The following is a 113,836-nucleotide window of genomic DNA, read 5'->3' as shown; positions in this document are numbered from 1 at the left end:
AGAAATTCGGGCGTCACCACAAACGTTACCGGACGACCGGGTGTCATGCGGCGACGGCCCAGTCTGATCCACTCCATCTCCAGCAACTGATCGATTGTTCCGCGCGAAACGGACACACCCCGGATTTCCTCGATCTCGGCCCGCGTGCAGGGCTGATGATAGGCAACGATGGCCAATGTCTCGATAGCCGCCCGGCTGAGCTTGCGGGTTTCAACCGTTTCTTTTTGCATCAGAAAGCCCAGATCGGGGGCCGTTCGAATGGCCCAACCGTCGCCCACGCGCCCAACACGTACGCCACGGCCTTCATAACGTTTCTGAAGCAACTCAACGGCCTGCGCTGCGTCACTGCCATGCGGCATCCGCGCTTCCAGGTCAGCGATTGTAACTGGTTCGGCGCTGGCGAACAGTACAGCTTCGACCATCCGCTCCTGTTCCGCCAGAGGTGGAGCCTCGAACAGCATACCGGTCTCTTCGGGGGCGTCAGTCACGTGTTTCGGTCCTCTTACGCAAATGGATCGGGGCGAATGTCTCGCTCTGTTTCATCTCCATATGTCCTTCTTTCACCAGCTCCAACGAGGCCGCAAAGGTCGCCGCTGTTGCCGACCTGCGCCGAACCGGGTCGGCATCCCAGCCGTCAGGCAGATAGGTCTCCATATCGGTCCACGTCCCGGCAAACCCGATCAGTGGTCGCATCCGTTCCAGTGCTTGCTCCATGGTGAACACCGCATCGCGATCCATCACGAACGGACGGAACTCATCCCGGGTGCGAATGCGGGCATAGCCCTGCATCAGATCCAGCAGCGTGGCTGAATAGGTGACCGTGCGGATACGCGTGATATCCTCGCCCTGCCCGCGTTTGAAGAAATCACGCCCCAACTGATCACGCGCCATCAGTCGAGCGGCCGCGTCACGCATGGCCTGCAAGCGTTCCAACTGAAACGCCAGATGCGCAGCCAGCTCTTCACCCGATGGGCCCTCGTCATCCGGATCGGGCGGCAACAGCAAGCGGGATTTGAGAAAGGCCAGCCAAGCGGCCATGACGAGATAGTCGGCGGCCAGTTCTATCCGCAGCGCACGGGCCTTTTCCACAAAGGCCAGGTATTGCTGCGACAGCGCCAGAACCGAGATTTTCCGCAGATCAACCTTCTGTGTGCGCGACAGCATCAGAAGAACGTCCAACGGGCCTTCGAACCCATCGACGTCAACGATCAGTGCTTCGGCCGCAAGACGATCCGCGACCGAGACAGGGTCTTCGCTAAAGAGGTTATCGTTCATATACCTGCCCGCCCATTAGGGCAGATAGTTCCGCCTCGGCGGCAGGGATGTCAAGTTCCTGCGGAGGTTTGCGCATCGCCAGCGCCCGTTCTGCGCGGGCTTGTGCCACATCCGACATTTCTCCGGCAGTTTCCATCACCTCGGCGCGTTCTGCAAAACTACCATTGCAGTGCAGAACAACGTCGCAGCCAGCCTGCAATGACTGCCGAGACAGATCCATCAGCGAACCACTGAGGGCCTTCATCGAGATGTCGTCGGTCATGATCAGACCGTCAAAGCCAATCTTGTCGCGGATCAAATCCATCATAATGGCTGAGATCGTAGCAGGCTGCGGGTCAATCTGGTCATAGACCAGATGCGCGGTCATCCCCATTGGCAGGTCGTTCAGAGCGCGAAACGGTGCGAAGTCGCTGCTTTCCAGTACATCCAAGGACAAGTCGACAAGTGGCAGATCGTAATGACTGTCCATCGTCGCGCGCCCATGGCCCGGGATGTGTTTGAGAACTGGCAGAACGCCGCCATCCAGATGACCTTTCGCCACCGCCCTTCCGATCCCGGAAATTCGTTCAGGGTCAGTGGCGTAGCAGCGGTTCTTCAGGAAAGCGTGCGTCCCTTGCTGCGCCACGTCAACCATCGGAGCACAGTTGCTGTCGATGCCCAGAGAAAACAGTTCATCGGCAATCAGGCGGTACCTCAAGTACATGGCGCGCTCTGCCTGCTCACCGGCATTGGTCACATGATCCATCGGTGGTTGCCATTCACGGGCCAACGGCGCGCGCAGGCGTTGCACGCGTCCCCCCTCCTGATCGATGGTAATCGGGCAATTGCGCCCGACGGCCTCGCGGAAATCATCACACAACGCGCGGACCTGATCGGTACTTTCGACGTTGCGAGCGAACAGGATGAACCCGAACGGGTTCATCTGGCGAAACAGGTCCCTTTCCTGCCGCGTCAGGCGCAGCCCTTCAGCGTCGGTGATCGCGGCACCAAATTTCACCTGACGGCCACCGGGATGCAATCAGCACCTTGTGCAACCAATGCGGCACAGAACTGGCGAGAGTCGCTCAAGTCTTCGAAGCCCAGAACACGCAAGCGATAGAACGTTCGGCCACCGCTTGAAGTTTTCTGTATAACACGTTGTTTGTCATACATATATTCACTGAACCTTCCGTTCAAGCGATCCCATTCCGCTTGTGCAACCTGGGTACTATCAAAGGCCCCAAGCTGAGCCAGACGCGTGCCCTTGGCCAATGAACCCGGATCAACATCTAGCCCGGCCGCCGCTTTCACGGCTGCATTAATTGCATCTTCTGATGTCTCACTGGGCGAGACCTGACTGCGTGTCGCACGCGCCGGGCGCGTCAACGGCCGCAAGGATCGACGTACCCCCGGCAAGGCGGCAATGGTCTGATCCGGCAAGGCCGCCGCAAAATCGGCGGGGTCGATTGCAGGTTCGTCCTCGGGCGTGGCCAAAGACGCCACCTGTACACCGTCTTCAAACTCCTGCTGCGTTTTGGCCGCCTCACCCGCCAGTTCCGCTACCAGCGCGTCCACCGCATTCTGGCGCAGTCGCGCAGCTTCCTGGGTCGAGATCGGCTCTTCCACCACATGCAAAGCCGGGGTTGGCTTCAGATCAGCGGCGGGCACATCTTCATCTGTCAGAGAGACAGGCCGTGGCGCAAGGATCAGGCGATCAGCCGGGGCGGCTGCACTGCCTTCGGCGGCGACGGCATTGACGGCAAGACCCTGATGATCGGCAGGTGTTCCGCCCGGGTTTTCCGGCTGCACCCGCATCGGCCCTTCGGCTGCGCGCACAACCGGCACGCCGCTGACATCCCGCATAACAAGCTTGTAACCCCAGACTCCAACACCAGCGACCAACGCCAGCGATGCGACTGCACCTAGAAAATTGACAGCCCGGCCCAGTCCAAAAGCACCGCGCGGCGCGTCATAGTCCTGCATATCCTCGGGATAGTCATACGCATCCTCAGAATGCGCTTGATTCGGGTAATGAATCTGCTCGGGGCTTTGCTGCCCCGAGTAATCGTAACTCGCCATGTCCGCCTCACTGCCCGTTTTGCGCCTGAAAAAAGGCGCGCGGGTCATTTCTTGCCTACCTCGTACCGGCGGTTCGGGCGATATTTGTTATCGCATCTCCTGCGCCGGGGTAACGCCAAGAATACCCAAGCCCGCTGAAATCACAACAGAAACGGCACGGGCCAATGCGATTTTTGACTGGCTTGTGGCAACATCGCCATCCTGAATGAAACGCAACTGGGTTTCTTCATTTCCCTTGTTCCACAGAGCGTGAAAATCCCCAGCAATTTCATATAGATAGAAGGCAACGCGGTGCGGTTCGTTGGTCCGGGCTGCAATCTCGATCAGACGTGGCCATTCCGCCAGTTTCTTGGCGACGGTCAGTTCCGAAGCATGGTCGATCTTACCCAAATCCACCCCGGAGAGAGTCGTATCATCTGCAACAATTCCAGCCTCGGCAGCACGGCGCAGAACGCTCATAACGCGGGCATGGGCATATTGCACATAGAACACGGGGTTCTCGCGGCTCTGCTCGAGCACCTTGTCGAAATCGAAATCCAATGACGCGTCGTTCTTGCGGGTCAGCATGACAAACCGGGTCACGTCCGGCCCAACCCGATCGACCACATCGCGCAGGGTGACAAAGTTCCCTGCCCGCTTGGACATCTTGAACGGCTCACCATTCTTCCACAGCTTCACCAGCTGCGTCAGCTTGATATCCAGCGATACTTTGCCATCAGACAGGGCCGACACAGCCGCCTTCATCCGCTTGACGTAACCGCCATGATCCGCCCCAAACACGTCGATCAGCGCGTCAAAGCCACGGCTCACCTTGTCATAGTGATACGCGATATCGGGGGCGAAATATGTCCAGCTGCCGTCCGATTTCTTGACCGGACGGTCCACGTCATCACCATGCTCGGTCGATTTGAACAAGGTTTGCTCGCGCGGCTCCCAATCCTCGGGCTTTTTGCCCTTTGGTGGCTCAAGCACGCCCTCGTAGATCAGGCCCTTGTCAGTCAGAGACTTCAACGCAGCCTCGATCCGGCCCGTGCCATAGAGCGATTTTTCCGAGAAGAAAACGTCCATCTCCACGCCCAGCGCCTTCAGGTCAGCGCGGATCAGGTCCATCATTGCATCGGTGGAGAAACTGCGCAGATCTTCCAGCCAGTCGCTTTCGGGTTTGTCGATCAGGCTGTCGCCGTATTTTTCTTTCAGCGCCTCACCAATCGGGATCAGGTAGTCCCCGGGATAGAGCCCCTCGGCGATCTCGGGACTCAGCCCGTTGGCCTCGCGGTACCTCTCATAGGCCGAGCGCGCCAGCACATCCACCTGCGCGCCGCCATCGTTGATGTAGTATTCTCGGGTCACCTCATGGCCCGAGTAAGCCAGCAGGCTCGCCAGGGCATCGCCAAACACTGCGCCCCGCGTATGGCCCACGTGCAGCGGACCGGTCGGGTTGGCCGAGACGTATTCGACATTGACCTTCTGGCCATGACCTATGGACGACCGGCCATAATCGGTGCCCTTTTCCAGCACCGCTGCCAGAACACTCTGCCAGACCGACGCCGCGAGTCTCAGGTTCAAAAAACCCGGTCCAGCCACTTCGGCACTGGTGATCCGCGCATCCGCCGACAGTTTCCCGGCCAGCACATCCGCAATATCGCGCGGCTTCATCTTGGCCGGTTTTGCCAACACCATTGCCGCATTGGTCGCCATGTCCCCATGCGCCGCATCGCGTGGGGGTTCAACCGCCACGTTGTCAAAGCTCAGCCCCTCGGGCAGCGCACCTTCGGACTGCATCTGTGCCAGCGCGTTCAGTACCAGGCTGCGGATCTCGGAAAACAGGTTCATTTCGGATGTCCTTTTGCTTGCCCGGCGGTTTACCACGCAAAGCGGCAAGGTCAATGGACGCCTAATGTTTAAGCTTGGTTTAGCGGTAAAGGTCGCTAATCTCGGCCCGAACTCAGCCACCGGAGACCCTTATGCACCGCGCCTTGTCTTTTGCCCTACTTCTGGCCACCGCCGTTCCCGCCCTGGCCGAGCTGCCCCAACCGCAAGGCCATGTGCTGCTGACCCTTGGGGGTGATGTCAGCGAAACCAATCTGCCCACACGGGACGAGAACGACGGCGGTTTGCTGGGCTATCTGGAAGTCACACATGACGGCGCAGCCGGATTTGATGCGGCCATGCTGGATGCGCTGGAGCAGTTTGAGATCAAAATTCCCTACGGCCTACCGGACAATCAACGAGACTATGCGTTCTCAGGTCCTCTCCTTTCCGAGGTCATGATCATGGCCGGAGCTGAAGGGAAAAAGGCCCTGCCCATGGCACTGGATGGATATCAGGCCGAAATCGAGTGGGACAGCATCGCAACAAACAAACCCATTGTAGCCACGCACGCAGATGGCGCCCCGTTGGGGATCGGCGGGTACGGCCCCACGATGATCGTGTTCCCGCCTACCGATGATGCCGACCAATCCGCAAAACAGGCAGGTCAGCAAGTCTGGGCCATTGCCTATATCGCTGTTGAGTGATCAACCGGTCAGCCGCTCATGATCCTGCAGGGCAAAGCGGTCGGTCATACCTGCGATATAGTCCGATACAATACGTGCCAATGCCGTCTCGTCTCTGGCTGCTTCAATGTCATCGTGCCAGCGTGCCGGCATTTGCCTGGGGTCGTTGAGATAGATCGGAAATAGGTCTTCCACTATCTTTGCGACCTCCGCCCGAACTTTCATCACGCTGGGCGCACGATACATCCGGGTAAACAGAAACGCCCGGATTTCGCGAAGCTGCACCCAAACCCCATCAGAGAACTGAATAACAGGATGTCCCAGATGGCGGATGTCCTCGACCGACTGCGCCCCCGAGCTCTCGATCAAGTCACGGGACGTGTTGATGACGTCTGACACCATCACACCGAACACCCGCCGTAACGCCTCGTGACGCCTGCGATAGTCATCCAGCGCTGGGTAATTCGAATCTACCTCAGCATAACAAGCCCCAACGATTGGCAGGACTCGCAAATCATCATCTGCGAACAACCCTGCGCGCAGACCGTCCAGAAGATCGTGGTTGTTGTAGGCAATATCGTCAGACAGCGCTGCAACTTGCGCTTCCGCGCTGGCATGGGTGTGCAATTCCAGATCGAAACCCTGATTGCACTCGGCCAGCGCCCAGGGCAGATCACCTTTGACCGGACCATTGTGCTTTGCGATACCCTCCAGACATTCCCAGGTCAGGTTGCAGCCATCGAATTCAGCATAGTGGCGTTCTAACTTTGTGACGATCCGAATGGCCTGTGCGTTGTGGTCAAAACCACCATAAGGCGCCATCAACGCGTGCAAGGCGTCCTCACCGGTATGACCGAAAGGCGTATGCCCCAGATCATGGGCCAGAGCCACTGCCTCGGTCAGTTCAGGGTTCAGCCCCAGTGCACCGGCGATGGTCCGCGCCACTTGCGCTACCTCAATGGAATGAGTCAGGCGGGTGCGGTAGCTATCACCCTCATGTTCCACGAACACTTGCGTCTTGTGCTTGAGCCGCCGAAAGGCGCTGGCATGAATGATCCTGTCCCGGTCACGCTGAAAACATGATCGGAAACTACTCTCTTCCTCCGATACCAACCGCCCTCTTGCGCGGTCTGGATCCGAGGCAAAACCCGCTCTATCCAAAGGTCTTGTCCTTGTCGCCTGTGCTTGCGCTTTCTATATTGTATGGCGTAAGGGAAGGAAACCTTTGGAGACTGGCATGAATCTGCCCCCAACAGTCACGGAACGTGCCTTTGAACGTCTTGCCGAAATCGGCGCGGCGGATCAGGGTCAGGCCTTGCGCGTCGCAGTAGAAGGTGGCGGGTGTTCCGGGTTTCAGTACGAAATCGCGCTGGATTCCCCGAAAGAAGACGATCTGGTGCTGGAAGGCAAAGGCCAAAAAGTGATCGTGGACGCGATCTCATTGCCTTTCCTGGAAAATGCAGTGATTGACTTTACGCAGGAACTGATCGGCGCTCGATTTGTAATCGAAAACCCGAACGCCACCTCATCTTGTGGCTGCGGCACTTCGTTTTCGATGTAAACGCCATTGGGGGCTTTGCCCCCAAACCCCCAAGGTATTTTTTGCCCGATGAAACAGGGATCCACTCTCCGACGCATGAGCCGTAGAGCTTCACCTGGCGCGGTCATCGGCGCCTCCGCCTGTACCGCTCTTGGACTTTCGGAAAACTTAGTTAAAAATCCGTTTCTTCATCTGGCCCAAAATACCTCGGAGCGCGAGGCAGAGCCTCGCAAACCCGTTCTCCGACTTGCCGCTGGGCGCGATCTGCGCGATAGGTGACCTGAGGGTTTCGGAGGATCGCGCATGAAAATCGCCACGTTCAACATCAATGGTATCAAGGCGCGGGCCGAAGCCCTGCCCCGTTGGTTGGATGAAGCGCAACCGGACGTGGTTTTGTTGCAAGAGATCAAGTCGATCGACGAGAATTTCCCCCGCGAGTTGTTCGAAGAGCGCGGATATAACGTGGAAACTCACGGGCAAAAAAGCTTCAACGGCGTTGCAATCCTATCAAAGCTGCCCCTCGAGGACGTGTCACGCGGCCTTCCCGGCGATGACGAGGATGAACAGGCCCGCTGGATCGAAGCCACCGTCGTTGGCGAAAAGGCCGTACGGATTTGTGGATTGTATTTACCGAACGGCAACCCGGTGCCTGGTCCTAAATACGACTACAAGCTGGCTTGGATGGAACGGCTTTACGACCGTGCCCGGGACCTGTTGGCTTCCGAGGAGCCCGCTTTGATGGCGGGTGACTACAACATAATCCCTCAGGCCGAGGACGCGAAACGCCCCGATGCATGGCGCGAAGACGCATTGTTCCGCCCTGAGAGCCGCGCTGCATATCGCAAGATTTTGAACCTTGGCTTTACCGAAGCGTTCCGAGCCACCACCCAGGGCGCTGAACACTATTCATTCTGGGACTATCAGGCCGGGGCCTGGAACCGGAACGACGGTATTCGGATCGATCATTTCTTGCTGACGCCACAGGCGGCGGATCTTATGCGAGATTGCCGGATCGATGCCGTCGTGCGCGGGCACGAAAAACCTTCGGATCACGTGCCTGTTTGGGTGGATCTGGATCTTTGATTTATCAGGCTGTCACATCGTGGCTGTAGATCCACTCGAATCGGCGTGACAATTGCCCTCCTGCGACCATCAGGGCGCATTGGGCTGCTAACCGAGCAGGTCCTCGTAAATGAAAGTTGTGCGCATTGGCGCCAGCGGCAGCGACCACCTGTTGCGCCCTTGGTCGACGGGTCGTTTCATATGCTGCAAGCGCGCTGGTGACACCGGATTGATCGTCAAACGAACGCACAAGCGCCCAAGCGTCCTCGAGTGCCAGGCAGGCACCTTGCGCCATGAACGGCAGGGTCGGATGCGCCGCATCGCCCAGCAAAACAAGGCGGCCGTTTTGCCAACTTTGCGCGACGGGACGTAAAAACAGGGCCCACAGTTTCACCTCGGCGACCTTTGACAAGATGTCACGCACCGGACCGCCAAAGCCTGCAAAACGTGCGCGCAGGTCGTCCGGATCACCTTTCAGTTTCCAGCCCTCTTCCCGCCAGTCCGAACGTTCCTCGACCGCTACGATGTTCATCATGCTCTGGTCGCGGAGTGGATAGGTCACCACATGCCGCCCGGGCCCCATGCTCAGGGATGCCGTGATTGCGTCGGGCCCCAGTTGCCATGGAATAGTGGCGCGCCAGGCGACCTGATGCGTGAACTCTGGTCTTTCAGGCCCGTTCAGCGTCGGACGAATAATGCTACGGCCACCATCAGCCGCAACAGCGCATTCTGTCCGTATCCGTTCGCCTGTTTCCAAAACGATTTCCGCCTCGTTCGGATGTTTCCGCAAAGCAGTAACCCTGGCACCCAAACGGATTGCCACACCGGCCTTCCGGGCTGCTTCGTGGAGAAGATTCAGCAGATCTGCACGGTGGAAGTAAAAGGTCGGCCCGGCAAGTGGTCCGGGCAACCGGCTGATCACGCGCCCTTTACGATAATCGCGTATCACCGTACCGTCGGATTTTTGACCGACAGATTGGCCCTCCACACCAAGAGCACGCAGTACACACATGCCGTTTTCGCTGATCTGCAATCCAGCGCCGACCTCGGTCAAAGCGGGGGCCTGTTCCAGCAACGTCACATCCGCGCCTCGCTGCCGCAACGCCAATGCAGAAGCCAGGCCTCCGATCCCGCCGCCAATTACGCAAAATTTCAACCCGTCGATTTTCATGACACCCGCTTAACGCAAAAACGCCGGAGCCACAGGCCCCGGCGTTCAGAATTTTCAGACGTCCCCGGCGCTCAATCGTCGCGGTGGACTTTTTCGCGACGCTCGTGACGCTCCTGCGCCTCCAACGTCATTGTCGCAATCGGACGGGCGTCCAGACGTTTCAGCGAGATCGGATCGCCTGTCTTTTCGCAATACCCGTATTCGCTTTCTTCAATCCGGCGCAGAGCCGAGTCGATTTTGGCAACCAGCTTGCGTTGGCGATCGCGGGTGCGCAGTTCCAGCGCTCGATCTGTTTCTTCGCTTGCGCGGTCTGCAACGTCCGGAATGTTGCGGGTGTTGTCCTGCAGCCCTTCGATCGTGTCGCGGCTGCCCGCCAAAAGTTCATTCTTCCAATCCAACAGCTTGCGGCGAAAGTATTCAAGCTGACGGTCGTTCATGAAAGGTTCATCTTCGGCCGGGCGATAATCCTCCGGCAGAAAAACTTCCTGCTTCATATTTGCTCCCTCGGTATGGCCAGAAACGTCGGACGTGGTAGTTTCACCTGACATTTGGCTCCCCCTTCTGCGCAGCGTTTAGCCGACGGGCGTAGGATTGTCACTACACAAACGTTCCATTCGCACGCCCTCGCGCCGTTTTGTCTAAATATGAGACAAACAACAGCAAAACCTTGTTTTTCTGTGAAATTTGACAGGCATTTTTGAGGCGATCAATAAATCACAAGTCCCCCTTCTGCGCTCGAATCAATCAAAAGGTCTTGGAGTTGTTACAAAATTCAACTTAACCGACGCAGGGACGCGGGTTGTCAAAATCGTTGCCCGTCTGTAACCCGGAAAACACAACTTGCCCACAGACCACAAAATATCACACGAGAGGCTCATGACCGCACGTTTTCAAGGCACTGCCGAATATGTCGCCACGGACGACCTGACCATTGCCGTGAACGCCGCTGTCACACTGGAACGCCCTTTATTGGTGAAGGGCGAACCTGGCACCGGTAAGACCGAGCTGGCCAAACAGGTGGCCGGTGCGCTGGGTCTGAGGATGATCGAATGGAACGTGAAATCCACGACCCGCGCCCAACAGGGTCTTTATGAATACGACGCGGTCAGCCGCCTGCGGGACAGCCAGTTGGGCGAAGAACGCGTCCATGAGGTGTCGAACTATATCCGCGAGGGTAAGTTGTGGCAGGCGTTTGATGCGGACGAAAAGGTCGTTCTGCTGATTGACGAAATCGACAAAGCAGATATCGAGTTTCCTAACGATCTCTTGCAGGAGCTCGACAAGATGGAGTTCCACGTTTACGAGACAGGTGACACGATCCGGGCCAAGAACCGCCCTATCGTCATCATCACCTCGAACAACGAGAAAGAACTGCCTGACGCCTTCCTGCGCCGGTGCTTTTTCCACTACATCCGATTCCCCGACGAGACCACGATGCGCCGGATCGTCGAAGTACATCACCCCGGCATCAAAGACGCGCTTCTGACCACGGCACTGACGCAGTTTTACGAAATCCGCGAGACCCAGGGGCTGAAGAAAAAGCCATCGACTTCCGAAGTTCTGGACTGGCTGAAACTGCTGCTGGCCGAAGATCTGACAGCCGAGGATCTCAAGCGTGACGGCGCCAGCGCGCTGCCGAAACTGCATGGCGCGTTGTTGAAGAACGAGCAGGATGTGCATTTGTTTGAGCGCCTGGCGTTCATGGCACGTGGCAAACGCTAGCCGGTGCGTGAGCTGTCGGGGATCATGGCTTGCCTTGGGTCTACCCGAATGTCAGCATCGGGCTATCTGACGAGACAAAGTTTCTACCCCACAGAACTGGATGCATCGCTTGGCAAACGCACTGACAGTCCGCACCCTGCGTGCCGAGGACAAAGACCAATGGGCCGACATGTGGCGGGACTATCTGGCGTTTTACGAAACCGCCCTGCCCGATGACATATACGAAACGACGTTTTCCAGATTGCTGGGCGACGACCCGCAGGATTTTTCCTGTTTTGTGGCGGTGCAGGATGGTGCACTGGTCGGTCTGACGCACTACCTGTTTCATCGCAATGCCTGGAAAGTGGAAAAGGTCTGTTATCTACAGGACCTGTTCGCGCGACCTGAAACACGTGGAACAGGCGTAGGCCGCGCGTTGATCCAGGCCGTTTATGATGAGGCAGATCGTCAGGGTGCTCCATCGGTCTATTGGCTGACGCAAGAGTTCAACCACACTGCGCGGCACTTGTATGATCGCATCGGCACGTTGACACCGTTCATCAAGTACGCCCGCTCATGATGCGATGGAGTGCCCTTTTTCTGGCGCTGGCCGTTGCTGGCTGCACTACGATTGAAACAATTGAGATCCCGGATCAGGTCAAGCCCATTGAAGTGGCCTTGCCACCCGCAAAATCATTTGCGACGGCGCGTCCATCACCGCCTGCGCGGTCCAACAAGAACATTGCTTCGGATTTCGTGTCCTTGCACTTCGAGCTGGAAAGCGGGGCTGGCCTGCCCGTCTTTACGCGATTTGAAACGCCGGTCACAGTCCGACTGACCGGATCACCAACCTCAAGCATGCAACAGGATCTGACCCGCCTGCTCACTCGCCTGAAGCGCGAGGCCGGCATCAACATCCGGCAGGTCAACGAAGGTCAGGCCAATATCACCATCGAAGCGGTCAGCCAGAAAGACATCCTGCGCATTCTGCCCAACGCGGCTTGTTTCGTTGTGCCTAACGCGTCCAGCCTGGAAGAGTATCGCCGTGACCGCCGTAAAATCAAAAGCAGCTGGACTGAGCTGCGCCAGCGCGAGCGGCTGGGAATATTCATCCCATACGATGTCAGCCCGCAGGAAATGCGCGATTGCCTGCATGAAGAACTGGCGCAAGCCCTGGGCCCGCTGAACGACCTCTACCATCTGCCGGATTCGGTGTTCAACGACGACAATATTCATACTGTTCTGACAGGGTTTGACATGCTGATCCTGCGCGCTGCCTATGCGCCCGAATTGCGCACCGGCATGACCCGCGAACAGGTCGCAGCCATCATCCCCGGCGTTCTCAGCCGCCTGAACCCGCGCGGAGACCGTCTGGCTGCACAACCTTCCACGCAGACACCCCGCGACTGGATCGACGCGATCCAGAAATCGTTGGGGCCCGGACCGGGTTCCCCCAGACAGATGCGCGCCGCCAAAAAAGCCGCACGCATCGGTCAGCAAATGGGATGGACGGATCATCGACGCGCCTATCCACATTACCTGTTGGGGCGCATGGAACAGTTCAGCGACCCGGCAGAAGCCGAGCGGCAATTCCAGATTGCCCAGCAGTTTCTCAAGGCCACGCCGGGTACCGAAGTTCATCAGGCCTATGTCACCACACAGACAGCCGCCTTTGCGCTTGCGCAGGATCAGGGACCACGCGTTCTGCCCGAGCTGGACCAAGCCATCGATGTGATGACCCGAGCTGAAAACGCTTCGTTGCTGGCCACGTTGCTGCTGCTGAAATCTGAAGCGCTGAAACAGGCGGGTCAAATGCAGCAGGCACGCGCCGTCAGGCTGGACAGCCTTGGATGGGCGCGATACGGGTTTGGTTCGGATCTGGTGGCCCAGTCCCTGACACAGGGCAGCACCCGCCGAACCCCGGAAAACACGAAAGACGGATGACAAATTTATGGTGGTAGTTCTGGGAATGGCGATACTGGGGGCAATCCTGGGCGCTCTGACTGCGAAAAAACGCAATGGCAACGGGGCCGACATGGCGCAATATGCCACCGGTTACGGGATCGCTTTTGCCTTGGTTGGGCTGGTCATCTCGTTGGTTCTGGTGCGACTGGTGGCCTGACACGATGTTCCTGCCCTTTTTCGAAAACCTCCGCAAAACAGGTATCCCGGTATCGCTCCGGGAATATCTGACTTTTCTGGAGGGTATGAAAAAGGGTTTGGCAACATATGATGTCGAGGCGTTCTACTACCTTGCCCGTGTTTCGATGGTGAAGGACGAACGCAATATCGACAAGTTCGACCGCGCCTTCGCCGCCAGTTTCGAAGGGCTGAACGAGATCAGTTTCGATCAGGTGTTGGAAGCTGTTGATATCCCCGGCGATTGGCTGGCCAAAATGGCCGAAAAACACCTCAGCGACGAAGAGAAAGCAGAAATCGAAGCCTTGGGAGGTTTCGACAAGCTGATGGAAACCCTGCGTGAACGTCTCAAGGACCAGCAAGGTCGCCATCAGGGGGGGAACAAGTGGATCGGCACGGCCGGCACCTCTCCGTTCGGGGCCTATGGATACAACCCCGAAGGGGTCCGCATCGGTCAGAAGGAAAGCCGCCACCAGCGCGCGGTCAAAGTCTGGGATAAACGGGAATTCAGGAATTTGGACGACACGGTTGAACTGGGCACGCGCAACATCAAGGTTGCTTTGAAACGCCTGCGCCGCTGGGCGCGCGAAGGCGCTGCCGAGGAACTGGATCTGGATGGCACCATACGCGCCACCGCCGAACATGGCTATCTGGATGTCAAAACCCGCCCCGAACGCCACAACGCAGTCAAGGTACTGCTGTTTCTGGATGTCGGCGGATCAATGGACCCGCATATCAAGGTGGTCGAGGAATTGTTCTCAGCCGCGCGAACCGAGTTCAAACATCTCGAATACTACTACTTTCACAATTGCCTCTATGAAGGTGTCTGGCGCGACAACCGCCGCCGGTGGGATCAGCAGACCCCGACCCACGAGGTTCTTCGCACCTATGGCAGTGACTATAAGTGCATCTTCGTCGGCGATGCCTCGATGAGCCCCTATGAGATCGCCTATCCCGGCGGCGCAAACGAGCATTGGAACGCAGAGGCCGGTCAGGTCTGGCTGCAACGCGCGAGGGATCAATGGGCATCGAACCTGTGGATCAACCCTGTGCCCGAGAAGTACTGGGAATACACCCATTCCATCGGCATGATCCGTGAAATCTTTGAAGAGCGCATGGTGCCAATGACTCTGGCCGGTCTGGAACAGGGCATGAGGGAACTGACTCGGTAGCCAAGTTAAGGCTTCAAGCTTCGCCCGGTTGTGTCCAAAACAAAAACAAACACCTCAAATAGCCCCCCCACCCACACAATGTTTACAAATAGTACACAAAAGGCTTCATAAGACTCGTCGAATTCCCATCTCGTGATAAGGTGCAAGCGCGTTAAAGCTGGGGGGAGAGATGGTCGGCCACAATTTACGAAACCTTCTAGCGTCTGTGGCAACCGCCACATCACTGTGTGTTGCTGTCGTAGCAGCAGCGACTTTTGCGCTCGCGCCGGATGCAGCGTTCGCAAAGAACGGCAATGGAAATGGCAAAGGGAATTCCGGTAAAGCCGACAATGGAAATGGCAAAGGGAATTCCGGTAAAGCCGACAATGGCAAGGGCAATGGATCCAATGGAAAAGGGAATTCCTCAAGAGGATCCCAGGCCAACGGTGGTGGAAAAAACAACTCCAAGGGCAAAGCGTCAGCTTCGCAGAAAAGCGCCGGATCCAAAAAACAACACGCTGCAAAAGCAAAAAAGTCTAATACTGGCACCGGCGGAAACCAAAAAGTCCGGCGTGTCTCGGTTGGTGAATTTGGACGAGAGTTCAAGAAGGATGTCCAACAGCTTTTCGGGAAACAGCCAGCGAAGAAGTCCGGCAATAAACCTGCAAAGAAAACTCGTACATACAAGACTGTTTCGGTCAAACCGATCGAACGCTCGTTGCGCCCGGTAGCCCGGCATGACGGCACTCCTGGTTTGGATGGCCGCAAGAAACACCGCTACCGTGACCCGCTGGCAGCAGCGATCACCGATCCTAATGGCTCGGATAAACTGCGCAATCTGAACGCGTCGAAAGCAGCCTCCCCGGCATTCCGGAACGCTGCGGCCAACAGCAATGTTGGAAAGATCGCCACTTATCAGGCCGCTGCAGCGGAGTATTACGACCTGCGTGGTCAGCTCTATGATACACGACGCGACTTGCGGGATCTGAACGAAAGGTACGACGGGCGAAGCAGTGAACAGATTGCCGATGACATTGCAGCACTTGATCCGTCGGATCCGGAATACGACAGCAAACGTGAAGCATTGGAATCCGAACTACGGGACGCTGAAACATATGAAGAAACCCGCGACGGTTTGCGCGCCGATCTGAAAGATCTTGGACACCAGACAAAGGATGCCCTGGAAGAAGCAGAAGACGCTTTCTTTGACGCTTCTAAGGGGCGCTCTCTGACAAAGGACGCGTTGGGCGTTTATCATGACAATCTTGGGCTTCCGCAACCAAAGAGCCACCCGAAAGACGAAGTGACTGTACAACCAGTGCCTTACGATCCGACCTATCACCAGTATTCAGAGACTCGTCAATACCGCTCCAAGGACACCAATTTCCGCCTTCGCTACGACGCGTTGCACCATGACGGCAAGAAGCACCGATACAAGGACCCGCTGGCGGCCGCGATCACCGATCCCAGTGGTTCGAGCAAGCTGCGCAATCTGAACGCGTCGAAAGCGGCCACCCCGGCCTTCCTGAACGCTGCCGCAAATAGCAATGTCGGAAAGATCGCCACTTATCAGGCTGCCGCAGCGGAGTATTACGACCTGCGTGATCAGTTACACGATGCACGGAGGGACTTACGGGATCTGAACGAAAGCTATGACGGCCGGAGCAGTGACCAGGTCGCTGATGATATTGCTGCACTTGATCCCGGAGACCCAGACTACAATGACAAACTCGATGCCTTGGAAAGCGAACTGCAAGACGCACAGACCTTTGAGGAGGCACAAGGCGAACTCCGTGCCGATGTCAGAGATTTGAGAACGGACAGCCTGGTGGCGCAAAAAGAAGCTGAGCACGCGTTTTTTGATGCGTCCAAAGGGTCCACACTTACGGCTGAAACCTTGGCTGACCTACATGAAAATCTGGAGCTAGCTACGCCCGGAAAACAATAGCAGCATCAGCGGTTTCTGGTGCTTTTTGAATTGGCCAACAAAACCCGACACATGAAGCCTTGCGAACCTGAGGCCCGGATTACATGTGCATCTTCGTCGGCGACGTCTCGATAAGCTGCTATGAGACCGCCTACCCCGGCGGCGCAAATGAGCATTGGAATGCAGAGGCCGGGCCGGGCTGGAACAGGGTATGCGGACGCTGACCCGTTAAGGTCAGCGCCTGAATTTATCCGGCAATCATCTGAATACCAAGAAACAGAACGGCTGCCAGCATCGCTGCGGCGGGAACCGTGATAAGCCACGCGGCAATGATGGTCAGGAAATGCGATCGGCGCACAAGCTTACGGCGGCGGCGTTCTTCCGGTGCGACACGGGGGCGTTCGGGTACCGCCAGGCTGGCCCGTCTCAACCGACGCTCTGCATCCCATTCGCGGAAAAAGCCTACACCGAAAACAGCACCGACCGCGATGTGGGTGGAACTGACGGGCAAGCCAAGCCAGCTTGCGACAATCACCGTGATCGCGGCTGACAGCGCGACGCAATAGGCCCGCATCGGGTTGAGCTTGGTGATCTGGCTGCCGACCATTCGGATCAGTTTTGGCCCAAACAGGAACAGGCCGAATGAAATGCCAAATGCGCCGATGATCATGACCCAATAAGGGATGCTGACAGCCTGTGTGAAATCACCTGAGGCAGAGGCCTGCACGATCGCGGCCAGAGGTCCCACCGCATTGGCGACGTCATTTGCGCCATGCGCAAAGCTCAGCAATGCCGCCGATACGATCAGCGGAATTCCAAACAGGATTTTCAGTGATTTGTTGCGGTTCTCCAGCCCCTCGGACTGACGACGGATCACCGGGATCATCGCGGCCCAGATCAGCCCTCCACAGGCCGCGCCGATCAGCAATGCGGTACCGAGGTCGATCTTGATGATCTTCTTGAGGCCCTTCAGCGCCAGGTAAGACGCAAAGGCACCCGCCATGATCCCAACCAGCATCGGCAGCCATTTGCGGGCCGCGGCAATCTTGTCTTCCTGATAGATGATCCTAGCCTTGATGAACCACAAAAATCCGGCAGCGACCAAACCGCCTAATACAGGCGAAATTACCCAGCTGGCCGCGATTTTGCTCATGGTACCCCAGCTTACAGCTCCGAAACCGGCTGCGGCGATCCCTGCCCCCATGACACCGCCCACGACGGAATGCGTGGTGGAAACCGGTGCGCCGATCCATGTCGCCAGATTGACCCAAAGTGCAGACGACAGCAGCGCCGCCATCATCGCCCAGATGAATACATCCGCCGTTCCCATGCTTTCCGGCGCGATGATCCCCTTGGCAATGGTCGATACAACGTCTCCACCCGCAATCAGCGCTCCGGCGCTTTCAAAAACAACGGCAATCGCGATGGCACCACCCATGGTCAGCGCATTTGCGCCAACAGCGGGGCCCATATTGTTGGCCACGTCATTGGCTCCGATGTTCAGCGCCATGTAGGCCCCGAACATCGCCGCGATCACAACGATAAGCGTGTTACTGTCCTGTCCGAACAGGAACGCGGCCACGAGACCTGCGACGACAATGAATGCAAAGGCGATGCCCGATCCCACGACCGGGCGCCCGACTTGAGCGGTCGCCACTTCGAGGCGTGAAAAGCGACGCAAGTCCCTGTCGAGCGTTTCCAGGTGACGAGCTTCATAGTTCTTGTCGGTCATGAGTCCCTCATCGATAACGTCCCGTGGGTTAATTTGGATCGATGCTTTAATCAATTGTACAAATCTGGAAATCACAACTTTTCGTAGGACAGGAGGGTTTTACGGTTGGAGCGCATAAATCTGAACGAACAACACCTCAGCGTGACTTGCGCAACGCCATTGTTCCGACCATATCTTTAACATGCTTCGATTAACCCCGATCCTGCTGGCCATTGGGTATGCCATCGTGATGTACCGGATTTCCGTCTGGCGCACGCATCGGGAATTGGATGCCAAGTCGACGGAACTGGCCGATCCTGTCCTGAAACGCATGACTGACAGGCTGGCCGCAGCGCTCGGGATCGAGCGCGTTCCCGTCTATATCTACGAGATCGACCCGGTGAACGGTCTGGCCGCACCGGACGGGCGCATTTTCATCACGCGCGGGTTTTACCGCAAATTCCGCAGCGGAGAGGTTTCGGCCGAAGAAATGGCCAGCGTGATCGCGCATGAACTGGGTCATGTGGCGCTAGGCCATGCGCGGCGGCGGATGATCGATTTCTCGGGCCAGAACGCGTTGCGTACAGCTCTGATAGTGGTTTTGAACCGGTTCATCCCCTTCATCGGTGCGATGATTGCGAATGCTTTGACTGCCCTTCTGGCCTCGCGCCTGTCACGGGGGGATGAATATGAGGCGGATGAATATGCTGCTGCGTTGTTAACCAAAGCAGGCATTGGAATTGGGCCGCAGAAATCGTTGTTTCATAAGCTGGAGGACTTGACGCAGCAGCGCGCCGGCGTTGTTCCGGCGTGGTTGATGAGCCATCCGAAGACGGATGAACGGATCGCAGCGCTTGAGAAGCTTGAACAGCGTTGGGCACGTGGTTGAGGGGGCGCAGCGAGAGGCCAGCCTCTCGCGCTCTCCGAAGTATTTATAGCCAGATGTAGTGGGATCCCGCTTAGGAGGTCACGGCTTTGCCAAGGCGTGGGAGGCGCGCCTTTTTCATAAGCGCGCGAAGGGTCCATTGATCGCCTGAAAGGCGGTTGGCTTCTTCAAGGACCTGAGCGGCAAGTGTGTTCATACCCATTGGGTCTGCCTGCCAGATGCCGTGAAGCAGGTTGTCAGGGTCTCGGCGATCGAGGCCTTCTTCGGCTAGGATATTTTTCGGAAAATCTTTGGCATTCACCGTGACAATCACATCAGCAGATGCCGTAATTGCGGTCACCAGCACGTGGATATCACCGACGTCTGGCAGCCAAAGGCGGTTTTGCAATCCTTCATTCGGAGCCCGCTCCGCCTCTGGCCAGTTGGCTCGTGTCAGGGCGATTTCTGCGCGCGCTTGCGCCTCACCCGCCGGGCCCAGTTTGCGGGACGCGCGAGCCCATTCTTCCAGGATACGCGCTGACCAGACCGGGGTGAAGTGGCCTAGATGAGCCGCGCCCAACAGCATCTCACGCATCACCGTGGGATAGATGACGCAGGTATCGAGCACAGCTTTCATAGGCGGTAGAAAATCGCTTTGAGATAGCCGCTTTCCGCCAGTTGCGGTAGCTGCGGGTGATCCGGGCCGGCAAATCCGGTATGGATCAATTGCGCGTGACGTCCGGCGCGACCGATCCCACGGGAGGACGCATCGCGAAAACGTCCCAGATCGGCGGCGTGCGAGCAGGAGCAGAGCCCCAGGTAGCCACCGGGTTTGACCAGAGGAGCCGCCAATCGTGCGATACGCTCATAAGCGCGCAAACCCGCATCGAGCGCTTGTTTCGAAGGCGCAAAAGCAGGTGGGTCGCAGATCACCGCGTCGAACTGAGCACCTTCTTCCCCCAATTGGGTCAGCACGTCGAACGCGTCACCCTGTCGGGTTTGGAACTTGTCTGCAAGACCCGAAGCCCCAGCCCCTTTGGTCGCCAGCTCCAGCGCCGCTGCAGATCCGTCAACGCTTAGTGCCCGCTGTGCTCCGCCTGCAAGCATTGCAAGACCAAAGCCGCCGACATGGCTGAACACGTCCAATACCTGCGCGCCGGGGTGAACCAGCTGTGCTGCAAAGGCATGGTTTGGGCGCTGATCGTAGAAAAGCCCAGTTTTTTGGCCGCCGGTCACATCGGCCATATAGGTCGCACCATTCATCGGTACCGGCAGCGGCGCATCGGGCGCGGTGCCGCGCAGAGTTTTGCTAACGTCATCCAGCCCTTCTAACCCACGCGTGCGCCCCGAGGCGTTTTTCAGCACCGTGGTCACGCCAGTGACCTTGATCAGTGCTTCAGTCAGCAGGTCCAGATGCGCCTCTGCCCAGGCCGCATTGGGCTGGATGACACATGCGTCGCCAAAGCGGTCGATGATAACACCGGGAAAGCCATCCGCCTCGGCATGAATCAGGCGATAATATGGGGCGTCAAACAGGAGCTCGCGCATCGCAAAAGCGCGACTGAGACGGGTCTCGAACCACTCTGCGTTGAGCTGCGCGTCGATGTCTCGATCCAGTACGCGGCACATGATCTTGGACTCGGGGTTGACCGCCACCAGCGCGATGGGCGCGCGTTTCTCGTCTTCGAGCACAGCCAAGTCGCCCGCAAGGATCTTTCGGGTGCGGCGATCGGTGACGATGTCGTTGGCATAAACCCACGGGAAGCCATGGCGCAAACCGCGCGCGTTGGCTTTGGGTTTCAGGCGGATACGGGGGCGGTCGGCAGATTGGGTCATGGCGCCCTCATAGTCGTGAACGCGCCGGCGGAAAAGCCCTAGCGGTTACGGGATCGCCAGCCGCCGCGGCGTTTCGGGGTTTGAGCTGCCTGAAGGCCCTCGGTCAGAACCTGTGTCATCGGATGATCGGGGTTCTGTTCCACATATCCCGCGTGCAGTTCTGTCAGCGCTGTGTTCTGATCACGGTCCGCCGGAAGGCTAAGCGCCCAATCCAGAAAGATGCTGCGGCATTCCGGCAATGTGATTCCTTCGATGCGATAGGCTTCGCGGATCAGACCTTTGTGGTCATTGGGATCAGTGCTGCGTGCCATCTTCGTCCCCTTTGATCACGCCCCCGATCAGATCGGCTGCGGTCGTGTAACAATCCTGCAAAGCCGTTTGTAGCGCCTCGACCTGTTCGAACCCGGTAGCTCGGCACAAAAAGGCCGCACCGCCCTCACCGATCTTGTCAGCCTCGATAGCCTTGCCTGAAAGCAGCCGCGCCGCGCATTGCACGGACCAGCATAGGTCATAGCAATCTTTCAGGGATTGCGCCTGCGCGACATCCAGCAACCCGGTAGCGACGGCACCATCCAGACCGGACGACACATCGCGCTGTTGAGACCCTGCCAACAAGGCGCCGGTTTCGGCCATCAACTCGATATCCATCAATCGACCGGGGCCATTCTTGGCGTCCCAGATACCGGCGGGCGCTTTGGCTGCGGCCAGACGCGACCGCATCTCGGCCACTTCGTGCAAGACTTTACTGTGGTCTCTCTTACGTGACAGAAACCCGGCTCGGAACGTTTCGATTTCCTCGACCAGTTCCGCATCCCCAGCAACAACATGCGCGCGGGTCAGGGCCAGATGCTCCCATACCCAGGCTTCGTTCTGCTGATAATTGGTGAAACTAGCCCAACTGGTCGCCACCGGCCCCTGATTGCCCGACGGGCGCAACCGCATGTCCACCTCATACAGCCGCCCTTGCGACATCGGCGCGGACAAAGCTGTGATCAGGGCCTGCGTGAATCGTGCATAGTAGGTGCGCGTGGCCAGGGGGCGCGGGCCATCCGACATGTCCTGATCCAACGGGTCGTAGATCACAATCATATCCAGATCGGATTGCGAGTTGATCCGCCCTGCCCCCAATGATCCCATTCCCAAAACGACGGCCCCACGTCCCGGCGCAGGCCCGTGTTTGCGGGCGAAATTCTCGGTGACCTGCGGCAGGATGGATGCAATGACCGACTGAGCAAGCTCGGCATATTGCTGGCCAGCCTGGCCCCCATCGATCAGGCCACGCAGGTGATGCACACCAACCCGGAAATGCCACTCCTTGCACCAGCGTCGTGCAAGATCGAGCTGGGTTTCATAGTCTGCTTCTTCTGACAGAGCCTGCGTCAACTCAGACTGCAACGCCTCTTGCCCCGGCCAATCCGCAAAGAAACTGCCGCCGATCACAGCGTCAAATACAGACGCGTTGCGCGATAAATGCGAGGCCAAAGCGTGCGACGTGCCAACGATATCGATCAGAAGATCGATCAGTTGCGGATTGGCCTCGAACAGCGAAAACAGCTGCACCCCGGCAGGCAATCCCGCCAGAAACCCGTCCAGTGCCATCAGCGCTTCATCGGGCTTGGCGGTCTTGGCGAGGCGCGTCAGCAACTCGGGCCGCAGACGTTCGAAAATCCGCGCGCCGCGCTGGGATCTCAGGGCTGGATATGTCGTCCAACGGGCCAAAACGCTTTTGTCGAACTCGACATCCTGTATTGGCGCAGGTACGGCTCCGGGCCCGGGGGCGAAAAAACCCTCGGTCAGCTCATGCACTTCGGTCAGACGGTTTGTCAGGTCTTGCGTCAACTCTTCGCTGCTGATCCCCATCAGACATGCAACCCGTTCGACCCCTTCGGGTGAGTTCGGCACTTTGTGAGTCTGCGCGTCATGGATCATCTGGATGCGATGTTCAACTTCGCGGTGGGCACGGTAATGATCGGTTAGCTTGTCGGCCACATCCTGCGGCACCCACCCCTTGGAGGCCAGCGCCGCAAGCCCCGGAACCGTGCCACGCACCCTCAGATCAGCATCTCGACCGCCTGCGATCAATTGACGAGTCTGGGTAAAGAACTCGATTTCACGGATACCGCCCTGGCCCAGCTTCATGTCGTGTCCGGGGATCGACAACGACCCGCCAGTGCCTTTGTTTTCCCGGATACGGAGGCGCATATCGTGAGCGTCCTGAATAGCGGCAAAGTCCAGATGGCGGCGCCAGACGAAGGGACGCAGGCTGTCCAAAAACCGCTGACCCGCAGCCAAATCTCCGGCGCAAGGGCGCGCCTTGATGTAAGCTGCACGCTCCCATGTACGGCCCAGGCTTTCATAGTACCGCTCAGCGGCCTCCATCGCCATGCAGACAGGTGTCACGGCAGGATCTGGGCGCAGCCTCAGATCGGTCCGGAAAACGTAGCCGTCCGCCGTCTTTTCGCTCAGCGTCGCACAGAAGTTTCGCGTGGCCCTCACCATGCCCTGTCGGGCCTCGTAAAAGTCATCAGGATCAAAACGCGTCTCATCAAACAGTACAATCAGATCGATGTCCGAACTGTAGTTGAGCTCATACGCACCCATCTTGCCCATTGCCAAGATGACCAGCCCGGCCGCAGTTTCGACGGCATCCTCGGTCATTCCCGGCAGTTTTTTGCGCCGGATCAGGGCTGCAATCTCAGCTTTGGCGGCAACGTCCGCTGCCAGAGCTCCAAAATCAGTCAATGCAGCGGTGACTTTTTCAAGCGGCCATGCGCCTGCAATATCTGCCAATGCGGTCAGCAGTGCCATACGCCGCTTGGCCTTGCGCAAACCGGGTTTCAACTGATCCGGCGACAGACCCCGCGCAGCAATCATGACGTCAGCCAGTGCCTGATCCGGATGCATCAGGGCCTGCGGCAGCCATTCCCTTTCACGCTCGATCAGACCTTTCAGAAAAGGGCTGGACCCGGCGGTGCCCGCCACCAGCTCTCCTAACTCCCGGGACAATTCTGGCATCAAAGCGCGCGCTTCTTCGCCCAGAGACGGATCAAAAGCATGTGGAAGTCGGGTAATGGCAAGCATATCAGTCATGTGCGCAAACTGTGCATTGCTGCGCTTGATCGTCAATGGGGCATTCTGATCAGGTTTTCTGAACCGGCGTGTCCTGACTGAAAGTGTTGATCCAGACGTCGTTTGTTCGTTCCCACAAAGAAGAAATCAGCATCGTCTCACGTGCTGCCGCACCCGGACGCAAATAATCGGCACGATAGCTCAACAGAACGATATCGGGCGTCAGAACACGCAACCGTTCGTCGCTCAGATCGAACTCCGCCATCGTCGGTGCATCCGCAAATTGCCCGACATGATCGTCGCGATTAGCAAAACCCGAGGGATAAACCCCTAGAAAATCCGCGCTCAACAAAGCCCGATCCGCGTTTGCATTACCGTCGACCAGAGCCATCCAGACCTGCTTTTCCAGATCGAGAATTTCATTCAGCGCAGGTGCTGCTTTGTGTTTTGTCGTTTCCATTCCCGCAACCTGCGACCGAAGATGTTCAGCGTCAACCGAATTGCTGAATGTAAATCTTTTTCACATTAGCCCCTTGCAACACCTGACAGGGACCCCATCTAGACAATGTGAAAAGAATTTACATCAACCCTGGAGAGCTCAAATGACCGCACTGTCCGACCCCGCCGTCCCCGCAAATCCGGGATGGCTTTATAGAATTGAGGCTTGGCTGGATGACAAAGGCAAAGGGGCCTGGATCGCCGCAATGGTCCTTGGTTTCATCTTCTTCTGGCCTGTTGGCCTCGCCCTTCTGGCCTATATGATCTGGAGCAAACGCATGTTCAGCAAATCCTGCAGCCGCCGAAAATCGTGGCACAGCCACATGAGCGCGATGAAACCTTCGGGCAACAGTGCATTTGACGCTTACAAGTCAGACACCCTGGCCCGCCTGGAACGCGAACAGCAGGATTTCGAAGCCTTCATGCGCCGTCTTCGTGACGCCAAGGACAAGGCCGAATTCGACCAATTCATGGATGAACGCGCACGTGAGAACCATGAGGATGACGGCAAAGGGGAGCGTGCCTGATTGACCTTGCCCTGCCCCGATGTTTCGGGACAGGGTGCCCCATCCCTCTTTCTCGGACCTGACGAATGAATCACCTGCCTAATCCCGACACCCAACCCGAATTCTACAGCTCGGTAACGACCAAGCGTTTTGTCGCGTGGCTGTTCGATGTCGCCTTTATCTCGCTTCTTTGCACGGTTGCAATCCTATTGACCGCGGGCCTTGGCCTGTTTTTCCTGGCCCTGATCTATGCGGTTGTCAGCTTCGTCTACCGCGTGGTGACGATCGCCAATGGCTCCGCCACGCTGGGAATGCGGTTCATGGGGATCGAATTGCGTGACTCATTCGGAGAACGAATGGATATGGGAAAGGCCATCGCCCATACCGCCGGCTATTTCGTCAGCATGGCGTTCGCCGTGATCCAGATCATCTCGGTCATCATGATGTTGACCAGCGCCCGCGGTCAGGGTCTGACCGATAGTTTTCTGGGCACTGTCATGATCAATCAGAGGGCCTGAAGCACGGTTGCGTGAATCACTTGGCGGCCTCGGGAACGATTGCTATCATCCGTCCCGAGGCTACATGGGAACTTCATGCGACACACGCTGCCAATTGCGCCACAATTCTATGTCACGGCCCCACAACCCTGCCCCTATCTCGACGGCAGGATGGAGCGCAAGCTTTTCACCGCATTGCAGGGCGATGGTGCGGAACAGTTGAACAATTCCCTGTCGCAACAGGGGTTTCGTCGATCACAAAATGTGCTCTACCGCCCCTCCTGCACAGATTGCGCAGCGTGCCTGTCAGCCCGGATCGACGTCTCGGCCTTCCGCCCGACGAAAAGCCAGAAACGCGCCCAAAAACGCAACGGCTATCTGCAACGCCGCGCGACATCGCCCTGGGCAACCGACGAGCAATACGACCTGTTCCGCAGCTATCTCGACACTCGGCATGCCGATGGCGGGATGGCCGATATGGACGTGTTCGAGTTTGCCGCCATGATCGAAGAAACTCCGATCCGAAGCCGCGTGGTCGAATACGCAGACCCTGAAACCGGCAACCTGATCGCTGTCAGCCTGACCGATGTGCTCGATGACGGGCTGAGCATGGTCTATTCCTTCTACGATCCGGACCAGCGGCAGAACTCTCTGGGCACCTATATGATACTGGATCACATCGACATCGCACGCGAAGCGGGCCTGCCTTATATCTATCTGGGCTACTGGGTCCCCGGCAGCCCCAAGATGGGCTACAAAGCAAAATTTTCGGGGCTCGAGGCCTACGTTCAAGGTGATTGGCAAAAAATCAGCGATCCGAAGGCTTTTTCCGGATCATCACAACATCCTCTGTCAGCAGCTCCGATAGCCGAGCAGGTGGCCAATATCCAGCTTCCTGACCGTCACCCGACCAAAGGCTAACCACCCCATGAAACAAAACCTGCACGCCGTCACCCTCGTGGTGCCGGATTACGATGACGCCATATGTTTTTATACGAAAACACTCAATTTCCGGCTCTTGAAGGATATCGACCTCGGAGGCGGCAAACGCTGGGTCTTGATCACACCGCCGGGATCAGACGGCAGCGCCCTTCTTCTGGCCAAAGCCGCCAGTCCGGAACAAGAGATTGCAATCGGTAACCAGACCGGCGGCCGCGTCGGCTTTTTCCTGCAAACTGATGATTTCCATCGCGACCACGCGCACATGCTTTCAAACGGTGTCACGTTCGAAGAAGCCCCACGCTTTGAACCCTATGGCAAAGTCGCCGTCTGGCGCGATCCCTTCGGCAACCGTTGGGATTTGCTCCAGTTCACCTGATCCGCATCTTCATCTGGCTGAAAACACCTCGGGGATGAATTGGTCGCAGGCCAAGAAGGTGCTGGCCCCTTCCCCGCAACAAATAAGAAAAGGGGGCCCCAGGCCCCCTTTGCATTTTGATCGCTCTGATCAGTTCGGGATCAGATCCGGCACGATCGTGACAATCGCCGGGAAGAACCACAGGATCGCAATCCCGACAACCTGGATCAGAACAAACGGTATGATCCCGCGATAGATATGGCCGGTTGTCACCTCTTTCGGTGCAACCCCTCGCAAGTAGAACAGCGCGAACCCGAACGGTGGTGTCAGGAACGACGTCTGCAGGTTCACAGCCACCATGATCGTCACCCATTTCGGATCGAACGACCCGCCATAGATCACCGGGCCCACAATGGGGATCACGATGTAAATGATCTCAAGGAAATCCAGCACAAAGCCCAGAATGAACAGCACCAGCATCACGATCAAGAAGACTGTGAATTCGTTATCAAAGCTCTTCAGGAATTGCTGGATATAGTGCTCACCACCAAACGAAATCACCACCAGGTTCAAAAGCTGCGATCCGATCAGGATGGTGAACACCATCGAGGTCACTTTGGCCGTCTCACGCACCACCGGGGTCAAAACGCCACTGGAATAGAGCACCCAGCACCCGAACAGCAGCCCAAACAGCGCATACAGGTATGACGCATAGGCAATGATGAAGGCGATCCAGGTTTCAAACGGCACATTGCCCTGATTGATGCGCAGATCGAAGTTGACCCCCATCAGCAATGCGATCATCACGGCGAAGGTCGACCAAATAATCACTTTGCCAGACCGGCCCTGATCCTGCAGCTTGCGATAAGCTGCAAGCATGATCGCACCACCCGCTCCCAACGCAGCCGCAGGTGTCGGGTTTGTCACACCTCCAAGGATCGACCCCAATACCGCGATGATCAGTACCAACGGCGGAAAGACCACTCGGATCAGATCATTGGTCGCACAGCGCGCGGCAGCTTCCTTACAGCCATAAATGGCCAGCACGAACGGCAAGGCGAGCAACACGAATGTCGCACCAGAAGATGTGGTAGGCGAGATCATCAGGATATCGACCAGCAACATCAGCAACAAACCAATCGCACCCAGGATCAACGGCTGCGGCGCACGCGACGGTGCGATCCCACGGCCCAGAACCAGAGTCAGACCCAACAGTAGGACAACAACGGCCACACCTGTTCCAATCGGTGCTGCTTCTGCGATCCTTTCCTGTTGAGCTGCTGCCAACTCTTCCTCGGTCAGCCGCTGCGATTCAGCTGCGCCACCAGCCGCGTCAATGGCTTCCTGCTCGGCCACGGCTTGATCCCAGGCGGACTGACCGTGCAGGTCGATCATCGCTATCTTGCATTCTTCTGACACATTGGTACGCAAGGATGCACCCTGTCCGATGTCCGAGAAAGCCGAGACCGAGACATTCTGGCTGCCAATCACACCGACATTGCCCAGCAGAACTGCGCCGACAATCAGCGCAACCGGTGCGCCCAACAGCCAGGTCAGACCTTCAGACCTGGTGATCGGCTCACCAGACCCACCCGACATCGCAACGGCAGGCGCCTTGTCCGGATTCAGCAACGCATAGCCAAACGCATAAAGAGCATAAAGCAGCGCCAATAGGATCCCGGGCAATAGCGCCGCCTGGAACAACGTCCCGACCGACACAACCGCAGGCTCCCCCAGATAGGTCAGCGCATCGGTACATCCTGCCTCAACAGCCCGTGTCTCTTGCGCTGTCGAATACAAATCACCCGCCAGCGTGCCAAGCAGAACGATGACGATAGACGGTGGAATGATTTGCCCCAGCGTGCCTGATGCTGCAATCACACCTGTCGCCAGCTCCGGCGAATAGTTGTTGCGCAGCATGGTTGGCAGAGCCAGCAGACCCATCGTCACCACGGTTGCGCCGACGATGCCAGTAGAAGCAGCAAGGAAAGCCCCCACAACCACAATCGAAACGGCCAGACCACCCGGCAACGGGCCAAAAACGCGCGCCATTGTCGTCAACAGGTCGTTGGCGATCTTCGAACGCTCCAACGTGATGCCCATCAGTACGAACATCAGAACCGCCAACAGGGTCTCAATGGACTGCCCGGCCAGAACGCGTTCGTTCATGCGGTTCACGATGAAAGAAACGTTGCGGTCAAGCGCGGTTTCCCAGCCTGAAACAAAAACCGGTTCTGCTATCCTTGGTAAATCCGGATATCGGAATACGGATATGACATCAGGTTTGATCCCGGAATTCACAACATCCCGATAGGCCTGAGATCCGGTGTCAATCGCCTGGTGGATCAACAGACCAGCACTGTCTAACGCGGCGATGATCCCGAATGAGATTACCCCGGCACCACCGATGGCAAAGGCCACCGGGAACCCGGAAAGAATGCCTCCGAAAAGGCAGAAGAATACGATAATGAGGCCTATCTCGACGCCATCAAGTCCGAATAACATAGTCTGGGTCTCCGTCCCTAATGCGCGCCTTCATAGGCTTCTTCACCCTCACCAAGGCTGTCCTTGTCAAGGTATTTTCCAGTGCTTTCCGGCCCTTCCACATATTCCAGATACGACCGGTACAGGAAGGCGATGGCGTGCAGGAACACCATAGCCGCAAAGGCCACCAGCAGAATTTTGAACAGGAAATAGGCGTTGAACCCGTTGGGGCTGAACCCGATGGTTTCGACGTTCCAGCGCAGCGCGCGGGACTTGGTCACCAGACGATCCAGCGTGTCGCTGGCCGACGGTTTCGGCACGATCAGGTGCCGCCACATGAAGTACCAGCCGTACATCCAGGTCAGCACCGCCATGGGCATCATGAATAGCACGGCGCCCAGCATATCGATCACGCGCTTCGTTCGATGACTGACACCGGCATAGATCAGATCAACCCGTACGTGCCCACCCTGCACAAAGGTGTAGGTACAACACAGGCACACGACCATGGCGTTATAAAGCTTCAACTCTTCCGCAAACCAGCTGATGTCCATCTGGAACGGTATGCCCAGACCGAATGACATATCGGGACGGGTAAAGACCCGCTGCATGAAGACGATCACGATCTGCTGGATCACCATCAACAGGCCCGCCCAGGCAAAGAAACGCCCGGTGGTGTTTGCAAACCCTTCCAGGCCCCGCACGATGCCCCACATGAAGTTCCGGTAATACAGCCCGATGGCTGTCAGAACCAGAAAGAAGGTGAACACCACAAAGAAGAACTCGACCGAACCGCCGTAGTAGACAAAGCGCATGATCGACGCCTTGTCGGACCAGTCCAGCCAGAGCTGCGGATGCGTGATGGCGTATCCGAAATTATAGAAGGCTTCGGCAATGTTTTGAATGAACCAGACAAGTCCATTCCACAGGGCGCCGAAGAACGAGATACCGTTTTCGTCCTGCATATTGTCCCCAGGTCGTATCAGTTGCGCGTGGATTATTGTTGCTTGCCCAAATCCCTTAGCGCAACGGGAAAGGCCCCCCGCCGCGCGGGGGAGCCGGTTTTTCTTGGATCAGAAAGGCTTAGCCGCGAACACGGTCACGCTGAGCGGTGTAAACACCCGACGACAGGTTATTCCAGGCCGACGATGCTGCCATCGACGCCATTGCGCTGTCGTGGATCTTCTTGAACAGCTCATCGCCCATGTTTTCGTCCAGAACCTCTTGCGAAGCTTGGCCGAATGCATCCCAAACGCTTTCCGGGAATTCCAAAACCTTGACGCCACCTGCTTGCAGACGCTGCAGTGCTGCACCGTTGTTGGCAAGGAACTGTGCCAGGTTCCACTGGTGCGCCTCGGCGGCAGCGATCTCAATGATCTTCTGCTGTGCCGGAGTCAGTTCATCGAACACGTCGCGGTTGGTTGCCAGCGACAGACCTGCGCCCGGCTCGTGGAAGCCCGCGGTGTAGTATGTCTTGGTGATTTCCTGGAAACCGGCCTTTTCGTCGGCCCATGGACCGATCCACTCAGTCCCGTCGATCGCACCGGAGGACAGCGCCTGATACACTTCCGATCCTGGAATATTCTGCACGGATGCGCCCAGTTTACCCAGCGCCTTGCCGCCCAGACCCGGCATACGGAACTTCAGGCCGTTGAAGTCCTCAGGGCTGTTGATCTCTTTCGAGTACCAGCCGCCCGCCTGCGCACCAGTGTTGCCAGCCAAGAAGGATTTCAGACCAAAGATCTCACCCAGCTCATCATGCAGCTCCATACCGCCATCATGATAGTACCAGTTCACCAGCTCCTGCGCGGTCATGCCGAAGGGCACAGCCGTAAAGAACGCGTAGCCGGGGTGCTGACCAACAAAGTAGTAGTCCGCCGCGTGATACATGTCAGCCTGCCCCGACGATACCGCGTCAAACACTTCGAAAGCGCCAACCAGCTCGCCTGCTGCCTTGATTTCAACATTCAGGCTGCCATCTGACATGGCATTGATGCTGTCGGCACATCGCTGCGCGCTGTCAAAAACGCCTGCCAGACCACGACCCCATGAGGTCACCATAGTCAGAGTGCGCTGGCCCTGAGCATAGGCCGGAGCCGCCAAAGCGGTTGCAGCAGCTGCCGAGCCGCCCAGCGCGGATTTTTTTAGAAATGAACGACGATCCATATGAGTGTTCCTCCCCTTCATAGTCATGATCCGGCAAAACCGGATCTGTCGCATTCAGTGCGCGTCAGCCTAAAGTGACCAAAGTGAAAGGGAATACCTAGTACTGCGTAGAGACCCGATTTCTTTCCGGTCATCAGCAAGAAATTCGGGTGCAAACCAACCCAAAAGCAGCTTTTTGCCCCGTTTTCCCCAAACCAGGCCCGATCCTTTTTGCATTTTGGCCATTGCTTGCGTATCGATTCGTCCATGCAAAGACTCCGACATCTGGTCTCGCTGACCTATGCACAGAAGCTGTCTCTGGTGGCTGCAATCCCGCTTGTCGTTGCCGTTGCCGCTATTGCTGTGCTGGTGGCTTATGAAGCGCGGGCAACAGCCGAACGCGAGATCCGGGCACTGGAACGCAGTCTGATCGAAGCCAAAAAGGAAGAACTGCGCAACTATGTAACACAGGCCCGCAACGGATTTGCCTATATCTATGGCCGGGCGGCTCCCGACGATGACATCGCCAAGAACCTCGTTTCGCAAATCCTGTCCGCGATGATTTATGGGCAGGACGGATTTTTCTTCGTCTACGACTATGACGGCAACAACCTGGTCAGCCCCCGTCAAACCCAGTTCATCAATCGCAACTGGGAAGGGTTAACCGACAGCGACGGCACGCCAATTGTTGATGAGTTCATCCGCCTCGCGCGCCAGGGCGCGGGCTGGCACAGTTTCATGTGGCAAAAACCTTCAACCGGGGAAGAGGCGCAGATGATCGCCTATGTTGTTGGGCTTCAGGACTGGCGCTGGGTTGTCGGCACCGGAGTCTTTATTGACGACATCGTCGCAACGGTTGCCAATGCAAGGGCCGAGGTCGAGGCCCGCGTTCAACGCACGTTTTTGTATATCGGTGCAATCGTTCTGGCCGCCGTGCTGATCGTTTTCGCCTCGGGCATGTTGTTGAATATCCGTGAACGACGTCTGGCAGACGCGAAACTCAAAGAATTGACCCAGCGTGTATTCGACGCCCAGGAAGAAGAGCGTGGCAGGGTAGCCCGCGAATTGCATGATGGTATCAGCCAGATTCTTGTTGGTGTTCGCTATGCACTGGACAATGCCCGCCGACGTCTGGCGCGTGGCGATGACGCAGGCGCACGCGATCCGCTGGACAAAGGCATTGACCATCTTGGCACCGCTATTACCGAGGTCCGCCGCATCAGCCGCGACCTGCGCCCAGGCGTCCTGGACGACCTTGGCCTGGGCCCCGCATTGAAGGCCCTGACCGACGACTTCCGGGACCGCACCGGGATCGAGACAGAGTTTTCGACCGTGGTATTCCGTAACCGGCTGGATCAGGACAGCAAGATCGCCCTTTATCGTATCGCACAAGAGGCGCTGACCAATATCGAACGCCACGCGGACGCCTCTCATGTGACAATAGATTTGCGAGGGCATAAAAAGGGAGCGACCATGCGGATCACCGACAATGGCCGTGGTTTACGGACTGATCCGGGCACGCCGAGCCCGGGCATCGGTTTGCGCAACATGCAAGAACGCATCGAACAGCTTGACGGATCCCTGCGCATTCTGTCATCACGCGCACCGCGCGGCGGCACGGTAATCGAAGCCAGCCTGCCGCTGAGCCATCTTCTGCCGCCGCAGGAAGACGCAATTCCGAACCGAAAGGCCGGTACATGAGCACCGAAAGCATCCGAGTCCTCATCGTTGACGACCATCCAATGGTGGCCGAGGGCATTCAATCCATTCTTGAAAGCTATGATGAGATCGAAGTGGTCGGAACACTCGGCAGCGGTCAGGCCGCTGTCGATCAGTCCGTCGACCTTGCCCCCGACGTGATCCTGATGGATCTCAACATGCCCGGTATTGGTGGTCTCAGCGCTACGGAAATCATCCTCGAACGGCTACCGGAAACTCGAATTCTGATCCTGTCGATGCATGACAGCCCGGAATACATCTCGACTGCACTCAGTCATGGCGCCAAAGGCTATGTGCTCAAGGATGTACCCACGGAAGAGATAAAACAGGCCATAGACGCCGTTATGCGGGGAGAACAATATCTTTGCACCGGTGCCAGCGGATCCCTGAAACCAAAAGAGGATAACGCGCGTGAGGCGCTGACAGGGCGGGAACAGACAATCCTGCTGGAACTGGCGCAGGGAAAATCCAACAAGGAGGTTGCTCATTCGCTGGATATTTCCGTACGCACGGTCGAAACGCATCGCAAAAACATCAAGCGTAAACTCGGCATTTCCTCAACTGCCGGGCTTACGCGTTATGCGCTGGAGCATGGCGTGTTGCAGGGCACGGGCGTCGGCTTCTGATTTTTTGCGCATCCGCAGCGCGCAGCGCTGCCTGGCCCAACCAGAGAAGGCGCGCCGCAGGCGCGTTGACGATGGACGGGAGCGCTCATGCCCGGGGGCTTATGTCCTGACCGAAAAACACCAGCGTCCCGTCTTCATCCAGCACATGAAACTCACGCTGCAAATATGGTTGATCGAATGGCGGCCGCACGCGACCTTCAGGCAAATCCGCCAATCCGTCGCGCAGGCTGGCATACAATGCGTCGATATCTGTCACATCGATATAAAATGATTGGTCGTCACCCAGTGGTTTCCCATCGTCCCGGGGTGGACATTCCAGCAACCGAATGGCGACGGGGCCATGCGTAAGATAGGCGTAATTGTCCTGCGTAAACCCGCAGGTGAAACCCAAACGATCACAATAAAAGTTGATCTGGTTCTGCAAGGACGAGCACAACACAAACGGGGTAAGTTGCAAAATCTCTGGCATCTGAAGCTCCGAATTAGAAACGGCTGCAGTCTATCCGCGATGGTGTCTTAATCCAGCAATCGATCCTTTCGCAGACCTTCACGCTCGTAATGGTGCGGCAATACCCGCCCGTACAACTGCTGTGTCCGCTCGACACCGCCGCACATGCCTTCGGCCTCGACGAAAGAAAAGATCCCTACATAACGACGGCGCTTTCCCCTGACCGGAGCCACTCGGTGCAATGAGTACCGGCCTTTGAATATCTGCAGATCCCCGGGCTGCAGTTCCAACTGGTGAACCCGCGCCATGTTTCCATCCAGAACCGAGGCGACCTGTCCAAAATTCTCGTCCTCTGCGGTGCGAAGGTTGGGCGCGTATTCGAAGGCCCCGCCCTCCTCGCCATTCTGGATCGCCAGTGTCACGGTGTAGTTGTTGGTGTCGAAATGCCATGGGAAGCCCTGCCCTTCTTCCACGACATTGACGATCACATCAGCCAATGGATCGTCATAGCGAAAGAACCGGTTCTCGGGCTCACTTAGGGTATCCCGGATAAAGGGAAGAAATCCGCTGAATTCGTAAATGCGACGCAGTGGCCCGGACGTGGTGAAATTGTCGGCCGGAACAAAGGCATTCGAGCGGTCATAAAACCGCCGGATTGGATGAGCGATCCCGAACCGGGGATCGTCTTTGGTGAAATAGGCGTTTGTGCGATTGAAAGAACGGTGCGCCTTGGGCGCGACCTCGTTGGCCTCCTGCACCAAAAGCGCGATCCCTTGTTGGTGCACAAAACCGGGCAGAACCGCACATCCATCCTGTTCTAACTCGCGCCGCACATCCTCGATCAGTCGATCATAGGCCGGCGAATCCGGGCGATCGATCGGGTACCGTCCAAGATCCACAAGATCCTGCAACATGCTCTACCTCCGTCGTTTGCGCTCACAAGAGAAGAGTGGAGCACAAAAAACTGCCGATCATGCCAGTTTTGGACATCGCCCTGACGCTTTCAGACCACAAAATCAGCTGTCGAAGCTGCCTAATTCAATACGTTTTTCGCGGAAATTCCCGACATGCGGCAATCTGCGCAATAAAATGTCGCAAAATACCGCTGTTGAGATAGAAAATTGGTGCAATTGCCTGTTGACGCCCCTTCCCCTCGAACATAATGTCCCTTCACGCAAAAAGGAGCCTCTGGCAATGAGAACGCTAGTCGTAATCGTAGGAACCACGCGCATGGGCCGGTGACGGTAAACCATAATCGAACCCATGCGCCTCCGAAAAGATCGGGGGCTTTTTTTTGTCATACGCAAGACACATGTCGCGAACGGAGCAAAGCAGATGACACGTGAGATGACCGGCGCAAAGATGGTAGTTCAGGCCCTCAAGGATCAGGGTGTGGACACGGTATTCGGATACCCCGGTGGCGCCGTCCTACCGATCTATGATGAGATCTTTCTGCAAAACGACATTCGCCACATTTTGGTGCGTCACGAACAAGGCGCGGTTCACGCCGCCGAAGGCTATGCCCGTTCGACAGGCAAACCCGGCGTTGCGCTGGTGACTTCTGGTCCTGGTGCCACAAACGCTGTGACCGGCCTGACAGATGCGTTGCTGGATTCGATCCCGATTGTTGTTCTGACCGGTCAGGTCCCGACCTTCATGATCGGCTCGGACGCCTTTCAGGAGGCCGACACCGTTGGCATTACCCGCCCCTGTACCAAGCATAACTGGTTGGTGAAGGACACGGATTCCCTGTCGGCCACGATGCACGAGGCGTTCCATGTCGCCACCTCGGGCCGCCCCGGACCGGTGCTGGTCGACATTCCAAAGGACGTGCAGTTTGCAAATGGTGAATACAGCGCACCGAAACCGTCGAGTTCACATTACCAGCCGGTTCTGAAAGGTGATCTGGAAGAGATCACCGAGTTGGTTGCCGCAATTGAAACCGCCAAGAAACCCGTCTTCTACACCGGCGGAGGCGTCATCAATTCCGGCCCTGCGGCCAGTCAGTTGCTGCGTGAACTGGTAGACGCAACCGGATTTCCCATCACATCTACGCTGATGGGGCTTGGCGCTTACCCGGCCTCGGGCGAGAACTGGCTTGGGATGCTGGGCATGCACGGCCTGTATGAGGCCAATCTGGCGATGCATGACTGCGATCTGATGATCAACGTTGGTGCCCGGTTTGACGACCGGATCACCGGCCGCATCGACGCGTTTTCTCCAAACTCGAAGAAAGCGCATATAGACATCGATCCGTCCTCGATCAACAAAGTGATCCGCGTGGACATTCCCATCGTTGGTGACGTGGCCCATGTGCTGGAAGATATTCTGAAAATCTGGAAGTCGCGCGGGCGCAAGACGGACGCCGCGAACGTCAAGCAGTGGCAGAACCAGATTGCTGAGTGGCGCAAGATCAACTGTCTGGCCTTCACCAACAGCGAGAAAACGATCAAACCGCAATACGCGCTGCAACGTCTTGAAGAGCTGACGAAAAAGCATGATCGCTACATCACCACCGAGGTCGGCCAACATCAGATGTGGGCGGCACAGTACCTTGGGTTTGAAGACCCCAACCGCTGGATGACATCCGGAGGGCTGGGCACGATGGGCTACGGCTTCCCGGCGTCGATCGGCGTTCAGATGGCGCATCCCGACGCGCTGGTCATCAACGTCGCCGGCGAGGCTTCGTGGCTGATGAACATGCAGGAAATGGGGACTGCCACACAGTACCGTCTGCCGGTGAAACAGTTCATCCTGAACAACGAACGCCTCGGCATGGTGCGCCAGTGGCAGGAACTGCTGCATGGCGAGCGATATTCGCATTCCTGGTCCGAGGCGCTGCCCGATTTCGTCAAGCTCGCCGAGGCGTTCGGGGCGAAGGGTATCCTGTGCTCTGACCCCACCGATCTGGACGACGCCATCATGGAGATGATCAACTATGACGGCCCGGTGATCTTCGACTGTCTGGTGGAAAAGCACGAAAACTGCTTCCCCATGATCCCGTCGGGCAAAGCGCATAACGAAATGCTGCTGGGCGAGGCCGAGACGCAGGGCGTGATCGATAGCAAAGGCTCGGTTCTGGTTTAACGAAATTCGAAGAAATTTGCTGGGTGCCCGATGCGCCCGGCATCTCAAGGATGATGAAAGGGACATAAATGTCTGCCCTACATATCAAAAAAGGCTCCACGCGCCACTCGGCCTACAATCTACGTCCCACGTTCTCGGACGTACAGGAACGTCACACGATTGCCGTTCTGGTCGAAAACGAACCCGGGGTTCTGGCCCGTGTCATCGGCTTGTTCTCGGGCCGTGGATACAACATCGAAAGCCTGACGGTGGCCGAGGTTGACCATACCGGCCATCTCAGCCGCATTACTATCGTCACCACCGGCACGCCGCAGGTGATCGAACAGATCAAGGCGCAGCTTGGGCGCATTGTCTCGGTTCGTGACGTGCATGATCTGACCGTCGAAGGCGCGTCGGTTGAGCGTGAATTGGCGATCATCAAGGTCGTGGGTGAAGGTGACAAACGCGTTGAGGCGTTGCGTCTGGCCGATATCTTCCGCGCCAACGTGGTCGACAGCACGCTGAATTCTTTCATCTTCGAGATCACCGGCGCACCCGACAAGATCGACGCCTTTGCCGACCTGATGCGTCCGCTGGGCCTGATAGAAATCGCCCGTACTGGCGTGGCAGCCCTGCTGCGCGGTGACTGAATACGTTTCCCCGCCTTGGTACATGTCTTGGAACCAAGGCGGGAACACTTACTTAGGTTGATGAAAAACTGTGAATTCAACCCAAACGACGTCTATGCGCTATAATTGCCATAGGGTCAGCTTTTCCAGATAAAGATCAAGCATTTTCCGATAAAGCCTATTGCCTTTGCGCTTGGGGGCGTTAGCCTCATGTCCGCAACGCGACGTGGGGATACGTTGCTTGGGGTCACTCTGTACGATTATTCAATGCGCACCGGACTTTGGCGCCAGTGCACTGATGGTTTCATCCAGAAACTTAGCAAGGCGTGGGCACCCATGACCGACGATATTCGCAGCCCTGCTGAACTTCGTGCAATGTTCGGCGCGAACCTTCGGCAATTGGCACGGCGATATCGCTCGATCTCGGCCCTGTGCCGACAGCTTGGCGTGAACCGGACACAATTCAACAGATATCTTTCCGGCGAAAGCGTTCCCAGACCGGATGTTCTGGACCGTATTTGCCGGTTCTTCGACGTGGATGCCCGAATTCTTCTGAAACCGTTGGATGAAATCGAAAGCACCGAGTATCACCCCGCAACCTCAGCCCTGACACAGTTTTTGGGATCTGGTTCTGACACGATGGATCAGTCCGCGTTTTCGCCCGGATTCTACGTTGTTATCGAAAGTCTTTCGGCCGAACATCGCATGACCTTGTTGCATGCCAAGCCTTTGGCCCAATGCACATTGATACGCGGATACGTGTCTCGCGCAGCAATGCCCGAGGCAACACCACAAGCCCGGGAAATTCAAGGGATCGCGGCCTGCAGCGGTAAAACCGTCTATATGCTGACCTCCCAACGGCAAGGTCAAAACAGCCGGGTTTATTTGATCTCTCCCGACCCTACGGGAACGGCGGTTCAATGGCGTGGGTCAGTCATCAGCCCAACAAACGCAGCAACATCCGAACCCGTTGTGCTGAAATATCTCGGACATGACTCGACGGCCATTTTCGCGGCAGCACGCTTGTCGACCAATAATCTGGCGCAGCACCCGTAACCAGTTTTCTCAGGTCAGTGTATCTCCGTCATCGCTCTGCTTGATCTGCTGATACAGATGCCAACTGGCATGTCCCAGCAACGGCAAGACCACAAGCAACCCAAGAAACCAGGGCACCATCGCCAGAAACGTCAGAGCCGCAATAAAAATGCCCCAGGCCAGCATGACCGGAAAATTTTCCGATACATAGGAAAAGCTTGTAATCATCGCTGTTACAAAATCCAGTTCGCGGTCCAGCAACAGAGGGATCGACAAAACCGTGATCATATAAAGAACCGTCGCAAAAACCGCCCCGACTGCCGTGCCCACAGCCAGCATCGTCAGGCCATTCAGCGTCAGAAAAACCTCAAGCGAGGACGACACATTGGTCATCGTGGCCAGCCCCATGAACAGAGCGAAAATCATGTGCCCCAGAAAAAACCAGAACAGGAACACAACGACAATGATCGCGCAGATCGACGGCAACTGTCTGCGGCTTTGCTGCAGGACAACACCGAAGATCGCGCCCAGATCCAGTGGCTCTCCCTGCTCCAGACGATGTGACACCTCGTAAAGCCCGACAGCAGCAAACGGACCGATCAGTGGAAAACCGATGGCCGCCAGCACCAGCCAGAAGGTTGTTCCAGTCTGAACTGTCACCCATGCCATGGCCCACCCGGCCAGCACGTAAATGCTTGCAAAGATCAGACCGAACAGCGGCGCGCGGCGAAAATCTGCCCAGGCTCGCTGCAAAGCGGTGCGCAGCATGGCCGTATCGACCGGTCGCATATCCGGTACACCAAAGGGCTTTTCCATGTTGTCTCCTCCTCCCTGTCCGGCCTTATGACATCGCCGGCCTCTTGTTTGGCCAGTTGGTTTCGGCGTGATAGGCCGCCCCCACCGACAGTAGTTTCTGATCCGATCCTCTGGGCCCGAACAGTTGAAAACCCATTGGCAAGCCCTGCGCACCAAACCCGGCAGGCGCAGCCAGACAGGGCAAGCCGATCAGACTGACCGGTACCGTGACATGCATCCAGCGATGATAGGTGTCCATGGTGCGGCCTGCGATCTGTGTCGGGTACGGTAGATCAATCGCAAACGGCCAGACCTGAGCGGAAGGCAGGACCAGAGCGTCAAACTGGTCGAACAGGTTTGCCGCACAACGGAACCATTCGGACCGGATGACGCTTGCGTGATGCACCTCCATTGCGCTCACCGCCAGCCCCCTATCCAGCTCCCATTGTGCTGTGTCCTTCAAATGATCCTTTTTGGAAGCCAATGGTTCCAGCCCCGCAGCCACGCTGAACGACCGCAAGGTGATCCAACTGCTCCATAACTGTTCGGCATCAAAAGGTGGGGCAACGGCTTCAACCTGCGCTCCAAGCGTTTCGAACACATTCATCGCGTCTTTGCAAAGGTCCAGAATTCCGGGTTCGATCGGAAAAGTGCCTCCCCAATCACCAAGCCAGCCAATGCGCAGCCCTTGCAGATCTGCTGTGTTTACCGGTGAAACCGAGGCACTTTCAGAAACCAGGGGCAAGCGCGGGTCTGGGCCCGAGATTACGTCGAGTAGTACACCCAGATCCTCGGGGCTGCGTGCCATGGGGCCGAGCGTCGACAACTGATGCAAAAAGCTGTCGCCCACTGGATCAGAAGGCACCCTGCCCCAGCTTGGGCGAAAGCCATAAACGTTGTTCCAGGCCGCCGGGTTGCGCAGGCTACCCATCATGTCCGACCCGTCGGCCAAGGTCACCATACCCGTCGCTAATGCAACCGCCGCGCCGCCGGACGAGCCACCGCACGTATGATCGGCGTCATAAGGATTGCGCGTTGCGCCATAGACCGGGTTGAACGTGTGCGATCCCAGCCCGAATTCCGGCGTATTGGTCTTGCCGATCAGGATGGCGCCTGCTGCCCGCATCCGGGCGGCAATCAGATCGTCGCTGTCAGGCACAACGCCCTTGAATACAGGTGATCCTTGCGACGAGACAACACCAGCCACATTCACCAAGTCCTTAACCGCAATCGGCAGGCCGTGCAGAGGACCAGTGACAGGGCCGTTGTCGCGGGCCTTTGCCTCGGCCATCAATTCATCCGTGTCACGTAGCGCAACGATGGCGTTCACTTCGCCATTCACCTTGGCGATGCGATCCAGTGTGGACCGCATCACTTCGGCCGCCGAAACGTTTCGGTTGGCCAGTTGTTTCAGAAGATCTGTGGCCGATATCCGGGTCAGGTCCATAGCATGCCATTCTACTGTTGTTTCCAACAGCCTAGCGGGCGGTTCAGTTCATTTAAACCCACTGTTTAGATGTATCTTTTCGTTGCAGACTATGAAGATAGCGTCAGCGCGCTGCCCTGCGAAAATGCAAGTTGCTGTCAGTTCCAAGCCAGTATCGCAAGCAAAGAGCAACCGCGATACAGCTAAGCACCAGCCACATCGCACCCCACATGCTGGTGGTGCCGCCGAACTCCTCGGCCAACATGAACGCATCCGAGCGCACTCCAGACCGTCGGATCGTGTCGTCGAAAATATCAAACGGCACATAGATCATGCTGGTCAGCCCAATGACGCGCAGCACCAGATCGCTCACATCCGGGTGCAGGTACCACGCCGCAGCAATCATCGCCGCCCCGACACCAATGCAGAAAACGAGGGCAAATGGATCACGGATATACAACAACGCCACCAGACACATGACGCCACCGAAACCCGCCAGAACAGCACGATCGGCATTGGTCCGTAAGGCCAGGATCAACAGGGCCATGCCAAGCAATAGCGAGCCAAGATAACCGGCGGACAGGCTGAGAAACCGACTGCCGCCCCGGCCGATCACCATTCCACCTTGTTGCGGTGAGATCGAAAAGCTTTCGACAGAGCCACCGGTCAATAGGATCATCATTGCGTGAGAGAACTCGTGCAAAAAAACGACAAGAATCTTTAAAGGAACCACAGCGGGTGTGTTCCAGAGAATGAAGACCAAACTTGTGATCAGGATGAGCTGCCAGTGCCCTTTCAGCAGGTTCAGAAAGGCGTTCTGGCCACGCACCTTAGCTGTCGCCCTGCGCCTCGGACCGGCTTTTTCCTGCTACGTTCAAGGCCAGCGTCGCCGCCATGAACCCGTCCAGATCACCGTCCAGAACACCCTTGGTGTCTGACGTCTCATGATTGGTGCGCAAGTCTTTCACCATCTGATACGGCTGCAATACGTATGATCGGATCTGATTGCCCCAGCCCGCATCCCCCTTGGCCTCGTGGGCCGCGTTGATATCGGCGTTCCGGCGGTCAAGTTCCTGTTGATACAGGCGCGATTTAAGGGCCTTCATGGCGATATCGCGGTTCTGGTGTTGAGACTTCTCGGACGAGGTCACAACGATCCCGGTCGGGATATGCGTGATCCGAACCGCCGAGTCAGTAGTGTTGACGTGCTGGCCACCTGCGCCAGAGGACCGATAGGTATCGATGCGGATTTCCGACGGGTTGACCTCGATCTCGATATTGTCGTCGACCACCGGATAGACCCAGACCGAACTGAAAGAAGTATGCCGCTTGGCCGCAGAATCGAACGGTGAAATCCGCACCAGACGATGCACTCCGCTTTCCGATTTCAGCCAGCCATAGGCGTTGTGGCCGGAAATCTTGTAAGCGGCGGATTTGATCCCTGCTTCTTCACCGCCCGTCTCGGATTGCAGCTCAACCGTATAGCCCTTTTTCTCAGCCCAGCGCACATACATCCGCGCCAGCATCGACGCCCAGTCGCAGCTTTCGGTCCCGCCCGCACCCGAGTTGATCTCGAGGAACGTGTCATTGCTGTCGGCCTCGCCGTCCAGCAGCGCCTCAAGCTCTTTCTTGGCGGCCTTGTTCTTCAGGGCTTTGATCGCGGCTTCCGCGTCCTGAACGACCTCTTCGTCTTCTTCCATTTCGCCCAGCTCAATCAGCTCGATATTGTCGCTGAGATCTGTCTTGATGGTTTCATAGGTCTCAATCGCGTCAACCAGCATTTGCCGCTTGCGCATCAGTTTTTGCGCATTCTCCGGGCTGTCCCACAGGTTGGGATCTTCAACACGCGCATTGAATTCCTCAAGGCGATGCGGTGCGGTTTCATAGTCCATGCGCTGCGCCAGCAGCTCCAGCGACTTTTCGATTTCCGCCACGAAGTTCTGAGTTTCGGCGCGCATGGTCTTGTCCCAACTTGCTCAATCAGGCCTGCGTGATAGCAAGAGGTGCGAGACACCACAAGACAAGCCGGACGTGAATGCAAAGCACAGTCGATGAGTTTCTGGGCAGATGGGAACTGCATCAGCCAGAACTAGCCGCCGAGACCGGTCAGGCGCGGGTGTGGAAGGTGCTATCCAAACACGGACCCGCCGCATTGAAAATCTATCGCCGGCAGGATCGTGGTAACGAAGCACCCGGCACCGCCCTGTTGGCTGCCTGGCACGACCGGGGTGCCGTTCGGATTTTGAACGAGGAAAAGAACGCTGTCCTGATGGAATGGCTGGACGGCCCGTCATTGGGGGATATCGCACGTGCGGGACGCCCTGAAGACGCCATCAGGACCCTTGCGGAAACGGCGTCTCGGCTGCATTCGGAAATCACGCCTCCTATCGTTGGGTTGAAGCCGTTGGAAAGGGATTTCGCCCCTTTGTTTGACTGCACATTTGGGCCGACATGCCCGTCTACTTTGTATCATGACATGACGTCAGCCATTGCTTTGGCCAAACACCTGTTGAACGGCCAATCCACGTCTGCACCGCTGCATGGGGATCTTCATCCGGACAACATTATTCTTACGACCAAAGGCCCACGTGTTTTCGATGCAAAAGGATACGTTGGAGATCCCGCCTTTGAGTTGGCCAACGCAGTGCGCCACCCAAAGGGAATGCCGGAATTGGTGCGCCAGCCTACGCAGATCGAAAACTGCCTGTCGCTATATTCCAAAGTCATGAAGGTGCCAAAGCAGAGGCTGGCCCAATGGGCCGCCGCAAAATGCGCCTTGTCCATCTTTTGGCGATCAGAAGGTGCTATCGAAAACGATCCGGAAACCGACCTGTTGAGCCGACTTCTGAAGGAAGCCGGTCAGTAAAGGCCACCTGTGCTCAGATCCCCTTGGGTTGCCTTTGGCCCCACCGTTACCGTTTGACCTGTCGAGGTTTGCACCTGCACACCCGCACGTTGTACTTCCTCAAACAAGGGCAGGTCCGAACCGATCGCAAAGCCGCCGTCAAACACACGGTCGATAAAACCATCGACACCGTCGCGGAAAAATTCGGCCACGACGTACTCACCGCTGGCATCTTCGGGCAGGCGCGCGCCGCTGAAACGGTCAATCTTGATGAAATGACCGCCTTCCGGCACTTCGAACGGACCACCACCGTATTTCTCAACAGCCTTTTCCATGAAGCTCTGGAATACCGGGCCACACAATGTACCGCCATATGCCCCTCGCCCCATAGGACGCGGACGGTCATACCCGATATAGCACCCGGCCACGATGTTCGAGGTAAACCCGATGAACCACGCATCCTTGGATTCGTTGGTGGTTCCGGTTTTGCCTGCCGTCGGCACAGGCAAGTTTACCACGCGCGATGCAGTTCCGCGATCAACCACGCCTTTCATCATCGACGTCAGCTGGTAAGCGGTGATGGCATCCATGACCTGCGCGCGATCCGTCACAAGGGTCGGAGACTCGTCGGGCTCCAACCACGTGGAATTACAATCCAGACACTGACGGTCATCGTGGCGATAGATAGTTTTGCCAAATCGATCCTGAATACGGTCAACCAATGTTGGCTCGACCCGCTCACCACCATTTGCGAACATCGCATAAGCGGCGACCATTTTGTACAGCGTTGTCTCCTCGGACCCAAGTGAGTTTGCCAGAAACGCGCCCATCCGGTCGTAGACGCCAAAGCGCTCAGCATAACCCGCAACCACCGGCATCGTGACCTCTTGCGCCAGACGGATGGTCATCAGGTTCCGGGACTGTTCGATCCCCGTACGTAGTGGCGTCGGCCCGTAGAACTTGTTCGATGAGTTCTTGGGGCGCCACAAGCCTTGCGGTGTGTTTACCTCGATCGGCGCGTCCACAACGATGGTGGCAGGGCTGTACCCACTGTCCAGCGCAGCGGCGTAAACAAAGGGCTTAAAGCTGGATCCTGGCTGGCGCTGTGCCTGCGTGGCGCGGTTGAACACGGTATCCTGATACGAGAACCCGCCCTGCATCGCCAGAACACGGCCCGAGTTCACATCCATGGCGACAAAGCCGCCCTGAACCTCGGGCACCTGACGGGCAGACCACTGACCCTCTTCGCCCGCAACAACAAGGATGACATCGCCGCGCTTGAAGTTCGCGGCAAAATCACCCTGCATCCATTTGATATCGGACCGTGGGATAACGCCACCCGCAGGGCCGTTTTCAATCCCGACTGTCAGCTGTTGATCAGATACCCCAAGAACTACCGCAGGATACCACCGGGTCGGCAGCACCACATCGCGCGGAATCTCTATGATCGACAACGCGTCGCGCCACTGCGCCTCATCTGTTAGCTTTTCTTCGGGGATAACCTCACCTGTGCCACGCCATTTGCCGCGCGACCGGTCGTATTTCTGCAAAGCCTCACGCAATGCCCGCGCTGCCTCGACCTGCATTTCCTCGTCCACAGAAGCGCGGACCGTGAAGCCGCCGGTAAAGAACTCACCCTCGCCGAAATCAACACTCAACTGACGGCGGATTTCGTCGGTGAAATAGTCACGCGGCGGCAATGCGGTGCGGAAGCTTTCAAAATCACCGTTCTGGACCGAGCGAAGGGGTTGGTCGACCTCAACCTCATAGATCGCCTGATCGATGTAACCGTTCTGGTTCATCTCGCGCAGCACATAATTGCGGCGGGCCAGAAGGCGTTCCTTCTCCCGAACCGGATGGTAATCCGATGGCGCCTTGGGCATCGCGGCCAGCATCGCGGCCTCGTGCGGGGCCAGTTCCTGCAGCGTCTTGTTGAAATAGGTCTGCGCGGCGGCGGTCACACCGTAGGAGTTCTGACCAAGAAAGATCTCGTTCATGTACAGCTCGAGGATCTGTTCCTTGTCCAGAGTATCTTCAAGCCGGGTGGCGAGGATGATTTCCTTGATCTTGCGTTCGGCCCGACGGTCGCCTGACAAAAGGAAGTTTTTCATCACCTGCTGAGTAATGGTTGACGCACCACGCACGGTTTCGCCTTTGGACCGAACGGCTTCGACGCCCGCCGCAATGATACCACGCGGGTCATAGCCCTGATGGGTATAGAAATTCTTGTCTTCCGCCGAAATAAACGCCTGTTTTACGAGATCAGGGATTTCCTCGGACGGCGTGAACAGGCGGCGTTCTTGCGCAAATTCGTCGATCAGTTGGCCTTCACCTGAATAGATCCGGCTGATCGTCGGGGGTTTGTACTGGGCCAGAGATTCGTGGCTGGGAAGATCCCGCCCGTACATCCAGAACACCGCACCGATCACCAGTGCGACCATGAAGATACCCAAGGTGACGATACTGAAGATCGCCCCGAAAATCGAAAGAATGAACCGGATCACGTTACTGCCTTTTACTCGCGGTGGTGCCTATATAGTGTCGCACCGCCCAAGGGTCAAAACACCAAGCGTATTCTAGCCGTTTTGCGCCGTAAGGTCACTGGCCAATCAGGGATTTGCGGATCACATCCTGCTGACGCCAGTCCTCGAGTCCTCGAAAGATCCCCAGCGCCATTTTTGCCCGCCAATCCGAATCCCTGAGGTTTTTCTGGTCTCTGGGACTGGACAGGAACCCGAGTTCGATCAAAACAGACGGAATATCCGCCGCCTTGAGCACCGAGAAAGAGGCTGTACGCAACGGTTTGCGGTTCATCGGTCCACCCTGCTGGGCCATACCGTTGGCAATCGCGCCCGCCAGCGACTTTGTTCGCGGCACTGTTTCCTGACGCGCCATGTCCAGCAGTACATCGGCCACCTGATCGTCCGCTCCGTTCAGATCGATGCCCGAGATCAAATCCCCCCGGTCGTGCCGCTCGGCCAGTTTTGAGCTGGCTACATCAGAGGCATCCGCAGATAGAGTGTAAACTGCCGCACCATGTGCCTGCCCCTCGGACAGGGAATCTGCATGCAGTGATATGAACAGATCCGCGCCAGCCCGATGCGCCAGGGCGATCCGGCGCTCCAATGAGACAAACTGATCGTCAACGCGGGTCAGGACCACCTCGTAACCACCTGATCGCAAAAGAACTTCCCGCAACTCTCGCGCAAAGGTCAGCATCAGGGTTTTCTCATCAACGTCATCGATCTCGGCTCCGGGATCGATACCCCCATGTCCCGGATCGAGCATCACGCGCAATGGCCGGTCCGCAGAGCGTGAAGGTGCCTGCGGCAGATCAGCCGGTTCCGGCAAGTCCCACCCCGGGTTGCGCGGTGCACCTGCGGTTGCATTGAACGTGTCGAAATCTGTGCCCTTAAGATTGAGGGATAACAATGCAGCGCCCGAATCCTCTGCAACAGACAATTCGGCTGTATCCACAGCCATAGGTGCGCCCAGTTCCAGCACCAGACGCGACCATCCTGGAACATAGGCCCCGAATTGCACGCCGCTAACGCGTTCGGAGCGCAGGAAGTCCTCATGGTTCAACCCGGTCCAATCGACTTCGTTGAAATCCAGAACCATCCGGTAAGGATCCTGCAGGGTGAAGATCCGGTACGGGACACCCTGGCTGAGGCCGATATCCACACGAACGCCGGTTCGCCCGACATCCGTGATGCGGCTTTGATCCGGCTGAATGCGTGCCAGCGCGCTAAAATCTTGCGCGAAGGCATTGCCAGCCAGCGCCCAGATCAGAGCGATGCAAAAGAAGATCCTGCTCATGGCCTCAAGTTTTTCCGAGATCGTTTGACCGGCAGCCTATACCACAAGGGGTGATTTGTGAACGGCTCAGACTTGTTCCCTGATCACCTTTCGCTCGGTCATGAACAGGCGCAACCGTTCCAGCCCTTCCTGAATGTCAGCCGTCGCGCGCGCATAGGAAAAGCGCAACGTCGTATGGCCGCGTTGTGGATCGAAATCCAGCCCCGGCGTAACGGCCACACCGGCTTTTTCCAGAATTTCTGCTGCAAATGCGCGGCTGTCATCGGTCAGATCGGACACGTCGGCATAGACATAAAACGCACCGTCCGGCGGCGCGATGTTCGCGAACCCGGCCTTTGGCAACCCTTCCAGCATCAAAGCACGGTTTCGGCGGTACACGTCCAGATTGGCTTGCAGCTCATCCTCGCAATCCATCGCAGCCAGTGCCGCGATCTGACTGGCATGAGGCGCGCAGATGAACATGTTCTGAGCGATCCGCTCGACCACGCGAACCTGATCTTCGGGTACCACCATCCAGCCCACGCGCCAGCCGGTCATCGAAAAGTATTTTGAGAATGAGTTGATCACATAGCACTCATCCGTCAATTCCAGCGCGGTCACTGCTTTGGCTTCATACTCCAGCCCATGATAAATCTCATCACTGATGAACGACGCCCCCTGCCATTGTGCGGCTTCGATCAACGCCCCCATAGCAGCATGGTCCAACATTGTGCCGGTTGGGTTTGCGGGTGAAGCCACAATCAGTCCCTTCAGGTCCATCCCCTGAATATCCGCCGCAACGGGTTGCAACCGGTATTCGGGTGCCGTCTGCAAATCGACCGGCACCAACCCCAATGCCTTGAGAATCTGGCGATAAGACGGATATCCAGGCGCGCCTATGCCAACGCGATCGCCGCTGTCGAACAACGCAGTAAAAGCCAGCAGAAATCCGCCGGACGACCCGGGAGTGATCACCACCCGTTCGGGGTTCAGATCCACATCGTACCAATCCCCATAAAGCTGCGCGATCCGTTTTCGCAGCGCTGGCAGACCCAAAGCCACCGTATAGCCCAACGGGTGCTGTTCCATCGCTTTCGCCAGCGCCTCGGTTGCGCCTTTGGGCGCACCGGTTCCGGGCTGGCCGACTTCCATGTGAATCACATGGCGACCTGCCTCTTCGGCCCGACGCGCCGCCTCCATCACATCCATCACGATGAAGGGATCGACCCCGGACCGGGTTGAGTTTCTCATGCCCATCTCCCATGTTGCAGCCATGGCTTTTGAACGCGTATCCCGGCTGGCGTCAATCCCAGCCCTGATGCTTGCGGTTGCCGTCTGGCTGGCGGCAGCCGCGCAGTCGCATGCTCAAAGCCTGATCCGCGACCCTGACATCGAACATGGGTTGCGCGAACTGGCCTTTCCCGTATTGCGCGCAGCCGGATTGAACACCAACCGGGTTCAAATACTGGTGGTCAATGACAACACCTTCAACGCCTTCGTCATCGACTACAACGCGATCTACGTGAACTACGGGCTGATTCTGACGGTTGAAAACCCAGAAATGCTGCAAGCGGTGATCGCGCACGAGGCCGCCCATATCGCAAATGGTCACTTGGCCCGCCGGGCCGAGAACTTGAAGGCTGCACAACGCAATGCCAGCCTTGGCACCGCTTTGGCTTTACTGGCGGCTGCGGCAGGCGGTGGTGAGGCTGCTATTGGAATCGCTGCTGGCACCCAGGGCGCGGCAATCCGCGGTTTTCTGGGCCATACCCGCGCCGAAGAGGCCTCGGCCGACCGAAGCGCCGCAAGCTATCTGCGATGGGCCGAAATCTCGCCCAGTGGAATGGTTGAACTGCACCGAAAATTCGCGGGCCAGGAATTGCTAAGTGTCGCCAATCAGGACCCCTACATGCGATCGCACCCAACCAGTCGCGAACGCCTGCGCGCCGCCGAAGCGTTTCTGGATGAGTTTGGTGACAGGGCCGTTCCGAATGCCAATGCCGATTATTGGTTTGCCCGTGTCAAAGGCAAACTGTCGGCCTTCTTACGTTCTCCCAATTGGACGTTGCGACGCGCCAAGGAAGAATCCGACCGGGATATCCGCCTTATGCGCGAAGCGTCGGCCTATCATCAGAATCGCGATCTGGGCCGTGCTAGTGCTGCCATCGACGAAGCCCTCGCATTGCGGCCCAATGACCCTTACTACTATGAGCTTAAGGGGCAAATTCTGTTGGAAAACAGGCAGATGAACGCAGCTGTTGAAGCATATGGAAACGCTGTTGAAATGGCGCCGAACAATGCCCTGATCCTTGCAGGGTATGGGCGCGCGCTGCTGGCGCAAGGGCAGATAGAACAGGCATTGTCCGCACTGGAAAAAGCCCGCGCTCGGGACTACCGAAACGCCAGGCTGATGCAGGATCTGGGTGTTGCCTATTCAAAAGTTGGCAACAACGGAATGGCGTCCACTGTCACGGCCGAGCGGTATGCTCTGCAAGGGCGGATGACGGATGCCGGAATTCACGCAAAACGAGCTGTCGGGCAATTGCCCGAAGGTTCTCCGGGTTGGCAAAGGGCGCAGGACGTGTTGATTGCTGCCGAACGACTCAACAAAGACAAAAGGAAACGGAAATGATCCTCAGACATGCTGCACCCGCCCTTCTGGGGCTTTCCATGGCGGCGACCTCAGCGCAGGCGCTGGACCTGAACGCGATGAGCGATGCCGAGAAAGCGGAATTTGGCACTCAGGTGCGTGAATACCTGCTGGAAAACCCCGAAGTGATCGTCGAAGCGATCAACATTCTGGAACAGCGCAATGCGGTCGCCGAAGCGGCCGCGGACAAAGAGCTGGTCGCCGCCAATGCGGATGAGTTGTTCAATGATGGCTTTAGCTGGGTCGGTGGCAACCCGGATGGAGACATTACACTGGTCGAGTTCATGGACTACCGCTGTGGCTATTGCCGCCGCGCTGTGCCCGAAGTAGCCAGCCTGCTGGCAGAAGACGGTAATATCCGCCTTGTGATCAAGGAACTTCCTATTCTGGGTGATGCTTCGGTTCTGTCCTCGCGCTTTGCATTGGCCACCAAGCATGTGGCCGGTGACGACGCCTACAAGCAGGTCCATGATGCCCTGCTGGAATTCACCGGCGAGCCAACCGAGATTTCTCTGCGGCGCATCTCGGACGGACTGGGGATGGACACCGACGCAATTGTCGCGGCGATGGATAGCGACCGCGTCACAGACGAAATCACCCGCACCCGCGCGCTGGCGCAGCGGATGCAGATTTCGGGTACGCCATCGTTTGTGTTGGGAACAGAGATGCTGCGGGGGTTCCTGCCTGCGGAGCAGATGCAGCAGATTGCGGATGGTGTTCGTGCGGAACAGGGCTAAGCCGGGTTAATCGAAGTGATCGACGTTTCGCTATGAAACGGCGAAGTTTTCTTATGGCCGGAGGAGCGTTAGGCATCATGGGTTTCTCTGGCCAGTCCATTGCCCAACGCCCCACAGGCTTCTACGTCCCGGCGGAAGAAGCCCGACATGATCGTACCTTTATGCAATGGCCGGTCAGTCGCACCGTGTATCCAGATCCCGTATTTCTGAAGATGGTGCAGACAACCATTGCTAAAATCGCAAACACGATTTCCGCATTCGAACCCGTTATACTGCTGGCTGGTTCAGAGTATCACTTAGAAATCAGCAAACAGCTTTCTGCATCGGTCGAGGTTTGGGATGTTCCGACCGAAGATTTGTGGTGCCGGGACGCAGGCCCGGTGTTTGCGATCGACAACCACGGCGAGCTTGGGATCAATCAAATCCAATTCAATGGATGGGGGCAAAAACAGGTTCACGCGCAGGACGCAAAGATTGCCGGCGCTGTAGCCGAAAAATTGAGTCTTCCCATCTTGCCAACCGGGTTAGTAGGCGAAGCCGGTGGGGTCGAACAAGATGGGCATGGGGTGCTTATGGCGCATGAAAGCTCGTGGGTGAATGACAACCGCAACCCTGGCCTCACACGTGATGAGATTGAAACACGGTTGTTGGCTGCCTATGGGGCCGAGCACATGATCTGGTCCGATGGTGTCTGGGATGAAGATATCACCGACTACCACATAGACAGTCTGGCCCGCTTTACCGGCCCCCGCCGCGGTATCATCAATTTACCGGATGAACCGGACAATATTGATCCTTTCCACATGGCCGCTTTGGACACCCATGATCGTCTGCTTGCAGCGGGAGTGGAGGTGGAAGTGATACCCGAGCCGCATGACCGACGCGTGAATGACCCGGAATTCGTTGCGTCCTATGCCAATTACTATGTCTGCAACGGCGGCGTGATTGCGGCGCAGTTCGGAGACACGGAAACGGACAAAATAGCGTTAGAAGCGCTCGGACGGCATTATCCAGGGCGTGAAGTAGTTACGCTGAACGTTGATGTGCTGGGCGAACTTGGCGGCGGCATCCATTGCGCCACGCAACAAATGCCCGCTTCATAGCTTTGCTGAATTGAAAGCCTATTCTGCCGCCTCGGCCGCAGCGTCCAGCTCCGCTGCTTTCTTCTCGACCTGCTCGACGATGTGGTCGATCATCTGATCGTTCGACATCTTGTGGCTGGCTTTGCCCGCCAGATAGACCATTCCGGACCCTGCCCCACCGCCTGTAAAGCCGACATCGGTCATCAGCGCCTCACCCGGACCGTTAACCACGCAACCGATGATCGACAAAGACATGGGTGTCTTGATGTGTTCCAGCCGAAGCTCAAGCGCTTCGACGGTTTTTATGACGTCGAAGCCTTGCCGCGCGCAGGACGGGCATGAGATTATGTTCACGCCGCGATGACGAAGCCCCAGCGACTTGAGGATTTCGAACCCGACCTTCACCTCTTCCACTGGATCTGCGGACAGGCTGACGCGGATCGTGTCACCGATCCCCATCCACAACAGGTTGCCCAGACCGATGGCGGATTTGATGGTGCCGGAGACAAGCCCTCCGGCTTCGGTGATGCCCAGATGGATCGGCGCGTCCGTCGCCTCGGCAATGCCCTGATAGGCAGCGGCGGACAGGAAGACATCGCTGGCTTTCACGCTGATCTTGAACTCGTGAAAGTCGTTGTCCTGCAGGATGCGGATATGTTCCAGCCCGCTTTCGACCATCGCCTCGGGGCACGGCTCGCCGTATTTCTCAAGCAGATGCTTTTCCAGTGACCCCGCGTTGACCCCGATACGGATCGAACAGTTGTGATCGCGCGCGGCCTGGATGACTTCTTTTACGCGGGCCTCGTCGCCGATATTGCCGGGATTGATGCGCAGACAGGCAGCCCCGGCTTCGGCGGCTTCGATGCCCCGGCGGTAATGAAAATGAATATCCGCCACGATGGGCACCGGGCTTTCGCGTACGATCTCTTTCAGCGCTTTAGACGAGGCCTCATCGGGAACCGAGATACGCACGATATCTGCACCAGCCTCAGCCGCTGCCTGAACCTGCGCCACGGTGCCTGCCACATCGGTGGTCAGCGTGTTAGTCATGGTCTGCACCGCAATGGGCGCATCACCCCCAACAGGGACATTGCCAACCATGATTTGACGGGATTTACGACGGTAGATGTCACGCCAGGGGCGCACGTGATTGAGGGACATAAGGACGGATCCGCGTCTGCCTGAGTTGCGACAGTAGTTAGCTCGGCAACCGGGTTACCGCAATGGCTAGATCACTCGGCGGGCGCTTCTGTCGCCTCGGTTTGCAGTTCAGCCACCAGCTGCTTGAGCGCGCTGTTCTGCTCAGCCTCGAGATCGGCAACGGCATAAGCCTCGGAAACCGCATCTTTCGACAGAACTACACCTTTGGCGACGGTACCCGGAGCACCCGCAGGGCCGAAATGTTCACCATTCATCGAGAAATAAACAGACCCGGATGCGCCTGCACGCAGTGACGGCGGTTCTTCGGTCAGGGGGACTTCGAAAACGCTGCCCTGTTCGACCGTACCCAGCGTGCCTTCAAAAATGACGCTGCCATCCGCAGCCGTCACGCGCATCCATGCGGGGTCAACGGCCACAATCTTGAGCGTGGTATCGATCTGTTCAACCACTTGTGGCAAGGCCGGTCTTTCGACTGTGTGGAATTCGGCCACATCAAACTTCGGCAATTCCGGCGGGCGGAAGGTCCCCACGTCGCGCGGGTCGAGCGTGGAAATCGGAGCGTCCCGCGCAACCAGAACCGGAACATCCAGTGCCTGCGGACGATAGAGACGGTCCAGCGCTTCGGCACTTGCTGTTTCCGCAACGTCATCTGACGCATTGCTACGCGCCGCATCCAGCGGATCCAAATCCGACAGAACCACCGGCGCTTGCTCAACCGGACTGACCTGTACTTGCTGAATTTTGTTCAGAACAGCCCAGCCGCCATAGCCGATGCCACCAATCACCGCCAGCAAGACGAGCGACGAGCCGATAGCACGGGGTTCAATCTGACTGACCAGGGATTCCTTGCCCGGAATGTACGGTGTGTTGGGGGAGATGAAGGGATCCCGCCCCATTGGACCACGCGCTGGAAGCCCGCCAGATGGTTTGCGCACAACTGACGCCTCGGCAGACATGCCATGCGCAACTTCAAATCCGCTTTCCTCGCAGAATGTCGCAAAAGTTTCATCCGGGTTCATCCCCAGATAGCGCGCGTAAGAACGCACATACCCGGCGATAAAGCCGGGTGTGTCAAACGCATCGGGATCAGCGTTTTCAATTGCAGCTATGTAGTTGGCTTTGATCCGCAGCTCGCGCTGAACGTCCAGAAGGGATTTGCCCATCGTCGCACGTTCACCGCGCATCTTGTCACCAAGACGAATTTCGTAATCGTCAAACCCTTTTGGTCTGACATCCACGTCCTCTTCGGCATTGCGCTGTGATCTGCGCCCAATCATCCCTGCTGCCCCATTTCTGCCCGTCGCGTATTTCGCGTAAGCGTCGAATCATCTCTAGAATGATTCGTTCACTTGTTTTGTTAGCGTAAGCTTAACACGCGGCAAACTCGTTGCACACTTTGGCGTGAGGTTATCCGGCAAGTTCGGCGCGATTTAGCGCACAATGTGACCAAAGTTCGTCCATCGCCTGTACCAGACGGTTCATTTCGTCGGGCCCATGCACTGGAGACGGGGTGAACCGCAAACGCTCGGTACCGCGCGGAACGGTCGGGAAATTGATCGGCTGCACATAAATACCGTAATCTTCCAACAGCATGTCGCTGAGCTTTTTGGTGTGCACGGGGTTCCCTACGATCACAGGCACAATATGGCTTCCGTGGTCGATAAGAGGAAGGCCCATCCCTTTCAGCCGCAACTTGAGAATCTTCGCCTGCGTCTGATGCTGTTCGCGCAGATCAGATGCGGTTTTAAGATAAGCAACCGACGCAGCGGCGCCTGCAGCAACAGCAGGTGGCAGAGACGTGGTGAAGATAAAGCCCGGCGCGTAAGAGCGTACGGCATCACACATTTTGGCACTCGCCGCGATATAGCCGCCCATCACGCCGTATGCTTTGGCCAACGTACCATTGATAATGTCGATCCTATGTGCCAGACGATCCCGTTCAGTCACACCGCCACCACGGGGGCCATACATGCCCACGGCGTGCACTTCGTCGATATACGTCAGCGCACCAAATTCATCGGCCAGATCGCAAATCTCTTCGATCGGTCCAAAGTCGCCATCCATCGAATAAACCGACTCGAAAGCGATCAGCTTGGGCGCCGCAGGATCGTCCGCCTCAAGCAATTCGCGCAGATGCGCCACGTCGTTGTGACGGAAGACGCGCTTGGCACCCCCGTTACGGCGGACACCTTCGATCATCGAAGCGTGGTTCAGTGCATCAGAGTAGATAATCAGGCCCGGAAACAGCTTGGGCAGCGTGCTGAGTGTGGCGTCATTGGCAATATAGGCACTGGTAAACAACAGCGCGGCTTCCTTGCCGTGCAGATCCGACAGCTCGGCCTCAAGCCGTTTATGATAAACCGTGGTTCCAGAAATGTTGCGCGTGCCGCCAGATCCGGCACCGGCTGCATCAACCGCCTCGTGCATAGCTTTCAGAACGACGGGGTGTTGACCCATGCCCAGATAGTCATTGCCGCACCACACGGTGATGTTTTGCTGCGACCCATCAGGGCGCGTGCGCACAGCGTGAGGGAAATGTCCGTTGCGGCGTTCGATATCGATAAAGGTCCGGTAACGTCCTTCATCATGCAGCCTGGCAATCGCTGAATCGAGCTGAGCAGTATAGTCCAACGGACCCTCCTTGAATGCCCGTATCGGTTTCCTTCCGGGCAATTAGTCTGCCACATCCCACAGTTTAACCTGTTTCAGCAGCTTTGTGTTCCTTTATTCAGCTGGTTACAGCCGAACAGGTGAACCCAACTTTGATTTGCATCAAATATAAGTTTGCATCTGCTTCGGCAAGTATAGTTCCGGCCATCGGACGCGTGGAAACGACGCAGGACTCGCAGCGTAATTTGCCGCTTTTTGCCCTGCGAGAATAAATCAGGTCAACCACTCTGGACGGCGCTGACAACGCTGCTAGGGTTCGCCCAAACACAGACAAGCAGGAGATCCCCATGTCGCTAGACACCGTGCTGAACCGGATTGACGAAGATCTGCAAACTTCGATCGACCGCCTGATGGAGCTGCTGCGCATTCCCTCGATCTCAACCGATCCTGCCTACAAGGCCGACGTCAGCCGGGCCGCTGACTGGCTGGTTGCCGACCTGAACAGCATTGGGATTTCAGCGGAGAAGAGGGAAACTCCGGGCCACCCGATGGTCGTAGGCCATGTAGGTGAGGACACCGAAGCCCCGCATATCCTGTTTTATGGTCATTATGACGTGCAGCCTGTCGACCCATTGAACCTGTGGACGCGCGAGCCATTTGATCCCGCCATCGAAGACACCGAGCATGGCCCGGTTATCCGCGGGCGCGGTGCATCGGATGACAAAGGCCAGTTGATGACCTTTGTCGAAGCCTGCCGCGCCTGGAAAGCGGTGCACGGAACCCTGCCCTGTCGCATCACCTTCTTCTTCGAAGGCGAAGAAGAATCCGGCTCACCCTCCTTGGTTCCTTTCCTCGAAGAAAATGCAGCGGAACTCAAAGCCGATCTAGCGCTGGTCTGCGATACATCCATGGTGTCGCGTGGTGTTCCGTCGATTGCCGCACAACTGCGCGGTATGTTGAAGGACGAGTTCACCATCATCGGACCCCGCATCGACCTGCATTCCGGTCACTATGGCGGCCCCGGCCTGAACCCCTTGCGCGAATTGTCGACAATCGTTGCCTCATTCTATGACGACGAAACCGGACGCGTCGCAGTCGAGGGATTCTATGAAGGCGTTCACAAGGTGCCCGAAGACCAACTGCGTCAGTGGCAAAACTGTGGTTTCGACGAAGCGGATTACCTGAACTCGGTCGGCTACACCCAACCGCATGGCGAAAAAGCCTATTCAACGCTCGAGCAACAATGGGCGCGCCCGACACTAGAGGTGAACGGTCTGTGGGGCGGGTACAACGGCGCTGGTTCGAAAACCGTAATCCCTTCGGAAGCACACTGTAAAATCACGTGCCGCCTCGTTGGCGATATGGACCCGGACGCATTGCGAACAAAGATTCGCAAGCATGTCGAAGATCGCTTGTCACCGGATGCGAAAGTTGTCTGGGACAACGATCTGGAAGGCTCGCCCGCATCGGTCATGAACATCAACCGTCCGGAGTTCGAAGCCGCTCGCGGTGCGTTATCTGATGAGTGGGATCGCGAAGCTGTTTTCACCGGCATGGGTGGTTCGATCCCGGTTGTCGGATATTTTGCCACTGTTCTGGGGCTAGACTCGATGCTGGTCGGCTATGCCAATGAAGATGACGCCATCCATTCACCGAATGAGAAATATGACGTCAAAAGCTTCCACAAGGGCATCCGCTCGTGGGCGCGTATTTTGGATGCACTGAATAAGTAAGGGGTTTTCAGCAAGGCTCTGCCTCGCGCTCCGAGGTATTTGCAGCCAGATGAATAAAGGATCCTTGCTTCATCTGGCCTAAAATACCTCGGGGGAGTCGCGCGCAGCGCGGCGGGGGCAGAGCCCCCTGTCTCGCGTGAACGCGCATCGTCTTACATATGGATCACGCGGCCATACGCATCCAAAACGCTTTCGTGCATCATTTCTGAAAGTGTTGGGTGCGGGAAGACCGTGTTCATCAGGTCTTCTTCCGTCGTCTCCAACTGACGGCCAACCACGTAGCCCTGAATGAGTTCGGTGACTTCGGCGCCAATCATGTGGGCGCCCAGGAGTTCGCCTGTTTTAGCGTCGAACACGGTTTTGATCATACCTTCCGGCTCGCCCAGAGCAATAGCCTTGCCGTTGCCGATGAAGGGGAAACGACCGACTTTGATGTCATAGCCAAGCTCTTTGGCTTTTGCTTCAGAATACCCGACCGACGCAACCTGAGGCTGGCAATAGGTGCATCCCGCGATGCTTTCGGGCTTGACCGGATGCGCATTCTGACCTGCGATCAAGTCGGCGACCATGACACCCTCGTGGCTGGCCTTGTGCGCCAACCATGGCGCGCCCGCAATGTCGCCAATTGCATAAAGTCCATCGACACCGGTGCGGCAATACTCATCTGTCACCACATGCGTGCGGTCGATTTTCACACCGAGTGCTTCCAAACCGAGATTTTCGATATTTCCGACAATACCGACGGCCGAAATCACGGTGTCAAATTCGTGCTTCTCAACCTTGCCCTTGACTTCGATATGAGCGGTCACCTTGCCCTTGCCCCGATCCAGCTGCTTGACCATGGCCTTTTCCATGATGGTCATGCCCTGTTTGGTAAAGGCTTTTTTGGCCAACCCGCTGATTTCCGCGTCTTCCACCGGCAGCACGCGGTCCATCACCTCCACCACAGTCGTGTCGGCCCCCAACGTGTTGTAGAAGCTGGCGAACTCGATGCCGATTGCGCCCGAGCCGATGACCAGCAGCTTCTTCGGCATCCGAGGCGGTTGCAGCGCATGCTTGTACGTCCAGACCAGATCGCCGTCGGCCTCAAGACCGGGCAGTTCTCGGGCCCGCGCGCCGGTTGCGAGGACGATGTTCTTGGCCGTCAGTTCTTCGGTGCCCTTGTCCGTCTTGACACTGACCTTGCCTTTGGCGGGGATTGTGGCCTCGCCCATCACCACAGCCACCTTGTTCTTTTTCAACAAATGGCCAATGCCACCAGACAACTGCCCCGCCACACCACGCGATCTTTTGACAACCGCGTCCAGATCATAGCCGACTTTGTCCGCGCTCAGGCCAAAATCCTTGGCACGCTCCATAAGGTGAAACACTTCGGACGACCGCAGCAAAGCCTTGGTGGGAATGCACCCCCAGTTCAGGCAGATGCCCCCAAGATGCTCGCGCTCGACCACGACTGTTTTCAGGCCAAGCTGGGCCGCGCGAATGGCAGCGACATAGCCGCCGGGGCCAGCTCCGATTACGATCAGATCATAGGATTGTGCAGCCATGTGTTCCTCTCGGCGCAGGTAAGAAAATTTAGTTTACCATTAAACTAATTTCAGAAAAGCATCAACATACAGTTCCCGCGACAAATGAGACGCAGGGTAAACCATACTTAGATTTGCGGACTTCAGCCTATACCCCGGTCCAAGCTATGGCTAGAAAAGAAACGCCGACGTTGCTCGGACATTTATGAACACATTGAATTCAAGGGGCTTACCATGGCCAAAACACTGAAAGATCTGCTGCTTGCCATGCTCAACGCGACACTGATACTTTTAGCGGTGTGCCTGTTTCTGGGCTGGAAGCTGGCATCAAAGGTCGAAAGCATCACGGCAGGGTTTTCAGATACCGTGCAGGTTCTTGCCCCAATCCGGGACGAGGCGCGAGGTATTCGAGGAGAGCTTGCCGCGTTGCGAAGCGATTTGACAACGCTGACGCTGGAGAACCAGGTAGCGGACCCACTAGTTGCGCAAAACATCCGGGCGACATTGAGCCGCCTGAACGCAGTTGATCAAAAGCTACAGACCGTACAGGCGCGCTTCACAGACCTTGCAGACACCCCGGAGACCCTGATCGCTCAAGCCATTCAGACAGGTGCGGACATTGCATCCAAACGCGTTTTGGAGATCAGAGGATGCGAGCCAGAATCCTAAAGGAATCCGGCACTATTGGCGACTGTCGCGGTTCCAATCTGTCTGGACGATCTTAGACCGTCGCTTGCAACTCACGCACGGTGGTACCGTAGCCGCCCATGTCGACATAGGCCTCTTCATGCGGCGTCGAATTGCGCGACAGGGCTTCGTTCCGATAGGGGAAACGACCGAACTTGCGGATCACTTCTCGATGCGCCCGCGCGTGCAGCAGATTGCTTGTATCGCCGCTCATGTTCTCACAGATCAAACGTACACAGCGTTCCTGATCGCACAGGTTTTCTGAATGCATCATCGGCAGGTAAAAGAACTGCCGGGCCGGTTCGTCGATCTTCTTGTCCCAGCCCCTGTCGACCGCACATTTTGCGGCCGCCAAAGCAGCTCGGTCGGTCGCGAAAGCCCGCGCCTGACCCCGGAACATGTTGCGTGGAAACTGGTCCGTCAGAATAATGTAAGCCAGTGATCCGCTGGGATAAGTAAGCCAGAGCGAAAACTTGCCCTCAACCGCATCCTCCCACGTTGACAGAAAGCGTGTGCGGATGTCTGCATCCAACCCGTCATCCTGTAAGTACCAGCCCTTTGGACCCACCTCATCTAACCAAAAACTCAATACCTTTTCAGGCGTTACCATTGCCTTAAACTCCGTCTTGTGCCCGCACCCGGGACGTAACGTCATTTAAGGCCGATTTACAGAACTGTTACAGTAACATATTGCAACACTTGCGACATATTCCTGTGTCCTAGGCATCTTCCTGCTCAGCCTGCTCGGCCTCTGCTGCTTCGATGGCAACTTCCTGCGCCACTTCAAGCGCAACCGGTGAGGCCGTCGGGTAAAAGGTCGACATAGTGCCGGTTTCGTCCACAGGAACCGAGGCACGCTGCGTCGTCCGGTACAATGCGTAGAATGCCAACGTGAATAACAGTGCCGCAATAAAGAGAAAAAAGCCGCGGGGTCCGAAGACAGCATCCCCCATCAGCCAACCGGTGATCAGTGGTCCGGCAATCGCGCCCAGTCCGTTGATGAACAGCAGCCCACCGGATGCGGCCGCCATATCCTCGTGTTCAAGAAAGTCATTCGCGTGTGCGATCAGCAGTGAGTAAAGCGGGTTGGAAGTGCCGCCGATCAGGAACGCCGCGCCAAGCAGAATTGGAAACGATCCCCCCATCACCATTGCGATAGTTGCGCCACCGGCACCGACAAGCGCCACAAGAAGGATCAGAAAGCGCCGATCCATGCGGTCGGAGAACCAACCCAAAGGGTATTGCAAAACCACGGCGCCAATATAGAACGCCGCGACGAAGGTCGAGATTTCCACAAGCGACAGCCCTGCCCGTGCGCCGAAAACCGCCGCCATACCGAACTGTGCCGAAAACACGCCGCCCAACAGAAACATGCCCACACAGCCCAGAGGCGAGGTTTCCAGCAGTTTCTTCAGGGTCATTGGTTTGGTGGTATCAAAGGCCGGTGTAGGCGAAATCGACAACAGAATAGGCGCGAAGGATACGGAAACCAGAATCGAGGCGATCACAAAGGTTTCGTAACCTGCGGGGTCGCCGACCAGAACCAGCGCCTGGGCACTGATGATGCCCGTCATCTGGAAGATCATGTAGAGCGACAGCGCCTGCCCCCGGTTTTCATTACTTGCCGCATTATTGAGCCAACTTTCGGCAGTGACATAGACGCCCGAAAAACAGAACCCGATCACGACCCGGCCCAGGGCCCAGGCGATCGGGTCTGTCAGCATGGGATACATGATCATCACCGCCGAAATGAACGACGCAAGTGCCGCAAAGACCCGCACATGGCCGACGCGCCGGATCATCTCGGGCGCAAAGCGAGAGCCGCCCAGAAAGCCCAGGAAATAGGCCGACATCACAAAGGACATCTCAAGGGTCGAAAAACCTTCGATCTCACCCCGAACACCCAAAATCGTGCCCTGAAGGCCGTTTCCGACCATCAACAAGCCCATGCCGAGCAACAATGCCCATGCGCTGGATAAGACCTGAATCATTGGGGCCTCCGACTAGTGCCAACCTGATTTGAGATTCGTTGTGCGATCAAAGACCGCTTCCGTCGCGCTTGTCTACGACATTCCCAATCCGCGATGCTGCATACGCGCCCTTCAGGGAATCAAAAGCGACGCGTCGCCATAAGAAAAGAATCGGTATTTCCGTGCGATGGCATGGGTGTAAACATCGCGCATCCGGTCCTGCCCCATCAGTGCTGAAACCAGCATGAGCAAAGTAGATTTCGGCAGGTGGAAATTGGTCATCAATGCGTCTGTCACATTGAACCGGAAACCGGGATAGATGAAGATATCCGTTTCACCTTCCCACGGTTCGATCACGCCGGACCGCGCCGCGCTTTCGATCAGACGGAGGGCCGTGGTGCCCACCGGGATCACGCGCCCCCCGTTGGTCTTGGTCGCCTGTATTTCCGCAGCGGCCTCAGGGCTGACCTGCCCCCATTCGGCGTGCATCTTGTGGGTTGTCACATCTTCGACCTTGACCGGCAGGAAGGTTCCCGCCCCGACGTGCAGCGTCACATGGGTGAAACTCACGCCTCGGTCCGCCAGCGCCTGCATCAGATCATCATCGAAATGCAGCGACGCTGTCGGGGCGGCCACGGCGCCTGAATTACTTGCCCAGATGGTCTGGTAATCGGTTTTGTCTTGCTCATCCGCCGGGCGTTTGGCCGCAATATAAGGCGGCAGGGGCATCGCTCCAGCCTGATCCAGCGCTTTGTCGAAATCATCGCCGCTGAGATTAAAGCGCAGATAGGCCTGCCCGTCCTCGACCCAATCCAACGTGGCGCTGAGGTCGTCTGAAAAGACGATCGCTTCCCCAAGCTTCACTTTCTTGAGCGGTTTGATCAACGCAGACCATGTGCCGTTGGCCTGTGGGTCCAGCAAGGTGGCCTCGATCCCGGCAGAGACCGGACCCTGCGCGCTGTCGCGGTGGCGATGACCGCTCAGCCGTGCCGGGATGACGCGGGTGTCATTCAGCACCAGCCGATCGCCCGGTTGCAGGAGATCAGGCAAATCAAACACATGATTGTCCGTTATCGTATCCCCTTGCGTAACAAGCATACGCGCAGAGGAACGCGGGCTGGCGGGCCGCGTGGCAATCAGGTCTTCGGGTAAGTGGAAATCAAAATCACTGAGCTTCATGCCCGCGCCTTACAACCCTGCATCAGATTCGGCCATATCCTGTCAGCGATCACTGGCGGGTGACCCAAACGTTCCTTTTGGTTCGTCCGGTTTCTGGGGCACCGCGTTCGGGCCGTCCTGAACTTTGGGCGCTGGGGCACGCAAAAGGTCGCGCAGGAACAGGGGGGCCAGACCGGACAGCGGGTTTACCGACACTTTGGGCGAGGAAAGCGGACCTGTCAGCGTGTAGTTGAACCCAATGACGCCTTCGCCCTTGCGTGTAAACACACTGCCCACCGCGTTGAGGAGGTATATGGGCGAGATCGCGCCCCGCAGGTTCAGTATCCCGTTCACAGTATCGATGGTGCCGTCGAAAGACAGGCCCATTGACGGCCCAACGGCGCTGCCGCTCAGCACTTTGATATCCGTCGGCGTGATCCTCATCCGGCTGTCAATCGCCGCGAAAAAGATGCCCTGCCCGGCCATCTCGTCCAACAGCCCCACAAGGCTGATCGCATTCAGCAGGGCCGCCATAGCTGGAGCGTCCGTGATCCGCGTGTTGACGATCTTTAGTATCACGTCATAGCTGCCGGGCGCGGCCACAGGCTCGAGCTTCAGGTTCATGTCACCGCCCTGCGCCTGGGTCAGAACCCCGGCCGAACGCAGCACGGCCCCCGCATCTTGCGAGGTCAGGTTAACGGCACTTCGGTTCCCTCTTGGGCTGACCTGGCCGCTAACTGACGCACGGCCATTGACCTGGGCGGTGAAGTTGCCGTTCATCCCGCCGGTCGTCTGAAACGCGCCCCGAAAACCCGTCAACGCGACCGTTTCAGTAACTTGAAGACGGTCCAGCGATACATCCAGTTTCGGCCCGGCGCTGCCGCCGCCACCCGATCCGCTGCTTTCGCCAAAGTTTGCGCGCGCCATATCCAGTACACCACCAAGGACACGAATATCCGGGATAGCAGACCCGCGCCCGATCAGTTCTGCCGGGACTGCCAGCCAGTCGCCCAGATCAAAGGAACTGAACCGAACCCGGTCATATTCGCCATTCCCATGAAACGTAATTGAAGCGGACGTACGTAGTCCCGCTGCATTTATGCGCAGGCTTTCCACTTTCAGCTGCGATCCAAGGGTCGCCTCGGCTATCAGGGAGCCTGTCGAATTGGCACCCTTCCGCCAACCAAGCTCGGGTATAGCCAGCGCAACGCCCTGCAGATCGGACTTAACTGACAGTTGCGGAGGAGGTCCGGCACCGAGACCCAAGGTGATATCCGCAATACCTTTTCCGGTCAGCATCCCGGATGGCAGGCCAGCTCCGATTTCATCCATCAGTCGCGGGGACAGCTCGATCTGGCCGGTCAGCGTGCTGCGCTGTGCGGACTTTCCGTCAATCGGTTGCCGCCAGAGCGCTGTCAATGGCACGTCCCCGAACTGCCCCTGCCCCTGAATTTGAACCCCGGATTGATCACCCGAAAGATCCAGCAAATCAGCGCTGACGGAAAAGCCGGGCACCAGCCGGTCACTGAACAGATTGGCCAGTTGGCCGTCGAAATGGAACTCCGTGTCCTGGAACTTAAGGCCCTTTTTCATCGGCAAGGATAGTGTTCCTGCCAACGAAGCTGTTCCCTTCGCCACATCAACGGGCAGCCCCGCCTTGCTGAGCAATTCGAGCGGCGGCCGGTCCAGCAAGGACAACGCGGCCGTCACGCTGCCCGTGGCCCGGATTCGCGCAATTGCGGGCGCGGATTTCTTAATGTCGGTGTCGGGTATGATGAAGGATGTCCCCGATGCATCCACCGCACCGCCGTCATCCGCGATCACAACGCCCTGCTGCGCGGAGACTGTGAACCTGCGGTTGATCAGGCTGGCTTGCCCCTGCGCCTTTTCGATCGGAGGCAGTGTTTTGACAAACTGGATCTTGGCCTCTTCAAACCCGAAATCCAGATAGAGATCCGGTTTCGATCCAGGTCGCAGGCGAAGGGCAAAATCCATATCGGACAGAACCCCTTCGTACAGGTTTTCAGTCACCCACTCTCGCGGTTTCGGAGCCAGCCGTTCGGGCCAATAACGGAGAACCCTGTCGGACGTCATCCGGTCCAGATGTGCATCCAGTTCAACGGCCCAGCCATCCGGTCTTCCGTTCAGGACACCAAAGGCACGCACCGTGTGATCCGGATCTTCGATGGTCATCTGACCGAGGCGCAGTTGGAACGGGTCGAACGCCATCTTGAAGTCCAGACTGGCCCGCGACAGCTGAATTGGCTGTGGAAACAGGTTGGCAGGATTCACGTTGATGCCGGATAGTCGCAACTGTGCAGACAGACTGTCCAGCACGCCATCTTCTGCGCCCTCCAGAAAGGCCTTTCCGTCAGCTTGCACCTCGCCCCAGGCCGAGACTACGGAAACCTCATTGAAATCGAGCATCTGCTCTTCGGGGTCATAAGCGAAATAAGTGCGGGCGGATTCGAAGGGAACCGGACGTGTTTCCGGATTTGGCTGAACTGCCCCGGCTCCCAGATTGAGCGTTGCGTACAGGGTCCCGATTGCCCCGTTTTCATCGACACCGCCCCGCAGCGCACCTGATATCGGGGCTCGCAGAACCTGCAACCATGCAAGGGCGGGGGATTGACCCGCTATATCTTCGGTTGGAAGGTCGGTGACTGAAATTCCGAATTGAGCGGCGGGCGTGCCCAGAACGCTTGTATAGTTCGCCTCGATGGCACTGACATAGTTGCGCCCTGCCAGAACCGAGAACCCGGTTGCCAATCGCACTTCGTTGTCGCTGCGGTTGGCTTGAATATGCCCACCGTCCAAAACCCAGGATCGCCCTTGCCGCAGGTCGCGGTAATCCAGAGTGATCGCATCAAGTTCGACCGAGGTCAGTGCAGACAGGGCCGGAGACAGGAAAACCTGATCCGAGGCTTCGATCAGCTGCGCCAGGTTCGGGGCCTCCTGTACCGGCGCGCTGCCGGACCCCACTGTCAGGCTCAGCACTCCGTCCTTGTCTCGTGTCACGGCAATTTGCGCACCACTAAGGATGATGCGCTTTGGTCGGACTTGCCCGCGCAACAAGGGGCGCATGGCCAGACTGGCGCGCATGTCGGACACCTGCGCAATCTGTTGGCCTGCGGCGTCATTGATGGCGACATCGGTCAACCGCAGACGAGGCCGCCATCCTTCGTGAATGATGAAACTGACATCACCGAACCGGATTTGCAGCCCACCCAGCGCCTGTTCAAGCCGCGCCTCGACCCTGTCCCGCAGCCAAACAGGTGCGTGCATCCTTTGACCGACGACCATGAAACCGGTGAACAACGCCAGAAGCACCAGAACGACAATGCCGCGCATAGCCCAGAGACCAGCGGCGCGGCGACGCGACCGACGGCGTACGGGCTTGACCGGCTTTGCTCCATCGTCGTCTTCGTGCTGCTTCAATTTGCCATCCACGCCTTCCAACCCGCACGTGTTGCCCTATGATATCGGGCAGCCTTTAAAAACCTTTAGCGGAGTTTCCAATGCCCGACGTTTCAGACATCGCCCCCGACTTCACTTTGCCGCGCGACGGCGGCGGCGAGGTGACGCTTTCGGCGTTGCGCGGTGGAACCGTGGTCCTGTTCTTCTATCCTCGTGATGATACGCCGGGCTGTACCAAGGAATCCATCGGTTTCTCGGAACAACTTCAGGCCTTTGCGGATGCGGGCGCTCAAGTTTTCGGCATCTCGCGTGACAGCGTCGCCAAGCATGACAAATTCGTTGCCAAGCATGGGCTGACCACGCCGCTCTTGTCGGATGAGAACTCGACCATCTGTGAGGATTACGGCGTATGGGTTGAAAAGAACATGTATGGGCGCAAGTCGATGGGGATTGAGCGTTCGACCTTTGTCATCGATGCCGAAGGGCGTATCGCCAAGGTCTGGCGCAAGGTCAAAGTGCCCGGTCACGTAGATGCCGTGCTTGACGCAGTGAAAGCGTTGTAAGCGCCTCTCGACCTGCATCGCCATCCAGTCTATGACCCGCGCTGACATGACACAGGCGGAGCGACCCAGTGCCCAAGACACTGACCCAGATGGCAACAGAGGTTCTAACAACGGCGGATGGTCGGACCAAGACCGCCTTGTCCAAAGCTCATGCCGCGACGTGGTTCGCCGCGCGTGATGGGGATGCCGAGCCCATCGAAATCGGCACCGCCACACCGCCGCTGTCACCTTCGCGCCCGGACAAGCCGGAGCTTCTTTCCCCACGCGACGTCCCCAAGCGTCGCCCAGGTACGGAAGCCGGGCGCATCGCCTTGTTGCACGCGGTTGCGCATATCGAACTGAACGCCGTCGACCTGCACTGGGATATCATCGCGCGCTTTGGGCATGTGCCGATGCCAATCGGGTTTTACGATGACTGGGTGAAATGCGCCGAAGAGGAATCGCGGCATTTCGAGATGGTTTGCGATTGTCTGGAACAGATGGGCAGTCATTACGGCGCCCTGCCCGCTCATGCCGGAATGTGGCGCGCGGCAGAAGACACAGCCGACGACCTGATGGGGCGGTTGGCCGTTGTTCCCATGGTTCTCGAAGCGCGCGGGCTGGACGTGACCCCCGGCATGATCGAGATTTTCCGCAAAGCTAAAGCCGACCAGGCCATCGCCGCGTTGGAGGTGATCTATGCCGAGGAAGTCGGTCATGTCGCCTATGGCTCTAAATGGTTCCATTTCCTGTGCGGCCGGGAAAACGTCGACCCGAAGGATGTGTTCCACGCCCTGGTCCGGCGGTATTTCCACGGTGTCCTGAAACCACCGTTCAACGAGGAAAAACGGGCCGAGGCCGGGTTGCCACCCGACTTCTATTGGCCCTTGACCGAAGACCTGCCCGTGCCCGGCGAAGTCACAAATTGACACTTTTTTGTCAATTTCGGCGATTTCCTGCCGATCCTCAGCGGGTTTTCTGCGCTGTTTGCCGCAGACGGGTCAACAAACTTGCCCGAACGCGGCCCGCCCTTTATGCAATCGGCGCAAGGGGCGGCAGGCACTCACGACCGGTCCCGATCTTGGGGATGAGAGGTAGGACGCGTGCGAACACGTCTGGCAATAAAACTACACTCGGTACTTGAACGGTATTTCCCGGAACGCCGGGTCTTTTTGAAATCTGACAAAGATACACGTTTCATCCGGCTCAGCTCGGAAACTCAGGTGGCTGCCGTAGCCGGTGTTGCTGTCATGGTCGGATGGACTGCTGTTTCGACAGCCATACTTTTAATGGACAGCATCGGATCGGGAAATTTCCGGGAACAGGCCAAGCGCGATCAGGCGACCTATCAAGAGCGCCTGAATATCCTGTCCACAGAACGTGACGCGCGCGCGCAGGAAGCCTTGGCTGCACAGGATCGTTTCAACGCCGCACTGGATCAGATTTCCGCAATGCAGTCGGAATTGCTGGCCTCGGAAAACCGGCGCCGGGAACTTGAGACAGGTATCGAAGTCATCCAGACCACCCTGCGCACCACCATGAAGCAGCGGGAAAAGGCGCGGACGGAACTGGCGAAGCTCCAAGAGGAAACCAGCGACCCCGGCATGTATATGGCCGCCGCGGGTAACCCGGCGCAAATGTCGTTCATGACCGAAGCTCTGGCGCGTACAGCCGAGCAACGCGATCAGATCGCCACCGACGCCCGAGAGGCGCTGGATCAGCGAGACGATCTGGAGCTTGAAATCCGGCTGATGCAGGAACGCAGCGACGAGATTTTCCGCCAGCTGGAAGAAGCAATGGTCATCTCGGTCGAGCCGCTGGACAAAATGTTCCGCCAGGCGGGAATGCCAACTGATCGTATCATCGAAGAGGTCCGGCGCGGATATAGCGGAATGGGCGGTCCGCTGACCCCTTTATCCCTTAGCACGCGCGGCGAGGAGGACGAGCAGTCCGCCGACGAAGCCCGTGCGAACACACTGCTGAGACAAATGGATCAACTGAACCTGTATCGTCTTGCGGCGGAAAAAGCCCCCTTCGCAAACCCCGTACATTCCGCAGTGCGCTTCACCAGCGGATATGGTACCCGGCGCGACCCCAAATCCGGCGGTCGCCGGATGCATAACGGTGTTGATTTTGCAGGCCCTCAAGGCACCGATATCTTTGCGACGGCTGACGGCGTGGTCAGTCATGCCGGCTGGCAATCGGGCTTTGGACGCCTTGTGAAAATCAAACATGCGTTCGGAATTGAGACACTTTTTGCTCATAACACCAAGATCAATGTGAAGGTTGGTCAAAGGGTCTCGCGCGGGGATCATATTGCTGATATGGGTAGCACCGGACGGTCGACCGGCACGCATCTGCACTATGAAGTGCGAGTGAACGGAAAACCTGTAAACCCAATGACTTACATCAAGGCTGCGAGAAATGTTTTCTAAAAGCAAAATCAACGAACCCGCATCCAAGGCACCTGAGGCGGCCAAACCCGCCGCTCCGGCGACCCCAGCGGCCCCTGCACCGACCGAGTCGAAACCTTCGACAGCGCCCAAGCCCAAGCCGCCAGCGTCGGTTCTGTCTTCGGATCTGCACATCACCGGCAACATCAAGACCTCTGGTGACATTCAGGTGGAAGGCACGGTCGAGGGCGACATTCGCGCCCATCTGCTGACCATTGGTGAATCCGCGACGATAAAGGGCGAAGTCACTGCAGACGACGTCGTGATCAACGGCCGCATCGTTGGTCGGGTACGTGGCCTCAAGGTTCGTCTGACCTCGACCGCGCGTGTCGAAGGCGACATCATCCACAAGACAATCGCCATCGAAAGCGGCGCGCATTTCGAAGGGTCGGTACAGCGTCAGGACGATCCGCTGAACCCCGGTCGCAGCGCCAAGTCCGGGTCCAACCCCGCGGCAGAAGTCAAACAGTAACCACACTGCCAGTTTTTTTGGGACGCCGCGGGACAACCCGCGGCGTCTTTCGTTTGCTCACTCGGCTGATCACGGAATTCAGTTTTCGTCCCAACGTGTTCGCGCTACAGTCAATCTATGCTGATTTTTCTGACACTTGTCGCACTCGTCGCCGGCTTTGTGGCCTATCATTTCTGGTCGAAACGACAAGCGCGGCTGACCTTGCTGGCGACCTCTCTGACTGAGGAGCAGCGGCACTTCTTGGACACTCAGGTCCCTATCGTACATAAGCTGCCGAAAGACCTGCGCACGAAGTTGGAAGGCAAGATCAACCTGTTTCTGGATCAGGTCGATTTCGTCGGGTGCGACGGACTGGAGGTCACGGAAGACATGCAGGTGTCGATTGCGGCCCAAGCCTGTCTGCTCGTGGTGAACAGTGATCTTTGGTACGACAATCTGACCACCATTCTGATTTACCCCAGCGCGTTCAAATCCAAACAACGCCGTCACAGTGGCTATGTCGTCACCGAAAAAGAAATAGTCCGCACCGGTGAAAGCTGGAATCGCGGTCCTGTCATACTGTCCTGGGCTCACAGCCAACGCGGGGCTTTGAACGATCACGACGGTCAGAACGTCGTGTTTCACGAATTCGCCCACCAAATTGATGATCTGTCAGGGTCGACCAATGGTGTTCCTCTGCTGAGCGATGGTCAGAGCTTTGCCGAGTGGGAAACCGCCTTTCTGAACGCCTATGAAGCGCATGTTCATGCAGTGGAAACGGGGCGGTCGACCGTGATTGATCCCTACGGCGCAGAAGGGCATGAGGAGTTTTTTGCCGTTTCGGTCGAAGTGTTCTTTGAGCGCCCCAAGGCACTAAAACAAAGCGACCCACCGGTGTATGAACAACTGTCAAAGCTGTTTCAACTTGATCCTGCACAATGGCGCTAGGACCATTTCGCCCCGGATGAGAGAACGCGCGGGAATTTCCCCGTTTGCCACAGTTTAACAAAAGTTATTTTTTGAATTACACTTAACTTCATTGCATCGTGGAGGAATTTTCATGTCATCAAAACTACTTGCCGAGTTCTTCGGCACCTTCTGGTTGGTTCTTGGGGGTTGCGGCAGTGCCGTCCTGGCGGCAGGCGTTGCGGATGTCGGCATCGGATGGCTTGGCGTGTCCTTCGCCTTCGGCCTTACGGTCCTGACAATGGCTTACACGGTTGGGCATATCTCGGGCGGGCACTTCAACCCGGCGGTCAGCCTGGGACTGATGATCGGCGGGCGGTTTCCAGCCAAGGATCTGCTGCCCTACTGGGTCGCGCAAGTCATCGGAGCAATTGCAGCCGCCATTGTCCTGTATCTGATCGTCAGCGGTGCGCCCGAATTCTCGGGTGTCGGAGGCTTCGCATCAAACGGATATGGAGAGGCCTCACCCGAAGGGTATTCTCTGATGTCCGCTCTGGTGATCGAGATTGTGATGACAGCTTTCTTCATCCTGATCATTCTGGGGGCAACCTCGGACAAGGCACCCGCCGGATTCGCCCCTATTGCCATCGGTTTGGCGTTGACCCTGATCCACCTGATATCGATCCCGGTCACCAATACCTCAGTCAACCCGGCTCGCTCTACCGGCGTCGCCCTGTTTGCCGACGGCCCTGCCCTTGCTCAGCTGTGGCTGTTCTGGGTCGCCCCGCTGATCGGCGCTGCGGTCGGAGCATTCATCTGGAAGGCAATGTCCTCGGACGACTGATACCAACGGGAGCGGGATTTTCCCCGCTCCCTGAAAAAACACGATATCCTTTCGTTATTCTTGGCCACATCGCTGCCTTGGGATCAATGGGAGGATATAATGAAGACACTTACCACCGCACTCGTTCTGGGTTGCCTCGCCACGACAAGCTGGGCCGAAGACACATGGCTGAGTATTCCGCCTTCGCCGGTGATGCCCGCAGCGGTGGCGTCGGGAACAACAGAAATCAATGGCATCGATATGTATTATGCCACCTACGGCGATGATGGCGGCACGCCAGTCTTGTTGATTCATGGTGGTCTGGCCCATGGCGACATCTGGGCCGCGCAAGTTGCGGATCTGGCCAGGGATCATACCGTGATCGTTGCCGATACACGCGGGCACGGGCGATCGACAAATGATGGCAGCACCTATTCCTATGAGTTGCTATCGCAAGATTACCTTGCACTGCTGGATAATCTGGAGATTGATCAGGTGCATCTGGTCGGTTGGTCCGATGGGGCCAATATCGGCTATTCGATCTCGACCACAAACCCGGATCGACTGGCCAGTCATTTTGCCCATGCAGGCAATGTGACACTGGACGGAATCGATCCATCGATAGAAACCAACGAGGTGTTCGGGGCCTATGTTGGCATGATGGCTGAAGACTATGCGGCCATGTCACCCACGCCTGACGGGTTCGAGGCTTTTCTGGGTGGGGTTGCCGCGATGTGGGGAACCGAAAAACCCGGAGGACTGTCGGCGCTGACATCGGTCACAGTGCCGACTTTGGTTGTTCAAAGTGAACATGATGAGGCCATTTTGACCGAACACTCGCAAGCGATTGCCGATGCCATTCCGGGGGCCGAGTTGCTTGTTCTGGAGGATGTCAGTCACTTCGCGTCTTTTCAGAACCCCGATGCCTATACGCAAGCCATCCGCGAATTCATCGACCAATAAACCAACGAGAAAGCCCGGCGTCGTCCAAAGCGCCGGGCTTTTGTGCTTATTCGGTAACCGTGACTTTTTTCATCACATCCGGCGCACCAACAATCGCACCGTTTTGACCTGCACCTCGCTTAATCGCATCCACCACATCCATTCCATCAGTTACCTGACCGACCACGGTATATTGGCCGTCCAAAAACGGGCCGGGGTCGAACATGATGAAGAATTGCGAGTTGGCCGAATCCGGATCGCTGGAGCGGGCCATGCCAACCACGCCCCTGTCAAAGGTCACATCGGAAAATTCGGCTGGCAGATCCGGGCGATCTGATCCACCGCGACCGGCATAGCGCATGTCAAAGCCGTCAGCGCTTGAATTGCCGTACTGCACGTCGCCGGTCTGGGCCATGAAACCATCGATCACACGGTGGAACACAACGCCGTCGTACTGACCGTCAGCGGCCAAAGCGGTGATCTGTTCAACATGCTTGGGCGCGATATCTTCGAACAGGTCGACCGAGATCGTGCCATTGGCCCCTTCGCCTTCGACCTCGATCTGCAGGCCGCTGGCCAGCGCGGGGCTGGCCAGCAAGACAAATGCTGCGACCAGCTTATGCATCGGCGGCCACCTTGACGCTGATCATGCGATCGGGGCTCGCAGGCGGCTCACCGCGTACGATTGCGTCGACATGCTCCATACCATCAATGACACGGCCATATACGGTGTACTGACCGTTCAGGAAGTGGTTGTCCTTGAAGTTGATAAAGAACTGCGAGTTAGCCGAATCCGGGTTCTGCGACCGGGCCGCGCCCAGTGTGCCGCGATCATGAGGCAGCTTGGAAAACTCTGCCGGAACGTTCGGCAGCGACGAACCGCCGGTCCCTGCCATGCGCAGGTTGAACCCATCTTCCATGTCGCCATGCTGCACGTCGCCGGTTTGCGCCATGAAACCATCGATCACACGGTGAAAGGCCACGTTGTCGTATTCTCCGCCGCGGGCCAGTTCTTTCATCCGCGCACTGTGCAAAGGCGCCACGTCCGCCAGCAGTTCGATGACAACATTGCCACCTTTCAGTTCGACGATGATTGTGTTTTCGGGATCTTTGATCTCGGCCATGTGGCCCTCCTGTCGTTTTCTTTGCGCAAATACCTATGACGCACGCGAGCGAATGCCAAGTGACGCATTGACCTGAGGGCAAAATGCAGGAAAAGAACCGCCTAAATCACTTACAAATGACGAGGATCGCACGATGGGCTGGAAAACACTGGACGATATGGACCTGAATGGCAAGCGCGTGCTGGTACGCGTGGATATCAATGTGCCAGTCGTAGACGGTGTTGTGACCGATGCCACCCGTATTCAGAGAATCGTGCCGACGGTAAGCGATATTCTGTCCGCCGGTGGCAAACCGATCCTTCTGGCACATTTCGGCCGCCCTAGTGGCGAGCGGCGCGAGAACCTGTCGTTGAAACAATTGGTCCCGACCTTGGAAAGCGCTTTCGGTGCGCAAGTCCTGTTTGCGGCTGACTGCGTTGGTACCGAGGCCGAACTGGCCGCCAAAGCGCTGCAGCCCGGTCAGGTACTGCTGCTGGAGAATACACGTTTTCACGCCGCCGAAACCAAGAATGACGCCGATCTGGCCGCAGGTATGGCCAAGCTGGGCGACGTTTATTGTAATGACGCGTTTTCTGCTGCGCACCGCGCCCACAGCTCGACCGAAGCCATCGCGCGCCTGCTGCCTGCCTGCGCCGGGCGACTGATGCAAGCAGAACTGCAGGCTTTGGAAAGCGCGCTGGGTGAGCCCATGCGCCCAGTGACCGCCGTTGTCGGTGGCGCGAAGGTTTCGACAAAGCTGGAACTGCTGGGCAACCTGATCGAAAAGGTCGAATATCTGGTGATCGGTGGCGGCATGGCGAACACTTTCCTTGTCGCTCAGGGCATCAGCGTCGGCAAATCTCTGGCTGAGACCGCGATGAAAGACACAGCAGCTGACATTCTGGCCAAAGCCGAAAGCTCGGGCTGTCAGATTGTGCTGCCACGTGACGTTGTGGTGGCCGAGAAATTCGAGGCCAATGCGCCTCATCAGGTCCTGCCCGCCGATCGATGCCCCGAGGATGGTATGATCCTGGACGCAGGTCCTGAAAGTGTCGCCGCGATCACCGAAATCTTTGACAAAAGCCAGACCCTGATCTGGAATGGTCCTCTGGGCGCCTTCGAACTGGAACCGTTCGATTCTGCCACCAACGCTGCTGCATTGAAAGCAGCGGCCCTCAGCCGTTCCGGTCAGCTGATTTCGGTCGCCGGAGGGGGCGACACGGTTGCAGCGCTGAACGCTTCGGGTGCTGCCAAGGATTTCACCTACATCTCGACCGCAGGCGGTGCATTTCTGGAATGGATGGAAGGCAAGGCGCTGCCCGGTGTCGCTGCGCTTGATCAGTAAGCCTCGCCAACGGCCTTTGGTCGCTTGTCATGGTTCATGGTATTATCTCTTTTTTGAACGGGGGATTTTACCTTGAAACCATTTTTCCTATTTGTCCTCTTCGTCATGCCCTGGTCTGCCGCTGCGCAATCCAGCTGCGATGGTCAGACGCAGCTGGACGCCAATTTCTGCGCCAAAGAACAATGGGAAGCTGTCGATCACAAACTCAATCTGCTGTGGAAAGAGATCAAGCCCGCAGCCGATGCGCGTGGCGACGGTGGTGCGCTTCTGACAGAACAACGCGCCTGGCTGAAGGCCCGGGACGCAATCTGCGACAAGGAGTTGTCGGGTGGCGGCAGCGCTGCGCCGATGTTCTACTGGACTTGCATGAAGGAGCAGACCGTCGCACGAAATAAGGCGTTGGAGTCCTGGCGTTGACCTGAACCTGCGCCCGCACAAAATACTGATGAAAAATTCGAATCAGGGGATTCACAACCCGAATCACCTGTGACATAGTGCTGACAGATGCCCGGAAAGGGCACGTTTTTGAGGCAAGTTTTCATACGGCGGTAAACAGAGTGTCCCGTTCCCATCGGCCCGGTTTGGGCTCAGTAGTCTTCTTCTCGGTGGCTTTCATGCTGGGTGTGTACTTCACCTTTGCTGCCGTACAAGGTGATTATGGCCTGTTCCGGCGGGTCGAAATAGCGGCGGAACGGGACGCCCTGTCGCGCGATCTGGAAAAGCTGAACGTCGAGATCGTCGAAATGGAAAACCTGACCCGGCGCCTGTCTGACACCTATCTGGATCTTGACCTGCTGGATCAGCAGGCGCGCTCGGTTCTGGGTATGATCCGGGCAGATGAAATTGTAATCCGCTGATCAGTTTAAGGCGCCGAACTTCTTCGGGACATCGTAGCATTACCTGGCTTTTCGGCTTAGCTGCGCGCGACCGGACGCTGCGTCACATTTCCCCTCGCCAGAAAGCCTCAAATGCTTTAAGAGATAGTTTAACGCTAAACTATCTTGCCGAAAGGGGGAGATCGCCACTATGGCTGCGCGAAAAACCACAAAGAAACCAAACGTTTCCGCGGAAGAACTCAAGGCATATTACCGCGAGATGTTGCTGATCCGCCGATTCGAGGAAAAGGCCGGCCAGCTTTACGGCATGGGTCTGATCGGCGGTTTCTGCCACCTGTACATCGGACAAGAGGCAGTTGTTGTCGGGCTTGAGGCTGCAGCCAAGGAAGGCGACAAGCGCGTCACTTCCTATCGCGACCACGGCCACATGCTGGCTTGCGGCATGGAACCGGGTGGTGTGATGGCCGAATTGACTGGTCGCGAAGGTGGCCTGTCCAAAGGCAAGGGCGGCTCGATGCACATGTTCTCGAAAGAGAAGCATTTCTATGGCGGCCACGGCATCGTCGGAGCTCAGGTTCCTTTGGGCGCGGGTCTGGCGTTCGCCGACAAGTATAAGGAAAACGGCGGAGTGACCTTCACCTATTTTGGTGACGGTGCGGCCAACCAGGGCCAGGTCTATGAGACCTTCAACATGGCGGCGATCTGGGACCTGCCCGTTGTCTTCGTCATCGAGAACAACCAATACGCCATGGGCACCTCCCAGGCACGATCAACCTCAACCAAGGACATCTATCACCGCGGCGAGGCGTTCGGCATCCCCGGCGAGATCGTCAACGGCATGGATGTTCTGGCGGTCAAAGCCGCAGGCGAGAAAGCCGTCGCCCACTGTCGCGCCGGCAAAGGCCCGTACATCCTTGAGGTGAAGACCTACCGCTATCGCGGTCACTCGATGTCTGACCCGGCCAAGTATCGCACCCGCGAAGAGGTACAGAAGGTCCGTGAACAAAGCGACCCGATCGAACATGTGCGCGAACTTCTGCTGACCGGCAAACACGCCACTGAGGATGATCTGAAAGCCATCGACAAAGAGATCAAGGAGGTCGTCAATCAGGCCGCCGAATTCTCGAAAGAAAGCCCCGAGCCCGCCGTTGAAGAGCTCTGGACTGACATTTACGCCTGAGAGGACGAATAAGACATGGCAACCGAAATTCTCATGCCCGCCCTTTCGCCTACGATGGAAGAGGGCACTCTGGCCAAGTGGCTGGTAAAGGAAGGCGACACCGTATCCTCGGGCGATATCATGGCCGAGATCGAAACCGACAAGGCGACGATGGAATTCGAAGCTGTCGATGAAGGCATCGTCGGCAAGATCCTGATCGCAGAAGGCACAGAAGGGGTCAAAGTGAACACCCCAATTGCTGTGCTGGTTGAAGAGGGTGAAGATGCGTCCGCCCTGCCTGCGGCTGCGCCTGCAGCCGCAGCGGTGGCCGAGGCCGCCCCTGCGGCGATTGAGGCCCTCGCTCCTGCCGCTGCACCTGCTGCGCCGGTCGTCGATCTGTCGCCCGATTGGCCAGCAGACGCGGAAATGAAATCCGAAACCGTGCGCGAAGCGCTTCGCGACGCGATGGCCGAAGAAATGCGCGGCGACGAAGATGTCTATCTGATGGGTGAAGAAGTCGCCGAATATCAGGGGGCATATAAAATCTCGCAAGGTCTGCTGGACGAATTCGGCCCCAAACGCGTGATCGACACGCCGATCACGGAACATGGCTTTGCTGGTATCGCCGTCGGTTCTGCTTTCGGTGGTCTGAAACCGATTGTCGAATTCATGACCTTCAACTTTGCCATGCAGGCGATTGATCACATCATCAACTCGGCTGCCAAAACGCTTTATATGTCCGGCGGTCAGATGGGCTGCCCCATCGTATTCCGTGGCCCCAACGGCGCCGCCGCCCGGGTGGCAGCACAGCACAGCCAGGACTACGCTGCATGGTACATGCAGATCCCCGGTCTGAAAGTCGTCATGCCCTATTCGGCGGCGGATGCAAAAGGTCTGCTGAAATCGGCGATCCGTGATCCCAACCCGGTGATCTTCCTGGAAAACGAAATCCTCTACGGTCGGTCCTTCGACATGCCGCAAGTGGACGATCTGACCATCCCGTTGGGCAAGGCACGCATCTGGCGCGAAGGATCGGACGTGACCATCGTCAGTTTCGGCATCGGTATGCAATACGCGCTGGAAGCCGCAGACAAGCTGGCCGAAGAGGGCATCAGCGCCGAAGTGATCGACCTGCGTACTATTCGTCCAATGGACACTGGCGCGATCATCAACTCGGTGATGAAAACCAACCGTCTGGTAACAGTCGAAGAAGGCTGGCCGCAAGGCTCGGTCGGCAGCTACATCAGTTCGGTCGTGATGCAGGAAGCGTTTGATTACCTTGACGCCCCGGTCATCAACTGCACCGGCAAGGACGTTCCGATGCCGTACGCCGCGAACCTCGAAAAGCTGGCCCTGATCACCACGGACGAGGTGATTGCAGCCGTCAAACAAGTGACCTACCGGTAAGGAGCGACAGACAGATGCCCACCGAAATTCTGATGCCCGCCCTTTCACCGACGATGGAGGAAGGCACGCTTGCGAAATGGCTGGTCAAAGAAGGCGACACCGTCTCCTCCGGCGACCTGCTGGCCGAGATCGAAACCGACAAGGCCACGATGGAATTCGAGGCCGTTGACGAAGGCACCATCGGCAAGATTCTAATCCCCGAAGGCTCGGAAGGGGTCAAGGTCAACACCGCCATTGCGGTTCTGCTGGAAGATGGCGAAAGCGCTGATGACATCTCGGTCGCGCCTGCCGCTGCTCCGGCGGCTGCATCAGCAGCCGCTGCGGGCAACGAGGCTGCCGCACCAGCGGCGCCCGAGGCGCCCGCCTCTGCCCCGGCAGCTCCGGCAAAAGCCGATGGCGGTCGTATCTTTGCTTCACCTCTGGCCCGACGGATCGCTGCGCAGAAGGGACTCGATCTGGCACAGATCGCAGGCTCGGGCCCGCATGGCCGCATCGTCAAAGCAGATGTCGAAGGGGCGACTGCCACCGCACCGGCATCAACTCCGGCGGCTGCCGCTGCAGCTCCAGCGGCTGCACCAGCAGCCCCCACTGGTCCGTCGGCGGATATGGTCGCGCGGATGTATGAGGGCCGCGAGTATGAAGAAATTCAGCTCGATGGTATGCGCAAGACCATTGCCGCACGTCTGGGTGAAGCCAAGCAAACCATCCCGCATTTCTATCTGCGTCGCGACATCAAGCTGGATGCGCTGCTGAAGTTCCGTGGCCAGCTGAACAAGCAGTTAGAAGGCCGTGGCATCAAGCTGAGCGTCAACGACTTCATCATCAAGGCCGTCGCCAACGCGTTGCAGCAGGTTCCGGCCTGCAACGCAGTCTGGGCCGGCGATCGGGTGCTGCAACTGAAACCTTCGGACGTAGCCGTCGCGGTCGCTATTGAGGGCGGTCTGTTTACCCCGGTCCTGCAGGACGCCGACATGAAGTCTCTGTCAGCTCTTTCAACCGAGATGAAAGACCTTGCCGCCCGCGCACGCGACCGCAAGCTGGCGCCGCATGAATACCAGGGTGGCACCTTTGCCATCTCGAACCTGGGTATGTTCGGCATCGACAACTTTGACGCCATTGTGAACCCGCCTCATGCCGGAATTCTGGCTGTGGGTACAGGCGTCAAGAAACCGGTTGTTGGGGATGATGGTGAGTTGACAGTGGCAACCGTGATGTCCGTCACCATGTCTGTCGATCACCGCGTCATCGACGGTGCACTGGGGGCAGAACTGCTCAAGGCTATCGTCGACAATCTGGAAAACCCGATGGTCATGCTGGCCTGAGGTCTTCAAACATGCCCTCGCCTCAAAATACCCTTGGCGAGGGCAATCTCATTTCTTAGCACCGAATTGAGCCCGCGTGATCGGGGCAGCGATTGTACCGCATATCAAGATACCCCACCTTCTTTTAATAGATGCAGAAAGAAGGTGCGCGATGTTTTCGAAAACCCTTATTCAAAGCCTGATTGTCCTGGCTCTTCTGGCAGGGACTGCACCAGACGCGACTTTCGCAAAGCCCAACAGCTATCCAGGCGAGCATTCGAAGTTCAAATCGAATGATCCAGCCGTGATTGCCCGGCAAAAAGCCGAACAAACGCAGCGCAGAGAATTGCGGAAACAAAAACGGGAAGAACGGCGGCGCAAGCGGTTGGAGCAGCGCACCAACCGTTCGAACTGAATTTTGTTTACTGATCTTTGCCCAGCATATGATCCATCGAGATCGACGGCTGGTCGCACCCGGCCTCACCCACGATCTTGGCTGGGATACCGGCCACGGTCTTGCAGGGTGGCACTTCTTGCAGAACCACGGACCCGGCGGCGATGCGGCTGCAATGACCAACTTCGATATTGCCCAGGACCTTAGCCCCGGCGCCGATCAGCACGCCATTTCCGATTGTAGGATGACGCTGTTCCTCTTCCTTGCCGGTGCCGCCCAGTGTCACGGAGTGCAGCATCGACACATTGTCGCCCACCACTGCTGTCTCGCCAATCACGATGGAATGGGCATGGTCGATCATGATGCCTTTGCCGATCTTCGCAGCCGGATGGATGTCGATCCCGAAAATCTCGGACGAGCGCATCTGGAAGAAATACGCCAGATCGTGACGCCCTTTGCGCCACAACCAATGAGCCACGCGATACGCCTGCATCGCCTGATAACCCTTGAAATACAAGATCGGCTGCAACAACCGATGGCAGGCCGGATCACGTTCGTACACGGCCATAAGGTCCGCGCGGGCAGCCTCGAGCAAACCCGGATCATCGGCATAGGCCTCATCTACGATCTCACGCAGGACCATCATCGACATTTCGTTCGAACACAGTTTGGCCGCCACTCGATATGACAGGGCACGTTCGAGGCTGCGGTGATGTAGAATACAGGCGTGCACGAGCCCACCCATGAGGGGCTCATTCTCGACGGCCGCGTGGGCCTCGGATGTAATACGGGTCCAGACCGGATCGACCGGTGTCACATGGCTGCGCTTTTCGAACATAGCTTTTGATCCTTTGCTGCGCTTAGAATGCCATTTAGTGACAAAAAGACCAAACGCAAACCCATGATCGGTGATGCAACGAAAATGAATGAGTCAGAACGCATATATTTTCGGACACGAATTCGCGAGCGACTGGCGGAACTGGAGGAATTGTCAGCGTCAGGTCAGCAGGCTCAGGCCATCGTCGAACTGGATCAACAGGCCGTTGGCAGGCTGAGCCGTATGGATGCGCTGCAAAACCAGGCCATGGCCAAGGCGCAGCAGGCCAATCGCGATACGGAAACCCGCCGCCTTCAGGCCGCATTAACACGGCTGGACGAGGGCGAATTCGGATATTGCGAAGACTGCGGCGAACGCATTCCGGACGGGCGGTTGAATCTCGATCTGGCCGCCAGCAAATGCGTCAGCTGCGCGTCCGGGTAGCCAAAAACCTTACAATTTGATGCAGAACCGTCTCGAAACACTGACAATATTGCAGATCGTCAAACCCCGGCTCATCGGCCAAGACCCTGTTTCGGGCAACGGCCATGAGTGAGCCGTTGCCGTAAACCCGGTGGAGTTTGCCTGTGCGTTCCAAAAATCTGTCGGCGAGTTCCGCTTCGTAGATCATACGGATACACAATGGTTCCCTGTCTTGCTGCGGCACGGCCAGTAACGCGCGCGCCGCAGCACTGACATCCCCGTGAAGAACCGGTCGCATCAGGCAGCTTGCCCAACCACCAGACGGGACCAAGCGCCCGGTCCGTAAACAGCTGAAACCTGAGCCACCTCGACCTCATAGGCTCCGGTCAGACCATCTGCCGCCTTCAGGGCTGCCGAATAGGTCCACCTTGGTTCGGATGTCATCTCTTCACGCAGAAGGGTACCACCTGCAACGACACGCACCAGATATGATTCACTTTCTTCGCCCAAGGGAATTTCCAGCCCGGACCAGTCATCTGCGTCTGTTCGGGCACGTCGAACCCAAGTGAGTTCATCCCCAGTCGTACCGGGCCGAAGCCTCAGATGTACCGGAGCGTACGGGCGTAAACCGTTGCCCTCAAACGACGCGATCAGGTATTGGTAGGACGGATCATCATAACCGCGGGTTGCAGGCCCAATGCGGTAATGTTTGGCCAGACGCCTCTCATTTCGCAACAAACTGATCTGTTGCAGGTTGTCATTCAGCAAAACGAATATCGATCCGTCCGGCCAGACATCAGGCATCAGAGCATCCGATCCCAATTGGCCCCTGAGCCGACCGGACAAGGAATAAACACCCGGCGCCTCAAGCATGGCGTTGGAAAATTGAATGACCTCCCAGTTATTGGGTGTACCATCACCGATTGCGGCCAGATTAACGCCGTTCAACACTGAACCGCGCGGGCGTGATTCCAATTGGCCGGCAAGCAGTCTGACCTTCAATGCCGGGCCCTCATCCCAGACGCCGGTACTTGCGCGTCTAAGCGGTGTCTCGGTGACGCCAAGAATCGCCCGCCCGCTGACTACATCACTCAGGACATAACCGTCATCGCTGGACGAGGAATAGACAGTCGCGGCGCCCGGCCATGGATCGGCAGTTACCGCCAAAAAAGGCGCGTGAGGAGCTTCGGCCCCAGTAATCAACGGTAAATCCAGAAAGACCGGTAACACAGGAACAGGCGCTGCATACGGTTTGATCGTTGCCGGGTCGTCGTTCAACTCGGACGCCTTGTACACGCCCTGTTCGATCCGAACCGCTTCGACCAGTTGCAGATCTGCGGATTCCAATCGATCAATCCGATAGACAGGCCCGGTTTCGACTTCAGACAACCGCACCAGATCTCCCGCTCCTAAGTGCATTTGGGATGGTGGCAGGGCAAACCGAACCGTATCGCGGGACACTCTGGCTTCGCTTAGCCAGCGTTCGGCGGTCTGCCGCCCTTCGGTGCGTGTCATGGACAGTGGCATTTCATTCACCGACACCGAATGGGTTCTGTCCTGAGGCAGTACCGCCTCTTCCGCGACAAGATCGTGATCCGCATCCGACTGAACAAAGCGCAGTCGAACGCGCCCGGTCATCTCGGCCTCGGCTTCGCGTCGATGCTCAACCGTACCCTCCACATCGCCGCTAACGGCCAGATGGTCGGGATTCAATACAACCGCACCGTACCCGTCGCGCATCTGAAACCGCAACACTGCGTCCCGTTCAATCGCATCAAACCCATAGCGCAGCATCAACGGCTGCAAGGCGGAACGCGCGTTTATCACATCTTCGATCACATACCCGCGGACCACACCATAGAGGCCGGAAACATCAATTTCGGTCACGCCTGCCCCATGGCAGATTTCTGTCACCACGGATGCAAGCGTGCGCGATCCGGACCGACCGTTCAACCAGTGCCCCCGTGAATAGTTTTCACCATCGTCCCACTGACTTTGCAGATTGGGAAAAGTCGGAAACGGACGAGTATCCCATGCCCAGACATAGGCGTTCGCCAAATCCAACATCGGCGCACCGTAAATGTTCGATACCGGATTGACGTTTGGGTCGCTCCAATATCCAAGGGTCGCCGTCAGGTACTGAACCTGAATGAAATCATCCCGCAACCCGTTCGAATAAGCCGGTAGAAGTGATTCAGATGATTTTGGATCCAGAAACTTGTTCGGCTGGTTCGTGCCTTTGTCAATTGCAGCGCAGCCCAGTTCATCCACCCAGGCCGCGTCGAACTGAGGGCCGCGCAGCCCCTCAGGATCATGCGCCGAAAACGCCTGCGCCTCAGCCCCATTGGGCCAGATCAACTTGCGTTCAGAAGCCTTCCATGAAGGTCGACGATCTGGCGGCGAGCATTGCAATATCCCGCTATCGCCAAAGATCATCACATCGCGTACCTGATCAAAGGTCTCACCGACCAGCGCCACGCGACTGGCCTCTCCCCGATCCAACGGCATCGACCCCTCGACCATCGACCGCACCCATTCCGCCCCTGCCCGGGTTTTCCCCGCGCCACGCCCGCCCATGATCACCCAGGATCGCCAGCCTTCCTCGGGCGGCAATTGATGCGGTAGTGCCCAGAACTCAAACAGGAAAGGGAGGGCACACAGCCCTCCCTCCCCAATCTCACTCAGAAATCTATTTTGCACCGCAGCAGGTGCGGAGGCGAGCCAGCCTGCACCCGACTTCAAACCGAGCTCGGTCAAGGTCGAGCGCGTACCCTCCTTGGGCAATTCCGGCTTGTCTGTGATGTTGTTCGACAAAGCTTGTCTCCACTTTCTGACAACTTCGGATCAGCCCCTCTAACTGCCCGAGTTGCTTGGCTGAACCAGCAAGATCTGCATCCTCCCCGGCACCGATCTGTTTGCGCAGGTCTTCCGCCGCTTGCCGCAGATCGCGAATGGACCTCTCAAGCGACTGCAACAAATCAGCCGTCTGGGAAATCCGCTCTTCCGGGGTTATCAAAGTCATGTTTGCCTGTGACCTCATGCGTGAGTTTTCTCCGCACGAGAGAAACGAAAAACGGCCTCCGGATCACCTCGGGGCCGTCACCCACCTCTTCTAGCATGACATGATCGATAGACAATTAAGTTCGCAAAGTCAATAAGTTGTGCAACACCAACGCAACAGAGAGCGAACGGTAGGATTAATTTTTGGTTTCCAACCGTCTTAAGCCTGGCCCGTCAAATCCTGCGCCAACATCAGCGCATTCATATCCGGATCATAAAAGGTCGCCGTACTGACCATCCCCTCAATCGTATCGGTTTCACCATCAAATTTTACTCCAGCAGCTTCCAATTTACCACGCGCGTCCACAATGTCCGCGACTTCGAATACAGGCACGCAATTGCCTGGCGAAGCTTCGGCCTGCTCGCCCAGTCCCAAAGTGACTCCGTCGACGTTGGTCCGCATTTCGCTCCATCCTGCTTCGTCGATGTGATGAACAAGTTCAAACCCAAGTTTGGCGGCATACCAATCCGCGCTGGCGTGTCGGTCCTGAACGGACATCGCAAGCGTGATGGTGTTTTTCAATGAAACGAGCGGCATAGAACTTTCCTTTTTTCATAATTATAGTTACTATACTTTATGGACATAAATACACTTGTCAAGCTGACCTCGCGGGCATGGTCACTGAATATACTCGCCCTGCTGCTCGACGGGGTTCCGGGCCGACAAGCCCCACTCTTGTCAGCCACCAATGCAAGCCGAACAGCGTTCACAGCCAGTCTTGCCCATCTTGTCGCACTTGGTCTGATCGAGAAAAATCCTGGTCACGGGCATCCTCTGCGCCCGGAATTCCGACTGACTACTAACGGGGTCAAGGCTGCTGCAATCGCAAGCAAGATAGTCACTGCCGCCGGTAGTGAGATAGATACCGGACTTCTACGGAAATCATGGACCGTGCCGGTTCTGGCTTTGACTGGCAAGCCTCGTCGGTTTTCGACCATCAGATCAGGCCTGGCTGTCATCACGGATCGGGCGTTATCTTCATCACTGCACCAGTTGGAAGCACAAGACTGGATCCGTCGCGACATTGATACGACCGGACGGATGGCATTTCCAACTTATAATGCAGTCAATACCGGTTTTGAGATCAACAGGGCAGTTGACCTGATGCTGTAACAAACAGCGATCTGCGACCCAGCCAAGTGTCATTTTCGCCTCGGCAAGCCCTCCGGCGTCATACCCGCGCTTGACATTTCTCGTTACAGCCCTCATGTGCCACCAACCAAAGCGCTGCTGCGTGAGCCTGAGCGGACCTCTTCCGCCCCACAGCGCCCGATCCATTTCACAGTTCCCCATCACGCAGGGTTCTTGACGCGACGGCCGGATAGCGCAGGATACGCCTGTACGTCCCGAGGTCTCGCACAACCCCTGCTGGTCGCCCCCGCGCGACCCTTCATGACCTGTCCCAGGGCCAATGCTCCGGGCTGTAAAGGATTTTTATTTGTTCGACTTCGATATGCTGGGCCTAGCGCCCGCCCTGAATGACGCGCTGAAAAGCGCCAAACTGACCCAACCCACACCGATCCAAAACAAGGCCATTCCACTGGCGCTTGAGGGTCATGATATCCTCGGCCTTGCCCAGACCGGCACTGGTAAAACCCTGGCCTTCGGTCTGCCGCTGATCGATCACCTTCTGGCACAGCCTGGCAAACCCGCGCCGAAAATGGCCAAGTCACTGATCCTCGCGCCCACCCGCGAGCTGGTCAACCAGATCGCCGACAGCCTGCGCGGCCTTTGCAAAAACACCAAACTGCGTGTCGCCACCGTGGTTGGGGGCCAATCGATCAACAAACAGATCATGTTCCTGTCCCGCGGCACTGACATCCTTGTCGCCACACCGGGCCGCCTGATTGATCTGATGGATCGCCGCGCGGTCGATCTAAGCTCGGTCCGGCACCTGGTGCTGGACGAGGCTGACCAAATGCTGGACATGGGGTTCATCCACGCCCTGCGCCGTATCGCGCCGGAACTGGGCACACCTCGCCAGACGATGCTGTTCTCGGCCACGATGCCAAAGCAGATGGAAGAGCTCAGCCGTGCCTACCTGACCAATCCGCAGCGCGTTCAGGTCTCGCCCCCGGGTAAAGCCGCCGACAAGATCACTCAATCGATCCATTTTGTCAGCAAGCCGGGGAAACCCCACAAGCTACGCGAGATTCTATCCAAGGATATGGACGCTTTGACGTTGGTATTCTCGCGCACGAAGCACGGCGCTGAAAAACTGATGAAGGGGCTGGTCGCCGACGGTTTTAACGCCGCCTCGATCCATGGCAACAAGAGCCAGGGGCAACGTGACCGCGCGATCAAGGCCTTCCGCGCAGGCGAGATTAACGTTCTTGTGGCTACAGATGTCGCCGCGCGTGGTATCGACATCCCCGGCGTGGCTTATGTAATCAACTATGATCTGCCCGAGGTTCCCGATAACTACGTCCATCGCATTGGTCGAACTGCGCGTGCGGGTCGAGAGGGTGAGGCAATTGCATTCTGTTCAGCCGAAGAGGTTGATCTTCTGCGTCAGATTCAAAAGCTGATGAAAATTGACATCCCGGTCGCCAGTGGGACCCTGCCCGAAGGAACCGTAGCAGAAAAGCCTGCGCGCCGCCCGAACAACCGCCGTCGGGCGTTCAAGCCTAAGCCTGCCAATGGGGATGGAAAACCCGCTGCCAACAAACGGCGTCGCCCCCGCGGCAAACGCCCTGCGGCGTAAGGCCGGAACGGCACCAACAAAAAAGCCAACGCCGGGTCAAGAACCGGCGTTGGCAAATCCAAAGAACGAAAACGCTTTTCGTTCCGATTAATTTCCCGAGCTCTGCTCTGCCTCAATCTCGCGCCATTTGGCGACGTTGCGATTGTGTTCTTGTAAAGTCTCGGCAAATGCGTGCCCACCAGTGCCATCCGCGACAAAGAACACAAAGCTTGTGTCATCCGGTGCAACGGCAGCCTCAAGACTTGCCAAACCGGGGTTGGCGATCGGTGTCGGTGGCAACCCGTCGATCTGATAGGTGTTCCACGGCGTCGGGCGGTTCAACTCGCTGCGCCGCAACCCACGGCCCAAGGTGCCCTGCCCTTTGGTGACACCATAGATCACGGTCGGGTCCGTCTGCAGCCGCATCCCTTGATTCAGCCGGTTCACAAAAACGCTAGCCACTTGCCCGCGCTCTTCCGAAACACCGGTTTCTTTTTCAATGATCGACGCAAGGATCAACATCTCTTCGGGGCCGTCCAGCGGCAGCCCGTCCTGACGGCTTTCCCAAACGGCATTGATCCGCAATTGCTGCTTATCCTGCATTTCTTGCAAAATGGCATTGCGGTCCTGACCTGCCACGACATCGTAGCTGTCGGGTGCCAGCATACCTTCCACCGGGATCTCGGTCACCTCACCTGACAGGGCTTCGAATGATTTCAACGCCTCGACCACCTGCCACGAGGTCACACCTTCGGCCAGCGATACGCGATACCTTGTGTCCGCCTCGTTGCGTTTCTCGGTATAGGCTTCCGGTGTCTCTTCTTCAGCCGCATCGAACGAAGCGATCTCGATGAAATCCAAAGTTGCCGGATTCAGCTCGCGCACACGGGTTTGAGCCCGTGTAACGCCGATACGATATTCGATCTCGGACCCGCAGGTGCTGGCGCCGCTGCTGGTAACCTCGTCGATGATCTGCTCCATCGACGCACCTTCGCGCACCAGAAAGCTACCCGCTTTCAAACGTTGCGCACGATCCGTGTAGTCCGCAGCCATCCGAAAGATCGTGGCGCTGCGGATCGCGCCCTGCTCTTCTAACTCCTGGCTAACACGCGTCATGTTCGATCCGCTTTTGACCTGAAGGCAGATTGCGGTTTCCAGCGGGCCCTCGGCCTTGTATTGAGTCTGCCCCCAAAGGATCAGACCGCCCATCAGGAACAAGCCGACCACCAGAATGGTCAGCGCGTTTGATGCAATCGCCCGCCACATTCAGCTGGCCTTTCCAAAGATCACGCTGGCATTGGTGCCACCAAATCCAAACGAATTGGACAGGGCCACATTGATCTCACGCTCGCGTTTGGCGTTCGGAGCGAGATCAATTGGAGTCTCCACTGCAGGGTTGTCCAGATTGATCGTCGGCGGCGCAACCTGATCGCGGATCGCGAGGATCGAGAAGATCGCCTCAATCGCGCCCGCAGCTCCCAGCAAATGACCGGTTGCCGATTTGGTTGAGGACATGGTGGCTTTCGCGGCGTGATCACCCAGAAGACGCTCAACTGCGCCCAACTCGATCGTGTCCGCCATGGTCGAGGTGCCATGCGCGTTGATGTAATCCAGATCCTTCGGCTCCATTCCGGCGCTGCGCAGCGCGGCCCTCATCGAACGTTCAGCTCCGTCGCCATCCTCGGACGGTGCAGTGATGTGATACGCGTCACCCGACATGCCATAGCCCAAAACTTCAGCATAGATCTTGGCACCACGCGCCTTGGCGTGCTCATAGTCTTCCAGAACCACAATGCCCGCGCCTTCGCCCATGACAAAACCGTCACGGTCCACATCATAGGGACGGCTGGCCGCCTTGGGGTCATCTGCGTATTTCGTGGACAGTGCTTTACATGCGTTGAACCCGGCAATGCCGATTTCGCAAATGCAGCCTTCGCCGCCTCCTGCAACCATGACGTCTGCGTCGCCGGCCCGGATGATACGGCTGGCGTCGCCAATGGCATGCGCACCAGTGGAACACGCGGTCACGACCGAATGGTTCGGCCCTTTGAAGCCATGACGGATCGAAACCTGGCCAGACGCCAGGTTGATCAGAGCACCAGGAATAAAGAACGGCGACACCCGGCGCGGGCCCTTGTCACGGATCAGATTGGCGGTGTTGGCGATCGAGCCCAAACCACCGATGCCTGAACCGATCAGAACACCTGTTCGCAGGCGGTCCTCTTCATCTTCTGGCAACCAGTTCGCATCCTTGCAGGCCATTTCTGCGGCCGCGATGGAATACAGGATGAAGTCTTCAATTTTGCGCTGCTCTTTCGGCGGCATCCAGTCATCGGGATTGAACGTTCCGTTGGTACCATCCCCGCGCGGCACCTCACAGGCGTAGGTCGTGGTGACACCACTACCTTCTGCATCGAAATGCGTGATAGGACCAGCGCCGGACTCTCCGTCCAACAGCCGCGACCAGGTTTCCTCGACCCCGCTGGCCAAAGGAGTGACCAATCCAAGACCGGTAACAACGACTCTGCGCATGAAGTGCCTCTTGCCTGCTTCCTGTTATGAGAACCGCTCATACCCCGGCCCGGGGTGTGGGGGCAAGAGCAACGGCGATTTCTGACAGGCTTCCTGCCAGCAATCGCCCAAAGCAGTACTGCTATTGATTATTGTAACAGGTGCCCGCCCTTTCTTGCCTCCTGCAGAAAGGGCAGACTGCTTTACTGGAACTGCGCCACCGGTTCGTGGGCCGACTTCGCCATGTCCAGCGCATCAGCCAGATCAAGCGACTTACGGAACAGTGCGCGCCCAACAATCGCACCCGAAATATTGTGGATATACGCCAACCGGGAAATATCATCCGCAGAGCGTACAACACCGCTCGCGATCACCGGAGTCCGCGAATGACTTGCCAATCCCGAGATCAGACCAAGCTGAGCGTCGACATCTTCCATATCGCTATCGATATCCGTGACGACGATTGCGGCAAAAGGAGCATCCCCGAACGCATCAATAAACGCCTCGGGAGTGAACGCGCTTTGACTGCGCCAGCCGTCGGTCATAACAAAGCCCTGCCAGACATCCACCGCTAGCACGATTTGATCCGGATAGAGCGTGGCCAATTCCTTGACCAGATTCGGCTCGCGCGCAGCAAGTGTGCCAATCACGACGCGGCCCGCGCCCTTGTCAATCCAGCGTTCGACATGTTCGCGCGTACGCATGCCACCTGCCAACTGCACCGGTATCTCGGCACAGCGAATTATTTCTTCGATCAGTTCGGCGTTGGTATCTTTGCCTTCAATCGCGTCGAAGTCTGTCAGATGCATCCATTCGGCACCTGCTTCGGCCCAGCTCCGCGCAGTTTCAACCGGGTTCACGTGCCAGATCATCGCGTTATCCAAACGGCCTTTGTCCAGTGTGACACACTTACCGTTCTGCAGTTCCATCGTGGGGTATATCCTCATGAGCTTGGTCCTCCGCTCAATCGCTCTGAAATCCCCGGCAGCATACACCTGGAATACCCGCTCAGAATAACCGGGATCGGCACAGTTAGGCCATTTTGCGGCATACTGGTAAAGAGGCGGAATTACGCACGGGCTGGCGGTCCGTTGCGCCGTAACAAATGCACCGGGGTTTCACTATACACCCCATCCCTCATCAAAACATACCCAAGTTTTTTGGCAAGCTTCTGAGACGAGCTGTTTGACGCATTCACCATTGCAACCAATGGGCCGGGAATCACCCGGTCAAACCAGTCATGGGCCGCCTTGGCTGCCTCGTAACCCAACCCCTGCCCCTGAGCTTCGGTGGCCAGAACCCAGCCTGCCTCAGGAAATCCGTCGAAATCCTCACCCATTCCGCGATTACCGTAAAAGAAACCGGCCTGTCCGATCAGCTTGCGATTCGATTGCTGAAGCACACCCCATTGGCCAAACCCGGCCATATGCCAATGCCCAGCATTGCGTAGAAACGAATCCCACGCCTCGCCACGTGAACGGGGTGATCCGCCAATATGCTGCACAACACATGGGTCCCGCCAGATCTCGGCGAACCGGTCAAAATCTTCCGGGCGCATGGCACACAGCGTCAAACGCGCGGTATTTATCATAGGAGTGGATCTTATCATGCCCTGTCCACTTTGAATTTTGCCTCAATGGAAACAGTGCGCATCCGGATATGACCACGCAAGCATGAATTTTGAGCGGGCATAAAAAAACGGCGCCTCCGTTGCCCGGAAGCGCCGCATTTGATCAGATTGAAACGCTTAAGACGCTTCGCTGATGAACTTGACGGCGTCGCCAAAGGTCTGGATGGTTTCGGCTGCGTCATCGGGAATCTCGATGCCGAACTCTTCTTCGAAGGCCATAACCAGCTCTACAGTGTCCAGGCTGTCTGCGCCCAGATCGTCGATGAAGGACGCGTTTTCCGCGACTTTATCTTCTTCAACACCCAGGTGCTCAACAACGATCTTCTTAACGCGATCTGCGACGTCGCTCATGTCTATTCCTCATTCCTTTACAGGGCGGTCTGCCCGATTCTGCCCTTGCCCGCACGGGTTGGCCTTGATTTGCCCGTTTCGGGCGATTTGGGTCCCGGTTAACCGGGTAAGTAGAAGGCCGACCTGAACGACCGGCTCCGCATAGATGCGCCGCCTATAGCATAGTCGGCGCAAGAGGCAAACGCTTTCGCGCCCGCCCCTGTCGCGATCACAACATGGCCATACCACCGTTCACATGCAAGGTGCTTCCGGTAACATAGGCTGCCTCGGGGCTCGCCAGATACAAGACAGCGGCGGCAATTTCGGTCGGTTCGCCCATTCGACCTGCCGGGACTTGCTGCAGCAAACCAGCCTTTTGTTCATCTGTCAGCTTTTCAGTCATTGCCGTGGTGATAAAGCCCGGAGAGACCGCGTTTACAGTAATTCCACGCGTTGCAACTTCGTGCGCCAACGCCTTGGAAAAGCCCACCATTCCAGCCTTGGATGCGGCATAGTTTGCCTGCCCCGGATTGCCGATAGCCCCAACAACTGACGAAATGTTGATGATCCGGCCCCAGCGGGATTTCATCATGCCACGGATCACACCCTTGCACAGTTTCATCGTGGCGGTCATGTTCACGTCGATCACGCTCTGCCATTCATCATCCGACATACGCATGAACAAATTGTCTCGTGTAATCCCGGCGTTATTGACCAGAATGTCAACCGAACCCATGGTCTCAACCGCCTGTTTCGGCAGGGCAGTCACGGCTTCAGGATCGCTCAGATTGCAGGGCAGAACGTAAGCGCGATCCCCTATTTCATCTGCCAGAGCCTGCAACGGCTCGACTCGTGTACCAGACAACCCAACCGTTGCGCCTGCGTCGTGCAGTGCGCGTGCAATGTCGCCTCCGATCCCACCCGAAGCACCGGTGATCAGCGCATTCTTACCTGTTAAATCAAACATTCGGTTTTCCTCTTGGTGCGTCGGCCACGACGCGTATTGAGCTTACGATTCGGCCTGAAGGGCCTTTTGAACATCTTCCGGAGTGCCCACGGCCTTGCCCACGATGGCACGATCGATCTTGCGGATCATGCCGGACAAAGCCTTGCCGGCACCGATTTCCCATGTCTCAGTCACGCCCTGCGCTGCCATAAATTGCACGCTCTCCCGCCAGCGAACGGAACCTGTCACCTGTTCGACCAGCAGTTGGCGGATCAGATCAGGATCGCTGATCGCTTCGGCGCGCACATTGGCCACCAAAGGCACGGCGGGTGCCTTGATTTCGACGGAGGCAAGCGCCTCTGCCATAACTTCTGCAGCAGGTTGCATCAGCGCACAGTGAAATGGAGCACTTACAGGCAACATAACGGCGCGTTTGGCGCCTTTTTCTTTGGCAATCTCGGCAGCACGCTCTACCGCGGCCCTGGAACCGGACACAACGACCTGGGTTGGATCGTTGTCATTGGCCGCCTGACACACCTCGCCCTGCGCGGCCAACTCCGCCACGGCGCGCACTGCTTCCAGGTCCAATCCCAGAACGGCAGCCATAGCCCCCTGGCCCACGGGCACGGCGCTTTGCATCGCCTGACCACGGGTACGCAGCAGACGCGCGGTATCAGCAATCGATAAAGCCCCAGCGGCGGCAAGGGCAGAGTACTCGCCCAAAGAATGCCCAGCCACAAACGCCGCCTTGCTGACCGAAACGCCTTCGGTTTCCAAAGCGCACATAGCAGCCATGGACGTGGCCATAAGCGCCGGCTGAGCATTCTGGGTCAGCGTCAGGTCTGCAATATCGCCGTCCCAGATCAGATTGCTAAGTTTTTCTCCCAACGCCTCATCCACCTCATCGAATACGGCCTGAGCCGCCGGGTAGGCCTCAGCCAGGGCTTTACCCATACCGATAGTCTGGGCGCCTTGCCCCGGGAAAACGAACGCGAGTGTCATAGCAACCTCATGGATGGAGTTAGGTTGCGGCGGGGTGTAAACTGACTGACCGTCTGGCACAAGCACTGCCTGTGTTCTGCATTCTGGCACCGTTGTTGTGCACCCGCGCTTACTTGTGTCGCTCTCCTATAACCTTAACTTGGGCGCAGCACAGAATCCCGGAGTGTAGCACCCATGGCCTCGACCAATTCCTTTTCCAGTTACGGCAGCGTCGCAAAGACGTTTCACTGGCTCACTGCGTTACTGATACTCACAGCACTGCCGCTCGGCTGGATTGCAGACAACCTGGCACACGCCGTGTTACATGCAGCCACAGCCCCAACCGAGGCGGAGATAGCCCGAGCAGCGCGTCTGTTCTCAATCCATAAAACCGTAGGCGTCACCGTGTTTTTCGTAGCATTAGCACGTATAATGTGGGCCTTCACGCAAACCAAGCCCGGCCTATTGAATGCCGACCACAAGCCCGAAGCCTTCGCCGCCGAAACCGTCCACTGGCTCCTCTATGGGTCACTGGTGCTCGTGCCGCTGACAGGATGGGTTCACCACGCCGCAACCGAAGGTTTCGCCCCAATCCTCTGGCCCTTCGGTCAAGACCTGCCTTTTGTACCAAAATCCACCGCTGTGGCTGAATTTGCAGGCGTCCTGCATTGGCTGTTCATGTGGACGCTTGTCGGGTCGCTGGCTCTGCATGTTGCCGGGGCACTGAAGCATCACGTCATAGACAAAGACAGTACATTGCGCCGGATGTTACCGGGTCAGTCGGACGCCCCGGAACCTCCACATCAGCATCATTCCTTTGTTCCGTCCGTCGCCGCGCTTGCAGTATGGGCCATCGTCCTAACCGGCGGCTGGGTCGCCGGCGAGTTTGCGCGTGAGGCCGACGATGATGAAGCTGACGTCCAACTGGCCGAGGTGCAATCGGACTGGCAGGTCCTGAACGGCACTCTGTCGATCACCATCTCGCAGTTGGGCAGCCCCGTTACCGGCTCGTTCTCCGATTGGACAGCGGCAATTACCTTTGACGAACCTGCTGGACCAGGCCCAGCAGGGGCCGTGGAGGTCACAATAGCGACAGGCTCTCTCAACCTTGGTACCGTAACCGATCAGGCATTGGGGGCTGATTTCTTCGACAACTCCCAGTTTCCGACGGCCCAGTTCACAGCTGACCTTTTCAAAACCGAAAACGGGTATGAAGCACGGGGACCGCTGACAATCCGCGACAAGACGATCGATATTGTCCTGCCCTTTTCGCTGGATCTTCTGGACGACACCGCCACCATGGCTGGAACCATTGACTTGAACCGGTTGGAGTTTGACGTAGGCACATCCCAGCCCACCGAAGACTCGCTCGGCTTTGCCGTCGCGGTGACTGTCGAACTCACTGCTACCCGAGGTCAGTAAGGCAAACAAAAAAAACCGCCGGTGATCGGATCATCGGCGGTTTTCAATTCGCTGCCCTAAGATCACTCGGCCTTTTGCGCTTCGACCGAAATCTGGATCTGCACTTCGTCACTGACAAAGGGTGCGAACTGGCCCAGTTCGAACTCACTGCGAACCAGAGTTGTGGTCGCGTCAAAACCGGCCCAAGGCTTGTTTGCCATAGGGTGGTTGTCAGCTTTGTTCAGCTTAGCATCCAAAACAACAGACTTGGTCACGCCATTCATGGTCAGATCGCCAGTGATATTGGCAGTATTATCACCAGTCACTTCAATACCAGTCGATGTAAAGGTAATCAGATCACCCTCGGCGGCACCAAAGAAATCTTCGGTCATGAAATGATCTTCACGTGGTTTCCAGCCTGTGAACATTTCCAGGACCGGCATTGATACGCTTACGCTGGAGGCGGTGGGGTCTTCCTGATCAAACATGATCTCGCCCTCAAAGCCCGAGAACATGCCGGTTGTGGTTGAGAAGCCCAAGTGGTTGTAGGTAAAAACAACCTGGCTGTGGCTGGGGTCCAACACATATTTCTCGGCGCTGGCGAATGCCGTGGTCGCCGATACGGCCAGTGCAGCAGCAAGAAGGGTGGATTTCATAACAATCTCCGCGTTTTTTGTGAATGCAAACCGCTTGGGTTGCTCACAAACAAAATGTGCCGCCCGATGGCGGCACACAAGTATTTTTGATTCACAACTTCTGTTCCTTTTTGAACAGAATAGAATTCAGCCGAAAATTGTTACGCTTTTGCTCAGTTGTCCCTTCAAAGCTCGGCTGACATCCGCCGATTCAAGAGGCAGCTTCATCAAAAGGCTGCCATCAACATCGAAAAGGTGAACTTCGTTCTCTTCAAAACGTGCGCCACCCAACGAGTCATAGCTGCGTCGCAACACTGTCTGAGGGCGTCCGTCTTCGTTTTTCTGCAAGACACGCACTTCGCGGCGGATGGGGTCGAAATAGGCATCCGGGCGCTGATCAAGAACCTCAATCGTCAGCAAACTGACACCAACGATCAAAAACAGCATGGACGCTACCATCTTGATCGGCCAGACATCAGCGCCAACGATCGAACCAGGCATGAGCCACATGGAAAACGCCGAAAAGATCAGGAACGCCCCGATCATCCGCGCCAGAATCAAACGGGCCTTCCAGTTCGGCGCGAAGGCAATCATTACCGGCACCGAATGCTCAAAGCGCGAGCCGGCCGCCTCTTCCCGGTATGTGTTTGTGTTTGTCGCGGTCATAACATTTCACCCTTTATCAGGTTACTGTCGAATTTCAGTTGGGTCCGGGTAACATCCGGTATGCAAAACAACTTTGAGCCGAAAAGCGTCAGCATTTGGGCGGCCCAAAGGAAATTGGGCGGCGTCTCAAAGGCATGTGTGGCGGGGCTTGCCCCTGCGGTGCAAACGTGTATATGAGGCCATCCTTCGCAATCAGATGAATCGCGCAGCCTCTCGTGGCAGGGTCGCGAAGGACTGGATGGCCCCGCCTTTGAAATGCGCCTTGATATAAACAGGAGTGCACATGCCACTATATGAGCATGTAATGATCGCGCGTCAGGATCTGTCCAACGCGCAGGCGGAAAGCCTTGTCGAACATTTTGGCACCGTTCTGGCTGACAACGGCGGCAAGCTGGTTGATAGCGAGTACTGGGGCGTCAAGACGATGGCCTACAAGATCAACAAGAACCGCAAAGGCCACTATGCCTTTCTGAGAACTGATTCCCCTTCGGGTGCGGTTCAGGAAATGGAACGCTTGATGCGCCTGCATGACGATGTCATGCGCGTTCTGACCATCAAGGTCGATGGCCATGAAGATGGCCCATCGGTTCAGATGCAGAAGCGTGACGAACGTGGCGACCGCCGCGAACGCCGTTGATCAACGCCTGAGAAAAGGACACTAAACCATGGCCGCAAAACCATTTTTCCGCCGCCGCAAGGTCTGCCCGTTCTCGGGCGAGAACGCGCCGAAGATCGACTACAAAGACACCCGTCTGCTGCAGCGCTACATCTCTGAGCGCGGCAAGATCGTTCCTTCGCGTATCACCGCCGTCTCGGCGAAAAAGCAGCGTGAACTGGCCCGTGCTATCAAGCGCGCCCGCTTCCTCGCCCTGCTGCCCTACGCCGTGAAGTAAGGAGAGACTGACATGCAAGTTATCCTTCTGGAACGCGTTGCGAAACTGGGTCAGATGGGCGACGTCGTTGACGTCAAGTCCGGATATGCCCGTAACTTCCTGCTGCCCCAGGGCAAAGCGCTGAGCGCATCGAACGCCAACATCGCTTCGTTCGAAGCCCAGAAAGCTCAGCTGGAAGCCCGCAACCTGGAAACCAAGAAAGAAGCTGAAGATCTGGCTGAAAAGCTGGACGGACAGCAGTTCATCGTGATTCGCTCTGCATCGGATGCCGGCGCTCTCTACGGTTCGGTCACCCCGCGTGACGCCGCAGACGCTGCAACCGAAGCAGGGTTCACCGTCGACAAGAAACAGGTCATCCTGATCGCTCCGATCAAGGATCTGGGTCTGCACTCGGTCGCAGTCAAACTGCACCCCGAGGTCGAAGTTGAGATCAAGATGAACGTCGCCCGTTCGGAAGAGGAAGCTGAACTGCAAGCTTCAGGCAAATCGATCCAGGAATTGGCTGCTGAAGAAGAAGCTGCTGCTGAGTTCGAGATCGCTGAACTGTTCGACGATATTGGCTCGGCCGCGTCGGAAGACGACGATCTGGCTTCGGAAGCAGCTCCTGCTGAAGAAGACGAAGCCAAAGCCTGATCCAGTCTTGCTTTGAACATAACGAAGGCCGCGCTTTTGCGCGGCCTTTTTTGTTTTTCATGCGCTTCCAAGCCCAACCAGCAAAATTTAGCCCAAGTCCATCCGCAATCTTGCAGCCAAACCTTCAAGCCATATCATGACCACCCGAAGTCCGGAGATTCATAATGCCCCTGTTCCCCCGTCGTAATTTCTTGGCACTCTTACTAACAGCACCGCTGGTCGCTTGCGGTGCGGGAGAGGTCTCCAAGGCGGACACAACACAGTTCAATCCGCCGCTTTATCCGAACGAAACGCCTGAATTGCGTGCGTCGATCAATAAATGGGCGGACCATTATGAGCTCCCGCGTGAGCTTGTTCACAAGCTGGCTATTCGCGAAAGCACGCATCGCCCCTGGGCCGTTAACCGCCCCTATTACGGTCTGCTTCAGATCCTTCCTGCCACCGCGCGCTCGATGGGATACGTCGGAAACGCCGAAGGCCTGCTGAATGCGGACACCAACCTTGAATTTGCCGGGAAATATCTGCGAGGCGCCTGGTTACTGTCCGACGGCGATCAGCAAAGGGCGATTTTTCTATACGCAAAAGGTTTTTACCCCGAGGCCAAAGCACGTGGAATGTTGGTGGAAACCGGGCTCAGGCCCGCCAACTGACGGTCCTTAGCGTCAGAGTTCGTGTGAAATTAGCACTTTTAGCTGAATAGTGACAAAAATGTTCTATTGAATGTCTCAATATTCCGAATTGCTCAGACAATTTGTGCCTCGCCTTGTCATGTTTAGGAAAGTGTGATGTTCTGGCTCGGTGAGGTAAACGGGTTCCACTCTGTGAAATACGCATGCTCGAAGACACCATCGGGCGGCAAGATGGGCCACAGCTGGTAGGCACCACATGGAAATTGTCGATCTGAGCACTCTGCCGGATTCAGAAGTTCGCTACACCGAATTTCTAAGGCAAATCTGTGAGAAGCATGAAATGGATCATGCTGCTTATGCTGGAATGAATCCTGCCGCTGGAACCGTAGCTGGCTTTGTAACTTACGACGACGCCTGGACGGAACATTACCAAAATCAGGGTCTGATCATGATCGACCCGACCATCCACATGGCTCGACGCAGTATTGCACCAGTGGATTGGAGCCGACTTGAACGCAGCCCCGATTTTCAACGTGTATTCCGGGATGCTCATGATTTCGGACTGCCGAACCAGGGCGTAACAATTCCAGTACGCGGTCCCTACGGTGATATCGGCCTGTTAAGTGCAACGCGCAGCTGCAGCAAAGAGGAATGGCGTAAGTTATATACGCACGTCATTAGTGACTTGCAGTCTATGGCCGTACACATCCATGACAATGTCGTTTCTTCCGATGAATTAACCAGCGCGCTCTATCATCCGACGCTTTCAAGGCGTGAGACGGAAATCCTTCAATGGGTTGCAGCAGGGAAATCCCAACAGGATATCGGCGATATTTTGTCTATTTCGCACCGAACCGTCGAAGTACACTTGCGTTCCAGCCGGGAAAAGCTTAGTGCGCTGACCACCCCCCAAGCCGTGGGTCGGGCGATAGCAATTGGGCTTATTACCCCAAGCTAAACAAAAAAAACGCAAAATTTCGCCAAAATACGGGAAACCCCCAATAGAAAATTCCCCCGAGACCGGTAACGTCTAACTTACCGAACAACCACTCGAAGGGGGAAGAAATGATCATCGTGGTAGATGGCCTGAACAGACATTTGTTCAGCGAAGTTCTTGACGAAATGTTCGAGTTAAGAGCACGTGTTTTTGGCGGACGTCTCGGATGGGATGTTAACATTGAGGACGGAAAAGAGATCGACGAGTTCGATCATCTGGACCCGGCATATGTAATCGGACTCGACGATGAGGGGAATGTCGTCGCAGCCGTGCGTGCCTTACAGACCACCGGACCTCACATGTTGTCGGATGTGTTCTCGGCAATTCTTTGTGGCGAAGCACCACTTCGCAGCGCAACAATGTGGGAATCGACCCGCTTCTGCGTCGACACACAGCGCCTCACTCGCGGCAAAGAAAAGAATTCGGTCTCTTACGCGACCTGCGAATTGATGATCGGCTCTTTGGAATATGCCAAAAATGCAGGTATTCAGGATATTATAACCGTGATCGATCCGGTTATGGATCGGGTCTTGAAACGATCGAATTGCGCCCCATATGACTATGTCGGCAAAACTGTCCCCATGGGTAAAGTTCATGCGCTGGCCGCTCTGTTGGACTGCACCGAAGAACGCATCTCGGGACTGCGTGACTTTGCTAGCATACACAACGATGTCTTTCTCGATGATGAGGAAGCTCTGGCACTGTTTGCAGCTAAGAAAGCAGCAGCCAAGAGCCCGGCAAACCAGGATCACAAACCACTTACCGATCTTGAGAAATACTTTGTGGAACAGATGAGCGCCGCAAAAACCGAAGCTGAACGGCAGGACGTTCTTAAGCTGATCGAAGCGCTCACGAATACGTTCACACCGGAGCAGAAGAACGCTCTGTTAGAAACCCCCCGTGCTTTTGCTCATGAGGCCTGACCCCCTCACCTCATAGATACAAAAGCCACCCATGCGGAGCCGTCTGATTGCAGGCGGCTCCGTTTTTTTTGCCCCTCTTCACGAAGAGAGAGAAGGAAGAGGATTATTCCTCTTCCAGTGCCTCAACGGCTTTCTGCAGGTCGTCCTTGCTGACTTCTTTGTCAGCGACCTGAGCCAGCTCGACCACGTAGTCGACAACCTTGTCTTCAAAGATCGGCGCACGCAGTTGCTGCTGCATCTGAGCATTCTGTTGAACAAACTCGAAGAACTGGCGTTCCTGACCAGGGTACTGACGCGCCTGGGTCATGATCGCCTGAGTCATTTCGGCATCGGTCACCTCGACTTCGGCCTTCTGACCCAGCTCAGCCAGCAGTAGGCCCAGACGCACGCGGCGCTCGGCCAGCTTGTTGTGCTCCTCGGTGGGCTCGATCGGATCGTGATCGTGGCCTTCAACCTCGGGGTTTTCCTCGTGCCACAGCTGATGCGCGATCTGCTTGGCTTCTGCCTCAACCAGCGACGGCGGCAAGTCGAACGAAACTTTCTCGTCCAGTGCATCCAGCAGGGCACGCTTCATGACAGCGCGCGAAGCACCTGCGTATTCAGCTTCCAGACGCTCGGCAATCTGACCTTTCAGTGCGGCCAGATCCTCGGCACCGAATTTTGTGGCCAGCTCATCATTGACCTCGGCGGCAACAGGTTCCTTCACCTCTTTGATGGTGCAGGTGAAGACAGCGTCTTTACCTGCAAGATGCTCGGCACCGTATTCTTCGGGGAAGGTGACATTGACGTCTTTTTCTTCTTCGGCCTTCGCGCCGACCAGCTGCTCTTCAAAACCCGGGATGAAGCTGTTCGAGCCCAGAACCAGCGGGTAATCCTCTGCAGAACCACCTTCGAACTCTTCACCGTCAACTTTGCCGACGAAATCGAACACAATCTGGTCGCCGTCCTTGGCTTTGGAACCCTTGCGGCGCGCTTTGAAATCCTGTGCAGTTTCGGCCAGGTTGTTCAGCGCTTCTTCAACGGCTGCATCGTCGGCTTTGACAATCAGTTTTTCCAGCTCGACTGATTTCAGGTCAACGTCCGGGATCGCTGGCAGCGCCTCATAGGACATGGCGACTTCGACGTCATCGCCTTCTTTCCAGTCCTCGTTGGTCATCTTGACCTCGGGCTGCAGCGCAGGACGATCACCGCTGTCTTCGAAATGCTTGTTCATGGCCCCGTCGATGGTTTCCTGCATCGCCTCACCCATAAGACGCTGGCCAAACTGCTTTTTCAGCAGCGCCATCGGCACTTTGCCCTTGCGGAAACCCTTCATCTCAACTTCGGGCTGTGCTTCGGTCAGCTTTTCGTTAACCTTGTCGTCCAGCTCGGCTGCGGTCACTACGATGTTGTAGCCGCGTTTCAGACCTTCGTTCAGCGTCTCTGTAACCTGCATTATGGTAGTCCCCATAGGATTCGGGGCGCGCAAAAAGGGCGCGCCGGGCAAATTTGACGCCTTCTATTTGCCCAGCCGCCCACGTGCAAGGGGCAAAGGCCGAATCCACCGGTATTTGATCACCTAAACCGCAAAAAACGCCCCGGATACCGGGGCGTTTCTATCTGGTCAGTTTTAAGAAATCAGAACTTCCAACGGGCACCCAGAACCCAGGCCTCGTTGTTGTCGAATGATGTTCCGTCGTCGAAATCGTGGTTGCGATACTTCAGGTAAACATCCGTATTGATCGCCTCGACTTTCTGAACCACTGCGATACCCCACGCTTTGGTGTCAGAACCGTTGTTCTCGAAATCCGAGCCGTCATAATAGTCGATCCCGACACCGGTCTTGCCCCAGGACACCCAATTGCCCTCGTACGAGATCTTGCCGTACCAATAGTTCGGATCCGTGGCACCGGCCTGATCATCGTCGCGCGTACCGCCTGCAACCGTAAAGCCCAAACCACTGGGAAGCAGAACCGAGGCCGAACCGATGGTGTCCTTGCGGTCGCCCGAATTGTCATCGCGCTCGCGCACCGAATACGCGACGGATGCCGCAAATTCCACGCCACCCGCCAAGGTATTTTCGTAGAAAACGCCAACATCGTAATAGTCGTCATCGTCGCTGCTGGACAGGATGTTTTGGCCATAGGCAAACCCGGCCGAAAACCCGTTAAAGGTCGGCGTGTCATAGCGTACCCGCCCACGGCGCGAACCATCAAAGTTGCTGGAGCTGTCGCCGATGGTGATGCCGCTCAGAACCCCGTTCGTGCCGCGGTAAAAAAAGCCCGAGTTTTCGTCATTGGTAAACGAATACAGTGCAGTTCCGACATAAGACAGGTCGGTTTCCGCAGCGCCATCGGCCACCATGCTGCCCTGACCCGCCGAGAATTTACCGTAATTGCCTTTCAGGGCGAAATCCACGTGACGGATATCTTCACGGGTCCAGCCACTGAAATTTGTGCCGTTCTGGTTCCACTCAGACGAGTTCGGTAGCCCAAGCGCAGACTCAAATCGGAAGGTGAACTCGTTCTGTCCGAAGGGCTGCAACAGACGCAGACCGACGCGGCTGTTCGACAGATCGTTGTCAAGGACGCGTGTCTCGGTATCTTGCCCATCGTCGACCGAAATCAGGGCCGGGTTCAGCTGCCCATACAGCAACACATAGCCGCCTGTGTTGTTTTCATATTTCAGCTCTGCAACGGCAGGCATAGCGGTTGTCGCAGTCAGAACAGCGGCTACTGATATGGTTTTAATATTAGGTGTCATTTCACTCACCATGAAAGGTTCGGGTTTCAGGTACTGCCCAATTGTTCACTGAATGCGAGCGTTCCAGAGGCCCGTACTCAGTTCCGCGCTAGCATTGCAAATCCGCAACAGAAACCAGGGCGTTTGCGAGAGAATAATTATATATTCCAAATATTTATGAGTTTCGTTGCAAATCTTCCGTCAAGTGCGCAAAGGAATTGTGCGCCTCAGGCTATGCGTCTGGCAAACACTCGGTATGCATTGACGCGTGCCTTGACGGCGGATTTTCGCTGATTCACAGCAAATTGAGCCGTTCCATGCTCAACATACTCAAATATTCATCTTTCTAAACACTTTCGGCAACTGTTCCGGAAGGTCCTCGGCGATCAAACCCGGCCCAAATTGGAGCGCGCATTCCACATGCAGCCACGCCGCCGCCTCAGCGGCTTGCATCGGCTGGAACCCGCGCGCCAGCAGACCAGTGATAAAACCTGCGAGCACATCCCCCGCACCGGCTGTCGCCAGCCAAGGCGCAGACCGGTCATAGTTGGCCGAGCTTACCGAACACCTGCCGTCAGGGGCAGCAACCACCGTGTCCGAGCCTTTGAACAGGATCACGCACCCTGCTCGTATCGCCGCCTCTCGTGTGGCGTCCACTTTGGAATAGGCAGGGCCTCTTGCGGGCTCGGCATTCAACTTCTCAGCAATATCCGGGAACAGTCGGGCAAACTCGCCTCCATGTGGGGTAAGCACACAATTTTCGTGCACCTGCTCAAACAAGGTGCCGGGATCTCCGGAAAAGGCTGACAATGCATCCGCATCCAATACTGTCGCCCGCCGCGCTGCCAAAGCCGCAGGCACAAGCGTCTGCGCCCGCTCCAACCCAAGAGCAGGCCCCAGACAGAGAGCGTTGACGCGCATGTCAGCAAGGACATCGTCCAAGCCATCCTTTCCCTCGACAAGCTGCAACATGAGAGCAGTGATCTGACTGGCCACTTCCATCTGTGCTGACGGTGGCACACCCAGCGTCACCAACCCTGCCCCAATTCGCAGCGCCCCTCGCGCTGCCAATCGCGCGGCACCAGTTTTGCCAGCAGTTCCGGAAAGGATCAAAGCGTGGCCATAAGAATATTTGTGCTGATCCGCCCGTTTTCCATGAAAGCCTCTTCGCTGAAGTGCGGTGATCAACTGGACTACCGCAGGTGCAGCATTAGTCTTCAATCCAATGTCCGCGACGACAATTTTTTTCGACAGTCCAGGACCTCCGCCATAGTGACCTTCGCCCATTAAGTAATGCCCAAGCTTTGGACTGTGGAACGAAACCGTCAGGTCAGTCGGAAAGGCTCCAAAGTTCGCGCCGGAATCGCAGCAAAGACCGCTGGGGCAATCTACAGCAACGTATTTTGGTCGCCGTTCACTTGGAGGTGTATGCGTAACGGTCGGTACAAAGCCGTGCCAGGCGCGATCAGTATCGTCCGGCATCGATCGTGTGATACCCGTTCCAAACAATGCATCGACTACAAGGTCGTGTTCCTTTTCCTCCAGAACATCCTCAACTGCGTCATCATCCCATTCACGAACACCACCCAGAGCACACCATCTCCCATAGTTTACCCGCGCATCCGGCGGCAGCCTCTCAGAATCACCATACAGAAAAACCTGCACCTCCCAGCCCAGTTCCTTCAACAGCCGTGCCACGACAAACCCGTCGCCGCCATTATTCCCCGGCCCGGACAGCACTACAGCACGCAGCGGATCCCGTTCATCTGGCTCCAAATATCTCGGGGGTGCGGGGGCTGGCCCCCGCTTCAATTCAGGCCACTCTTCGAAAATCGCCTCGACAACGCCCTTCCCGGCCCGTTCCATCAGTTCCAGCCCGGTAACTTCTCCAGACTCGATAGCGGCCCGCTCAATGGCCCGCATCTGCGCCGCCGTCAGCAATTCCATCCTCTCACCCCTTGCTCGATTCATTTTTGGTTACTTTTTGTGCAAATCGCTCAAATAATAGCACACTGCCGTTTTTCAAAGCATCCCGACCCGTACGATATCGCAATCACATTGCCGCACGATCTTAGACGTGATCACTGCCCCTGAGACAACCATTCAAGGTGAGCCGGGATGAAAAAGATCGAAGCGATCATCAAGCCGTTCAAACTGGACGAAGTGAAAGAGGCGTTGCAGGACGTGGGTGTCCAGGGCCTCAGCGTCATCGAGGTCAAGGGCTTCGGTCGCCAAAAAGGCCATACCGAACTGTATCGCGGCGCCGAATATGTCGTCGACTTCCTACCTAAGGTGAAGGTCGAGGTCGTGCTGGATGACGATCAGGTCGACGCCGCTATCGAGGCCATCGTCTCGGCTGCCAAGACCGACAAGATCGGCGATGGCAAGATCTTCGTCTCGCCCGTTGACCAAGCCATCCGCATTCGGACCGGTGAGACCGGCTCGGACGCACTCTAACTCACAAGAATACTGACACATCTATCAGAAGGACCAAGGGAATGAGCGTAGACGCAGTTCTCAATACAATCCGCGAAGAAGACGTCGCGTATGTCGACATCCGGTTCACTGACGTGCGCGGCAAACTGCAGCACGTGACAGTGGACGTCGACCTAGTTGACGAAGACTTCCTGGAAGAAGGCTTCATGTTTGACGGCTCGTCCATCGCGGGCTGGAAGTCGATCGAAAACTCGGACATGAAACTGATCGCCGACACCACCTCGGCCTATATTGATCCGTTCTACGCGGAAAAAACACTGTGCCTGCACTGCTCGATCGTTGAGCCTGACACCGGCGAAGCCTACAGCCGCGACCCGCGCGGCACCGCTCAGAAGGCAGAAGCCTACCTGAAATCCAGCGGTATCGGCGATGTGGCCTATATGGGCCCCGAGGCTGAGTTCTTCTTGTTCGACGACGTTCGTTTTTCGAACAGTATCAACAAGGTATCATTCGAAGTTGATGCCACTGATGCTTCATGGAACACCGACACCGAATACGAAATGGGCAACATGGGCCACCGCCCCGGCGTCAAGGGCGGCTACTTCCCGGTGAACCCGATCGACGAAGCTCAGGACCTGCGCTCGGAAATGCTTTCGACCATGAAGCGTCTGGGCATGAAGGTCGACAAGCACCACCACGAGGTGGCGTCCTGCCAGCACGAACTGGGGCTGATTTTCGACAGTCTGACCAAACAGGCCGACGAACTGCAGAAGTACAAGTACATCATCCACAACGTGGCGCACGCCTATGGCAAGTCGGCCACTTTCATGCCGAAGCCGATTGCAGGTGACAACGGCACCGGCATGCACGTGAACATGTCGATCTGGAAAGACGGCAAGCCGCTGTTCGCTGGCGACAAATATGCCGACCTGTCAGACGAAGCGCTGTATTTCATCGGCGGCATCCTGAAGCATGCGAAGACTCTGAACGCCTTCACCAATCCGGCGACCAACAGCTACAAGCGTTTGATCCCCGGTTTCGAAGCCCCCGTTCTGCGTGCTTATTCGGCACGTAACCGTTCGGGTTGTGTCCGTATTCCTTGGACCGAAAGCCCGAAAGCCAAACGCGTCGAAGCCCGCTTCCCCGATCCTGCTGCGAACCCCTACCTTGCATTTGCCGCGCTGCTGATGGCCGGCCTGGACGGCATCAAGAACAAGATCGATCCGGGCGAAGCCATGGACAAAAACCTGTACGATCTGCCGGCCGAAGAACTGGCCGACATCCCGACCGTCTGCGGCAGCTTGCGCGAAGCTCTGGAAGCTCTGGCATCGGATCACGACTTCCTGCTGCAGGGCGATGTGTTTACCAAAGACCAGATCGACGGCTACATCGCGCTGAAGATGGAAGAAGTCGAAACCTACGAGCACACGCCGCACCCGGTTGAGTACGGCATGTATTACAGCTGCTAAGCTGCATACAGAAACGATTTGCAGGGGCGTCCATTTGGGCGCCCTTGTCATTACTTTGCACAAGACTTTGCACAAGGTTTGACGCGCCGCCATTGATCCAACAGACTTGTTGCGGACACTCTCGGTCGGAGATAGCCGAATGCCTCATAGTACTTCACCTTTTTCAAAATACTCAAACATCGTAACTTCCGAACAGGAACTGAGACAGATTTCCGGTCATCCTCTGCCTCAGATCATTGCCAAGGAATTGACCTCACTCGATCAGATGTGTCGCGACTTCATAGCAACCTCACCATTTTGCCTGATCGCCTCGGCCAATCCGGAAGGGTACCTGGATATTTCACCCCGCGGCGACCCGCCTGGCTTTGTTCAGACGCTGTCTGATACCCTGATCGCGATCCCGGATCGGCCGGGCAATAAACGTGTGGACACGTTCCACAATGTTCTGAAGGACCCGCGCGTCAGTGTAATTTTCTTTGTTCCTGGCAAGATGGAAACGCTCCGCATTCGCGGCACGGCCCGCATCTGTGCCGACCCCCAATTGTTGGAAAGCATGGCCATAGACGGGCACGCGCCCAAACTGGCGCTGCTGATCCATGTCGAGACCGTTTTTGCACACTGTCCGAAATGCGTGATCCGCGCGCATCTGTGGCAACCCAAAGACTGGCCGGATTCGACCAATCTGCCAAACATGAACGCAATGATGGTGAAGCACGCGCGCATCAAGGCTACTCCCGAAGAATGGTTCGAAACGCTCAAGGAAAAGGGTGAGTTGGACCTTTACTAACCGCTTTGCCGGAACCGGAGCCCACGTTAGGCTTTGACCAGATTTCAACTCGATCGGATTACGCCCATGTTTCGCCTTGCCGCTTTACTTGCCCTTTCCCTGACTTCGCCTGTTCTGGCTGCACCCTGCGGGAACACCAGCACAGGGTTTGAATCGTGGAAGGCAGATTTTGCCAAACAGGCACGCAAGGCCGGGGTCAAAAAGAAAGGACTGCAAGCGCTGTCCCAGACACAGTACGCGACGCGCACCATTTCGGCGGATCGCAATCAGAAAAGCTTTAAATACTCTCTGGATAAATTCATGCGGGTCAGAGGAGCCGATACCATCATCGCGCAAGGGCGCAAACGCAAAGCCCGTAACCCGCAATTCTATGCAGCTCTGGAACAGCAATACGGCGTTCCGACCGGTGTCCTGATCGCCATTCACGGCATGGAAACGGGCTTTGGAAACTTCATGGGAGACAGTCAGGTTGTTTCCGCAATCACAACACTGGCCTATGATTGTCGCCGGTCCGAGTTCTTCATCCCTCACGCAATTGGGGCACTGAAGTTGGTTGACATGGGCAGTATTACGATGGCGACAAAAGGGGCAAAACATGGCGAACTGGGCCACACGCAGTTCCTGCCGGGCAATGCCCTTACCTATGGGGTCGATGCTACTGGCGACCGGCGAGTGGATTTTTACAACATGACGGATGCATTGGCCTCGACTGCGAATTTTCTACGTCAAAAAGGGTGGAAACCAGGGCGCGGCTATCAGCCGGGGGAACCGAATTTCAGGGTCTTGCAGCAATGGAACGCGGCCTCTGTCTACCAGCAATCCATTGCCATCATGGCCGCCCGAATCGACCAGTAGCCTCGCCGCACCGGCAACACGCGCTACACTTGGTTTCGCCACATTCCCGCCACAGTGACAAACAAAAGCCTTTAGTTACTTGGTTTCCAAAGCGTAATCAATCTCGGGGAAATTTCACCTTTTTGCATTTTTCGCCAAATTCTCCCCCAGAATGGTTGTTAGAGTGTTTACCGAACAAAACGCAGAAAAGGACAGGGCAGTGGCTCGGAAGCACAGCTACCATGGCGGCCTGCAGTTTGACGGCGACGCAACTGGCGCGATAGAGCGTTTCGGTACAATCGTGGCCACGACGCTTGAAGACTACGGTCATCTGGTCGAACGCAAGGCCCTGCTCAGCACCACTGAGGCCAGCATCGTCTCAAGCCAGTATCTGGTTCGGATGACGTTGGACACAGGCACATCCGAACAGGAAGACCGATACGAGCGTATGGATCGCGCCGCGGGATTAAAAACAACAACAAGACCCCGCGTATCGCATCCGCAAAACAGATTGGTTCTGTCGATCACGCCCGTTTCGCAGATCCTGGATGACGCCGAGATTTCCGAACTGATGCTGGTGGTCATTCTGTATCGCATGGTCGACATCTGTTCGACCCGCCGGGTCGAATGGTTGTCACCGCGTACGGTTCTGACGGTCGAGCAATTCATGAGTGCCTTTGACACTCTGACACCCAGCAGGGCAACACAGGGCAGAAAGCAGATTTTTCAGTCTCTGACCGGGCAATTCGCAGGGGTGAAAGTGCCTGAACAGAATGACAATATCGGTGCTCTTGATACTCCTGCTGCACGCCCGATTCAGCTGACGGATGAACAATTGCTCAGCATCGCCTTCCGAAGCGAGGAAGCTGATCCATCCGACCAAAATGCGTCGGAATCCCCAAATGCGGAGGATGATGAAAAGCCAAGCGACGTCCTGCGCCTAAGCAGTTGGTGTATGACCGGTGTGTTGGCCAGTGTTTCCACGCCGATTGCCCTGTCAATGGCCGCAGTCAACCTGATCAGGGGCGAAGACTTCCGTCTCAACACACAGGTGCTTGTGTTCACTTTCGCTATTGTCGCGCTTAACGCCAGCAACGCGTTCGCAGATGTTGCCAACGCTTTGGGCATGTAACCAAATTACCGAAGACCCTCCTAGGAGACCCCGCCGTCAGGCGGGGTTTTCCGTTTCTGGGATAGTATCTGCGGCCAGAACATAGGTGTGGATCGAGAACACGACCGCGCTTGTTTCGGGCAGGCGCAACAACGTTTGCCGCTCGCTGCGCAGGTAAGAGGCTTGACGCCGGTCCCGGATTTTGCGGGGCTCACTGGCGCTGCGTGGCTGAAAAAGTTCCGGGTCTTGATACCAAAGCGCGTTGAAGCGCCAAAGCGGGCGACCGGGTTGAATGCCGTCAAACAGTCTTTGCACCCGCTTCGCGAGATTGGGGTCATAGCTGTCGACGGGTACGTGAATATCGATCAACGGTCGCAGGAATTTTTCAGATAAACGCCAACTGGCCGGAAAACACAGGATTGCACCCGTCAATACATGTTCATCGCCCTGTTTCTGCAGAATGCAAAAATCCTCCTGTACCAGCCTGCACAGCGTATCAAGTGGCCGATCCCGGTCGATCCTTACCGATACGCCATCGGGTCGAACAATGTCTTCCCCGGCCAGTGGGTAGGTTTGTGTCAGAACCAAGTCCAGCAATTCCGTCGCAGCGGGTTCAGCCTGAGGATCAAGCATCAGAACGTCATCACGGCGCTCGGTCAACACCTCTTCGCGACACTGCATCTGGCCTGCAAAAGCCTCGTCCTGATGCAGCCAGTTATCCATTGTCGTCGGTTGTATCCCCGGCAAAGCACGCGGGTTGCCGACGTCATAAGGAATTTTGTCTTGCAGAATACGCATCATACCAGCGGCTTAGCATGCACGGCGTTATTTGTCGGTCGAAAACGACAACATCGCCGTCGCATTTTTCTCAGACGGCTGTATTCGCCGCATAAAAGGTAGCTAAACAAGCATGAGGCCAGTCATGAACCAGCATTACCGAGACTCTCGCAAGATTGACCCCAGTCGAGGCGCGACATTGGGCGATGGCACGCCGAACGATAATGACCGAATCGAGATTGGGCCGACGCAGTTGGCTTTTGACGAATGGGCCGCCGCCGGGCTTGAGCTCCCCAATCTGGCACGGATGCGGGAATATCGCTGGAAGCGGCTGACGCAGGCCATTGTGGAGCGCGGTTATGGCGGTTTGCTGATTTTCGACCCGCTGAACATCCGATACGCAACCGACAGTACCAACATGCAGTTGTGGAACACTCATAACCCGTTCCGCGCAGTGTTGCTGTGCGCTGATGGCTATATGGTAATCTGGGATTACAAAAACTCGCCCTTCCTCAGCACCTTCAACCCGCTGGTGCGAGAACAGCGCTCGGGCGCCGACCTGTTCTATTTCGACCGGGGCGACAAGGTCGATGTTGCTGCGGATGTATTCTCGAACGAAGTGCGGGTGTTGATTGAAGAGCATGGTGGTGGCAACACGCGTCTGGCCGTCGACAAGATCATGCTGCACGGATTGCGCGCGCTTGAAGCGCAGGGGTTCGAAATCATGGAAGGCGAAGAGCTGACGGAGAAAACCCGCGTTATCAAAGGACCTGATGAGATTCTCGCCATGCGCTGTGCCAGCCACGCCTGCGAGACGGCAGTTGCTAAAATGGAAAACTTCGCGCGCGCCAATGTGGGTGATGGAAAGACGTCTGAAGATGATATCTGGGCTGTTCTGCACGCCGAGAACATCAAGCGCGGCGGAGAGTGGATCGAAACGCGCCTTCTGGCGTCGGGCCAGCGGACCAACCCGTGGTTTCAGGAATGCGGTCCAAGGATTACTGAGCAGAACGAGATTATTTCATTCGACACCGACCTGATCGGATCTTACGGAATTTGTGTCGACATTTCGCGCAGTTGGTGGATAGGTGATCAAAAGCCGCGCGAGGACATGCTCTATGCCATGCGGCATGCGCATGAGCACATCATGACCAATATGGAGATGCTCAAGCCCGGTGTAATGATCCCCGAACTTACGGCCAATACTCACAAGCTGGACGACAAGTTTCAGGCGCAGAAATACGGCTGCCTGATGCACGGGGTTGGTCTGTGCGATGAATGGCCTCTGGTCGCGTATCCGGACCAGGCCGTAGAAGGCGCTTACGACTATCCGCTGGAACCCGGCATGGTTTTGTGTGTCGAGGCCTGTGTGGGCGAAGTTGGAGGCGATTTCAGCATCAAGCTGGAGGATCAGGTTCTCATCACCGAAGACGGGCATGAAAACCTGACAAAATATCCTTTCGATGCCCGGTTGATGGGGCTTGAGTGAGGCACAGGCTTCACTCTGGCCAATACGACCTGCGAACGTTACCGTGCCAGTCTTCGGCAGATGGGCGTATCTGATCCTGTATCCCGCCGTAATGTGTGGGCCAGGATTGCCCCAAGGCAAAGCCGAGGAGCCCAGCCAGAACAATTGCCAGAGCTGAACGTGGGAGTATCCTGGGAAGTTGGAGGGCAATTTCTGCATGTGACATCTTCGTCTCCTGTATCATTAGCTACGATTCGAAGATGGGCACTGCGCTTGCATAAGTAAAACGAATGTTTGTTTATAGTCTAATCACAATTATTGATTTATTTCCAATCAGCAGTGAAACTGGTGGCCAGATCTGCCAGACACCTGGCGCATCCGTCGGACTACAAAGCACTCGCAAGGTTCTCACCTTCACGTGACGCGTTTTACAAAAGGGTTGTGACGCGGCGGGCTTACACACAGTATTGGGGATGTTCCCCCGAACCACTCAAGGAGCCGACATGCCCACGGAACGCATCACTTTTGCCGGACATGACGGCAGCCAATTGGCGGCACGGCTGGATTTGCCCGACGGCCCGGTTCTGGCGACTGCCGTGTTTGCCCATTGCTTTACCTGTTCCAAGGACATACCGGCAGCCCGACGCATTTCTGCCCGCTTGGCGGCCATGGGGATTGCTGTGCTGCGGTTCGACTTTACCGGCCTGGGTCATTCCGAAGGAGAGTTCGCCAATACAACCTTCACTTCGAATGTCGAGGATCTGATCTCAGCCGCGCAGTATCTGGCAGGGCGCAGCATGGCCCCTGCCCTGTTGATCGGCCACTCGCTTGGCGGCGCGGCGGTATTGCGGGCGCGGGCTGGTATTCCAACGGTTAAAGCGGTCGTCACCTTGGGCGCACCATCAGACCCCAGCCACGTATCGCATCACTTCGAAAACGCCCTGCCCCAGATTGAACAGGACGGCAGTGCCGAGGTCACTTTGGGCGGACGCCCGTTCCGAATTGGTAGAGCCTTTGTGGATGACATCGCCCAATCGGCCCTGTCAGCCTCGATTGCTGACCTCAAGGCCGCTTTGCTGATCCTTCACGCCCCTCGGGATGAAACTGTCAGTATCCACAACGCAAGCACGATCTTTCTGGCCGCAAAGCATCCCAAAAGCTTTGTCACCCTCGACGATGCCGATCACCTGATCACGCGGGCTTCTGATGCCGAATACGCGGCTGATGTCATCTCGGCATGGGTGTCGCGCTATGTGAAACTGTGCCCACCCGCACCACCACCTGGTGCGCCGGAAGGTGTTGTACGCGTGACCGAAGCGGATTCGGCGGGTTTCATGCAGGATATTCAAGCAGGCCCGCACCATCATGCCGTTGCGGATGAACCGGTCTCATATGGCGGCACAGATAAGGGTATGTCACCTTATGGGTTTGTCTCATCCGGTCTGGGTGCCTGCACGTCTATGACAATACGGATGTATGCGCGCCGCAAACGCTGGCCACTGACCAGCGTCAGCGTCGATGTTTGCCATGACAAGGTGCATGCTCAGGATGCCGGGCTTGCGAATGAAGGCAAAGTCGATCAATTCCGTCGCAAAATCCGGCTGAACGGCCCACTGGATCAGGAACAGAAAAAGCGACTGTTAGAGATTGCGGACAAATGCCCGGTTCACCGGACACTCGAAGGTTCTGCACGTATCACAACAGAGCTTCTGCCATAAAAAAAGACCGCCTGACAGGCGGTCTTTCGATCGTCAACGTCGCGGCGCAGGTCGGTGGATCGGCGGTCGGGCTGCAGGCGGACGGGCAACCGGGGGTCGCGGCCGCGCAGGAGGTTTTCCAACCGGTGGATTCGGGCGCTCGGGGCGCA

The 113,836-nt window shown here is 57.0% G+C and carries 111 protein-coding genes and 1 pseudogene (2 of these 112 running past the window's edge); 57 read left to right on the top strand and 55 right to left on the bottom strand.

Annotated features, from left to right (window positions below):
- The 5 genes from scpB to argS all read right to left on the bottom strand — a co-directional run.
- Positions 1–488 carry the 5' portion of an SMC-Scp complex subunit ScpB gene (scpB, locus tag Q0816_RS03530; RefSeq protein WP_298847743.1) on the bottom strand. 163 nt of this gene lie to the left of the window's left edge, so only the first 488 of its 651 coding nucleotides appear in the window; the start codon lies at positions 486–488; its stop codon lies beyond the left edge, outside the window.
- Complete coding sequence (locus Q0816_RS03525) at positions 481–1,275, bottom strand: ScpA family protein (protein ID WP_298847741.1); 795 nt, start codon at positions 1,273–1,275, stop codon at positions 481–483. The genes scpB and Q0816_RS03525 overlap by 8 nt, the downstream gene beginning before the upstream one ends.
- On the bottom strand, positions 1,265–2,272 hold the full coding sequence (gene nagZ / locus Q0816_RS03520) for a beta-N-acetylhexosaminidase (protein ID WP_298847740.1): 1,008 nt from the start codon (positions 2,270–2,272) through the stop codon (positions 1,265–1,267). The genes Q0816_RS03525 and nagZ overlap by 11 nt, the downstream gene beginning before the upstream one ends.
- On the bottom strand, positions 2,269–3,333 hold the full coding sequence (locus tag Q0816_RS03515; RefSeq protein ID WP_298847739.1) for an SPOR domain-containing protein: 1,065 nt from the start codon (positions 3,331–3,333) through the stop codon (positions 2,269–2,271). The genes nagZ and Q0816_RS03515 overlap by 4 nt, the downstream gene beginning before the upstream one ends.
- Before the next feature lie 87 nt (positions 3,334–3,420).
- Positions 3,421–5,166, bottom strand: a complete 1,746-nt coding sequence (gene argS / locus Q0816_RS03510) for an arginine--tRNA ligase (protein ID WP_298847737.1) — start codon at positions 5,164–5,166, stop codon at positions 3,421–3,423.
- A 131-nt stretch (positions 5,167–5,297) separates the two neighbouring features.
- Between argS and Q0816_RS03505 the strand changes: the two genes are divergently transcribed.
- Positions 5,298–5,849 (top strand): hypothetical protein, encoded by a 552-nt coding sequence (locus Q0816_RS03505; protein ID WP_298847736.1) that lies wholly within the window; start codon positions 5,298–5,300, stop codon positions 5,847–5,849.
- Here the strand turns inward: Q0816_RS03505 and Q0816_RS03500 are convergent, their stop codons facing one another.
- Entirely contained in the window at positions 5,850–6,989 is a 1,140-nt protein-coding gene (locus Q0816_RS03500) for a deoxyguanosinetriphosphate triphosphohydrolase (RefSeq protein ID WP_298847734.1), read from the bottom strand.
- A 76-nt stretch (positions 6,990–7,065) separates the two neighbouring features.
- On the opposite strand from Q0816_RS03500, the gene Q0816_RS03495 reads away from it, so the two are divergent.
- Together Q0816_RS03495 and xth are read left to right on the top strand one after the other, a co-directional pair.
- Positions 7,066–7,389 (top strand): iron-sulfur cluster assembly accessory protein, encoded by a 324-nt coding sequence (locus tag Q0816_RS03495; protein ID WP_298847733.1) that lies wholly within the window; start codon positions 7,066–7,068, stop codon positions 7,387–7,389.
- A 282-nt stretch (positions 7,390–7,671) separates the two neighbouring features.
- Positions 7,672–8,451 (top strand): exodeoxyribonuclease III, encoded by a 780-nt coding sequence (xth, locus tag Q0816_RS03490; RefSeq protein WP_298847732.1) that lies wholly within the window; start codon positions 7,672–7,674, stop codon positions 8,449–8,451.
- Positions 8,452–8,455: 4 nt separating this feature from the next.
- Here the strand turns inward: xth and Q0816_RS03485 are convergent, their stop codons facing one another.
- The gene (locus tag Q0816_RS03485; protein ID WP_298847730.1) at positions 8,456–9,601 is read right to left on the bottom strand and encodes an FAD-dependent oxidoreductase; all 1,146 of its coding nucleotides are present in this window, start codon (positions 9,599–9,601) and stop codon (positions 8,456–8,458) included.
- Positions 9,602–9,672: 71 nt separating this feature from the next.
- Positions 9,673–10,095 carry an RNA polymerase-binding protein DksA gene (gene dksA / locus Q0816_RS03480; RefSeq protein ID WP_298848153.1) on the bottom strand — a complete coding sequence of 141 codons (423 nt, stop codon included), beginning with the start codon at positions 10,093–10,095 and terminating at the stop codon, positions 9,673–9,675.
- 382 nt (positions 10,096–10,477) lie between these two features.
- On the opposite strand from dksA, the gene Q0816_RS03475 reads away from it, so the two are divergent.
- The 7 genes and pseudogenes from Q0816_RS03475 to Q0816_RS03445 all read left to right on the top strand — a co-directional run.
- Positions 10,478–11,323 carry a MoxR family ATPase gene (locus Q0816_RS03475; protein WP_298847728.1) on the top strand — a complete coding sequence of 282 codons (846 nt, stop codon included), beginning with the start codon at positions 10,478–10,480 and terminating at the stop codon, positions 11,321–11,323.
- Positions 11,324–11,432: 109 nt separating this feature from the next.
- Positions 11,433–11,882 (top strand): GNAT family N-acetyltransferase, encoded by a 450-nt coding sequence (locus tag Q0816_RS03470; RefSeq protein ID WP_298847727.1) that lies wholly within the window; start codon positions 11,433–11,435, stop codon positions 11,880–11,882.
- Positions 11,879–13,246 carry a DUF2927 domain-containing protein gene (locus Q0816_RS03465; RefSeq protein ID WP_298847725.1) on the top strand — a complete coding sequence of 456 codons (1,368 nt, stop codon included), beginning with the start codon at positions 11,879–11,881 and terminating at the stop codon, positions 13,244–13,246. The genes Q0816_RS03470 and Q0816_RS03465 overlap by 4 nt, the downstream gene beginning before the upstream one ends.
- 7 nt (positions 13,247–13,253) lie before the next feature.
- Positions 13,254–13,424: a hypothetical protein gene (locus Q0816_RS03460; protein ID WP_298847723.1), complete on the top strand. Its 171-nt coding sequence runs from the start codon at positions 13,254–13,256 to the stop codon at positions 13,422–13,424.
- Positions 13,425–13,428: 4 nt separating this feature from the next.
- Positions 13,429–14,613 (top strand): VWA domain-containing protein, encoded by a 1,185-nt coding sequence (locus tag Q0816_RS03455; RefSeq protein ID WP_298847722.1) that lies wholly within the window; start codon positions 13,429–13,431, stop codon positions 14,611–14,613.
- A gap of 169 nt (positions 14,614–14,782) precedes the next feature.
- Complete coding sequence (locus Q0816_RS03450) at positions 14,783–16,540, top strand: hypothetical protein (protein WP_298847720.1); 1,758 nt, start codon at positions 14,783–14,785, stop codon at positions 16,538–16,540.
- Positions 16,541–16,578: 38 nt separating this feature from the next.
- Positions 16,579–16,713, top strand: a pseudogene (locus tag Q0816_RS03445) (VWA domain-containing protein); the annotation flags it as partial.
- Positions 16,714–16,766: 53 nt separating this feature from the next.
- Here the strand turns inward: Q0816_RS03445 and Q0816_RS03440 are convergent.
- Positions 16,767–18,251 carry an inorganic phosphate transporter gene (locus tag Q0816_RS03440; protein WP_298847718.1) on the bottom strand — a complete coding sequence of 495 codons (1,485 nt, stop codon included), beginning with the start codon at positions 18,249–18,251 and terminating at the stop codon, positions 16,767–16,769.
- 181 nt (positions 18,252–18,432) lie between these two features.
- On the opposite strand from Q0816_RS03440, the gene Q0816_RS03435 reads away from it, so the two are divergent.
- A complete protein-coding gene (locus Q0816_RS03435) occupies positions 18,433–19,119 on the top strand; it encodes a M48 family metallopeptidase (protein ID WP_298847716.1) in 687 nt (228 codons plus the stop codon).
- A 70-nt stretch (positions 19,120–19,189) separates the two neighbouring features.
- On the opposite strand, the gene Q0816_RS03430 is transcribed toward Q0816_RS03435, so the two are convergent.
- Genes Q0816_RS03430 through Q0816_RS03410 form a run of 5 tightly spaced genes read right to left on the bottom strand, consistent with a single transcriptional unit; the run spans position 19,190 to position 24,460 of the window.
- Positions 19,190–19,732, bottom strand: coding sequence for an RSP_2648 family PIN domain-containing protein (locus tag Q0816_RS03430; protein WP_298847715.1), 543 nt, complete (start codon positions 19,730–19,732; stop codon positions 19,190–19,192).
- On the bottom strand, positions 19,729–20,931 hold the full coding sequence (locus Q0816_RS03425) for an RSP_2647 family RNA methyltransferase (protein WP_298847713.1): 1,203 nt from the start codon (positions 20,929–20,931) through the stop codon (positions 19,729–19,731). Before Q0816_RS03425 ends, Q0816_RS03430 begins: the two co-directional genes overlap by 4 nt.
- A gap of 38 nt (positions 20,932–20,969) precedes the next feature.
- Positions 20,970–21,242: a hypothetical protein gene (locus Q0816_RS03420; protein WP_298847711.1), complete on the bottom strand. Its 273-nt coding sequence runs from the start codon at positions 21,240–21,242 to the stop codon at positions 20,970–20,972.
- A complete protein-coding gene (locus tag Q0816_RS03415; protein WP_298847709.1) occupies positions 21,226–24,021 on the bottom strand; it encodes a glutamine-synthetase adenylyltransferase in 2,796 nt (931 codons plus the stop codon). Before Q0816_RS03415 ends, Q0816_RS03420 begins: the two co-directional genes overlap by 17 nt.
- A 49-nt stretch (positions 24,022–24,070) precedes the next feature.
- Complete coding sequence (locus Q0816_RS03410) at positions 24,071–24,460, bottom strand: nuclear transport factor 2 family protein (protein WP_298847708.1); 390 nt, start codon at positions 24,458–24,460, stop codon at positions 24,071–24,073.
- Between the two features lie 142 nt (positions 24,461–24,602).
- Here Q0816_RS03410 and Q0816_RS03405 point away from each other — a divergent pair, with 142 nt between their 5' ends.
- From Q0816_RS03405 to Q0816_RS03390, 4 genes are all read left to right on the top strand, one after another.
- On the top strand, positions 24,603–25,025 hold the full coding sequence (locus Q0816_RS03405) for a DUF2852 domain-containing protein (RefSeq protein ID WP_298847706.1): 423 nt from the start codon (positions 24,603–24,605) through the stop codon (positions 25,023–25,025).
- A gap of 65 nt (positions 25,026–25,090) precedes the next feature.
- On the top strand, positions 25,091–25,522 hold the full coding sequence (locus tag Q0816_RS03400) for an RDD family protein (RefSeq protein ID WP_298847705.1): 432 nt from the start codon (positions 25,091–25,093) through the stop codon (positions 25,520–25,522).
- A gap of 75 nt (positions 25,523–25,597) precedes the next feature.
- Positions 25,598–26,422: an arginyltransferase gene (locus Q0816_RS03395; protein ID WP_298847703.1), complete on the top strand. Its 825-nt coding sequence runs from the start codon at positions 25,598–25,600 to the stop codon at positions 26,420–26,422.
- A gap of 7 nt (positions 26,423–26,429) precedes the next feature.
- Positions 26,430–26,819, top strand: coding sequence for a VOC family protein (locus Q0816_RS03390; protein ID WP_298847701.1), 390 nt, complete (start codon positions 26,430–26,432; stop codon positions 26,817–26,819).
- A 129-nt stretch (positions 26,820–26,948) separates the two neighbouring features.
- On the opposite strand, the gene Q0816_RS03385 is transcribed toward Q0816_RS03390, so the two are convergent.
- From Q0816_RS03385 to Q0816_RS03375, 3 genes are all read right to left on the bottom strand, one after another.
- Positions 26,949–29,303, bottom strand: a complete 2,355-nt coding sequence (locus Q0816_RS03385) for a TRAP transporter large permease subunit (RefSeq protein ID WP_298847700.1) — start codon at positions 29,301–29,303, stop codon at positions 26,949–26,951.
- Between the two features lie 17 nt (positions 29,304–29,320).
- Complete coding sequence (locus Q0816_RS03380; protein WP_298847698.1) at positions 29,321–30,247, bottom strand: TRAP transporter small permease subunit; 927 nt, start codon at positions 30,245–30,247, stop codon at positions 29,321–29,323.
- A gap of 118 nt (positions 30,248–30,365) precedes the next feature.
- Positions 30,366–31,448, bottom strand: a complete 1,083-nt coding sequence (locus Q0816_RS03375; RefSeq protein WP_298847697.1) for a TRAP transporter substrate-binding protein — start codon at positions 31,446–31,448, stop codon at positions 30,366–30,368.
- Positions 31,449–31,694: 246 nt separating this feature from the next.
- On the opposite strand from Q0816_RS03375, the gene Q0816_RS03370 reads away from it, so the two are divergent.
- Together Q0816_RS03370 and Q0816_RS03365 are read left to right on the top strand one after the other, a co-directional pair.
- Positions 31,695–33,128 (top strand): cache domain-containing protein, encoded by a 1,434-nt coding sequence (locus Q0816_RS03370; RefSeq protein WP_298847695.1) that lies wholly within the window; start codon positions 31,695–31,697, stop codon positions 33,126–33,128.
- On the top strand, positions 33,125–33,772 hold the full coding sequence (locus tag Q0816_RS03365; RefSeq protein ID WP_298847693.1) for a response regulator transcription factor: 648 nt from the start codon (positions 33,125–33,127) through the stop codon (positions 33,770–33,772). The genes Q0816_RS03370 and Q0816_RS03365 overlap by 4 nt, the downstream gene beginning before the upstream one ends.
- An 85-nt stretch (positions 33,773–33,857) precedes the next feature.
- Here the strand turns inward: Q0816_RS03365 and Q0816_RS03360 are convergent, their stop codons facing one another.
- Both Q0816_RS03360 and Q0816_RS03355 read right to left on the bottom strand, forming a co-directional pair.
- Positions 33,858–34,241, bottom strand: coding sequence for a VOC family protein (locus Q0816_RS03360; protein ID WP_298847691.1), 384 nt, complete (start codon positions 34,239–34,241; stop codon positions 33,858–33,860).
- Positions 34,242–34,288: 47 nt separating this feature from the next.
- Positions 34,289–35,134 carry a 2OG-Fe(II) oxygenase gene (locus Q0816_RS03355; protein WP_298847689.1) on the bottom strand — a complete coding sequence of 282 codons (846 nt, stop codon included), beginning with the start codon at positions 35,132–35,134 and terminating at the stop codon, positions 34,289–34,291.
- Positions 35,135–35,555: 421 nt separating this feature from the next.
- On the opposite strand from Q0816_RS03355, the gene Q0816_RS03350 reads away from it, so the two are divergent.
- The 3 genes from Q0816_RS03350 (at position 35,556) to Q0816_RS03340 (ending at position 38,971) form a co-directional block, all read left to right on the top strand.
- On the top strand, positions 35,556–37,307 hold the full coding sequence (locus Q0816_RS03350; RefSeq protein WP_298847687.1) for an acetolactate synthase 3 large subunit: 1,752 nt from the start codon (positions 35,556–35,558) through the stop codon (positions 37,305–37,307).
- Positions 37,308–37,375: 68 nt separating this feature from the next.
- On the top strand, positions 37,376–37,936 hold the full coding sequence (gene ilvN, locus Q0816_RS03345; RefSeq protein WP_298847685.1) for an acetolactate synthase small subunit: 561 nt from the start codon (positions 37,376–37,378) through the stop codon (positions 37,934–37,936).
- 315 nt (positions 37,937–38,251) lie between these two features.
- Positions 38,252–38,971 carry a helix-turn-helix transcriptional regulator gene (locus Q0816_RS03340; protein WP_298847683.1) on the top strand — a complete coding sequence of 240 codons (720 nt, stop codon included), beginning with the start codon at positions 38,252–38,254 and terminating at the stop codon, positions 38,969–38,971.
- Positions 38,972–38,980: 9 nt separating this feature from the next.
- Here the strand turns inward: Q0816_RS03340 and Q0816_RS03335 are convergent, their stop codons facing one another.
- The 4 genes from Q0816_RS03335 to prfB all read right to left on the bottom strand — a co-directional run bounded on the left by Q0816_RS03335 (position 38,981) and on the right by prfB (position 43,129).
- Complete coding sequence (locus Q0816_RS03335; protein WP_298847681.1) at positions 38,981–39,766, bottom strand: DUF2189 domain-containing protein; 786 nt, start codon at positions 39,764–39,766, stop codon at positions 38,981–38,983.
- Between the two features lie 25 nt (positions 39,767–39,791).
- Positions 39,792–41,192 carry an amidase gene (locus Q0816_RS03330; RefSeq protein WP_298847679.1) on the bottom strand — a complete coding sequence of 467 codons (1,401 nt, stop codon included), beginning with the start codon at positions 41,190–41,192 and terminating at the stop codon, positions 39,792–39,794.
- Positions 41,193–41,295: 103 nt separating this feature from the next.
- The gene (locus tag Q0816_RS03325) at positions 41,296–42,000 is read right to left on the bottom strand and encodes a M50 family metallopeptidase (protein WP_298847677.1); all 705 of its coding nucleotides are present in this window, start codon (positions 41,998–42,000) and stop codon (positions 41,296–41,298) included.
- Between the two features lies 1 nt (position 42,001).
- Positions 42,002–43,129, bottom strand: coding sequence for a peptide chain release factor 2 (gene prfB / locus Q0816_RS03320; protein WP_298847675.1), 1,128 nt, complete (start codon positions 43,127–43,129; stop codon positions 42,002–42,004).
- A 77-nt stretch (positions 43,130–43,206) separates the two neighbouring features.
- Here prfB and Q0816_RS03315 point away from each other — a divergent pair, with 77 nt between their 5' ends.
- Positions 43,207–44,037 (top strand): aminoglycoside phosphotransferase family protein, encoded by an 831-nt coding sequence (locus Q0816_RS03315; protein ID WP_298847673.1) that lies wholly within the window; start codon positions 43,207–43,209, stop codon positions 44,035–44,037.
- Here the strand turns inward: Q0816_RS03315 and Q0816_RS03310 are convergent.
- The 3 genes from Q0816_RS03310 to Q0816_RS03300 form a co-directional block, all read right to left on the bottom strand.
- Entirely contained in the window at positions 44,031–46,520 is a 2,490-nt protein-coding gene (locus Q0816_RS03310; RefSeq protein WP_298847670.1) for a penicillin-binding protein 1A, read from the bottom strand. The genes Q0816_RS03315 and Q0816_RS03310 overlap by 7 nt on opposite strands.
- A 94-nt stretch (positions 46,521–46,614) precedes the next feature.
- Positions 46,615–47,835: an N-acetylmuramoyl-L-alanine amidase gene (locus Q0816_RS03305; RefSeq protein WP_298847668.1), complete on the bottom strand. Its 1,221-nt coding sequence runs from the start codon at positions 47,833–47,835 to the stop codon at positions 46,615–46,617.
- A 66-nt stretch (positions 47,836–47,901) separates the two neighbouring features.
- Positions 47,902–49,065, bottom strand: a complete 1,164-nt coding sequence (locus tag Q0816_RS03300) for an aminotransferase class I/II-fold pyridoxal phosphate-dependent enzyme (protein ID WP_298847667.1) — start codon at positions 49,063–49,065, stop codon at positions 47,902–47,904.
- Between Q0816_RS03300 and Q0816_RS03295 the strand changes: the two genes are divergently transcribed.
- From Q0816_RS03295 to Q0816_RS03285, 3 genes are read left to right on the top strand one after another with little or no spacing between them, the layout of a single operon-like run.
- Positions 49,064–50,446 carry a M48 family metalloprotease gene (locus Q0816_RS03295; RefSeq protein ID WP_298847666.1) on the top strand — a complete coding sequence of 461 codons (1,383 nt, stop codon included), beginning with the start codon at positions 49,064–49,066 and terminating at the stop codon, positions 50,444–50,446. The two genes, Q0816_RS03300 and Q0816_RS03295, sit on opposite strands and share 2 nt — an antisense overlap.
- Positions 50,443–51,201 carry a DsbA family protein gene (locus Q0816_RS03290; protein ID WP_298847665.1) on the top strand — a complete coding sequence of 253 codons (759 nt, stop codon included), beginning with the start codon at positions 50,443–50,445 and terminating at the stop codon, positions 51,199–51,201. The genes Q0816_RS03295 and Q0816_RS03290 overlap by 4 nt, the downstream gene beginning before the upstream one ends.
- 32 nt (positions 51,202–51,233) lie before the next feature.
- Positions 51,234–52,304 carry an agmatine/peptidylarginine deiminase gene (locus Q0816_RS03285; protein ID WP_298847664.1) on the top strand — a complete coding sequence of 357 codons (1,071 nt, stop codon included), beginning with the start codon at positions 51,234–51,236 and terminating at the stop codon, positions 52,302–52,304.
- A gap of 18 nt (positions 52,305–52,322) precedes the next feature.
- Here Q0816_RS03285 and ispG read toward each other — a convergent pair whose 3' ends face one another.
- From ispG to hemA, 3 genes are all read right to left on the bottom strand, one after another.
- Entirely contained in the window at positions 52,323–53,444 is a 1,122-nt protein-coding gene (gene ispG / locus Q0816_RS03280) for a flavodoxin-dependent (E)-4-hydroxy-3-methylbut-2-enyl-diphosphate synthase (RefSeq protein WP_298847663.1), read from the bottom strand.
- A gap of 71 nt (positions 53,445–53,515) precedes the next feature.
- Positions 53,516–54,721, bottom strand: a complete 1,206-nt coding sequence (locus tag Q0816_RS03275; RefSeq protein WP_298847662.1) for a helix-turn-helix domain-containing protein — start codon at positions 54,719–54,721, stop codon at positions 53,516–53,518.
- Positions 54,722–54,851: 130 nt separating this feature from the next.
- Complete coding sequence (gene hemA / locus Q0816_RS03270; protein ID WP_298847661.1) at positions 54,852–56,075, bottom strand: 5-aminolevulinate synthase; 1,224 nt, start codon at positions 56,073–56,075, stop codon at positions 54,852–54,854.
- A gap of 326 nt (positions 56,076–56,401) precedes the next feature.
- Between hemA and Q0816_RS03265 the strand changes: the two genes are divergently transcribed.
- Positions 56,402–57,787: a dipeptidase gene (locus tag Q0816_RS03265; RefSeq protein WP_298847660.1), complete on the top strand. Its 1,386-nt coding sequence runs from the start codon at positions 56,402–56,404 to the stop codon at positions 57,785–57,787.
- A 152-nt stretch (positions 57,788–57,939) separates the two neighbouring features.
- Here Q0816_RS03265 and lpdA read toward each other — a convergent pair whose 3' ends face one another.
- Positions 57,940–59,334: a dihydrolipoyl dehydrogenase gene (gene lpdA / locus Q0816_RS03260; RefSeq protein WP_298847659.1), complete on the bottom strand. Its 1,395-nt coding sequence runs from the start codon at positions 59,332–59,334 to the stop codon at positions 57,940–57,942.
- A gap of 213 nt (positions 59,335–59,547) precedes the next feature.
- Between lpdA and Q0816_RS03255 the strand changes: the two genes are divergently transcribed.
- Positions 59,548–59,982, top strand: a complete 435-nt coding sequence (locus Q0816_RS03255) for a hypothetical protein (RefSeq protein WP_298847658.1) — start codon at positions 59,548–59,550, stop codon at positions 59,980–59,982.
- 52 nt (positions 59,983–60,034) lie between these two features.
- On the opposite strand, the gene Q0816_RS03250 is transcribed toward Q0816_RS03255, so the two are convergent.
- The 4 genes from Q0816_RS03250 to Q0816_RS03235 all read right to left on the bottom strand — a co-directional run bounded on the left by Q0816_RS03250 (position 60,035) and on the right by Q0816_RS03235 (position 66,566).
- Positions 60,035–60,610, bottom strand: coding sequence for a DUF924 family protein (locus tag Q0816_RS03250; RefSeq protein ID WP_298847657.1), 576 nt, complete (start codon positions 60,608–60,610; stop codon positions 60,035–60,037).
- Positions 60,611–60,719: 109 nt separating this feature from the next.
- The gene (locus Q0816_RS03245; RefSeq protein WP_298847656.1) at positions 60,720–61,991 is read right to left on the bottom strand and encodes an MFS transporter; all 1,272 of its coding nucleotides are present in this window, start codon (positions 61,989–61,991) and stop codon (positions 60,720–60,722) included.
- Positions 61,992–62,102: 111 nt separating this feature from the next.
- The gene (queA, locus tag Q0816_RS03240; protein ID WP_298847655.1) at positions 62,103–63,149 is read right to left on the bottom strand and encodes a tRNA preQ1(34) S-adenosylmethionine ribosyltransferase-isomerase QueA; all 1,047 of its coding nucleotides are present in this window, start codon (positions 63,147–63,149) and stop codon (positions 62,103–62,105) included.
- Between the two features lie 42 nt (positions 63,150–63,191).
- Complete coding sequence (locus tag Q0816_RS03235; protein WP_298847654.1) at positions 63,192–66,566, bottom strand: DUF3971 domain-containing protein; 3,375 nt, start codon at positions 66,564–66,566, stop codon at positions 63,192–63,194.
- 80 nt (positions 66,567–66,646) lie between these two features.
- Between Q0816_RS03235 and Q0816_RS03230 the strand changes: the two genes are divergently transcribed.
- From Q0816_RS03230 to Q0816_RS03200, 7 genes are all read left to right on the top strand, one after another.
- The gene (locus Q0816_RS03230; protein ID WP_298847653.1) at positions 66,647–67,108 is read left to right on the top strand and encodes a peroxiredoxin; all 462 of its coding nucleotides are present in this window, start codon (positions 66,647–66,649) and stop codon (positions 67,106–67,108) included.
- Between the two features lie 68 nt (positions 67,109–67,176).
- Positions 67,177–68,016 carry a ferritin-like domain-containing protein gene (locus Q0816_RS03225; protein ID WP_298847652.1) on the top strand — a complete coding sequence of 280 codons (840 nt, stop codon included), beginning with the start codon at positions 67,177–67,179 and terminating at the stop codon, positions 68,014–68,016.
- Between the two features lie 174 nt (positions 68,017–68,190).
- The gene (locus tag Q0816_RS03220; protein WP_298847651.1) at positions 68,191–69,522 is read left to right on the top strand and encodes a M23 family metallopeptidase; all 1,332 of its coding nucleotides are present in this window, start codon (positions 68,191–68,193) and stop codon (positions 69,520–69,522) included.
- A complete protein-coding gene (locus Q0816_RS03215; protein WP_298847650.1) occupies positions 69,512–70,012 on the top strand; it encodes a polymer-forming cytoskeletal protein in 501 nt (166 codons plus the stop codon). Before Q0816_RS03220 ends, Q0816_RS03215 begins: the two co-directional genes overlap by 11 nt.
- A gap of 117 nt (positions 70,013–70,129) precedes the next feature.
- Entirely contained in the window at positions 70,130–70,939 is an 810-nt protein-coding gene (locus tag Q0816_RS03210) for a zinc-dependent peptidase (RefSeq protein WP_298847649.1), read from the top strand.
- Between the two features lie 112 nt (positions 70,940–71,051).
- Positions 71,052–71,741: an aquaporin Z gene (gene aqpZ, locus Q0816_RS03205; RefSeq protein WP_298847643.1), complete on the top strand. Its 690-nt coding sequence runs from the start codon at positions 71,052–71,054 to the stop codon at positions 71,739–71,741.
- 99 nt (positions 71,742–71,840) lie between these two features.
- Entirely contained in the window at positions 71,841–72,683 is an 843-nt protein-coding gene (locus Q0816_RS03200) for an alpha/beta fold hydrolase (RefSeq protein WP_298847641.1), read from the top strand.
- A 46-nt stretch (positions 72,684–72,729) separates the two neighbouring features.
- Here the strand turns inward: Q0816_RS03200 and Q0816_RS03195 are convergent, their stop codons facing one another.
- Both Q0816_RS03195 and Q0816_RS03190 read right to left on the bottom strand, forming a co-directional pair.
- Positions 72,730–73,287: a peptidylprolyl isomerase gene (locus Q0816_RS03195; protein ID WP_298847640.1), complete on the bottom strand. Its 558-nt coding sequence runs from the start codon at positions 73,285–73,287 to the stop codon at positions 72,730–72,732.
- Entirely contained in the window at positions 73,280–73,786 is a 507-nt protein-coding gene (locus Q0816_RS03190; RefSeq protein WP_298847639.1) for a peptidylprolyl isomerase, read from the bottom strand. The genes Q0816_RS03195 and Q0816_RS03190 overlap by 8 nt, the downstream gene beginning before the upstream one ends.
- 133 nt (positions 73,787–73,919) lie before the next feature.
- On the opposite strand from Q0816_RS03190, the gene pgk reads away from it, so the two are divergent.
- The 7 genes from pgk (at position 73,920) to Q0816_RS03155 (ending at position 80,228) form a co-directional block, all read left to right on the top strand.
- Positions 73,920–75,110, top strand: a complete 1,191-nt coding sequence (gene pgk / locus Q0816_RS03185; RefSeq protein WP_298847637.1) for a phosphoglycerate kinase — start codon at positions 73,920–73,922, stop codon at positions 75,108–75,110.
- A gap of 72 nt (positions 75,111–75,182) precedes the next feature.
- Complete coding sequence (locus Q0816_RS03180; RefSeq protein ID WP_298847635.1) at positions 75,183–75,527, top strand: lysozyme inhibitor LprI family protein; 345 nt, start codon at positions 75,183–75,185, stop codon at positions 75,525–75,527.
- Between the two features lie 140 nt (positions 75,528–75,667).
- Positions 75,668–75,967 carry a septum formation initiator family protein gene (locus Q0816_RS03175; RefSeq protein WP_298847633.1) on the top strand — a complete coding sequence of 100 codons (300 nt, stop codon included), beginning with the start codon at positions 75,668–75,670 and terminating at the stop codon, positions 75,965–75,967.
- A 169-nt stretch (positions 75,968–76,136) separates the two neighbouring features.
- A complete protein-coding gene (pdhA, locus tag Q0816_RS03170) occupies positions 76,137–77,126 on the top strand; it encodes a pyruvate dehydrogenase (acetyl-transferring) E1 component subunit alpha (RefSeq protein ID WP_298847631.1) in 990 nt (329 codons plus the stop codon).
- A gap of 15 nt (positions 77,127–77,141) precedes the next feature.
- On the top strand, positions 77,142–78,512 hold the full coding sequence (locus Q0816_RS03165; protein ID WP_298847629.1) for a pyruvate dehydrogenase complex E1 component subunit beta: 1,371 nt from the start codon (positions 77,142–77,144) through the stop codon (positions 78,510–78,512).
- 14 nt (positions 78,513–78,526) lie between these two features.
- A complete protein-coding gene (locus tag Q0816_RS03160; RefSeq protein WP_298847627.1) occupies positions 78,527–79,834 on the top strand; it encodes a pyruvate dehydrogenase complex dihydrolipoamide acetyltransferase in 1,308 nt (435 codons plus the stop codon).
- A 151-nt stretch (positions 79,835–79,985) separates the two neighbouring features.
- A complete protein-coding gene (locus Q0816_RS03155) occupies positions 79,986–80,228 on the top strand; it encodes a hypothetical protein (protein WP_298847625.1) in 243 nt (80 codons plus the stop codon).
- Between the two features lie 7 nt (positions 80,229–80,235).
- Here Q0816_RS03155 and cysE read toward each other — a convergent pair whose 3' ends face one another.
- The gene (gene cysE, locus Q0816_RS03150; protein WP_298847623.1) at positions 80,236–81,045 is read right to left on the bottom strand and encodes a serine O-acetyltransferase; all 810 of its coding nucleotides are present in this window, start codon (positions 81,043–81,045) and stop codon (positions 80,236–80,238) included.
- Between the two features lie 84 nt (positions 81,046–81,129).
- On the opposite strand from cysE, the gene Q0816_RS03145 reads away from it, so the two are divergent.
- Positions 81,130–81,468, top strand: a complete 339-nt coding sequence (locus Q0816_RS03145; protein ID WP_298847622.1) for a TraR/DksA C4-type zinc finger protein — start codon at positions 81,130–81,132, stop codon at positions 81,466–81,468.
- Here Q0816_RS03145 and Q0816_RS03140 read toward each other — a convergent pair.
- The 3 genes from Q0816_RS03140 to Q0816_RS03130 all read right to left on the bottom strand — a co-directional run bounded on the left by Q0816_RS03140 (position 81,449) and on the right by Q0816_RS03130 (position 85,045).
- The gene (locus tag Q0816_RS03140) at positions 81,449–81,745 is read right to left on the bottom strand and encodes a hypothetical protein (RefSeq protein ID WP_298847620.1); all 297 of its coding nucleotides are present in this window, start codon (positions 81,743–81,745) and stop codon (positions 81,449–81,451) included. The two genes, Q0816_RS03145 and Q0816_RS03140, sit on opposite strands and share 20 nt — an antisense overlap.
- Positions 81,745–84,261 (bottom strand): glycoside hydrolase TIM-barrel-like domain-containing protein, encoded by a 2,517-nt coding sequence (locus Q0816_RS03135; protein ID WP_298847618.1) that lies wholly within the window; start codon positions 84,259–84,261, stop codon positions 81,745–81,747. Before Q0816_RS03135 ends, Q0816_RS03140 begins: the two co-directional genes overlap by 1 nt.
- A 406-nt stretch (positions 84,262–84,667) precedes the next feature.
- Positions 84,668–85,045 (bottom strand): VOC family protein, encoded by a 378-nt coding sequence (locus Q0816_RS03130; RefSeq protein WP_298847616.1) that lies wholly within the window; start codon positions 85,043–85,045, stop codon positions 84,668–84,670.
- 39 nt (positions 85,046–85,084) lie between these two features.
- On the opposite strand from Q0816_RS03130, the gene Q0816_RS03125 reads away from it, so the two are divergent.
- Together Q0816_RS03125 and Q0816_RS03120 are read left to right on the top strand one after the other, a co-directional pair.
- Complete coding sequence (locus Q0816_RS03125; protein ID WP_298847614.1) at positions 85,085–85,621, top strand: winged helix-turn-helix transcriptional regulator; 537 nt, start codon at positions 85,085–85,087, stop codon at positions 85,619–85,621.
- Positions 85,622–85,946: 325 nt separating this feature from the next.
- Entirely contained in the window at positions 85,947–87,212 is a 1,266-nt protein-coding gene (locus Q0816_RS03120; protein ID WP_298847613.1) for a DEAD/DEAH box helicase, read from the top strand.
- Between the two features lie 87 nt (positions 87,213–87,299).
- Here the strand turns inward: Q0816_RS03120 and mltG are convergent, their stop codons facing one another.
- The 7 genes from mltG to fabD form a co-directional block, all read right to left on the bottom strand.
- Complete coding sequence (mltG, locus tag Q0816_RS03115; RefSeq protein WP_298847611.1) at positions 87,300–88,457, bottom strand: endolytic transglycosylase MltG; 1,158 nt, start codon at positions 88,455–88,457, stop codon at positions 87,300–87,302.
- Complete coding sequence (gene fabF, locus Q0816_RS03110; protein ID WP_298847609.1) at positions 88,458–89,723, bottom strand: beta-ketoacyl-ACP synthase II; 1,266 nt, start codon at positions 89,721–89,723, stop codon at positions 88,458–88,460.
- 182 nt (positions 89,724–89,905) lie between these two features.
- Positions 89,906–90,649: a 1-(5-phosphoribosyl)-5-[(5-phosphoribosylamino)methylideneamino] imidazole-4-carboxamide isomerase gene (locus Q0816_RS03105; RefSeq protein ID WP_298847606.1), complete on the bottom strand. Its 744-nt coding sequence runs from the start codon at positions 90,647–90,649 to the stop codon at positions 89,906–89,908.
- A 122-nt stretch (positions 90,650–90,771) separates the two neighbouring features.
- The gene (locus tag Q0816_RS03100) at positions 90,772–91,311 is read right to left on the bottom strand and encodes a GNAT family N-acetyltransferase (RefSeq protein WP_298847604.1); all 540 of its coding nucleotides are present in this window, start codon (positions 91,309–91,311) and stop codon (positions 90,772–90,774) included.
- A gap of 138 nt (positions 91,312–91,449) precedes the next feature.
- The gene (locus Q0816_RS03095) at positions 91,450–91,683 is read right to left on the bottom strand and encodes an acyl carrier protein (protein WP_008756330.1); all 234 of its coding nucleotides are present in this window, start codon (positions 91,681–91,683) and stop codon (positions 91,450–91,452) included.
- Positions 91,684–91,891: 208 nt separating this feature from the next.
- On the bottom strand, positions 91,892–92,629 hold the full coding sequence (fabG, locus tag Q0816_RS03090; protein WP_298847602.1) for a 3-oxoacyl-[acyl-carrier-protein] reductase: 738 nt from the start codon (positions 92,627–92,629) through the stop codon (positions 91,892–91,894).
- Positions 92,630–92,671: 42 nt separating this feature from the next.
- The gene (fabD, locus tag Q0816_RS03085; RefSeq protein ID WP_298847600.1) at positions 92,672–93,610 is read right to left on the bottom strand and encodes an ACP S-malonyltransferase; all 939 of its coding nucleotides are present in this window, start codon (positions 93,608–93,610) and stop codon (positions 92,672–92,674) included.
- A gap of 174 nt (positions 93,611–93,784) precedes the next feature.
- Here fabD and Q0816_RS03080 point away from each other — a divergent pair, with 174 nt between their 5' ends.
- Positions 93,785–95,011 carry a cytochrome b/b6 domain-containing protein gene (locus Q0816_RS03080; protein ID WP_298847598.1) on the top strand — a complete coding sequence of 409 codons (1,227 nt, stop codon included), beginning with the start codon at positions 93,785–93,787 and terminating at the stop codon, positions 95,009–95,011.
- A 62-nt stretch (positions 95,012–95,073) separates the two neighbouring features.
- Here Q0816_RS03080 and Q0816_RS03075 read toward each other — a convergent pair whose 3' ends face one another.
- Together Q0816_RS03075 and Q0816_RS03070 are read right to left on the bottom strand one after the other, a co-directional pair.
- Positions 95,074–95,646, bottom strand: coding sequence for a YceI family protein (locus Q0816_RS03075; RefSeq protein WP_298847596.1), 573 nt, complete (start codon positions 95,644–95,646; stop codon positions 95,074–95,076).
- Positions 95,647–95,772: 126 nt separating this feature from the next.
- Positions 95,773–96,291 (bottom strand): hypothetical protein, encoded by a 519-nt coding sequence (locus Q0816_RS03070; protein WP_298847595.1) that lies wholly within the window; start codon positions 96,289–96,291, stop codon positions 95,773–95,775.
- Positions 96,292–96,574: 283 nt separating this feature from the next.
- Between Q0816_RS03070 and rpsF the strand changes: the two genes are divergently transcribed.
- From rpsF to Q0816_RS03040, 6 genes are all read left to right on the top strand, one after another.
- The gene (gene rpsF / locus Q0816_RS03065; RefSeq protein ID WP_298847593.1) at positions 96,575–96,928 is read left to right on the top strand and encodes a 30S ribosomal protein S6; all 354 of its coding nucleotides are present in this window, start codon (positions 96,575–96,577) and stop codon (positions 96,926–96,928) included.
- Between the two features lie 28 nt (positions 96,929–96,956).
- On the top strand, positions 96,957–97,184 hold the full coding sequence (gene rpsR, locus Q0816_RS03060) for a 30S ribosomal protein S18 (RefSeq protein ID WP_005608650.1): 228 nt from the start codon (positions 96,957–96,959) through the stop codon (positions 97,182–97,184).
- 12 nt (positions 97,185–97,196) lie between these two features.
- Positions 97,197–97,817: a 50S ribosomal protein L9 gene (gene rplI / locus Q0816_RS03055; protein WP_298847591.1), complete on the top strand. Its 621-nt coding sequence runs from the start codon at positions 97,197–97,199 to the stop codon at positions 97,815–97,817.
- A 164-nt stretch (positions 97,818–97,981) separates the two neighbouring features.
- Positions 97,982–98,467 carry a transglycosylase SLT domain-containing protein gene (locus Q0816_RS03050; RefSeq protein ID WP_298847589.1) on the top strand — a complete coding sequence of 162 codons (486 nt, stop codon included), beginning with the start codon at positions 97,982–97,984 and terminating at the stop codon, positions 98,465–98,467.
- A gap of 235 nt (positions 98,468–98,702) precedes the next feature.
- A complete protein-coding gene (locus Q0816_RS03045) occupies positions 98,703–99,404 on the top strand; it encodes a LuxR family transcriptional regulator (RefSeq protein WP_298847587.1) in 702 nt (233 codons plus the stop codon).
- A gap of 107 nt (positions 99,405–99,511) precedes the next feature.
- The gene (locus tag Q0816_RS03040; protein WP_298847586.1) at positions 99,512–100,366 is read left to right on the top strand and encodes an acyl-homoserine-lactone synthase; all 855 of its coding nucleotides are present in this window, start codon (positions 99,512–99,514) and stop codon (positions 100,364–100,366) included.
- A 103-nt stretch (positions 100,367–100,469) separates the two neighbouring features.
- Here the strand turns inward: Q0816_RS03040 and tig are convergent, their stop codons facing one another.
- The 3 genes from tig to Q0816_RS03025 form a co-directional block, all read right to left on the bottom strand.
- Positions 100,470–101,801, bottom strand: a complete 1,332-nt coding sequence (tig, locus tag Q0816_RS03035) for a trigger factor (RefSeq protein ID WP_298847584.1) — start codon at positions 101,799–101,801, stop codon at positions 100,470–100,472.
- Between the two features lie 182 nt (positions 101,802–101,983).
- Entirely contained in the window at positions 101,984–103,108 is a 1,125-nt protein-coding gene (locus Q0816_RS03030; protein WP_298847582.1) for a porin, read from the bottom strand.
- Positions 103,109–103,417: 309 nt separating this feature from the next.
- The gene (locus Q0816_RS03025) at positions 103,418–105,034 is read right to left on the bottom strand and encodes an NAD(P)H-hydrate dehydratase (RefSeq protein WP_298847581.1); all 1,617 of its coding nucleotides are present in this window, start codon (positions 105,032–105,034) and stop codon (positions 103,418–103,420) included.
- A gap of 171 nt (positions 105,035–105,205) precedes the next feature.
- Between Q0816_RS03025 and Q0816_RS03020 the strand changes: the two genes are divergently transcribed.
- From Q0816_RS03020 to Q0816_RS03000, 5 genes are all read left to right on the top strand, one after another.
- A complete protein-coding gene (locus Q0816_RS03020) occupies positions 105,206–105,544 on the top strand; it encodes a P-II family nitrogen regulator (protein WP_170343910.1) in 339 nt (112 codons plus the stop codon).
- 41 nt (positions 105,545–105,585) lie between these two features.
- Positions 105,586–106,992, top strand: a complete 1,407-nt coding sequence (gene glnA, locus Q0816_RS03015) for a type I glutamate--ammonia ligase (protein ID WP_298847579.1) — start codon at positions 105,586–105,588, stop codon at positions 106,990–106,992.
- Between the two features lie 139 nt (positions 106,993–107,131).
- A complete protein-coding gene (locus tag Q0816_RS03010; protein WP_298847577.1) occupies positions 107,132–107,779 on the top strand; it encodes an MSMEG_1061 family FMN-dependent PPOX-type flavoprotein in 648 nt (215 codons plus the stop codon).
- Positions 107,780–107,845: 66 nt separating this feature from the next.
- Positions 107,846–108,634 carry a lytic transglycosylase domain-containing protein gene (locus Q0816_RS03005; protein ID WP_298847575.1) on the top strand — a complete coding sequence of 263 codons (789 nt, stop codon included), beginning with the start codon at positions 107,846–107,848 and terminating at the stop codon, positions 108,632–108,634.
- A gap of 199 nt (positions 108,635–108,833) precedes the next feature.
- Positions 108,834–109,745 (top strand): hypothetical protein, encoded by a 912-nt coding sequence (locus tag Q0816_RS03000; protein WP_298847573.1) that lies wholly within the window; start codon positions 108,834–108,836, stop codon positions 109,743–109,745.
- Between the two features lie 36 nt (positions 109,746–109,781).
- Here the strand turns inward: Q0816_RS03000 and Q0816_RS02995 are convergent, their stop codons facing one another.
- Positions 109,782–110,525, bottom strand: coding sequence for a DUF3445 domain-containing protein (locus tag Q0816_RS02995; protein ID WP_298847571.1), 744 nt, complete (start codon positions 110,523–110,525; stop codon positions 109,782–109,784).
- 121 nt (positions 110,526–110,646) lie between these two features.
- Here Q0816_RS02995 and dddP point away from each other — a divergent pair, with 121 nt between their 5' ends.
- Entirely contained in the window at positions 110,647–111,990 is a 1,344-nt protein-coding gene (gene dddP, locus Q0816_RS02990; protein WP_298847569.1) for a dimethylsulfonioproprionate lyase DddP, read from the top strand.
- 10 nt (positions 111,991–112,000) lie between these two features.
- Here the strand turns inward: dddP and Q0816_RS02985 are convergent, their stop codons facing one another.
- Positions 112,001–112,195, bottom strand: coding sequence for a hypothetical protein (locus Q0816_RS02985; protein ID WP_298847568.1), 195 nt, complete (start codon positions 112,193–112,195; stop codon positions 112,001–112,003).
- A gap of 277 nt (positions 112,196–112,472) precedes the next feature.
- On the opposite strand from Q0816_RS02985, the gene Q0816_RS02980 reads away from it, so the two are divergent.
- Positions 112,473–113,687 carry a bifunctional alpha/beta hydrolase/OsmC family protein gene (locus tag Q0816_RS02980; protein ID WP_298847567.1) on the top strand — a complete coding sequence of 405 codons (1,215 nt, stop codon included), beginning with the start codon at positions 112,473–112,475 and terminating at the stop codon, positions 113,685–113,687.
- Between the two features lie 33 nt (positions 113,688–113,720).
- On the opposite strand, the gene Q0816_RS02975 is transcribed toward Q0816_RS02980, so the two are convergent.
- Positions 113,721–113,836, bottom strand: the end of a protein-coding gene (locus Q0816_RS02975; protein ID WP_298847565.1) for a hypothetical protein. It continues 217 nt past the right edge of the window; only the last 116 of its 333 coding nucleotides appear in the window; the start codon falls outside the window, past its right edge; it ends in the stop codon at positions 113,721–113,723.

Source organism: uncultured Ruegeria sp. (assembly GCF_947497005.1).
Taxonomy (GTDB): Bacteria; Pseudomonadota; Alphaproteobacteria; order Rhodobacterales; family Rhodobacteraceae; genus Ruegeria.
This window is presented reverse-complemented; position numbering and strand designations above follow the sequence as displayed.

Excerpts from the sequence above, each read along its gene's own strand:
- Q0816_RS03525 (WP_298847741.1), bottom strand. The coding sequence starts at position 1,275 with ATGAACGATAACCTCTTTAGCGAAGACCCTGTCTCGGTCGCGGATCGT.
- Q0816_RS03515 (WP_298847739.1), bottom strand. The coding sequence starts at position 3,333 with ATGGCGAGTTACGATTACTCGGGGCAGCAAAGCCCCGAGCAGATTCAT.
- argS (WP_298847737.1), bottom strand. The coding sequence starts at position 5,166 with ATGAACCTGTTTTCCGAGATCCGCAGCCTGGTACTGAACGCGCTGGCA.
- Q0816_RS03505 (WP_298847736.1), top strand. The coding sequence starts at position 5,298 with ATGCACCGCGCCTTGTCTTTTGCCCTACTTCTGGCCACCGCCGTTCCC.
- Q0816_RS03495 (WP_298847733.1), top strand. The coding sequence starts at position 7,066 with ATGAATCTGCCCCCAACAGTCACGGAACGTGCCTTTGAACGTCTTGCC.
- xth (WP_298847732.1), top strand. The coding sequence starts at position 7,672 with ATGAAAATCGCCACGTTCAACATCAATGGTATCAAGGCGCGGGCCGAA.
- Q0816_RS03485 (WP_298847730.1), bottom strand. The coding sequence starts at position 9,601 with ATGAAAATCGACGGGTTGAAATTTTGCGTAATTGGCGGCGGGATCGGA.
- dksA (WP_298848153.1), bottom strand. The coding sequence starts at position 10,095 with ATGAAGCAGGAAGTTTTTCTGCCGGAGGATTATCGCCCGGCCGAAGAT.
- Q0816_RS03475 (WP_298847728.1), top strand. The coding sequence starts at position 10,478 with ATGACCGCACGTTTTCAAGGCACTGCCGAATATGTCGCCACGGACGAC.
- Q0816_RS03465 (WP_298847725.1), top strand. The coding sequence starts at position 11,879 with ATGATGCGATGGAGTGCCCTTTTTCTGGCGCTGGCCGTTGCTGGCTGC.
- Q0816_RS03460 (WP_298847723.1), top strand. The coding sequence starts at position 13,254 with ATGGTGGTAGTTCTGGGAATGGCGATACTGGGGGCAATCCTGGGCGCT.
- Q0816_RS03455 (WP_298847722.1), top strand. The coding sequence starts at position 13,429 with ATGTTCCTGCCCTTTTTCGAAAACCTCCGCAAAACAGGTATCCCGGTA.
- Q0816_RS03450 (WP_298847720.1), top strand. The coding sequence starts at position 14,783 with ATGGTCGGCCACAATTTACGAAACCTTCTAGCGTCTGTGGCAACCGCC.
- Q0816_RS03440 (WP_298847718.1), bottom strand. The coding sequence starts at position 18,251 with ATGACCGACAAGAACTATGAAGCTCGTCACCTGGAAACGCTCGACAGG.
- Q0816_RS03435 (WP_298847716.1), top strand. The coding sequence starts at position 18,433 with ATGCTTCGATTAACCCCGATCCTGCTGGCCATTGGGTATGCCATCGTG.
- Q0816_RS03430 (WP_298847715.1), bottom strand. The coding sequence starts at position 19,732 with ATGAAAGCTGTGCTCGATACCTGCGTCATCTATCCCACGGTGATGCGT.
- Q0816_RS03425 (WP_298847713.1), bottom strand. The coding sequence starts at position 20,931 with ATGACCCAATCTGCCGACCGCCCCCGTATCCGCCTGAAACCCAAAGCC.
- Q0816_RS03420 (WP_298847711.1), bottom strand. The coding sequence starts at position 21,242 with ATGGCACGCAGCACTGATCCCAATGACCACAAAGGTCTGATCCGCGAA.
- Q0816_RS03415 (WP_298847709.1), bottom strand. The coding sequence starts at position 24,021 with ATGACTGATATGCTTGCCATTACCCGACTTCCACATGCTTTTGATCCG.
- Q0816_RS03410 (WP_298847708.1), bottom strand. The coding sequence starts at position 24,460 with ATGGAAACGACAAAACACAAAGCAGCACCTGCGCTGAATGAAATTCTC.
- Q0816_RS03405 (WP_298847706.1), top strand. The coding sequence starts at position 24,603 with ATGACCGCACTGTCCGACCCCGCCGTCCCCGCAAATCCGGGATGGCTT.
- Q0816_RS03400 (WP_298847705.1), top strand. The coding sequence starts at position 25,091 with ATGAATCACCTGCCTAATCCCGACACCCAACCCGAATTCTACAGCTCG.
- Q0816_RS03395 (WP_298847703.1), top strand. The coding sequence starts at position 25,598 with ATGCGACACACGCTGCCAATTGCGCCACAATTCTATGTCACGGCCCCA.
- Q0816_RS03390 (WP_298847701.1), top strand. The coding sequence starts at position 26,430 with ATGAAACAAAACCTGCACGCCGTCACCCTCGTGGTGCCGGATTACGAT.
- Q0816_RS03385 (WP_298847700.1), bottom strand. The coding sequence starts at position 29,303 with ATGTTATTCGGACTTGATGGCGTCGAGATAGGCCTCATTATCGTATTC.
- Q0816_RS03380 (WP_298847698.1), bottom strand. The coding sequence starts at position 30,247 with ATGCAGGACGAAAACGGTATCTCGTTCTTCGGCGCCCTGTGGAATGGA.
- Q0816_RS03375 (WP_298847697.1), bottom strand. The coding sequence starts at position 31,448 with ATGGATCGTCGTTCATTTCTAAAAAAATCCGCGCTGGGCGGCTCGGCA.
- Q0816_RS03370 (WP_298847695.1), top strand. The coding sequence starts at position 31,695 with ATGCAAAGACTCCGACATCTGGTCTCGCTGACCTATGCACAGAAGCTG.
- Q0816_RS03365 (WP_298847693.1), top strand. The coding sequence starts at position 33,125 with ATGAGCACCGAAAGCATCCGAGTCCTCATCGTTGACGACCATCCAATG.
- Q0816_RS03360 (WP_298847691.1), bottom strand. The coding sequence starts at position 34,241 with ATGCCAGAGATTTTGCAACTTACCCCGTTTGTGTTGTGCTCGTCCTTG.
- Q0816_RS03355 (WP_298847689.1), bottom strand. The coding sequence starts at position 35,134 with ATGTTGCAGGATCTTGTGGATCTTGGACGGTACCCGATCGATCGCCCG.
- Q0816_RS03350 (WP_298847687.1), top strand. The coding sequence starts at position 35,556 with ATGACACGTGAGATGACCGGCGCAAAGATGGTAGTTCAGGCCCTCAAG.
- ilvN (WP_298847685.1), top strand. The coding sequence starts at position 37,376 with ATGTCTGCCCTACATATCAAAAAAGGCTCCACGCGCCACTCGGCCTAC.
- Q0816_RS03340 (WP_298847683.1), top strand. The coding sequence starts at position 38,252 with ATGACCGACGATATTCGCAGCCCTGCTGAACTTCGTGCAATGTTCGGC.
- Q0816_RS03335 (WP_298847681.1), bottom strand. The coding sequence starts at position 39,766 with ATGGAAAAGCCCTTTGGTGTACCGGATATGCGACCGGTCGATACGGCC.
- Q0816_RS03330 (WP_298847679.1), bottom strand. The coding sequence starts at position 41,192 with ATGGACCTGACCCGGATATCGGCCACAGATCTTCTGAAACAACTGGCC.
- prfB (WP_298847675.1), bottom strand. The coding sequence starts at position 43,129 with ATGCGCGCCGAAACTCAGAACTTCGTGGCGGAAATCGAAAAGTCGCTG.
- Q0816_RS03315 (WP_298847673.1), top strand. The coding sequence starts at position 43,207 with ATGCAAAGCACAGTCGATGAGTTTCTGGGCAGATGGGAACTGCATCAG.
- Q0816_RS03305 (WP_298847668.1), bottom strand. The coding sequence starts at position 47,835 with ATGAGCAGGATCTTCTTTTGCATCGCTCTGATCTGGGCGCTGGCTGGC.
- Q0816_RS03295 (WP_298847666.1), top strand. The coding sequence starts at position 49,064 with ATGCCCATCTCCCATGTTGCAGCCATGGCTTTTGAACGCGTATCCCGG.
- Q0816_RS03300 (WP_298847667.1), bottom strand. The coding sequence starts at position 49,065 with ATGAGAAACTCAACCCGGTCCGGGGTCGATCCCTTCATCGTGATGGAT.
- Q0816_RS03290 (WP_298847665.1), top strand. The coding sequence starts at position 50,443 with ATGATCCTCAGACATGCTGCACCCGCCCTTCTGGGGCTTTCCATGGCG.
- Q0816_RS03285 (WP_298847664.1), top strand. The coding sequence starts at position 51,234 with ATGAAACGGCGAAGTTTTCTTATGGCCGGAGGAGCGTTAGGCATCATG.
- ispG (WP_298847663.1), bottom strand. The coding sequence starts at position 53,444 with ATGTCCCTCAATCACGTGCGCCCCTGGCGTGACATCTACCGTCGTAAA.
- Q0816_RS03275 (WP_298847662.1), bottom strand. The coding sequence starts at position 54,721 with ATGATTGGGCGCAGATCACAGCGCAATGCCGAAGAGGACGTGGATGTC.
- Q0816_RS03265 (WP_298847660.1), top strand. The coding sequence starts at position 56,402 with ATGTCGCTAGACACCGTGCTGAACCGGATTGACGAAGATCTGCAAACT.
- lpdA (WP_298847659.1), bottom strand. The coding sequence starts at position 59,334 with ATGGCTGCACAATCCTATGATCTGATCGTAATCGGAGCTGGCCCCGGC.
- Q0816_RS03255 (WP_298847658.1), top strand. The coding sequence starts at position 59,548 with ATGGCCAAAACACTGAAAGATCTGCTGCTTGCCATGCTCAACGCGACA.
- Q0816_RS03250 (WP_298847657.1), bottom strand. The coding sequence starts at position 60,610 with ATGGTAACGCCTGAAAAGGTATTGAGTTTTTGGTTAGATGAGGTGGGT.
- Q0816_RS03245 (WP_298847656.1), bottom strand. The coding sequence starts at position 61,991 with ATGATTCAGGTCTTATCCAGCGCATGGGCATTGTTGCTCGGCATGGGC.
- queA (WP_298847655.1), bottom strand. The coding sequence starts at position 63,149 with ATGAAGCTCAGTGATTTTGATTTCCACTTACCCGAAGACCTGATTGCC.
- Q0816_RS03230 (WP_298847653.1), top strand. The coding sequence starts at position 66,647 with ATGCCCGACGTTTCAGACATCGCCCCCGACTTCACTTTGCCGCGCGAC.
- Q0816_RS03215 (WP_298847650.1), top strand. The coding sequence starts at position 69,512 with ATGTTTTCTAAAAGCAAAATCAACGAACCCGCATCCAAGGCACCTGAG.
- Q0816_RS03210 (WP_298847649.1), top strand. The coding sequence starts at position 70,130 with ATGCTGATTTTTCTGACACTTGTCGCACTCGTCGCCGGCTTTGTGGCC.
- aqpZ (WP_298847643.1), top strand. The coding sequence starts at position 71,052 with ATGTCATCAAAACTACTTGCCGAGTTCTTCGGCACCTTCTGGTTGGTT.
- Q0816_RS03200 (WP_298847641.1), top strand. The coding sequence starts at position 71,841 with ATGAAGACACTTACCACCGCACTCGTTCTGGGTTGCCTCGCCACGACA.
- Q0816_RS03195 (WP_298847640.1), bottom strand. The coding sequence starts at position 73,287 with ATGCATAAGCTGGTCGCAGCATTTGTCTTGCTGGCCAGCCCCGCGCTG.
- Q0816_RS03190 (WP_298847639.1), bottom strand. The coding sequence starts at position 73,786 with ATGGCCGAGATCAAAGATCCCGAAAACACAATCATCGTCGAACTGAAA.
- pgk (WP_298847637.1), top strand. The coding sequence starts at position 73,920 with ATGGGCTGGAAAACACTGGACGATATGGACCTGAATGGCAAGCGCGTG.
- pdhA (WP_298847631.1), top strand. The coding sequence starts at position 76,137 with ATGGCTGCGCGAAAAACCACAAAGAAACCAAACGTTTCCGCGGAAGAA.
- Q0816_RS03165 (WP_298847629.1), top strand. The coding sequence starts at position 77,142 with ATGGCAACCGAAATTCTCATGCCCGCCCTTTCGCCTACGATGGAAGAG.
- Q0816_RS03160 (WP_298847627.1), top strand. The coding sequence starts at position 78,527 with ATGCCCACCGAAATTCTGATGCCCGCCCTTTCACCGACGATGGAGGAA.
- Q0816_RS03155 (WP_298847625.1), top strand. The coding sequence starts at position 79,986 with ATGTTTTCGAAAACCCTTATTCAAAGCCTGATTGTCCTGGCTCTTCTG.
- cysE (WP_298847623.1), bottom strand. The coding sequence starts at position 81,045 with ATGTTCGAAAAGCGCAGCCATGTGACACCGGTCGATCCGGTCTGGACC.
- Q0816_RS03145 (WP_298847622.1), top strand. The coding sequence starts at position 81,130 with ATGAATGAGTCAGAACGCATATATTTTCGGACACGAATTCGCGAGCGA.
- Q0816_RS03140 (WP_298847620.1), bottom strand. The coding sequence starts at position 81,745 with ATGCGACCGGTTCTTCACGGGGATGTCAGTGCTGCGGCGCGCGCGTTA.
- Q0816_RS03130 (WP_298847616.1), bottom strand. The coding sequence starts at position 85,045 with ATGCCGCTCGTTTCATTGAAAAACACCATCACGCTTGCGATGTCCGTT.
- Q0816_RS03125 (WP_298847614.1), top strand. The coding sequence starts at position 85,085 with ATGGACATAAATACACTTGTCAAGCTGACCTCGCGGGCATGGTCACTG.
- mltG (WP_298847611.1), bottom strand. The coding sequence starts at position 88,457 with ATGTGGCGGGCGATTGCATCAAACGCGCTGACCATTCTGGTGGTCGGC.
- fabF (WP_298847609.1), bottom strand. The coding sequence starts at position 89,723 with ATGCGCAGAGTCGTTGTTACCGGTCTTGGATTGGTCACTCCTTTGGCC.
- Q0816_RS03105 (WP_298847606.1), bottom strand. The coding sequence starts at position 90,649 with ATGAGGATATACCCCACGATGGAACTGCAGAACGGTAAGTGTGTCACA.
- Q0816_RS03100 (WP_298847604.1), bottom strand. The coding sequence starts at position 91,311 with ATGATAAGATCCACTCCTATGATAAATACCGCGCGTTTGACGCTGTGT.
- Q0816_RS03095 (WP_008756330.1), bottom strand. The coding sequence starts at position 91,683 with ATGAGCGACGTCGCAGATCGCGTTAAGAAGATCGTTGTTGAGCACCTG.
- fabG (WP_298847602.1), bottom strand. The coding sequence starts at position 92,629 with ATGTTTGATTTAACAGGTAAGAATGCGCTGATCACCGGTGCTTCGGGT.
- fabD (WP_298847600.1), bottom strand. The coding sequence starts at position 93,610 with ATGACACTCGCGTTCGTTTTCCCGGGGCAAGGCGCCCAGACTATCGGT.
- Q0816_RS03080 (WP_298847598.1), top strand. The coding sequence starts at position 93,785 with ATGGCCTCGACCAATTCCTTTTCCAGTTACGGCAGCGTCGCAAAGACG.
- Q0816_RS03075 (WP_298847596.1), bottom strand. The coding sequence starts at position 95,646 with ATGAAATCCACCCTTCTTGCTGCTGCACTGGCCGTATCGGCGACCACG.
- Q0816_RS03070 (WP_298847595.1), bottom strand. The coding sequence starts at position 96,291 with ATGACCGCGACAAACACAAACACATACCGGGAAGAGGCGGCCGGCTCG.
- rpsF (WP_298847593.1), top strand. The coding sequence starts at position 96,575 with ATGCCACTATATGAGCATGTAATGATCGCGCGTCAGGATCTGTCCAAC.
- rpsR (WP_005608650.1), top strand. The coding sequence starts at position 96,957 with ATGGCCGCAAAACCATTTTTCCGCCGCCGCAAGGTCTGCCCGTTCTCG.
- rplI (WP_298847591.1), top strand. The coding sequence starts at position 97,197 with ATGCAAGTTATCCTTCTGGAACGCGTTGCGAAACTGGGTCAGATGGGC.
- Q0816_RS03050 (WP_298847589.1), top strand. The coding sequence starts at position 97,982 with ATGCCCCTGTTCCCCCGTCGTAATTTCTTGGCACTCTTACTAACAGCA.
- Q0816_RS03045 (WP_298847587.1), top strand. The coding sequence starts at position 98,703 with ATGGAAATTGTCGATCTGAGCACTCTGCCGGATTCAGAAGTTCGCTAC.
- Q0816_RS03040 (WP_298847586.1), top strand. The coding sequence starts at position 99,512 with ATGATCATCGTGGTAGATGGCCTGAACAGACATTTGTTCAGCGAAGTT.
- tig (WP_298847584.1), bottom strand. The coding sequence starts at position 101,801 with ATGCAGGTTACAGAGACGCTGAACGAAGGTCTGAAACGCGGCTACAAC.
- Q0816_RS03030 (WP_298847582.1), bottom strand. The coding sequence starts at position 103,108 with ATGACACCTAATATTAAAACCATATCAGTAGCCGCTGTTCTGACTGCG.
- Q0816_RS03025 (WP_298847581.1), bottom strand. The coding sequence starts at position 105,034 with ATGGAATTGCTGACGGCGGCGCAGATGCGGGCCATTGAGCGGGCCGCT.
- Q0816_RS03020 (WP_170343910.1), top strand. The coding sequence starts at position 105,206 with ATGAAAAAGATCGAAGCGATCATCAAGCCGTTCAAACTGGACGAAGTG.
- glnA (WP_298847579.1), top strand. The coding sequence starts at position 105,586 with ATGAGCGTAGACGCAGTTCTCAATACAATCCGCGAAGAAGACGTCGCG.
- Q0816_RS03010 (WP_298847577.1), top strand. The coding sequence starts at position 107,132 with ATGCCTCATAGTACTTCACCTTTTTCAAAATACTCAAACATCGTAACT.
- Q0816_RS03005 (WP_298847575.1), top strand. The coding sequence starts at position 107,846 with ATGTTTCGCCTTGCCGCTTTACTTGCCCTTTCCCTGACTTCGCCTGTT.
- Q0816_RS02995 (WP_298847571.1), bottom strand. The coding sequence starts at position 110,525 with ATGATGCGTATTCTGCAAGACAAAATTCCTTATGACGTCGGCAACCCG.
- dddP (WP_298847569.1), top strand. The coding sequence starts at position 110,647 with ATGAACCAGCATTACCGAGACTCTCGCAAGATTGACCCCAGTCGAGGC.
- Q0816_RS02985 (WP_298847568.1), bottom strand. The coding sequence starts at position 112,195 with ATGTCACATGCAGAAATTGCCCTCCAACTTCCCAGGATACTCCCACGT.
- Q0816_RS02980 (WP_298847567.1), top strand. The coding sequence starts at position 112,473 with ATGCCCACGGAACGCATCACTTTTGCCGGACATGACGGCAGCCAATTG.